We start from the raw sequence: 115,343 nt of genomic DNA, 5'->3' as shown, positions 1-115,343 counted from the left end.
CGGCCACGAGCTCGGAGTGGCGCTACATGCGCCGGTGGAGACGATGTACTTCCGGAATGTGTGGCGACGACGGCGGGCCGCATGACCGCTTGCAGCGCCGTCACGACATGCCGGTTACAGCTCCGCTCGATGAAGATCCCGTGGAACGCAGCGTTCAGCACGCCCAGCCCGGACATGTCGCCTCCCGCCGCGCCCACCGCTTCCATCCGTACGGATAGGGGGTGGGAAGACCCGCGGGCCCGCGACCCAGAGCTGGTGTGCAAGGAGGTGCGGCGCGGCCTAGTCAAGCAGGTGGGAGCGCACTCACGGGATGATGTGCGACGACGACGACCTGAATCTTGAGGCGACCGCATCACTGCGCACCTCGGTGCGCGAGGTCCGCGAGGAGCCGCTACCGCTGTTCAAGCGGGGTAATTGGATGCGGAACCTGCTGGCCAGCAGCCTCACCGAAATGGGGTTGCCGGCCCCGACACCACCGCTGGCGGTGCTGTGACTTCTGCTGACTTTGGTCCGCCTCCTGGGTCCTCGGTCGACTTCTCATTGGGTTTCGACGGGCATCCCGCGCTGGGCCGTCGGCGGCCTGTCATCGCCGTGGACCTCATGCAGGCCTACTTCAATCGGTTGAGCCCGTTGTGCCTGCCGACGAACGAGTGCCTTGCCGGAGCGGGTGCTGTCCTAGCTCATGCCCGGGCCGACGGTTACGCGGTGTGTTACACGGTGGTGCGGTTCGAGAGCGAGGAGCAGGGCGGCGCCTTCACGCGGAAGGTCCCGGCGCTGTGGCTGCTCATCAGCGCGTCACCGGGTGCAGTGCCGCCAATGGGGGAGTCAATGCCCGAGGTTGCTCCGCTCGAGGGCGATCCGGTCCTCGTGAAGCAGGGCGCCAGTGCCTTCTTCGGTACCGACCTCGCGGGCCTGCTAGGCAAAGCTGATCACCGTGATCATCGTCGGCGTCAGCACCAGCGGCTGCGTGCGTGTGACAGCGGTCGATGCGATCCAGCACAACCTCGTCTTAATCGTGACACGAGACGCCGTGGGAGAGAGAAACGACGCCGTGCAGCAGGCGAGGTACGCGGAGATCGTCACGTCAGGTGATCTTTGCTGAGGAGTGAAGCGTCATCCCTGCATGCGGCTGGCTAGTCCGCCATCCGCGTCGGTGCGACGTCCGGCCCGTATAGGCGGCCCTGCATTCTGTTACGTTGGCGGGATGTTCGAACAGTCCCTGAGAACCGAGTTGGCAGCGTTCGTCGCGGAGCGCGACTGGGCGCAATTTCATACTCCGGAGAATCTCGCAAAGAGCATCGTCATCGAGGCCGGAGAACTGCTCGAGTGCTTCCAGTGGAACGAAGAGGCAGACATTGCGCGCGTGCGAGAAGAGTTGGCCGACGTGCTGACGTACTGCGTGCTGCTGGCCGATAGATTGGGCGTCGAGCCGGATGCAATCGTGCTCGAGAAGCTCGAGAAGACCCGGGAAAAATACCCGGTTGAGAAGGCACACGGGCGGAGCGCGAAGTATGACGCCCTCTGACATTCACTGGGTAGGTTTCGATCTCAGAGAAGTAACCAATTGGGCTTCATTGCACCACCGCAACACCAATTGGCCCATCGTCTACGTGCTGGACGACGCGGGTAGTTCAACGTCCGGCGCCACAAGCAAGGGCCTCAAAGACGTTTATGTGGGTGAGTCGCGTAACGCGGCCGCGCGCATACGCCAGCACCTCGCTTCGGCGGACAAAATGCATCTGCGGAATGTGCACGTTGTCGTCGACGCAACGTTCAATAAGTCGGTGTGCTTGGATCTCGAGTCCTATTTGATAAGGATGCTCGCAGGAGACGGCGCTTGTCAGGTCCTCAACCGGAACGGCGGGATTGTCGAGGCCGACTACTACGATCGCGAGCTGTACAGGGAGAGCTTCACCGAGATTTTCGAGCGTCTTCGTGGCGAGGGAGTCTTCACCCGGAGCATCCCAGAAATCGAGAACAGCGACCTTTTCAAGCTGTCGCCCTTTAAGGAGCTGACCCAGGATCAGGCGATTGCCGTCGAGGGGATTCTCGAGGGCATGTTCGAGGACCTTCGGGCCGGCACTCGACGAACAATCGTCGTCCAGGGTGATCCAGGTACAGGTAAGACCGTCGTCGGGATCTACCTGCTCAAGTTGATCGCCGATATCAAAGTCGGAGTGCCCGCCGAGGAAATCGACAGCGATTCCATGTTCTCCGAGTTCTTCGATGAGAGCTATTCCGCCCTTGCGGCTGGCTTACGCATCGGTCTCGTCGTGCCTCAACAGTCATTGCGTGAGTCGATCAAGAGAGTCTTCAAGAAGACGCCCGGACTGAGACCAGACATGGTGATGACTGCCTTCGATGTCGGCCTTGCCGACGGCCAGTTCGATCTCCTGGTCGTAGACGAGTCACACCGCCTTAACCAGCGCGCAAACCAGGCATCAGCGGCACAAAACACGAAGTTCCAGGAGATCAACGTGAAGCTCTTCGGGCAGGACGATCTGAGGACAACGCAACTCGACTGGATTCGCGAGAAGAGCAAGAACCAGATCCTGCTGCTCGATGCGGCACAGAGCGTTCGGCCGGCGGATCTGCCTCCCGAGGCCCTCCACGACCTTGTTGCCGAGGCTAAGGGTGCGAACCGGCACTATCCACTTCTGTCCCAGATGCGTGTACGGGCTGGGTCGGACTATGTCGCATACGTCAAGAGGGTCCTCAAACCTTCGAATAGTGGTGATAGACCAGTGCGCGCAGAGACGTTCGGCGAATACGACTTCCGCCTGTTCGACGACATCGCGGACATGCACGCAGAGATTATCCACCGAGATGCGGACGTCGGTTTGTCGCGGTTGGTGGCTGGTTATGCATGGCCTTGGAAATCTAAGGCCGATAAGACCGCGTATGACATCGAGATTGACGGCAACCAATTCCGCTGGAACAGCACGCAGACAGACTGGATCGCATCTGTGAAGTCACAGGAGGAAGTGGGGTCGATCCACACCGTGCAGGGGTACGACCTGAACTACGCAGGCGTGATAATTGGACCAGATCTTACTTATGACGCAAATGCAGGCGAGATTGCTGTCAACCGTGCGTCGTACTTCGACAAGAAGGGCAAGGAGAACAATCCGCGTCTTGACAAAATCTACACGGACGAGGATATCCTGCGGTTCATCCGGAACATCTACGCCGTGCTACTAACACGAGGTATCAGAGGGACGTACGTCTATGTATGTGACCCGGCCCTACGGGCCTACCTGCGCGCCTTCATCCCGGTCAACAGCAAGTAGGCGGAGGGGTTGGGGTCAATCTAGGTGCGAACTCGCGCACTCTAAGCCTCATCGACTTCGGCAAGGGTGACGCCCGCGTCATCGATTCGTGTTGAAAATCTAACCGGCGATGTTCAGTAGCTCCGCTCCTAGCTGACAGGCCCTACCGGCGACCACGTCAGGTCTATCGGCAGCAGGCGACGCCACCGGACTGGCGAGTACGGTCGAAACGACAGGCTCCCGCTGGAGCCCGCAGTTATCCCGGTATGAATCTGTCGCCGCGATCCGCAAGCCGGTGGAACGGCAATCCGTGGAAGTGGCCCTGGCACCCTACCGCTCTCATAACTGGACAGTGAAGGAACTAGGTAAGCCCGACGAAACCCTCTGCTCACGAGCAAGTGGAGAATATTTCCGGGCGGAGGTTAAATGGACCAGAGGACCAGAGGACCAGAGGACCAGAGGACCCGGCGACCAGGTCGAACTGACCATCAACGAAGTCGACAGTGCCCTCGAGCACCCGAGTGAACTAATCCTCATGACGGCACTCCGCAGGGACGAGGAGGAGAGGTCAGAATTCTGAAGGATTGGAAACCCGAAGGACACCAGCCGATCCGCTTCACCTACGAGCTGCCCTGGGAAACTACTCAGGAGAACCTCTCCGACCAGCCCTCCAACAATGTGACACCCCAACAAGCCAGCTGTTCCCTCCTCAGCCCCCGCCAGGAAGCGGACGAACCTGATCGCTTGCATCCTCACCTCGTGAATGCCGTATATAGTCGCAACGGCGCTTATTCTCGGCGAAAGGTACTCCATGAGCTCATGGTATGAAGCTGTCATTAAAACATTGCAGGACCATGAACCGGAAGCGTTAAAGGCCAGGGATATCGCGAGCTACGCTCAAGCGCAGGGTTATGTCGACACTCGGGGTAAAAGGCCTGAAGTCTCTGTGAACCGCGTCATCCGCGACACGATGAGGAGGAATTTCGATTCTTCCCCCATCGTTCAGGCATCGCCGTATACCTATAAGATTCGGACTTTCCCAGAGGAGCAGTCCAACGTCCCATCTTCCACTGATTCTTCAACAGGCGCGTTCGACGCCGAACCCTCTCTTGACGACATGGAAGTTGAGCTCGCCCGCATAGCGGAAGTAGTCGTCGAGGAAAACCTGCAACAGTTTCTTAAGAACGCTGACCAACCTCGTCCCGACCTGGGTCAAAAACAGTACAAAATAGAAACTTTTTCCGAGCTTAGGGTGAAAGCAAGTTTTGGGATGGGTGGGCCGGCTGATGTCGCTCATATGACCTTCACGCTCGGCGATCAAACTGTTGCAAAGGGGATATATATAGCCCTGCTGTATTATCGCAAACAAAAACGGTTGGTCCTCTCGTACGCGCTGAGCGAAACCCATCCTCCAGCTTTGTCCTGGCCTGACACTATCCTCGCGAGCACTCGTACCATCCGTCAGGAACTGGGGTATATCCGCTACGGTTCCTCCTACCTTGTTCAGGAGTACGACAATGCTGCGGACGCTCTCTACGGATCCACGAGTGAAGGACGAGAATCACTCCGAGGCCAGCTCACTTCATGTCTTCTCAAATACTGGGACTTCATAAAAACTTCCACCGCAGAGGCACAGACCATAGGAGGAGTGGTGAAGGTGGACGAAGCGCACGATGCAGCCGCACTGACGAGACAAGCACTCAAGAAGTTCAAGAACGTGCTAGCTGTTGGGGTCGCCGGTGTTGGGAAGACTCATATGGTCAGTCAGCTCGCCGATCGATACGACGGGCGCATCAAGACGACCGTTTTCCATCCCTCCACCTCCTATGAGGAGTTCGTGCGTGGTTTACGCCCCGACGGGGAAACCTTCAGCCCACGGGACGGGATCTTCCTTCAGATGTGTCACCAAGCGATCAGTGACCCTGAACATGAGTACCTCCTGGTCATCGACGAGATCAACCGAGCCAACACGGCAGCCGTCCTCGGCGATCTCCTCCTCGTCCTCGAGGGCTCAAAGCGTTTCCCTGTACAGCAACTTCAGGCAGCAGAGCACCTACACCAGGCAACGTTCACAGAAGACGAAATTCGCGCGCTCAACGAGAAATTAGCTGCAAACCCGGACTACGTCCTGGACGACTATGTGTACTCAGCGCACCTCCAAACGCCCGACAGTGACAAGCGCGACTTCCTCGTTGTTCCGGATAATCTGCACGTCCTTGGGACAATGAATAGCACCGATCGATCTGTCGGCACGATCGATCTAGCTCTGCGTCGTAGATTCCACTGGTCCACCATCAGCCCAATGGAACCCGCACTGTTGATTCATGAGCTCGGTGCCGCTCGTCCCTCCCAAGAGCTTTCACCCCTACTCACTGCCACTATCACCTGGTGGGGGCGACTTAATGAGAATCTACGACGACTTGTAGGTCCAGATGCTCTTATCGGCCACTCCTACTTCTTCACTCAGGCCGAGCCTCTAGAGATATGCACCGCGATCTTAGAGCAGCTCTCTGAAGTGGCTCAAACCTTCCTGGTCACGGAAGAAGACCTGAAAGAGATCCAAAGTATCGAGTCACCACCTTTCATCAACGACAAAGGGGTCAACATTAGAGTCGTCGTTGACTACAGCGGACGCGGCATCGGACGACGCCCACATCTAGTGGAGGAACCCCGACAGGAAAAGGTAACAGTTGCTGCAGAGAGTGGAAGCGCTGACGGCGGCGAGTGATGAAAGCCATCCGGTATTTCAGGGCTAGCAGTAATGGTAACGGTATTGGCGTCGTCGTCCTCCGCACAGAAGCTGGTCAGGAAGTTGTGCTGCGAATTCACCCAAAAGCCTGGCGAAGAAACAGCAGCGAGCCGCGAACTACTCATCGGCTTCAGAGCGAGAGACGGCAACAACATGTGACCGTGTACGAAATGGATTTCATTGCGGTCCCTGACGACATTGATTGGGTCCCCGTTGGCAGTCCAGTGGCTATGCGATAGCTCGTTGGTTGTCTGCGGTCCAGCGTTTCCAGTATGTCGAGGGTGTCATTCCGTCGAGGGATCCGTGGGGCCGTTCATGATTGTAAATGTCCTTCCATTCCTGGGCGAGGTAGCTGGCTTCGGCCATGGTGTCGATGATTTCTCCGGTGAGTTGTTCCCGTCTGAATTGGGCGTTGAAGGACTCCGCGAACCCGTTCTGCCAGGGTGATCCGGGGTCGATGAACGCGGTGCCCACCCCGGCCGTGTTGCACCAGGCGGTCAGGGCGGCGGCCGTGAATTCGGGTCCGTTGTCCGAGCGCACGTAGGTCGGGGTGATCCCGGTTTCGGCGATGACGTCCTCCAACACGGCGACGACGTCCGTGGCGGTGAAGGACCGGCGCGGGATGATCGCCAAGGCGGTGCGGGTGTATTCGTCGATGACGTTGAAGAACCGGATATGCCGGCCGCAGGAGGTCACGTCGGACTGGAAGTCGAAGCTGACCACATGCATCGGGTACTGAGCTGTGAGGCGTTTGTGTTCCCCGGCGCCGGGCCCTGTCCTGCGTTTCTTCCTCGCCTTGGGCTTGCAGGTCAGCCCCTCGAGGCGCCAGAGTCGGCGGATCCGCTTGGTGTTCAACACCGCCCCGTCCCAGCGTGGCTGGGTGAGCAGGTGCCACCGGGCTTTCCGCCACCCCCACGCCGGATGCTTCACCGCGACCGACCGCAGATCGGCGCGTAACTGGGCTTCCTCGAAGCTGGTCTCCGGGCGGCCCTTGCGCAGCGCGGACCTGTTCTGGCCCAGCACCCTACAGGCGAAGCGTTCGGACGCCCCGAACTTCTCCTGCGCCATGCGCACGGCACGGCGTCGGGGTTCGGGGCTCAGAATTTTCCCTTCGCCACCTCGCTGAGGATGTCGTTGGCGAGGATCTGGTCGGCCAGCAACTTCTTCAGCCGTGCGTTCTCCTTCTCCAACTCCCTGGTCCGCTTCGAGGTCTCGGCGTTCTTCTCGGACCCGTACTGGTTCAGCCACCGGTACCAGGTCGCCTCGGTGACCTGGAGTTCCTTGATGACCTCGACCATCGGCCGGCCGTCATTGAGCATCTTCTGGCCTTGCCGGACCTTCGCGATGACCTGCTCCGGGGTGTGTCTGCGTGCCATGATTCGTGAATCTCCTCCTGCACCCATTATCGGATGCGAAACTCACACAACCACTGGACTCCTACCCGGGGACCCAACCAACATGGCCGAGGCATTGATGTCGACTCGTCAGGTCGTCCTGAGCTCCACGGAGCGAGCTGCATCAGATGACACAGAGAGCGCTGCCCCACTGCTCACAGAAGTGATGCCTCCACGTACGGATCCAGCACTCGATAATCGCCCCGTAGAGGTTACGGACTTCCCGGAGGACGATCGGGCGATGTGGACGCTGATCGAAAGCATGGATCAGCTCACGCCGAAGTCCAGTGACGACCTACCCGCGCTGTTGAGCTCGGCGGCAACAACGCAGTACCCCCAGTTACGAACCGTGTTCCTCGAAGAGTTCACCAAGCTCGCGGTAGAGGCCGTCCGCCAGCACAAGCATGAGTTCCGGCGAGCCACCAGTGCGCTCTCGGCTATCCGCGGCAAAGTCCTCGTCGATCAGCTTCTCCAGCGCAAAGCGTATAGGCAGCAGAGCATCACCTGCGAGTACACCGAACTCAGCACTAACACCCCTGTGTGGAGGACCATACGGTCCGCACTACGACAATGCCTCGCGGAACTAAACGGCGTAGGCCAGCGCAACAGGTCCGCCCGCGAGCGTGCACTACGAGTAGATGCACAGCTGACGGCAATCACGATCCTCTCGCCTGTTTCCGCGTTACGCGAGGGCCCGCTGCCCCATCAGCTGCTGCCCGCTGGTGCCCCTGGAGATGCGTACACGGCTGCTCGAGCTCTGCTATCGCACACCATTGGTCTTGGCACTGGGCTTGGACACAATGCCGTAGCGGTCAGCCTGAAGGTCGTGACCTCAGACCTATGGGAGGAGATTCTGAGGCGTCGTTTCGCTGCGGCCGGCTACACCCTCGACGCTCCCGCCCAAGAGCTACATCTGTTCCGTGAATCCTTGAGGTCCAAACGTCCTGACATAGAACTGCGGGATCCCTCCGGCGCTCTGCTCGTCATCGATGCTAAGTACAAGATCCTTTCCGTTCTCTCCGTGGGAACGATGGCGATGATGGACCAGTATCAGATGTACGCGTACGCGATGCAGCGCCGGGCTCCTACCGTCTTCATTCACGTGGGTGGGGCCGCATGTACCTGGAGTTCGACGTCTCCGGCGTCCCATGGCGGTGACAGTTATCCAGTGGGTGTGGCGTCGCTGCCGTTCCCTTCACCCCAGGATCTGCTGTCATCCGGTGGGCGCATGAATGACCACCGAGTACGCGACGATATTGAAGCACTTGGACTAGGTCAGTGGTTCGTCACTGAAGGCAGTAAGACGTGAGGTGCACACCAGCGCACTAAATCGTTCGGCACGCTCAGGTTGTCCTGCAACCGCGGTGTACGCCTTACAGATAACTGTCGTGAACAACCTGGCAACACGATCACCGTCGTGTCAGCACCCACCTAGCGGGCTGCTCGTACACTGCGATGCGGTGTCGCTCTTCAAACGTGCCGATCGTAGTAACAGCGGGTTTACCGAAGCCGAAGGCGGAAGGTAAACCTGCGAGTGCGTGGGGCGGGTCGAACTCCTGAATCGGGCACCCGTGCTGAAATCCTGAGTAGATGTCGAAAGTGTGCTGCTAACGCCCGTAGCGGCAGTCGATTCACCACCGTGGAGCTTCTCGGTATTCACCCCGACCGCGATATACCGAGCGATTCAACGACGACCCCACTTCCGTACCGCTCCGTAAATATCCCCAGCATGAGGAGCGGCCTCAAGCGAACATCGCTCCATTACCAGGCCCTGCTAACGACGGGGCGAAGGTTATCGGGTGAACCCATCCAGGCCCTCAATTCGTATATCCCTTCTGGAAGCCGTACATGTCGATCACCTTCGCCAGCGGAAGGCGAATGTGCGTAAGTTCTCCCTCGAAGGTAAGGATCGAAGGCCGGGCGGCGAGCGCTTCGATTTCCTCACGGTGTCCTTCGTAGAAGTCACCGAGGAGGGTGAGGGACGCGGGGGAGACCCAGTTGAACGCCGCTTCATGGCCCTGGTCGGCGGCTAACTGGCGGAACCCTCGGCGGAAGTATGTGTCGAAGGAGGGGACGCACCCCCATACTCCGAGCATTACCTTCCCCACGAGGGTTACGTGCGAGACATTGCGTGGGACTAGTACGGCCCGAAGCTCACGGTAAGCAGTGAGGATGGCGTCCTGTGCGTCCGACTGGAGGTAGTTGTTCGCGTCGATCGTGCTCATCATTGGGTTGAGGTCCTCGATGACGCGGATCGCTTTCGTGTAATGGTGGGCGTTGGTGTGGGCGAAGAGATAACTCGATCCCCGTAGCATGCCCCAGCTGGCCAGGTAGTAGCCGAGCTGGAGGCAGCTCATCTCCATGTCTTTCGTCGGCTCAGGCTGGCGGCGGAAGTAGGTGTAGCAGTAGTCCCAGCTACGCGCCCGACCCGTTCTATACAGTTCATCCCCATCGCCGAGCTTCAAGAAGTCATTGACCACGTCGGTGATATGTCCAGGTAGCTCTGCCTGCATCAAATCGATCCCCAATCCTCGGTGATGATGCCTCCACGCTACAAAGACGACTACCCCACGACGACCAACCCAGAACGGCGTGCCGGTGACACAAAGTCCTGCACTGAGAGCGACGCGGAACCAGTTGCACCCGGCTCCATACCTACAGCGCGCACCCAGCCACATACCTTCATCAAGCACCACAGTCCCCATCCACACCGCATCTTCATCCCCTTCCACTCAAAGCGAGCTACACGGTCCACCTCAAAAGGCGTAGACCACGAAACACCCACACTGCGACCCGAACCCTTACCCCAACCCTTCGCTGGGGACTGTCAGAAAAACGGTGTGTGAGGGTTCGGCCTGATCCGAGAGGAGATGGCCGTGAACGACTTCACGACCGAAGTATCAGAGGCGATGATCGATCCTGTGACGGGAGAAACCATCGATCAGAAGGACCTTGCTGAACGCCTGCTCGCCCAGGCGAAGGAGCAGGGCGTGAGCCTGGTTGGCCCTGGTGGCTTGTTGAGCCAGCTCACGAAGAACGTGCTGGAAACCGCTCTGGAAGCGGAGCTGACCGAGCACCTCGGGCACGAGCACGGGCAGACACCGATCGCAGAGAACATGCGCAACGGTACGAGGCCGAAGACGGTGTTGACCGAGATCGGCCCGGTCGAAATCGAAGTGCCAAGGGACCGGGACGGTTCGTTCGAGCCGGTGATCGTACCCAAACGGAAACGACGCCTGGACGGCATCGACGAGATCGTCCTCTCCCTCTCCGCCCGCGGACTGACCACGGGTGAAATAGCCGCGCATTTCGAGGAGGTCTACGGGGCCAAGGTCTCCAAAGACACGATCTCGAGGATCACGGAGAAGGTCGCCGGCGAGTTGGGCGAGTGGGCTTCCCGTCCGCTGGACCCGCTCTACCCGGTCCTCTTCGTTGATGCGATCGTGGTCAAGGTCCGGGACGGGCAGGTCCGCAACACCCCGTTCTACGTCGTCATGGGCGTCACCACGAACGGGGAACGCGACATCCTGGGCATCTGGGCCGGCGACGGAGGTGAAGGAGCGAGGTTCTGGCTGCAGGTCTTTTCCGAGCTGAAAAACCGAGGCGTCGAGGACGTGCTCATCGCCGTCTGCGACGGGCTCAAAGGCCTGCCCGAGGCGATCAACACGACCTGGGAGCGGACCGTCGTGCAGCAATGCGTCGTGCACCTGATCCGCAACAGCTTCCGCTACGCCGGCCGGCAACACCGGGACGGAATCGTGAAAGCCCTCAAACCCGTCTACACCGCGCCGTCCGAAGCGGCGGCGAAGGACCGGTTCGCGGAGTTCGCAGCCGAGTGGGGCCAGCGGTATCCGGCGATCGTAAACCTCTGGGAATCCTCCTGGGCGGAATTCGTGCCGTTCCTCGAATACGACGTGGAGATCCGACGGGTCATCTGCACGACGAATGCGATCGAGTCGATCAACGCCCGCTACCGCCGAGCGGTGCGCGCCAGGGGCCACTTCCCGAACGAGGCCGCGGCGCTGAAATGCCTGTATCTCGTGACCCGGTCCCTTGACCCCACTGGCGGCGGCAAAGCACGCTGGGTGATCAGGTGGAAGCCGGCGCTCAACGCGTTCGCGATTACCTTCGCGGGCCGGTTCGAGAAGACCACTTACTGATGAAAACCGCCGGACCCCACACACCGTTTATCGGACAGTCCCCTTCGCTGCTTACCGCGTTCGCAGGATGGGGACTGTCTTGCAGGGTCTGTGTCAGCAACGGGCCTGGTATGCGATGTACTCCTCGTGTAGTGGTGAATGTTCCCCGTGATGTGGTGCGGTGTGAGGTTTCCGGTGGGGGTGAGCTGGTGACCACTTTGTGAGGTGATGCTCATCTCGGTGCCAGGCGCCTGGTGTCACGTTCTCGTAGGGTGATTGGAATGTTCCCCGGGTGAGCTCTGGGAAAGGTGGCAGGAATGTTTGAGTCCGCTGTTCAGGTGAGTAGTTCCCTTGTCTTTTAGATGGCTTTAGCAGAGTAGTGTTCACAGATGTGAAGAATTTCTACATGCCCCATTTTCGGGGATTGTTCATCATTGTGAGGAATGCCTCAGCGGGTGGGAAACGGCCATTTTGACTTTCGTCGTTCGTGTTCTAGTGTCACCAGTATGAAAAACGATGACGAGCTCTCCGAAGGGCTGCCAAGAAATGATGAGCACCATGAGTTTCAGGGGTATGGTGAGTGTGATGGGTATGGTGATGCGCGCGAATGGCGTGACGCATCAACACTGTCAGGAAGGCGTCTTCTGAAGCCGCTCAACGGAGTGCTCGCTATTGTTGTTATTCTGCTCGCATGAAGGCACAGAAGGCTATGAGCCCATTGTCGATAGAGGCAAAGCTTGAACGAAACCTGCTTGTTGCCGGTCGAGAGCTTTCAAAGGCTTTCGAGATTTATGAGCGGGCGGAGACTACGCTCCGGACAGATCCGGACTGTCTTCTTCGCCCGGACGAGTCCATGCAGTTTGAAGGCATGTCCCGGTCTTTCAACCAGGCCCTGGGCGAATGGAGGCGGGCGATTGATTTGGTAGAGACTAACCCCCGCGTCGCCGAGCGAAGCTCCCGGGGTCGCGCATGGAGAGATCCTCTCAGCCCTGATGGTTTGCACTACTTCGTCTCCTTAGCAGGGCCAGATGACCTCGACTACCGCACGCGTCTGCAGCACGCATGGGAACGCGAGGAAGCCAGGCTAGAGGCCATGGACGCGGATTTGGCGCAGGTTTGCGCCCGTCCCACGAGGACCGGAACGGATTGCCAGAACCTCGGAGCGTACTGGCCGGGAGGCGCGCGCAAGTCCGGGTGCACCCGACACATGACCCCCGACGAGAAGGCGAAGCTGTCTGCGCTCTGGGACGAGGTCGTCGCGAAGATCGACTGCCCGGGCTGCGTTTCGCGTGCAGGTGTCACTTGTGATCCAGAAAATATGGTGCCGGTAGATGGGTTTTTCCCGACACCGAAATCGTTTAATGGCCGGGTCGTCCACACTCCTCGACTGAACGCTTTCGCCTCGTCGATATAGTGCCGAACAACGTCAAGGGCGGTCCCAACGTCTCTTGAGGCGAATTTCTGGGTAGTTTTTGTGCGGTGGATGAGGGCCGGAGGACAAATCAGTTGCGAGGGAGGGTTGTCCAGCTTGGTCGCTTCCACCGGTGGAGGACCACGACGAGGATCAGCGCACTTTGGAACGCTGCCTAAGCATCAATTTTGGGCGATTATCTTAGGACGTGCGCGATCGATTTGTTCGCGTGCGTGGAACAGATTCCTCCGCTAGGAGTCCATGTCGAGAAGACATCGGTAGCGTACTGATGTCCGTACCGTCGTTTAGGCTGTAACCTTTAGATTGATTCACGTAATCCTGCTGTATTCCTGCGCTTTTCCTTCACATTCAGGAGTCCGACTTCTCTTATAATTGAGAGATAGACGCATCGGGAATAGTTTTTGAAGAAGGACGGGTAGAATCAGATAGGCTTTTTGTGGGAGGAAGGCATGGTCCGGTGTGGTACGGCGGGCCAAAGGACATGCGTCGTTCATCAAGGCAGTACGCTCGGTTCGACGAGCTGCTTCTGTCTTGACGAAGTTCGATGATGTTGACTGGGCTGGTCTTCGGCGGCCAGTACCTGCGGGTACCGTGGGGCAACTTGCGCACAGACGCGGGACGTATCTGGAACAGACTGGTCAAAAATCCTTCGGTCATATTCACCCCTGCGTCGGCCCGCGCATCTCTTACTCACCGGACGTTTCTATCAACCGTTTCGGAGACTTCCGCTTTTGTCGGAATCATCACCTATCGTGCCCATTAAGGAGGTCAACGTGGCAGACATCGTGTTGGAACTGAACCGGGCGCAGGCTGCGTTTGAGCGCCCGGCGCTTGGACTACTCAACCAAAAGAACGCCCCGTTAGTCGTGGCGATCTTTCGGGCAACGTTCTCCCGGGACCTCACGCAGGTAGCTGCCAGCACTCTCCATTCTCATGTGCGGGCCTTGCTGGAAATTCTTATTACCCGGGGCTATGAGGATCTCCCCGATGCGACCCAGTCCCGCCAGTTGTGTCGGGAGTGGGTTCGGCGCAAATGGCTGATTCTTGACTCCCGCGAGGAGGGGGAAGAGTTTTACGCTCTCACCTCCCACGCGCAGGATGCCATGAACTTCGTGCAGAACCTCGGCGGTGAGCGTGCCCTGCTCTCCGAGTCCCGCATCCGCACGATCCTCGACGTGGCCCGGCAGAGCGCCATGGACGCGAACCCGGACCCCGAAGAACGTCTCCAGCGGTTGAACCAGCGAATTATCGAGCTAAGCGCCGAACGGGACCGAATCTCTGCAGGAGGTGTGGTTGAAGCCGCTTCCGATGATCGAATGCTCGAGACATTCCTGAACCTCGCCGACCTGCTCAACGACCTGCCCTCAGATTTCAAGCGGGTGGAAGAACTCGTGTCGAAAATGCATCGGGAAATCATCAGTGACTTCCGCACCAATGAGCGGCCCAAGGGCGAGGTCGTCGGCAACTACATGGCACGCTCACGGGATGCGTTGAACGACTCCGTCGAGGGCCGTGCATACCAAGGGGCATTGAATCTGCTCGCCCGGGAGGCGATGCTCGCCTCGCTCCGGTCCGACATCGAGACCATCCTCAGCCACCCGTTTGCCCGTTCCCTGTCCCGGACGGACCAGGAACGGGTCACCGCACTCGCTGGGCTGCTGGTGGGTGGGGTGAAGACCATCCAGGAACAGCAGCGGCACCTCACTGGAACCCTGCGCACTAATCTGGTCCAGCGGGAGGCCCTGCGCGGTCAAGAGTTGGATTCGCTGCTGAGTGACCTGAAGCAGAAGCTGGCCGACCGGATTGAGCGGTCCGGGGTGCGCACCCGCACAGCGCTGCCGCTGACGCCGGCCAAGCTGGAAGTTGCCACTCTGCGCGAACGTCCCTATGACCCGGCCGAGCATGCGCCCCCGCCCCCGCTGCAGGACGCCGGGGAGGATGGCGGTGGTTTGTCCGCCGAGGATATCCGCCGGCAGGGCGGGCCATCCTTCACAGGGCTGCGCTCGGCGCTACTGGAAGGGCTGGCGGGTGACCGGACCTTGACCGCCGCCGACATCTTCAACCGCCTGCCCGAGGCCGACCGGCGCCCCGTTGAGGTTCTCGGCGTCCTGCACGTAGCGGGTGAAGCCTTGACTCGCAGCGACGGCGAGGACGTGTTCGAAGCGGTGCGCACCGACGGTACCCGGGTCACCTACCGGGCACCGCACTTAACCTTTACCGACGGCGACCGTGATGCCCTCGCCAAAGCCGAGGAGGCCCAGTGACCTACCAGTCGATCGATGTTGATGTGCCCGAGGAACCTGGTTTCTCGGAGGAAGACCCAGAAGATCTTGATCTTGGTCTCGAGGACGAGAACGATGCCGGCGGCGGCCTGTTCGAAGGCGATCGAGGCGAACTTACCCTGCCCCAGCGCAAGGCCCTAATCGTGCTGCTCAAACGTAAGTACCTCGCCGCCGACAAGCACCCGCACGAGTGGAAGACGCTGCTCGATTCTCGCGCGGCGATCGAAATGCGCCTGAACGAACTCTTCCAAGTGCTCGTCCTCGATGAGGAATGGAAGTACGCGTACAAGCGCAGCGCCGTCTCGGAAACTGGAGAGACATTCCCGACCCTGCTGCACGACCGCCAGTACACGCTGGAGGAAACGGTACTGCTGGTCGAGCTGCGCGAACGCTACGCCCGGGAATGGTCCAGCGGTGCCTCAGCGGTGCATGTGGACCGGGAGGAGCTGCTGGGCTGGTTAGAAAGTTACCGGCGGGCCGACAGCACGAACCACGTCGAGACCCGACGCAGAGAATCCAAATCCATCGACGGGCTGGTCGATGAGGGCCTCCTGATGAAGGTCGAAGGTGACACGGAACGATTCCGGATCGCCCCGATAATCAACTCCGTCCTGACCGTCGAGAAGCTGCACGCACTGCGGCAATGGGTCATCAGCGACATAGAAGGCGGTACACAAGCATGAACGGCGTTCCCCTCTTCACTGTGGAGGACAACCCCCAGTGGTCCCTCGAACGGATGCAATTGGTCAACTGGGGCACCTTCCATGGTTACCACCGCGTGGACTTCGACCGCGCGACCCTGATCAGCGGGCCCTCCGGCACCGGCAAGTCCACCCTGCTCGACGCGTACACCGCCCTGATGATGGACTCGAACACCCCGTTCAACGGGGCGTCCAACGAGGGCAAGGGCAGGGCCCGGGGTAAGGACCAGCGCAGTGCCCTGTCCTACATTAAGGGCACCGTGGACACCGTCCGGGACGCGAAAACCGACGAGCTAGTCGATGACGTGCTGCGGGGTAGAGACACCGCCACATGGTCCGCGATAGCGGCGACCTTCCGCAACGACGACGGCCGGACCTTCACCGCTATCCGCCTTTACCACGCGAAGGTTGGGGCGTCCTCCGCTGATGGACTGACCATGCGCATGCTCACCATGGACGGCACCGTAAACCTAAAGGACATGGAGAAATTCTCCATCGACAAGTTCCTACCTCGGGCCCTGACCAGCCGGTACCCGGCCATGCAGAACCACCTCTCCTACGCCACGTTCGCACAGACCACCCACGCGAAGCTCAGCATCGGGCAAAACGGGGACGGCGCCAAGGCAATGAAACTGCTCGCCCGGATTCAAGGCGGCCAGCACGTCAAATCCGTGGATGCGCTCTATAAGCAGCTCGTGCTGGAACGACCCGAAACCTACGCCAAAGCCGACGAGGTAATTGGCCACTTCGACGATCTAGCCAAAACCCACGACGCCATGCAAACCGCCGCACAGAAAGTCGAAGTCCTCACACCGATCCCCGGGCATCACGAGGATATGATCGCCGCGCAGCACGCCCGTGACGAGATCGACACGTTCCGCATCCACGCCGAAGGGCTCACCCCGTTCCTTCTCTGGCAGCACATCACCGAGAAAGCCTTACTCGACGATGCCTCCGACACCAACCGGACCGCGCACAAGGCCGCCGCCGAGGACAACCGCACAGCGTCCAATGAGGAACGGGACCTGAAGCGCCGGGTGGATGAGAACAGGGAAGACCAGCGTGCCAATGGTGGGGAGAAGTTGGAGCGGATCGAGGGACGCCTGACCGATCTGGAGGTCGAACGCGACAGGGCTGCCGAAGCCCTGCTCACTTTCACCGTCCGCACCAAAGCGCTGGGTAGGTCCGCGCCGGAGGACCAAGAGGAATTCGACGCCCTGACGGTGACGGCCCAGGGGTTCGTTGGCTCCTTCGAAGAACGAAATAGCGAGCTGACCGGGCAGCTCGATGGGGTCAAGCGCGAGGTCTGGAAGTTACAGGACGAACGGAAAGAACTAGATCGTGAGTATCAGTCCCTCAAAGGCCGCACTACCAAGCTGCCGGTGCGGTACCTCGACGCTCGCGCGAAGATAGCCGAATGCGCTGTCATGGACCCTGCGGACCTACCGTTCGTGGCCGAACTGGTTGACATTCTGCCCGAGCATGAGCAGTGGCGGCAGGCCGGAGAACTCGTCATGCGTGGTTTCGCCACCGTGATGCTCGTGGACCGGAATACCGCCGATAACCTACGCCGCAGTATTAACTCCCTACCGTTGCGCGACCGGATCAACTTCCGCGTCGCCGACATCGGTCGATCTGGGACAGTCATGCTCGAGGGCACGTTGGCCGCCACACTCGAATTCGCTGCCTCACCCTACCGGGGGTGGGTCGAACGGCAGATCGCCAAGCAGTTCAGCCACCAGCTCGTGGCAACCGCCGCAGACTTCATCCCCGGCGATACGCCGCAGGTGACCCTGACCGGACAGATTAAGGACGGCGACAAGGGCGCGCACGGTGGAAAACACGGCGAGTTTGTCATCGGGTTCTCCAACGAAGCCCACCGTCGGCATATCGAACAACGCCTCAACAGCCTGGACGGCACGCTCGGAGAGCTGCTTAAAAGCAGTAGAAACCTTGACGAGCAGGGTAGAAATCTCCAAAGCTGGCGCGAAGCGAGCCAATACGTCCTCGACACCGTTTGGCAGAACATCGACATCGCCGCCGTAGACAGTCGAATCGCTGAATCCAGCGCCGAACGGGACCGGGTCCGCAACTCCAACGACAAGCTCGCCACTCTCGAAGCCAAAGGCAAGGCTCTTACCACGAAACTTGAGGACGCCATCGTCCGCCGCGCCAACTCCGGCACGGACATCAAGACCCTCGACGAGGAATACCGCACCCTCGTAGATCGGCAGGACACCCTCTCTCGGGCAATCGACGATGCAGAGGAAACCATTGCCCTGACCGGCGAACAGCACGCCAGCCTCGACGCCATGCTCGCCGAGTACGGGGTCCCCGGCGATTTGGACCGGCTTCTGGACTCATTCAAGAAAGTCCTCCGCCACCTCGCGGAACGCGCCGCAGACGCCAGCGTAGGGGAGCTGAAGGCCGAAAGGAGTTCAAGCGCGAGATGGCCTTGTGGTCCGGGCGGGACCTCGTTCCCCTCTCCTTCACCATGCGGAACGCAGTCGACCGAATCGGAGAGCGCCTTGATGCTGTTAACGACATCCTCACCAACATCCCCTTCGGCCGGGACATGGATCGCCTACAGATCAGGCTCCGCCCGCTGAACATGCCGGAAGTCACTGCCTTCAAACGGCGCCTGCGAAAAATTGCGGAAACTGCGACCGACGCGGGTATCTCCACGGATGAAGAAACTGATGCCCGGTTTAAGGAGATTGACTCCTTTATCATGTTGATCCGCACTCCCGATACGTTGCCCAAGGGGGCGACCAACACCCGGGAGACGTACCTGGACGTGCACCGGCACATCGTGATTACTGCCGAGCGGATCGATACGGATGGGAATCAGCTCAGCGTCTACGACAGCCTCGGCGGAAAAAGCGGCGGCGAAACGCAGGAACTCATCGCGTTTATCGTTGGTGCCGCACTGCGTTATCAACTCGGGGACGAGGAAAGTAGCACCCGGCCCCGGTTTGCCCCGGTCCTGCTTGACGAGGGGTTCATTAAAGCCGATGCCGAGTTCGCTGGACGCGCGGTTGGGGCATGGAAGAAGCTGGGCTTTCAGCTCATCATCGGCGCTCCCCTGGATAAGGTCAGCGGTATTGAACGACACGTGGACTTAATCATCGGCATCAACAAGCCCGACCTTTACTCGCAGATCAGCCCGGTGCGGAAAGTCACCGACACCACGGACTCGGAAAAGGTGGCTGACACCTCTGTACTGGAGACGGTATGAAAACCCCCGAACAAGTCTTTGCGGTACTCAACAGGTGGATGGAAGGAAATTGGCAACAGGCGGTCCTTAACCCGGTTGCCGACTGGCCCCGGCGGATCAACCTTGGTGCACTGACCGGTAAGGCACTGGAAGCGGACTTCCCGTCCGCCCTGCGCTGGGGCCAGCACTGGCGTGACGTAGCCAGTGATTACCGGATAGAGCTCGATGAAAGCCCCCGCCGGGTCCACGGCACCGCCCAGAAACTACCCACCCATGTGACGCTTCCGGACCCCGACACCGCAGCCCGGCTGCTCGGCGGCAAATGGCCCATCTTGCTCCGCTCCGCCCGGGACCGTGCCGCTATCACCGCAACCCGCTTCCCTGACGCAGATCCCGCCTCGATCCTGCGCGAGCTCACCACCTTGTCCCCCGTCGACTTCGACCTGCTACTCACTGTCGCGTCCTGGTTCCAGACCCATGACGCGACAGGCCTCACCCCACGGCAGGTCCCCATTGAAGGGTTAGACGGCAAATGGCTTAACACCAGTCAGCACCTCGTCCGCCATCTCAGTGGCCGGGACAACCTCGGCCTCGTGGACCGCCCTCGCACTGTGCACTACACCTACCTCGACCCGATGCATCTGGACAATGGCGGCCGCAGGCACGACAGCTTCACGATCGGTGATAACGCCACCCCCGCCTACCGGCCGAACACCATCATCATCACCGAAAATAAGGACACCGTCCTTTTCTTCCCGCACTTCGATCACGCGATCGCCATTCAAGGCGGCGGAGACGCGGGACCGAAACACATTCCGCTCCTGCCGTGGGTCACTACGTGCACCACCGTCATCTACTGGGGCGACCTCGACGCCGATGGGTTTGAGATCGTCAACGACTACCGCAGCCGAGGACTCAATGTCCGGACCGTACTAATGGACACAGCCGCCCTGGATAACTACCGCAAGTTTGGCATCCGCGAAGACCGCAGAGGCAAGAACCTGCTTCGGACTCGTAGAAACCTACCCCTACTCACCCTCGCCGAACGGACCGCTTACGAGACCGTTACTGATCCGGAATGGGAGGGCCCCTACCGTGTGGAGCAGGAACGTATTCCCCTCGACGTCGCGCGTGAGCTGATTTCGCAATCCCGGGGCTGTCAGACTGATCAGGTGCTGTAAATTCTGACGCGTCGTGGTCCGGAGTTCGACCTGATGCCGTGGTCTGCTTCGGCGAACATGCCCCTAATGGCTTATTCCCCCGTGGAGCAGGGACGGTTACTCGGCACCCCGGAGCTCACCCGGATCGCGCGTGATCTTAGAGCGACGCCCGCGCAGGTCGCCCTGGCGTGGACGATGCGCACCGGCAACGTCCTCGCGATCCCAAAGGCCTCCGCCGTCGAGCATGTGCAGGAGAACGCCGCCTCCCGCGACCTTCACCTCAGCAACACCGACCTCGAGCGCCTCGATCGCGTGTTCCCGGCGCCGACACGTCCACAACCCCTCGAAATGCTCTAATACGCGCCAGCTCCAGGATCACCGCCAACGCAGCCACCGAGAAGGCGCTGGTGTCCAGGAGCCGCAAGCGCCCAATGGCTTCAGGGCCGCTGGCTCCTAGAATTTTCAATCCGTTTCTGCTCACCAGATCACAGCTGAGGATGATTTCCTCTCGCGTCTAGTTAACGGGTATGACAGGAGTCCACGGGTCGTACGGGCATTGCTGAACCACGATTTTCCGAGGTTGTGGTGACCGGTGGTACACGGAACTGGAATCGGGAATCCGGTGTAGGGCCACTGATGGGGGTTCTGTTCACCCGTCCGGTGGTTATTGGGCGGGGCCGAAGTGGGTGAGGGTGCCTTTGACCTCGTTGCGGGTGGCGAAGTGACCTCCGGGTGTGGCGGTGCTGGGGACCTGGATGGCGAAGAGTCCGGTTGAGGTGACACCTGACTGGCCGATGATTTCGGGTTGGCTGATCCAGGCCTCGGTGAGCACGACAGCTGAGTTGTCGTCGTTCCAGATGTCGTAAATTTTCCCGTCGCTGCCAATGAACACTGGCATGACAGAGCTTGGGGGTATGGGCTGCCCGGCATCAGAGCTTTTGAGGTTCGTGTTTACCTCCGAGTTCATCCGGCCCAGAACGTATTGCCAGCCCTCTTTCACCGGGTTGTGCGGGTTTTCTGCCAGGACGTACCCGGTCGCGTCGGTGTTCGTTTCGGTGATCGTGACATCCCACACACTGTTGAGGGAGGAGGTGGCGAACACACCGAAATCGTAGGGGTGCGCCCGTGTGCCATCAGGGGCAGGAGCCGCTGGGAGATCAGTTGCGGGAGCTGTGGTGGTTGATGTGGCGGCTTCTGCCGCCGTGGGCGTGCCTGATGCTGGCGAGATGGGACCCGCCGACGCAGAGGACTGCGGTGTAGACGGGGGTGATGCGGAAGGGCTTCCGGCGGCGCACCCGGTCAAGACGGTTGCTGTCAGGACAGCACCTAAAACGATTACCGTGTATCTCATCGATCCCCCATATATGCCCGCTCTGACCGACTCAAGTGTAGTGAGAGGACCAGTTACCGGACGCATAACGGGACACTAGGAGTGTTGCCGTGCACCAGGTGCAGTGAATAAGCGCTCCCAGTGAGCGGACTCCAGCTGCATGACTTGCTGGAGTCGATTAATTACAGCAGTGACCAGCAGTAAGAACACGCTCCGAGTACTGACTTAGTTTGCGCAGTCCTCGTCACAGTCGCGCCGACGTTTCGTATTTCGTCCACAGCTTATTCCCAGCTTTCGCCACATTGGCACTTGGTACCAGCAGCACCTGGAGCACCCAGGGCACCCAGGGCGCCCACAACGCTCCTGGTAATCACTTGAACCACGCACACCCCCGCCACTTAGTTGGGTCCTCGCTAGTTGCACTAGCACGCCCTTGCGCAGACGCTCGCGTGATGGCAAACTTTCCCTGTTCGACGTCGGATCGCATAGGGCACCGGCGGGGGGCAGATTAACTCGGTTGCCGTGAGTACAAACGCAATAAACGCAATGAAATCAACTAAAGAAAAATAACCAACTAGGTGTAGAACTACCAACACCTATCCATAAGGTGCATCCATTGTAGTTCTACAAAAAACAAGGAATAAGGAGAATCGAATGGATCAATCGAAAAATCACGCTAAACAGCGAGGCAGACAGTAATTTAGTTTAGGAAACTAGAACTGAAATACTGCATATTGCAATAACAATCTAGACACGGCACTGTCCTCCATCATCTCGCGGGTGGAGGACTTCCATTTGCTTAGGGGGTTCAAGGGTTGCGAATTTTGGTCGCCCTCCCCTTTGCAGATCTTCGCCCATTTTCAGAACGCGGTTTATCAGAGCGCCTGATCAAACCAATGTGGCCACATCCAGTAACTGGGTTCGATTTCGTTCGGAGGCTTGGCCGAGTCGTAGACAACCCGTCAAAGAATATCCCGCCCTGGGTGGGGGAGCAGTACTACTGCGACGCCTCTCGCCTACTGGTTTTTGATCGACCGTTGGCGCACATGGTTAAGGGGCTGAAATTGCAGCCTGTCGGTCGTCGCCTGTTCACGGATGGCAGAGTAGGCCGTACTGAGGTTGAGTTCCGCGCCCATTATAACGGCGATAACGAGTGGATTATTGAGCAGATTGCCGACATCAAAGTACGAGTAGGAAAAGCGAGGGCAGGACGGTTGCTCGATGCGGGCGGACAGATGACGGCGGAATATGCGGCCGCGACATTGCCTGTATCGCTACGCGAGACCCTCCCCTCCCCCTTGCCGAAACTGGTCCTGCCCGGGAAGCCCATGGTCGTAATATCACGGTACGCAGGCTCGAGGGCTTTGCATCCTGGGTTCGATCACGCAAATATTGATTGGGTGATGGATCAACAGTGGATGAGAACGGGCGATTCACGAACAGCGATTTGGACTATCGTTCACCGGGATACCGCCAGTCGAAATGATGTCGGGCGCGCTCGGCGCCATGCTGTGCGACTCCACTGCGAGTTGGAGACTTTCGCGACCGTGCTCGGGGCATGCAGGCAGGGCTTGCTTGATCCGTCGAAGTCAGAAACACTAAATGAGTACCTATACCGGTCGGCAAAGCGCCTACTTAAGAACAAGTATGACGACTGGCCGCAGGCTGAGATCTATAGGACTATTGCCTCGAGTCGGCATCAGAACCGAGAAGCTGAGCTTGCGTCGCTGAAAGAAACATTCAAGGGCGTAAAAGCCGGCATGCTGTACATGATGCGCGATGCCTCCGAGCTTGTCGAAGGAAGAATTCAGCCAGGGAATAAGCCAACCATCAATATAATTAAAGGTAAAGGGAAGAAGGTAAAAATCGTGGAAAACGATAACAGTATCAAGTTTGGCGCGAACTCAAAAGTGAAAAATTTTGTGGGCAACGATAGCACGGTAACCAATTCAAACTTTGGCGATTCATCGGAGCAAGATATCCAAGGTCTCGTCAAGCTGATGTTGGAGCAGCTCCGGGTACTGGAACCACTGCTTGGTGAAGATCAGATTGACCTTGGGGAGTTGGTCGAGCACCAGATCCAGACTCAGCCGTTGCCAGTTGAGAAGATACAGGGTCGTCTAGATAAAATCCTCGCGAGTGCGCAGAAAATCGGTGAGGCGGGAGCGCCTGTAGCGAAAACAATCGGAGAGATCTTGAAGATGCTGCCCGTTTAAAAGTCATAGTGGTAGGGCCTGTTATGCCCTACCCTCAGAACGTCACTTTATTGCGCTGCTCTCCACGCAACTCCTCTACATCTCAGATGTTGCGACGATCGTTAGAATTCACTCCGTCCTACCGGGGCCATTCAAAGGTGTCATAGCCAGGGGTGAGCCAGCGCTTGATCTTTGAGAGTGTTTCTTCTGGTTTCGGGGCGGTGGAGTACACCTGTAGTTCAAGGTAGTTCGGGGAATTGATGCTAAGTGAGGGCAGGTCGTCTTCTCTGAGGCGAACGACGTGGTACCCGGCGGCTAATAGGTCCAGGCTCTTGCAGCGGTCGACCTCAATCTTGGATATAGGCCGGTGCCAGTGGGCGCCGTCGTACTCAACGGCGATTTTCTTGCCACCGTGTTCGATGAGGATGTCGATTGACCACTGCTTTCGGGTGATGAACGCTTCGTCGCGGACGATGGGACCGGACTTCACCACGTCAAAGATGTCCTTCGCGGCGTCCTTGTGCCGCAGCTCGACGCGGGACTTGCCGGCCTGCTTGCACTCAGGGCACTCGGACCCGGAGGAGCGGGAGGTGAGACTGGCTTTCCATCGGTGTGCGGGGTTGACGGAGCAGATCCACCGGGGCAGGAAGGCGGTCGTAGCGTGTGGACGCACTTGCCAGGGTGATGAGGGGTTAGCGGGATCCCATTCAGCTGCCAGGCCCGGGTCGACCCAGCCGAGCGAGCCGAGAATAGTCTGGCATTGGGGGCAGCGCAGACGCTGGTACTTGTCACGATTCTTCACCAGGTCCTTCCACTGGTACCCGCAGCACTGCGCCAACCAGTGCACCATGCGCTTGGACCCCGGGACGACTGTCTGCGGTGTCAGCGTGCCGTTGAGCGTCGGATGCCACTGGCCCGCGATCTCGGGCAGGGCATCGGCGAGGGTGGCCTTCGGTGCCTGCTCCTTTTGAGCTGAACGGCAAAACTGGCAGCCAGCATGGAGGAACCGGACGGGAGTAGGTCTCGGCTGGTGCCCGTTCTCGCACCGGAATCTGCGGGCAATATTGTCAGCAACCATGACGGTCCGCGGGTCGTCCGTATCGTTCCACGCGGCCAGCAATTCCGGGACATCGGCAACAGGAGTGACCTTCAAGCGTTGCCACTCGACGTCCCACTCCGCCTGACGCTTCGTCTCACATTCGGGGCACTGAGCCCCTCCTGTCATCCAGGAAACTGTTTCAGTGAACAGGTGCCCGCATGTAGGGCATCTCCAGTGATGCGCCTTGTTCGATCGAACGGCGACGGTGGCCAGCGCAGAGGCCGCGTTCCGGTCATGGTCCCACCACTGAAGCGCCGAGCTCTGGGAGTCGACGAAAAGGGTCTTCGCTCCACGAACCTTCCCCAACGGTGACGAAGCACTGCTGGACTTGATGTTTCGAGAGCACACACACCCGAATCCGAGGTCTCCCAGGCGTTGTACCTGCTGGATACCGCATCGTGTGCAGCGGGTGATGACCGGCCAGTCAGCCCGGGGTAGGTCCGCGAGCTCCTCGACCGGCTCAAAGTCCTTCGCCTCGAGGCGCTCACCCACCAGTGACTTCGGTACGACAGTGGGGGTGCTGTAGGACAGGGCCCACTCAATCCAATGGCACCGCCTACACACTGGCCCGTCCTGCGCGCTCAGCCCAAGAAGGTAATCCAGTTTGTAGTCACACTCCGCTGCACAGATCCTGCAGCGAGTCCTCCAGCGGATGTCCCTACCAGGGAAGGGAACCACCGCGTCCATGCCAAGGTCACCCAGAATGCCGGTCAGACACACCGTGCACCATGTCGGGTTGGTGAGCGTCGAGAACGCCGCCTCATTCCTACACCCCTCAGTGGTGCACTGCTGTACCGCTGCCAATGAAATCCTCTGCTCCACCAGACCCAACCAGAGGGCTGTTTTGAGACCGTCGCGGTGGTGCCAGAGGCCGCCCGCTGGTGCTGTTCACTACACAGGCTAGTGCTGACGAAGTGACCGAAGCTGATATCGGTCATCGCCACGCCGGCGAAGACCCCGACCCGGTTGAGTCCAGGAGCATTGTGACCTGCATGACGACCGTACATGTGTGACGTGTGCGCTCGCTGTATGTCAGCTTCGGAACTGCTTTAGGGCAATATCCGATCGATGCTTGAGGTACGTCCTAGTTCTGGCCGATGACGCGTTGTTTCAGGTGGTCGAACTCTTCCTTGCTCAAAGCACCGCTGGTGTACAGGTCAGCCAGTTTCGATAGTTCGTCCACGATGCTGTCAGCAGGTGGCACTGTGGCTGTAGCTCTTGGGGCCTCGGATTCGGCGCGATCGCTTCGTCTGATCATGGCTGACAGGAGAGACGCCCAGGTCCTTCCGCGCCTATCAGCCAACCTGTGGGTGCTTCCCCCTTTTGTTATTGGACCCCTGACTAGTTTGAAGTCGATGATCGGGTTGGCGGAATCATCCAGCTCCAGTCTCAGGCTCATACTCTTGATGACGTCATGTGTTGTTGACTTGGCGCCCAGGCCGCCGATGACCGCCCCGGCATCTCCGGCCAGCCATCCGCCCACCAGGGCCGCACCGATCTGCCGGCCGCGGTTGGCGCGTGCAACGGACCGGCCATCTTCAAAGACCTCGACTGACATCAGGTCCTGGGCCTGGTAGACCTGGCTGGTCCTGGTTTTGGTCTGGATCAGACAAAGCGTGCTGCCATCGTCACTAATGGCCAGGATATTGTCGGGGTCACTGATGTGCTGTGAGTCTGTGAAGCCAGGGACGAGGCCGAGGGCCGCACGAGTAAATTCCTCGGCTGTGCGGTCGGGGACCATCGCCGGGTCGAACCGTCCTCGAATGGAGTTCAGCAGTCCGACTTCCACCATAGGTATGTTCGGGTAGACGCGCCGCACTGTTTCGAACATCTCATCCTGCACCCGGGTGGTGAATCTCGATGACAGGGGATCAGAGGCGACGTCCAGATAATCCGAGGAACCCCTCTTGTGGAGGCGAATGAACAGCACGTTCCGACTACGTACCCACTGGAACTCATCGATCTCGCTTACCGGAAATACATACTCACCTTTGGGTGTGGACGCCGACCAGAGTTTGACGACGACGATGACGCGGTCTTCGTACAAGCGCAAATGCGTGTAATGCGGCTCCCCTACGAATCCCTCCGGATCCGGAGCCGTCCCCAGGCTTCGTGCCCAACCCGCTGCCGCTGATTCGGCCATGATGCGCGCCGTTTCGACCTGCCGCAGAACTTTTCGCTCCGCTGCAGCAAGTCTCCGCTCTCCTTTGAGGTTTGATGGGACGCGCTCATTGGGAATTTGGTCTTCACCGACCGGATCAGAAGCGTCGGACACCACCTCAGTGGCGCCGTCGGTTCTGACGTGGTGCACGTTTTTCACCTTCATGCGAAGCACGTCAGGAACTATCGAGTCCAACTTCTGCAAGAATTCCCAGCGTTCCGGCAGGTCCTTCGATGATGTCAGGGCGAAGGTCAGAGAGTGGTTCTTCTCCTCAACATCGTCCACTCGGACGATGCGTGCAGAACCCGCCTTCCAGCCGGGCTCCTTGTACTCGATCGCCTTCACATCGGATAAGTCGACGGACAGTGACCACGGGGGATCCGAAGACTCCACAACTATCGACTCCTGCGAAAGCCGCCACTTCACACTCGGGCTACACGGGTAGGTAGCGAGAAACTCTGCATCGTTCGGATCGTTGTCCATAAAGGCCTTGGTCAGTGGTGGGAGGTCTCCTCAGTCTTGCGTGATGATCCTAGCTCTGTGGACCGGCAAGGAATTTGCAGCGCGCCCACCGGCTCCTTCACGTGGTGGTATCGGACGATCTGAGCTTTCACGTTCATGGTGAGCACACCACCCACAGGAAGCTACTCGTCGAGTCTTCTCATAAGGTGGGTGGCCACCATCTTGAATACCGTCGTCGGCAGCGAAGCTGGTTCCCACCGCATTAGGCCGCCGTCATGCGATGACGTGGGCTAAGTATTGGTGCCATGCCCCCGGCTTCCACCGCATCCCTGCGGTGGCTAAAGAAATTTCGAGTGTGCGGCGAAGCGGATGTGGAGACAACATGATGGCTTCGTTGCGTTGTCCGAGTCGGGCAACCTCGAGCGTGGTTGGGGGCCGGTTGCTCTTACGGCCATTGCACTCGGCGTGTGCTGGAGTGAGGTTCCAGAGGGCGTCGAGGTCCACTCCAGGCTCGGCTAGGAGTCTGCCATGTCGCATCAGGGAAAACGGAAATACATGATCAATGGCTGTTCTGTCGGTGTCTGCGATCGGGGTATCGCAGATGAGGCAGCGGCCGTGCTGGAAGCCCAGGACGGCCGGACCCAGCCCAACGACTGACCGACGTCGACGTTTCTCCACGAGGGTTCCACCGATGACATCAACCCCGAACCCTTCCGCGATGAGGCTCTGTCCCACCCCGGTCTGAAAGGACGTCTCGACAATGCGCCACCGCGCATCTAGCTCAGCAGTCAAACTGTGGTCCTTAGTGTGGGCGATGCTCATCAACGCGGGCGTGAACTCTACGACCCCATCAGCACCTAACGACCTGAGGTTGTAGAACCGATGTGGAGCTTCAATCCCTCCACGTAAGTTATGGAACTTCTGCATCACCATTCCGGGCATGGATCGCACAGCCGCTTCGACCAGTGCCTCAGTAGGTGAGCCGTGCCGCACACTCTCAGCAGCATCCCGACGGACCAAAGCCAGGAAATCCGTGCTTCCTAAAGACAGTGATGACGGTGCCTGCGGAGCCACTTCAGCGTGTTCCACGATGACCCGCGCGTAGCTTTCCGCCAGGTCACGTAACACCACGCCCGAGAGCCCTTGTCCAGCATGCTTCAACAGCGATGACGCGAGAGCGAACTTATACGTTCGGCTATTCGCCCCCATGAGAACGGCAAGACGCCATGCAGTCGTCGCCGTAGGGTTCATCGAGTAGAAGCTCATGATGCGACACCATATTGGGCGGCCCGGGCTAAGAGAAAACACTTCGCCCGTCTTCCAGCTGCTAGATCCTGTTGCTGCCTTTAGGTGAGACACTATGAGCGCCGTGGCCGGAGCGCTGGTAGGCGCTTGCTCGCGGTTGCTGCGCTAGGCCCTACCTATCCAGTTGCTACTACCAGGAGCAGGCGTAGCCGAAGTTGCCCTATGAGGTCCAAAGCCCAAGGTCTGATTTCGATACTGAGCCGGAACGCCAACCACGACGAGCGTACTAGCCCCTGAGCCAGTCGATTGTGGCGTATCACGACTTCGGGTGCTGTGGCTTGTTCGGCAGGCGGTGTTCTCCCTGGGTTCATAAACCTCTACTTGGGCAACTTCCAAAAAATGCCCCAAGGACCGTGTGACTTTCCATGAAAGTGCACTGGATGTGGGACTAAATTCTAGAGAAGTTATAACGCGCATCGTTCGAACTCAGTTGGTCCTGAAGCATGCTATAGATCCAACCAACTTCAAATATCACCAACCTAAGACTGCAAGGGTTCCCTCAGCTCAGTCACACGATAATGTCAGTTATCGTGTGAGTGTGGAGCTCGAGTCACTGAGCAGTGCACACGCTAACGCAGGACGTCATGAGCTGATCCTCGCCGCATGAAAGGTGTCGCTAACAGGGTCGGCGCACACGCTCTGCGCCTGCCGTCGTAGCGTCGGTCAGTTCTGCACGTGGCGGGACGGGTACGGGCTGGATTTGCTCCGCGTCCAGCGCATGGAGGTTGACGGATGGAGGCACACTCTGACCGGCGCTCCGGCGACCGGTGCACAGAAGATCGCAGCGGTATCGAGCTTCTATCGGTACGCAACGTCAGTAGGTACGACGACCACCAACCCGGTCGCGCTGGTGGCTCGTCCCAAGATTTGGCTGACCAATCCAGCACGCAAGCTCTGAGCATCCCTGAGTGTCGGGCCTTGCTGAAAGCGGCGCGAGCTAACGGGCCTCGGTCGGAAGCCCTGGTGAGCCTGCTTCTGTTCACTGGTCTGCGCCTCAGTGAGGCTCTGAATACCAGTACAACCGACTACGGCTACGACGCCGGGCACTTGACGCTGACAGTCCAGCGCAAGGGTGGATTGCAGTAAAAGGCAGTTTTCCCCTCCCGCTGCGGGCCCTTTGAATGCCTACCTACAAACCTCAGGTAGGAAATTGGTAATAGCGGCAGGCGAGGACCTGCCGATCTTCACAACGGCCACGGGAAAGCAGTGGGACGCGTGCAAGGCATTCCGTACGGTGCGGCGGTTGACTCAGGTGGCAGGTATCCCCGCAGTATCAGTCCGTACAGTCGCGGCAGGCTTTCGCCATCGTTGCGCTGAACGCTGGGGCCACGCAGCACGACCTCCAAGACAGTATGGAACACCCTAACCCGCGCACCGCGCGCCGGTATGACCGGGCGCGGAACAACCTAACGGAATCGGCCGGATACAACGTTGCCCGCGTACTGTCCTGAGCTACGAGATCCTCGACTAACGGGATAGAGAATATCGAGCTTCCGCTCCTACGGCAACATACTCCTGATCACCACTCAGTAGTACTAAGGCCACATATTTCAGGGTGTTCCCACTAGTCCTTCAGTGATTGATATTCTGCATCAGTCCACATCAGAAGTCGAACTGCTACAGGAGCAGCACAGTGGGCGAAGTATGTCCTCAATCGTGGTGTCCATGAGTATTACTAATAAAGTAGCGACCCCCCGACTATCAACGTAATATTTGGCGGTGCAGCGTAGGCGCAAGTTTGTCGATCAAGTCCGAGCTGTTATATCATTTTGCAATGAGGGACACGGGTTAGTTTGGCTCAAAACCGGAAAAAACGTAATGATGATTCTTTTTGGCACGCTCGTCTTGACTGTATCGAGTTTCTGCAGCTCGCTTGAAAAAGTGCGGGTTATATCCGAAAACTGGGTGTCGTCGATTTCGTTGAGTACATACCAAATCGGTAACGTATTTGTGGAGGTGTAGCGTGAGATCGACACTTCCTCTAGTGCGGACTAGCTCTTTGCTTTATCATTCTGAGTCCTTAGCGTTCTTGCTAAAGTCCTGGAATTGAACACATGCCCAATCAGTTGGCTGATCCCGAGCACATGGGATCACAGAAACTATCGTATGCCCCCGTACAAGTTGCGAAGAAGGTTCTAGAAACAGATGAGCGAAACCACGAGCGACACAAATCGAAACCTCTTCCGAAATTCTACTCCGGTAGATAATACAGAACTATTAAATGTTGTTCCTGATGAATACCGGGGGACCGCTCGCCGGTGTCTTGCACAAGAGCTACCGCGAGAAGAACTCTTGCAATTTTTTGTACTGCTTCAAAATCATCAAAAGCGTCTTGAAAAGAGACTTCAGTACTGGCTTGGTCAGTTAGATCCAAATGTACTCTTCTTTCCGAATAAAATCCTATCAGGAGCGGGCTCCACCTCTGCGGGTCAGTATTTATCCGAAGCTGCTGGTATCAATCGTTTTGCATGGATTTTAGGTGTTGCCGCAGAGGGTGTGAGGAAAGATCAGGAAGCCGTATCTAACTACTTTACTGTTTGTGGGGAATGGCTAGCGATAGTCAATGTCATGTCTTTTGCTAATCTAAAGGATGATGACTTACCGGCTGGACTTCGTTTCAATGAACGGCGTGAGCAAGTGCGGCGGATAATGCCGACAGATATTCGAACTGCGTGGGCCTGTGAGTTGGTATGTAAGTCCTTTGCGGTCGTAGTTTCCTCTTCGCCTCACTTCAGTGAATTGGATTACATAACGACCACAGCGGTAGATGATCTTTTCGAGTGGCTGCGGGAGACCAGGGCGGTTATGGACTATAAAAAGGCATACAATCAACTATCCGGAGAAGTTGTTACACGCGATTTAGACTCGGATTTATTACGGAGCGTTTCAACAAAGAGTGGAAGTCTTGCCCGTCATTCTTTTTCGGATTTAGTATTCAGTCCAATGATAGAGAATGGTCCTATAATTGAATTTGATGGCAGGTACCTCCCTATAGCTGCGAGGACTGCATTCACTTCTCTTGATCTTGCCCTATTTAATCTAGCTCGGGATACTATCACAGGCGATGAACGAGATCAGCTCCGATCTACTCTATTCGAATTAACCGTTCGTGAATCAATTCGGCAAGTTGTGGGTAGTCGATTTACTATTCCTTACGGCAAAGTACGGTGTACAGATCCGGGAGACGCTTTAAACGAAGGAGAAACAGACTTCTTCTTTTACGACGGCAGTGGATACGCCTTCGTTGGTGAGTGTAAGGCTATGGTTGCGCCAACTAATTCGAAAACTGTTTTAAATGCGTTCAGGGATCAAATCCGCAAAGCAGTAAAACAAGTCATGTTGAGACAATCTAGAGTTGAGCGAGGTCGCGATGTGACGGTATCGAAGGTTCCTCTAACCGGACTACGAGAATCTGTTGTTTCAGGGATTGCTACGCCGCTTCATTCGTATGCCACCGCAATTCTCGACTATGATTGCTTGACTGAGATATTTCCCAAAGGAAGCAGCTTTGGCCAAGTCGCGGTGATACCGCTACATCAGCTAGTTCTTCTACTTGCTGGAATAGAAAATGGTCCAGGACTTAGGCGCTATCTCAAGTACAGAGGTGATCTACTAGATCGACGGGTACGGATAGTGGATGAAATGGACACATTTATTTCCTTTAAATACGCCGAAAAACGAGCGGATTTTATCATCAAGAAAATACCTCTAAATTCTGAAGTACTTTTGACTTCGTATGTCATGGATGTAGAAACTGTTTTTACTGGGGAAAAGCCAAAATCACCGGTTGAGTGGCTTCAGACGCTGAAAATGCATTGTACGGGAATCCGTTGATGATTGCCTGCGGTGAACGTAAATTTAGCGGGCGATTCGCTTCAGTATCGTTTTATTCTACAACGCCTGACTACCGTGTGATCGAGTAATGACTGATTTTTATCACCGAGCATGCCGGTCTCGACCTCGTGCGCGTCATCCTGGTCGTTGCCCTGGTCTGTGCGCTCGGCTTCGGTATCGCTCGATTCAAGCCCCACCCCTTGAACGCCACCCGATGACCTGACACCGGCACCAAAACGCGCTCCCCGCGCGCACCGCGCAACCAGGGCAGGAAGAGACGAGACAAAATGTGCAGGGCAGTGAATCCCGGGCCCGGGCAGCCGCGTGTCGGGATTCACCAGGACCCTCAGTGTAAGTGCCACGAGAACCCGCATGCGCAGGCGGTGGCGAACGGGACAACCTCCGTGCGCAGGTTCGAGCAAAGACTGGACAAGCTTGAACACCAGGGTGCATCCGACGCGAAGATGGACTGTACGCTGCGGAACTACTTCGTGGCGTGCGAGCGACTGGGGGAGCGCGAGCAGCAGGCCCTCCCGGACATCGGGCGGGCCGGAGCCAAGTCGCCGGACACTGCCGTGGACAGTGCCAGCGAAAAGGATCCGGGCGAGTACCAAGCCCTGCCGGCACCGCCTTCGAGCGCAGCGGACAGCCTCACCGCCGAGTCCATCCGGGAGCTGTCTTGGGATGAGGTTTCCGATCTGTACGCGAAGCACGCGGACGACCCCGAGGCGATGGAAAAACTCGAGGAGCTAGTGGACGCCCGCGAGGCCGAAGAGGGCGGGCAGGACAACGATTCTTCCGCGTGGCAGGAGTCCGAACCGCCCCATGGGGAGGGCGACGACGTCACCAATCCCACGCTGCGACCTACCCGGAAACTGACCCCGCACGAGGTAGCCCGCGAGGAGTACGGCAACTACGTCTACAGCCAGTACGACAAGTGCGCCTCCGAGCTGTCCTTCCACCTCAATGAGAAGGGCAAAGCTGCTGGCATCGATTCCATAAGCCTGTTTTCCGGCCCGGTGTCGCGGGTGAAGAAGTACGGATCCGAGGAGCTAAGTGCGTGGTTCGCCGTCAACGGGCGGCACACCCTGGGATCCTTCCGTTACGCGATGTTCGGCGGGAACTCCGACTTCAATGCGTCCTACCGCAACCGCACGCAAGGATGGGAACATGCTAACCGAATCTACTGAGCCCCTGATCGGCCGCAACGAGACGATGGAGATCCAGCGCGCCGGATACTGGGCCTACCTCGCCGGTCAATCCCCCAAAGAAAACCCCTGCAAGCGTGAGAGCCCTGAAAGCCTTGAACGGCAGACCGCGTGGTTCCGTGGCTACGCGGCGTCTAAGACAGACCGAGCACGCGCCAACCATAGGTTGACAGAGGGTGTAGGTAAGGCGTAGAAAGCATGAGAATGAGAGTATTTCCGACAATCTTTCCTATACTTTGAACGTGGAGCGTGGAGCGACCCGAAAAAATATTGCCGTATTTGTCGCAATTTTCGGATTTCTAATTGCGATGGTGGGTGGATACTTTGACGTTAAGAACTCAGGTTCCCTTTGGTTATTTTGGGCGATACCGCTAGTAGCTATAGTTGTTTCTGTTGTATATCTGAAACTTCCCAGCTTAAAAAGCCGGTATTCTTCCATCGTACTTTGGGTGAAAAATGCCAGACAGTACGACACCGACATTGCGAAAGCCGCCGAAGAGAAAGATACGGCTTTGAGGGCCGCGGCTGGGTGGCAAACTAAAGCGGAGGATTATAAAAGTAAGCTAGAAGAAGCCATGTTTAACCACCCGGTTCAGCACAAGAACGGAGTGGAGCTAGGCCGAAAGTTGGTTGTAGGGGAACTTTTGGCCGATCAAACTGGAAGCGCCATAAAGATTGTTAGTGTCAAAAATGAGAACGGGAAGCTGTTTATAGCGGCAGAAGTTGATGAGGGCTCGGTAACGCCCCGGATTGGCTCTACCTGGTTCCTCGGTACTCGGGGTCAAGGTTTATTACATGCGGTCTTAGAGGTTACTGATTTCAACGGGGAGTACGTACAACTTTCCGTCGCGCAGGTCCTGAACGCGGACTACATGCCTCATATTCTTACCAAGGCCGAAAATTACGAGTTCCCGTCCACTCTTGAAATTACCTACCGAAGATTTAGTGAGCTTGAAGAACTGAGAAAGGATTACTCGGAATGAGTGAGCAAAATTTTATGGAAGTGGAAGCTAGGGTCGCTACCATTCTTGACGCTAATAGGGTTGCACTAACCAAAGGCAGTGATGATCTCGTCGAAGTTGGAAACAAGGTCACTGTTTGGTCCTTTGTTGAGGTCAACGATCCAGAGACCAATAAGCCCCTAGGGGTCGTTCAGATTGACGTTTTGAAGATGGTAGTTACGTCGGTGCAGGAAGCGATCTGCGTAGCAACCGTGGATGAAAGTCCGAACTGGATAGGTTCGGTCATGTTTCGATCCTCAAAAAAAATTCGTACTAGTTCCGGCGGGTCCGATGAAAACTCAGTAAAGATTGCAAGAGGTGATCTAGTTACCATATATGTAGAGTCGATTCTTTAAGATAAGCGGTGGTCTCAACCGGTCAACGCACCACCCGTGATTCTGAGCGTATCCCGGGTTGATCCAGGGTGGTGAGGTGGGCTTGGTAGAGGTCGTTGGAGCTAGTCCACTTCAACACCTGTCGTGGCCGGTCATTGAGACGGTTCGCAATGTCATCTAAGTCGCTGGCTGTGAACCGTCGAAGGTCGGCGCCCTTCGTGAGGTACTGGCGAAGCGTCCTGTTCGTGTTCTCGTTCGATCCGCGTTGCCACGGGCTTCTTGGGGCGCAGAAGTAGACGTTCACGTTCAGGTCCGTGGCCAGTTGTTGATGCTCTGCCATTTCCCGACCGCGATCCCAGGTCAAGGACCGGCGCAACGGCTCGGGGATGTCCTTGAACGCATTGGTCAAAGCGATGCGCACTGCGTCTGCCTTGTACTGTCTTCCGGTCACACCGGGCTGCGTACTTGAGTCGACTCGCTCGATTACAGCTAATCGCGTCAGGGAACACCCCTGTTTGTTCCCTGTCCGCTTCCTGGTGCTCAGTCCGGGCCGGGGGAGGGGGAGGGGGTCTGGTAGCCGTACCAGGGGTCTGAGCCCAGGGGCTCGGTGTTCTTCACGAGCCTCGGCTGCGCCCTTCAGTGTTGGACATCCCTTTAGTGTGGTTTTGGTGTGTGGTTACCCGTCGTGCTCGTAGCCGTGCGGGTGACTCTGCGCTCGTGTCTGTGAGCTTGAGCTCGGGCTGGTTCGCGGGTGGTGCGGAAGCGGTGCCTTTGGTTGGCCGTGTAGCGTCGCGGGTGGGGGATGGAGGTGTGCGTGGCTTCTGCCGGTTGGCCCCTCGTTGCCCCTCGCTTTCTTTTGTCAGGATGCCTACTTTGACCAGGATGCTCTCTCTTGTCACTCTCGCCGCGGCAGTTACGCTCCTTACGGGGTGTTCGTTGCTGCCTGCCGGGGAACCAGAAGCTCAACCCGGCCCGGTCGTCAAGTCCGCCACCCCGAGTCCTAGCCCGAGTCTTAGCCCGAGTCCAACCCTGATTCCTAGTCCGAGGCCAACGGCGACGCGTGTCACCGTCGGGCCTTCCGCCGCCCCGTCGCCGGTCCAGGAGCTAGAGCCGAGTGCTGCTTCGGAGACGACCTTGAGCGAGTCGACGTTGGATCCCGGGCCTGCGGTGACGACGCCTGTTGAGTCAGGTGTGAGCGGGCCCGTAGCGAACATCATCACTCCCGATGTGGAGTGGGGTATCGCGAGCACGATAACGAGGCCGGGTTCATCTTTCACGGTCACGGGCAGCGGCTATGAACCCGGACAGCGGATCAATATCGCCCTTGGGGTAGCCCAGTCCGATGTGTTCGTGATCGAGGACGAATCGGCCTAGACCGATACGGTCGGTAATTACTCGCACACGATCACCCTCGCCGGTGACCTTGAGGCCGGCACCTACGCGGTGGTGACGAGCACCCCGGATGAGTTGGAGCCGGGCAGCACTGAGTACTACGACTCGCGTCGCTGGGCGACTGTTGAGGTCGTCGCACCCTAAGTTCGGACCTTCAAACGCATCGTCACAAGCGGGTAGGCGCTTGCGCCGCAAACAGATCCCTTGAGAGCGGACGGGACAACCGGCAGAAGGGAACACCATGTCAGACGGATACGACAGCCAAGTCGATGGACGCGTAGTTCTGGCCGACCATGCCCTCGAGATGATGATCGAGCACACTATCGGTCATACCGGTCATACCGTGTTGGCCGATGCCCTCGCGCGCCCGGACCGTACCTACCTTTAGGGCACCCGGCGGGTCTACCAGTTCAAGGACTTCGCCGCGGTCCTCGAGACCCGGACGGGTGATGTGCTGACCGTCCTGTTCCGCGTCCAGGGCCAATGGACCAGCGATTAGGGCATGCCATCCGGGCGGGTGCTGTCGAGGAACACCAAGCGCCGCATGAAGGTAAAACTCCGATCCAGGCTCGCAGCCCGACAGCCGGTGCGTACTTCCCAGGCGGCCTGATCCCTTAGAGCCGGATTGTCGGCTCCGCGTGCTGCGCTCGCTCAGGGCTCGGGCCCAGCAGTTTCCCAACTTCACTCCCATAAAATGATTGTGTTGCCGATCACTTCTTTGGGGGTTTCCACGTCGTCGTCTTACGAGCGTTTTCCCGGTCAAGATCCGCCCCCACGTTGGCGTGCGAAGGCGGGAGTTTCGACCTGGATAGTAGGTGCGGTGCTTCTCCTGTTTCTGATCCTCGGCGCGGTGAGCGGCGGTGTCGGTGGGCTGCTGGTGATGCTTGCGCTGTTCCTGTTGTTCACCGGTTTGTACGCGCTTATTTCGGGTCGGCCGTCATGGCTGCGGCTACTGGGGAGGAAGTGGGGTGGAGCTACTGCCGGGGCGGGCTTTGTCCTGGTCATCATCGGCGGCTTACTACTTCCGCCGTCTGCGGAGGTCGATGAAGCACCGGTAGCGCAAAGCACCCCTACGGCTTCCGCGGAACCTACTGAGACTGCAACCCCGTCCCCATCCCCGACGCCCACCCCGTCTCCGACGCCTACCCCCTCAGCTACACCAACCCCCTCTCCTAGCCCCACACCAACTCCTACTCAGGAACGAGTGGAGCTTCCGACAAGCCCCCTCGACAGTTGCGAGGAATCCGCCGCTCTTGGTATCTACAACATGCCCGCAGGGTCGCCCCTCTATTCGGCTGATTTCGATATTGATCGCGACGGTATAGCTTGCGAAAACGCGGACATTCCCTATGACTCCTCATTAGTTGGAGGGTCGTCTGAATCTGCGCCTACCACCCCGCCATCGCCGGAACCTGCCCCGGTTGCACCGGCGCCAGTTGCGCCCGCCCCGGTTGCACCGGCGCCAGTTGCGCCCGCCCCGGTCGCTCCTGCCCCAATGGCCCCTTATGCCAACTGTGATGCTGTCCGCGCCGCAGGCGCAGCACCCATTACGGAGAATGACCCTGGTTGGCAACCAAGGCTGGATGGAAATGATGACGACGGCATTGGCTGTGAGCCCTGATGGGGTAGGTGATTTACGAGCTGAACGGCGGCGGTAGCCGGTTGGAGAGCCTGAGAGGGTTTCCGGGCTGCACGTCCGTCCTAGGGGCGCGGAGGCGCTGAGGGGCTTTCTGTATCCATCACTTATTCACTGCGCGAGCGAGCCACGCGAAAACGGCCTCCATGCCAGCAGCCCCAGCACGTAAGGGGCGATGCTGCCGAGCTGCTACGGGTACAGCGCCGCGCAGATCACCAGGATCACCACGGCGAGGACAGCATAAAGAACAGCGACCAAGGCGAAGAACGTCGCCACGGTCGTAATGCGGAAAGCGAGTTACGCATGGAACTCCTTAGCTGCGGGGGCTCTCGGGCTGTGGGGTGTTTAGCGGGGCGTCCTGACTGGGTGAGGGAGATCGGTGACGAGGATCAGTCATTCCTTAGTGGAGGAGGTCTTGGAATTTGGTACCAGGTGCCCGCGAACTCTCCTCAAGCGACGTTCTCTGCTGATGTGAGGATGGCCGGCACGCTCAAAGACACCTACAGCACCGCGAAGAACGCGCCCGGCACACCGCCATCGAGCGGCCTAAAGCTACTCTTGCTGAGAGTCGTGGCGTCCGAACGTTCGGGTGGCGTAGCACTGAAGGCAACCGAACAAATCCGGTCCTTATACTCACCCATTTGTGTCCACTGCCGAATCAACGCGTGCAGACCACCCAGGCCTTAAGGAAGATCGTCGGATCTCTACTGGTTTCCTGTTGGCGGCCCGCTATCCTGAAGGCCCGTGCGCAGCGTTGCGCCCGGTTGCAGGAGTCAGGTGCCGTACATGCAGCAGCTTCCCACGCCCAGCATCACGCAGAACCAACAGAACCCTCCGCCCTCTCAGCTTGACCGCATCACCGAACTCGCCCGCGACCTCGCCGGCCAGTTCGAGCTGGTCCCGCTCCTCGAACGCGTCCTCGGACACGCCGCTGCCCTTCTCGGGTGCGAGAGCGGCTCCATCTCCATCGTCCACGAAGCCGAGGGCTACTACCGCAAGGAGGTGGATCAAGGCGTTGGCTGCCACCAGGGCCAGACCTTCCCCCTGACCGAAGGCCTCACCGGGCAAATCGTGAAGACCCGCGGCACCGTCATTCTCGACCGTTACGCGACTGTGCCCTCAGGCCACATCGACCCGGCGGACCCTCGGTGGGGGAGCGCCGTTATCGGCGTCCCCATCACCTGGGCCACTGCGATCATCGGCACGTTCGCCATCTTCAGTGACGGTCCCGGCCGCATCTTCAGCCCCGGCGACGCCTCCCTCGTAGAGCTCTTCGCAAACCACGCCGCCATTGCCATCATGAACTCGCGGCTCCACCAGGCCGCAGCAGCGAAGGAACGCGAGGCGGCCGTGGCTGGCGAACGCGAGCGGGCCGTGCAGGACGTCCATGAGACCATTGGCCGATCCCTCGGATCGCTCCTGCTGCATCTCGACCGAGCGGACAGGGTGACGCCGGGTGGATCACCCTCCATCCAGCACATCGACTCCGCCCGCGTGCTCGCCCACGAAGCGCTTTTCGAGACCCGCCGCACCGTGCTCGGCCTCGCGCCGTCGAGTCTCGCCGGCAGCACTCTCGAGGAGGCAGTACGCCAGGAACTCGATCGAGTAGGCAGCAGCTACCCCATCAACCTGACGCTCCTCGTGACCGGCGAACCGCACGAACTGGCGCCCGTCGTCGCGCACCAGCTCTTCATGGTGATCCAGGAAGCCGTCGCGAACGTCGTGGCCCACGCCCGTGCCACCACGTGCCGGGTAGGCATCTTCTACGACACCACCGGCATCACGGCCGTCGTCGAGGACAACGGCCGTGGGTTCGAGGGCCAGGAGAGTGCGGACCTGAAGGGCAGCCGTCTCGGCCTGCACGGCATGGCGGCCCGCGCCCACTACCTCCGCGGCGAACTCCACGTGGAGTCGACGCTGGGCTGGGGGACCAGCATCCGCGCGCAGGTGCCCTACTCCTCCAACGGCGATGCCTCCCGGGACCGCTGGAAGGTCCTCGTCGCCTGTGCCCAGCCGCTTGTCCGGGCCGGGCTCGTGCGGCTGCTGGAAACCTCCGAGCCGTCCGTCCAGGTACTCGGCGAACTCGCCATCGTCGAGGACCTGACCGAGGCAGTGTCCCTGCTGCAGCCGGACATGATCGTCCTCGACGAGCACCTGCTCGGCCAGTACGCCGAGGCCCGAGTAACCAGCGGGGACACCGTTGAGCGGCCCGTGGTCGCCGTCGTCGACCATCCGACCGACGAGCAGCTGGCGGCCGCGGCGGCGTCGGGCGTGCGGGGTTTCCTCTCGTTGTCCTCGACGCCCGCGGAGGTGGCGCGCGTCGTCGTCGCCGCCGCCCGCGGCGACGCCCTGCTGGACGGGGCGATGTTCACGCGCCTCACCGAGAACCGTGCGGCAGACACAGGCGAGGCGATATCACTGACGGCCCGCGAACTCGAGGTACGGGACCTCCTGGCCGAGGGTCTGGCGGACAAGCAAATCGCCACGCGGCTCGCCATCTCGGTGAAGACAGTCGAGAAGCACGTGAGCGCCATGCTGCGGAAGACCGGGGCGCGTAACCGCACCATGCTGGTGGGCCTGCAGCACCAGGGTCAGGCCATCGCGAACTCCAGGTAGGCGGCGACGCCGGCAGAGGCCTACGTACCGAGGCGCCACCAGCACGTTTGCCAGGTGTGCGGCTCAGAGGATAGTCACGACGACTTAGCAGCGGTGGCGTCGAGGATGAACCGGGCTGTCTCCTGCGGCTGGTCCCAGTGCGGGAAGTGCCCGCAGTCCTCGAAGACGTGCAGGGTAGCGTCCGGATAGAGAGACATGGCGACGGCGGCCTCACTGAGCGGGGTGACCCTGTCCGACCGGCCCCAGCCGAACGCCAGCGTGCCCTTGATCGTCCCCTGGGGCGCGCCTGCCTGGCGCGGTCCGTGCGCGAGCGACCTACGCGCTTCGTCGAGACTGGGCGAGGTGGCGAACCCGCGGAGCTCCGTCAGCACGAGGTCCGGGTCGAGCTTCCAGGGGGCCACGGAGAACTGGGCGAGCAGCGCCGTCCGGCCCGCAGCCTGCTGGGCGAGTGAAGGCAGGACGGGCTGGAGGCGCCGTACCAGCGCAATGGACGCGGTGATGCTGCCGTTGAAAATGCGTACCTGAGTGTCGTTCCAGAATCCTCCGGGATCGAGGGCGACGACGTTGCCGGCGTGGCCCCGCCGCGCCAGCTCGACCACGATCCGCGCACCCATCGAGCTTCCGACGATATCCGCGTCGCGCAGGTTGTCCTGCTCGAGGAACTGCTCGACGGCGTCCGTGAGGGTTGCGATGGTTACCTCACCCGCGAGCGGCTGGCTGCCGCCGAACCCGGGGAGGTCGATGGCGATGACCTCGCGTTGTTCCTGCAGCAGGGGGAGGACGGGGTCCCAGGTGCGGACGCTCGAGCCGAGCCCATGCACGAGGACGAGTGGCTTTCCGGTGCCGGTTCGTTCGGCGTTCAACATGTGGGGCCTTCCGTAGCCGGCGCGAGCACTCAGTCTATGCGGGCACGAATCGCTGCAGCCGATCCCCGCAGGACGAGGAGAATCTTCTGTGAGAATGGGCGCATGAGCCAGACAGAGATCCGCCACCACCAGGAGTCCGTCACGATCCAGGCGTCGGCGGACAGTATCTACGACCTGGTCTCCGACATCACCCGCACCGGCGAGTGGAGTCCGGTGTGTACGCGGTGCTGGTGGGAGGACGACGTCAGCGCAGGCCAGGTCGGCGCCTGGTTCACAGGGCGCAATGAGCTTCCGCACCGCACCTGGGAAACCCGGTCGCAGGTCGTGGCCGCAGAACGCGGCCGCGAGTTCGCCTGGGTGGTCGGCGGCGACAGGGTTCGCTGGGGCTACACGCTGACGCCGGCCGGCACCGGGACCACTCTGACCGAATCGTGGGATTTCCTGCCAGGCGGCATAGCCATGTTTGAGGAGAAGTTCGGGGATGATGCACCCGCGCAGATCATCGACCGGACTCGGCAGGCGCTCGACGGCATCCCGAAGACGCTCGCCGCCATCAAACGGATCGCCGAGTCCGGCACGTAGCCGCTGCGAGCCATCTCAGTAGGGCGCCTCGCGACCTCAACCTTCACGGTCGAGAGGGCGGTAACTGCTGTTCCAAGAGCATGCGTTGAGCCAGACGTGCCAGTTCGCGGGTGGCAGGGGACAACACGGCACCACGCCGCTGCACCAAAGCGATGGTGTCATACAGCGGTTCGGCGAATGGGACTGTATGAATCGACTGCGGAAAAGCGGGTCCCGATCTGACCGCTCCTGCAACGATCGTGTCACCGAGCCCACGCGCGACGATGTGGAGTGCGGAGTCGACGTGCTCCACTTCAACGCGTGCGGTCAGGGACACGCCTTCGAGCTTGGCTCGTTCCGCGAGTTGCCGCCGGGTGGGATCACGCCATCCGTAGTGCGCGTCGTACAGAATCAGTTCGGCGCGTGAGAGATCCTGCATGGTCACGGGGTGCGCGGTTCGGAGCGGGTCGGCCGACGCGTAGAAAACCTCATCCCTCATCAAGGGGGTGACCTCAAGTGCGTCCGAGTCGACGGGCAGCACCACAAGGCCGGCTTCCAGGTCACCCGACGTCACAGCCTCTGCGACCTCCACCGAGTTGAGGCCGATCACCCGCAATCGCACATCCGGGAAGCGCATGGTGAACCGCTCTAGGAGACGGGACAGGAAGTAGAAGTTCGCGTTGCGCAGCAGCCCGAAGGTGGCAACACCGCCGGAAAGTGAGGTCAGTGATTTCAACGCCGCATCGGCATTGTCCGCTGACTGCACCGCAGCCCTGGCGTAAGGCAGAAGCTCCTCACCGGCGTTGGTCAGCACCAGGCGCCGAGGGCCGCGCGTGAACAGGAGCACCCCGTAGGCCTGCTCGATCCGCTTGATCATCTCGGACACCGAGGGTTGCGCCATCTGCATCTCCAGCGCCGCCGCCGAGAAACTTCCCTTCAGCGCCACCATGAGAAAAGCTCTCAGCTGATTAAGTGTCATAGCTTCAGCCTATGGGAAGCCCTTGAAAGTTTGCAGTTGTCCTTGGGTAACTAATTCGGAATAGTCGAAGGTATGAGACTCAGCCCACAGTTCAGAGCCGCCCATGGTGACCGTTTCGAGGAGCTCAAGGCGCCGGGCATCGACGCTCCTCCCGCCCAGCGCGACCCTGCCGTGGCCGCCCGCGTCAGCGAGATGCTTCTCGATATCGAACGCGACGGCCTGCAGGCCATCCGCAAGTACGCCCGCGATCTCGACCGCTCCGAGCCGGAGGACTTCGAGTTGGACGCGGCCACCATCGCGTCCAGCGGTGACCGGCTCTCGCCCGAATTGCGCGCCGCCATCGAACTCGGGTCCGAACGGACCCAGAAGTTCGCCACCTTGCAGCGTGAGCACCTCGCTGATTTCGAGTCGGAGATGCTTCCCGGCCTGATCGTGGGCCAGCGGTACGTTCCCATCAACAGTGTGGGTGCCTATCTTCCTGCCGGCCGGTTCCCCCTCACCGCCAGCGCCTTCATGAGTATCGGCGTGGCCAAGGTGGCCGGTGTGCCCTCCGTGCTCGGCTGCACGCCACCCCAGCCCAACGGAAAGGCGAACGACGCCGTCAGCTATGCGGCCCACCTTTCCGGAGCTGATCACCTTTACCTCCTCGGTGGCGTGCAGGCACTCGCGGGCATGGCGTTCGGTCTGCTGGGCCAGCCGCCCGTCGACATGCTCGTAGGAGCCGGTAACGCCTTCGTCGCCGAAGCGAAGCGTCAGCTGTTCGGCACGGTGGCCATCGATCTGCTCGCCGGCCCGTCCGAGGTTGCAGTCATCGCCGACGAGACCGCCGACGCCGAAACGGTCGCCGCCGACCTACTGGGACAGGCGGAACACGGACCGAACTCTCCGGCAGCCCTCGTCACTACCTCCCGCTCACTCGGTGAGGCAGTCATCGCAGCCGTTGAGCGTCAGCTCCCCGGGCTGTCCACCCGCGAGATCTGCGGGCCCGCGTGGATCGATTTCGGTTCGGTGATCGTGGTCAACTCACCCGAGGACGCCGTTCTCGTGATGGACGAACTTGCTCCCGAACACCTCGAAGTGCAGACCGCAGACGACGCCTGGTACCACGACCACCTCTCCAACTACGGCTCGCTCTTCCTCGGCCACTGGAGCACCGTGGCGTACTCCGACAAGGGGATGGCCGGCACCAATCACACGCTTCCCACGGCGGGCGGCGCGAAGCACAGCGCAGGCCTCTCCGTGTCGAGGTTCCTCAAGCCGCTCACCTACCAGCGCATCACCCGCGAAGCGACTCCGGCCCTCGCCGAAGCCGTCACGGTGATCTCGAACAGCGAGGGGATGTCAGCGCACGCGGCGACGGCGACGATGCGCCTCGCCACCTACGACAACGCCGAAGTACCTACAGGAGCACAGGCATGAGCAACACATCTTCGACAGGGCGCCGCACGCGCTTCATGACCATTCCGCTTGCCGCCTCAGTAGCAGCAGGCCTCACACTCGCTGGATGTTCTGCTCCCGGGAGTGGTAACGCCCCGACGGCCAATGAGGACTTCGAGGGTATCTCCGAGACCGTGACGCCGGCGCAGGTCGCTGACCTCGGCGATGTGACGCTCTCCATCTGGGCCGACCAGGCCGAGGAACCCCTCATGCAGGAGCTGATCCCGGCGTACGAGGAGGAATACCCCAACGTCACGGTCGACATCTCCTACCGAAGCTTCGACGACCTGATTTCCACCGTGGTCAACGCTGCGGCCAGCAGCTCACCGCCGGACCTGTTCCAAGGGAACATCGGCTATGCGGTGGACGGGGCCCTGGTCCGGGGTGACCTGGTGCGCCCGCTCGACGACGTCGCCGACGTGTACGGGTGGACCGAGGGCACCGGGGCCAGCACACTCGACCCGGCACGCTGGAACGACGACGGGTCCGCCTTCGGGAGCGGGACGCTCTACGGCATGTCTCCCATCAGCGAAGTGCAGGGCATCTACTACAACCAGGCGAAGCTCGATGAGCTGGGGCTGGAGGCCCCGAGCTCGATCGAGGACGTGGAAGCAGGCGCCGCTGTAGCCCAGGAGGCCGGCGAGCAGGCGATCATGCTGGGCAACGCTGACCAATACGCGGGTACCCACATCTTTTCCGACATCGCCGCAACCACCCAGGACACGGACGACATCGCAGCCTGGATCGGCGGCGAGGAGGGCGCCACCTTCGAGACCGAGGGCAACGTAGAGGCCGCGCAGACCATGGCCGACTGGGCCGCGGAGGGCTACTTCGGCTCCGGTTATGACGGACTCAGCAACCAGGACGCTGTCACGCGCTTCGCCGACGGCGAAGGTGTCTTCTTCGTGGGCGGCTCCTGGAACGGCGCCTTCCTGAACCCCGACGAGTTCGGCTTCGGTTCCCTGACCTCGGGTGGTGTGGGTGCAACGGCATCACCGTGGCACGTCAGCAGCAGCACGGACAACGAACTCGCGGCGATCGCCTTTTTGGACACTCTCCACACCCCCGAGACGGGGCAGTGGATCTTGGACACCGGCAGGCTGCCGGTGGTGACCGACGGTGTCACTGCCGAGGACCCGCTCCAGGAACAGACCCTTACGGCGCTCGAGGAGACCATCGCAGCTGGGACCCAGGTGGGCTACTACGACTGGGCGACCACCGACATGCTCTCGCAGCTCGGTGGAGGGCTGCAGGAAGTCATGGCAGGGCGCGCCAGTCCTGAGGAGTTCACCGAGCGGGTACAGGCTGCCTGGGCCGAGGCAAACGGGTGACCTCGACCATCACCCGGACGGCAGGGGCGCACACCGCCCCTGTCCGGCGTCCGCCGCGCGGGTCCCGCTACACGTGGTCCTCCCTGCTGTACGTCGCCCCCGCGCTCGCCTTCTTCACCGCCTTCGTGCTCGTGCCCATCGGGCAGTCGGTACGTATCTCGTTCTACAGCTGGGACGGCATCAGCGTGGCAACACCGGTGCGGTTCGCCAACTACACTGCGGTGTTCACCGATCCGGCCCTCCGCGAGGCGCTCGGGCACTCCCTGATCCTGCTGATCTTCTACGCCGCCCTCCCCGTGATCATCGGCCTCATGCTCGCAGGGCTCATGTCACGGATCCGGATCTACGGGCTGACGCTGTTCAGGGCACTCCTGTTCCTTCCCCAGATTCTCTCGAGCGTGGTGGTAGCCGTCGCATGGCGGGACATCCTCGCCGATGACGGAGTTCTCAACCAGGCGCTGCGAGCCATCGGCCTCGGGTCCATCACCCGCAGCTGGCTCGGTGACTTCAACACCGCACTCCCGGCCATCGGCGGCATCGGCACCTGGGTGGAGTACGGCCTGTGCATGGTGCTGTTCCTCGCCGGAATCGCCACGATCGACCGCGGGGTCTACGAGGCGTCGCGGCTCGACGGCGCCGGTCCCATCCGGGAGTTCATCAGCATCACGCTGCCGGCCCTCCGGCCGCAGATCTCCATCGCGCTGATCCTCACCATCACGTTCGCACTGCGGAACTTCGACCTGATCTGGAACACCACGCGGGGCGGCCCCGGTACCTCGACCGCCGTACCGAGTGTGTACATCTACCAGGACGCCTTCCAGAACCGCCTCCTCGGACAGGCCTCGGCGTTGGCCGTGGTGCTGACCCTGCTGACGCTGCTGATCGTGGCACTGGTTCAGCTGGCGCTCCGTGAGCGCCCTGACCGACCGTCGGGAGCACGGAAGACGCAGGTCTCCGCACCCGCCGACGAAAGGAGCAGCCGATGAAGAACACACGCAGTGAAGTGCTCACCACCCACGCACTCCTGATCGTCGCCGCGCTGATCGCGGTGTTCCCCTTCGTCTCGATCATGCTGTCCTCCCTGCAGGGGTCCGGCTCCGGCGGTGCACCGACCCTGGCCAACTTCACCGAAGCCTGGACACGCGGCGGGTTCGGCTCGGCACTGCTGTCCAGCGCGTTCGTGACCATCACGGTGGTCACGGTCACCGTCGCGGTGTCCTGCCTCGCCGGCTTTGCCATGGCGCAGATGCGGGTACCCGGGGGCAGGATCATGCTAGGCGGCATGCTCCTCGGACTGGTCCTTCCCTACGAGGTCACTGTCCTGCCGCTGTACCAGATGCTCGAGGGCTGGGGCCTGATCGATACGTACGCGGCGCTGATCCTGCCGCAGATCGGGCTCTCGGTGCCGCTCGGCGTGTTCTGGATGCGTGCCTTCTTCGCCTCGGTGCCGGGAGAGCTGATCGAGGCGGCACGGATCGACGGCGCCTCCAACTTCACCGCTTTCCGGAAGGTACTGCTGCCGATCGCCGCTCCCGCCATTGCAACCCTGATGACCATCCTGTTCCTCTTCACCTGGAACGAGTTCCTCCTGGCACTGATCCTGGTTCCCCAGAACGAGGCCGTGCAGACGGCGCCGCTGGCACTGTCCTTCTTCTCCGGGGCTTCCCGTTCCGCGGACCCGAACGTCACCGCGGCAGCAGCAGTGCTCGTTGCCCTCCCGATCGTCGTCGCCTACGTCCTCTTGCAGCGCCGCCTCATCAGCGGCCTGACCGAAGGGGCCGTGAAGTGATCACGGCAGCAGGGACGCCGAAGAGACTGACCGACGTCGCATGCCACCAGCTGGCACCCGTGATCGGAGACCTGACAGCGAATCGCACTCTCATCTCGACGGCGATCGCTGACGCCCTCATCGCCAAAACGGATGTGCTGGTGCTGCCCGAACTGGCGACCTCGGGCTACGTGTTCACGGACGCCGCGGAGGCGCGCAGTGTGGCGATCACCAGGGACCACGAACTGTTCTCCGACATCGCCGAGTCCCTGCGGGGAAGCTCGCTGATCGTCGCCCTCGGTTTCTGCGAGGATGGCGGCGACGTGCTCTACAACAGCGCTGCCCTGGTGGACGCCTCCGGCGTTGTGGACGTGTACCGGAAGACGCATCTCTGGGATCGCGAGACCCTCGTGTTCCAGCCGGGCGATGATCTTCCACGCGTCATCAACACAGCGCACGGCCGCATCGCGCTGCTGATCTGCTACGACCTCGAGTTCCCGGAAATGCCGCGGCTGGCGGCACTAGGGGGCGCGGACCTGATCGTGGTTCCCACGAACTGGCCATCCGGCGAGCACCCGCAGGCGGAACGCGTTGCCGAGGTCATCGCGGCGCAGGCCGCTGCACGCACCAACGGGGTGTTCATCGCCTGCTGCGACCGCTCCGGCGTTGAACGGGGCCAGACCTGGAACGAAGCCACGGCGATCGTCAGCCAGTACGGCTGGGTCGTCGCGGAAGTCACCCCCGGGTCAGGTGCCGGGCCAGTGGCCCGTGCCGCACTCTCCCTGCACCTAGCCCGCGACAAGGCAATCTCGCCGCACAACGGACTACTCGCAGACCGCAGACCGGACCTCTACGGAAAAGGAGCTTTTCCACGATGATCGATCCCCATGACTCCGAATGGTGGCGGACAGCAGTCATCTACCAGGTGTATCCCCGATCCTTTGCCGACAGCAACGGGGACGGTACGGGGGACCTCGCAGGTATCACCCGCCGTCTTAGCCATATAGCGGATCTCGGGGTGGACGCCGTGTGGCTGTCGCCCTTTTACCCGTCCCCGCAACGCGATGGGGGCTACGACGTCGCGGACTACCGCGGCGTTGATCCGATGTATGGTTCCCTGGCAGATTTTGATGAGCTGATGGAGCGGGCACACGCGCTGGGTCTGCGCATCATCGTCGATATGGTCCCCAATCATTGCTCGTGGGACCATGCGCTCTTCAAAGCGGCACTTGCCGCAGCGCCTGGAACCGACGAGCGCGCGTTCTTCCATTTCGCGGAGGGTGGCGGCCCTGACGGTTCGCTGCCCCCCAATGACTGGCAGAGCATGTTCGGAGGACCGGCCTGGACAAGGATCACGGAAGACGACGGTGAGCTCGGTCAGTGGTACCTCCACCTCTTCGACGCGAGCCAACCGGACTGGAACTGGGACAACCCTCGAGTGCAGGCCGAGTTCGATCAGACGTTGAGATTCTGGCTGGACCGGGGAGTGGACGGATTCCGCGTGGACGTCTGCGACGCAATGGTGAAAGCGCCTGGCCTTCCCAGTTGGCCCTACCCCGTGCACGGAGTGGTCGAGCCGATTGACGGGAAGCGCCCGCCCATGTGGGACCAGGAGGGTATCCACGACATCTTCCGGCACTGGCGGGAAATCCTCGATTCCTCCGAGGGCACCCGGATCCTCTGCGCGGAGGCGTGGCTTCCGCCCGAGCGGACAGCACGTATTGTCCGCGCTGATGAGATGCATCAGGCTTTCAACTTCGCGTACCTGTCACTGCCATGGAACTCCACGCAGATCCGAGACACCATCACCACGTCTATCACGGCCAACCAGGCAGTCGGTGCCCCGACCACGTGGGTGCTGTCCAACCATGACGTGATGCGCCATGCCAGCCGCTTCGGCTACGACGGGCCGGTGGACCTCGAGGCCGGTGTCGGTGCGGACGACCCGCAACCGGACAGGGAGCTCGGCTTGCGAAGGGCTCGTGCCGCGACCGCTCTGATGCTCGCCTTGCCAGGATCCGCCTACCTGTACCAAGGCGAGGAGCTGGGTCTGCCGGAAGGCACATCCCTGCCCGACGATGTTCGTCAAGATCCTGTCTGGGAGCGCTCGGGGCGTACCATCCGCGGACGCGACGGCTGCCGCGTGCCGCTACCCTGGGTCGCCGATGAGGTTGCCTTCGGCTTCTCGTCATCGGCAGAAACCTGGCTGCCGCAACCCGCTGATTACCGCGACTACGCCGTCGACGTGCAGCAGGGCGACCCTACCTCCACGCTTTCGTTCTATCAGCATGCGCTGAAGCTCCGCCGGCAACACATTGCTCCGGCCACAGAGCTCTCCTGGCAAGAGGTAGGGGCGGAGCACGTCCTCGCGTTCAGCGTCGGCGATACGACCATCGTCGCGAACCTCTCTGCGGCGTCCGTAGAGCTCCCGGAGGGTGAGGTCGTTCTAAGGTCGCAGCCAGACGCTGTGATCGACGGCCTCCTCACCCCTGACGCCGCCGTCTGGATCGTCTGACTCGTTCAGGACAATTGTGGTGGGGTACGGGCCGGTCATTTTTGGTGGCCGGCCCGACGCCGTCGTGCTCGCCTCCTGCGCAGGAGAGGATGCTCCTATGGAACCTCTCCAACTGCCGCCGTCGATGATCGCCCGTCTCCTCGAGGAGATCTCCTGGGAAAAGGCGACAAAGTACCGTCGCGGTGGGCGCGGGATGGAAAACGTGCTCACGGCCGAGGTGCTGATCGCTCTGGATCTCCTGCCGCGAAGCCACTTCTTCGCCGCCCTCATCGATTCCTGTGTCGGGGCAGTCACAGTTCGGAAGCACCTCATCGAGCAGGCCGAGCAGGCGGAGATCTCGCTCCTGTCCGGAGACATGTCCGTCAACCCGTCAGGAGCGACGGCCTCCACGTTCATCGTCCAACCTGACGCCTTCATCACGTCGTCGAGTGTCTTCACATTCGTCGAGGCGAAGCGAATCAAGACCAGCGCTTTCCAGCCGGAACAGCTTGCGCGGGAATACGTCGCGGTCATGAGCAATGCAGGTGACCGGATGCCCCTGCTGTTCCTTTTGGGCGTCGAGCCTCCCGTAGCGGTCAAAGGGCTCGGCAAGATGCCACTGCATGACGCGATACAACTGCACCTCCCGGCAGTCCTCGAGCGTGCTGGGGACATCGGTATGAGCGAGAAGGAACTGATGACCAAGGTCGACGACGTCGTCTGCTGGATCTCCTGGTCAACGCTGGCGGCGACGATCGAAGCACAGCTGGCCTCGTTCTCGTGCGGCGACGTCAGCACCGACGCCTCGGTACAGCGCATCGGCAGGCAACTGCTGAGCGCTATCGCCTGGCACTCCTAGCGCACACGGATTGAATCAGGCCGGCGTCAGCTTTTTCGTGCCAGCATCGACGGCGGTGTCCATCGGCTGACTATCCCATCACGATGTTGTGGTTCTGCCCGACCGACGAGGAGATATAGCCTTACGGCGATGTGTCGAAGCTCGGACTTCCGGCACACACTGAATTCATATCTCTGGGGGTACTCCTTTGGATCCATTGAGCAGCATGAGCCCCGACGCACTCGGCACCATCCCGTGGGTTGCAGCCGCCGTCGTTACGCTGGTGTTCGGCGTATGGCGTCCGCGCAGTCTCCACTGGACTGTGCTTGGAGCGGTTCTGCTTCTCGCCGCGCTCAACGCGGCCGCCGGGATCTACGTCCTGAGCAACTTCAGCGATTCGCGGTGGTCCCTAGACCGAGATGAGCCGCTGAGCGCTCCATCGTTCTCCGAAACGCCCCTTGTGGGGGAATTCCTGGAGCCCCTCGACTCCACGCTGGAGGGAGTCGTAGGAGGGGTGAATGACTTCCGCTCGTTCCAGCAGGCCCTTCCCATCACGCTGGAGTTCCTCGCTACTTCCGGGTGGGCCTTGCTGGTGTCATTCCCCCTCGTGATTCTTGCCGCGTGCCTCAGCTTCCTTGCTGCACAGCGCCGGAAGGCGGACTTCAGGAAGTACCGAGCGACTGTGGATTCGCTAAAGGATGAGTTGGAGCAGATCAAGAGGCAGATTTCGTCGGGAAGTGGCGGTGCTACGGCGCTCCCCAGAGGGGATAGCGGTACGGATACGCGGTCCGGCCGGACAGACCGAGAATGATGCAAGAGACGGTCTAGCCCCGCGTCCTGGCGAATCCAGGTTCGAGGTACGCCGTTTCGTTCCTCACCCGCTAGGTGCAGCAAAAGGTCTCCGCACAGTATTAGGGTGAAGCAACCATTCAACGCAGGGGGATTTGTGGAATTTGCAGAACGATTGACAGCGCTCGCCGCGAAGGTGCGGCAGCAGAGGTCTCAGATTGAAACTGAAGAAGCAACGAAGAACGCCTTCATCATGCCGTTCATCTCGACCATCCTGGGGTACGACGTCTTCAATCCGCTAGAGGTGGTGCCGGAGTTCACCGCCGATGTTGGTGTGAAGAAGGGCGAGAAGATTGACTACGCGATCATGCACGGCGGCACTGTGCAGATCCTCATCGAGTGCAAGAAGTCGAAGGAACCGCTGAAGATCGAGCACGCGTCCCAGCTGTATCGATACTTCGCCGTGACCAACGCGCGGATTGCCATTCTGACGAACGGTGAAGTGTACGAGTTCTTTACGGACCTCGATGCACCGAATCGCATGGACGCCAAGCCCTTCCTCGTGCTGGACCTCAACGAGATCGACGAGACACTCATACCCGAGTTGATGAAGCTCACGAAGGACGTTTTCGACCTCGACTCGATCATCAACGCAGCGGGAGAGTTAAAATACATTGGACAGATCAAGCGAACGTTGGCATCGCAGTTCAAGGAGCCGGACGCCGAGTGGATCAAAGCTCTCACTATGCGGGTGTATGACAGCGGCGCATACACGCAGAAGGTGCGCGAGCAATTCACTCCGTTGGTGACGAAAGCGACAAAGCAGTTCCTCAACGAGCAAGTGAACGAACGGCTGAAGGCAGCTCTTGGCGCTCCCAATTTCCCGATGGCAAGTGACTCGGTGATCGCCGCGACCGTCACGAGCGAGCAGGCTGTGGAAGATGATCTTGCTGAAACAGGGGTGGAGACGACGCTGGAGGAGATGGAAGGCTTCCAGATAGTCCGGGCCATCGTCTGTAACGAGGTCAAGCCCCCACGCGTTGTCCACCGCGACGCCAAGTCCTACTTCGCAGTGCTGCTCGATGACAACAACCGGAAGCCGATTGCCCGATTGCACTTCAACAGGGTGCAGAAGTACCTAGGCGTCTTCGACGAGCAGAAGGTTGAGCAGCGCATCCCCATCAGCTCGCTCGATGAAATTTACGAGCATGCAGATGTGCTCCGATCCAGTGTCAGGGCCTACTTGGCAGCGGGATGATTGCCCGCTCATGTTCCGAGGGGTCGAATTCTTTGGGGCTGTCATCCTTGGTCCACCTAGGCAACTTTGGACGAAAGGATTTAATCTCCCGCAGCTTCTGTATCTGACGTCTTGCCTTTCCGACGGCTCCAGGTACTGAGCTTGCTGCGGTACCAACTACGTGACGTGGGCGCGCTGTAAGGGTCGGGCGTCGGGATACTGTTTGGGAACACTGCAAACAACAACTGGGGGAACAATGCACCTGCTGCCACTCGACGTCGAGCTTGTCAGAATGACGGACGCTGTTGCGATGCTTTCGCCGCAACCTCGCCCGGCGCGTTGGGCTCATCTCTCGCTTTGCGTCCTCGATGCAACCTATTCGATAGGGCTGCGGTATAACGCCGTAGTTGTCCCTGTCGTGCGAAGGTACGCGACGAAGGAGGGCTTGGCGCCGGTCTTGATCGAGGGTGACCAGCTGCAGGGCCAGATCAGCCCAAGGGAGGGCGAGCAGTCATTGACTCAGTTCCTCACTTCAGTCGAAGAATCAACAGATGAAGAGTTTGCGGAGACGCTGGGTAGCCGGAACAGGACATCCTCGCGTGGCGGCACTCTCAAGAGTGCCGCCAGCCGTAGGATCGCTGAGATCTTGGTTGCTAATCGCGTTAATGTTCTCGCCGACGTCGCGGAACTTCTTGCGGATCCCGAGCGCACCGCCTACGTCGAGGAACAATTGCGGCAGGTGCCCGGCGCCGGTAACCAGGGAATTCGGACGAGCTACCTCTGGATGCTCGCGGGGGACGACCAGCAAGTGAAGCCAGACCGCCATGTCCTGAAGTGGATGGGGAACGTCCTGGGTCGCCGCGTATCTGTACCGGAGGCAAGGATCTTGCTCAGTGAGGTCGCAGGCGAACTGAAGCTCATACCGTGGTCCATCGATCACGCAATCTGGCTGAAGATGTCGCGGCGCGGCAAGTAGACGACCAGCGGCAATGGTGCAGTCAGACATCGGGTGGCGGTTTGATGCAGGCAGTCTGACAGGCAGAGGCTTCGAGGGGTTTGAGCAGTTCGGCAATCTCTCAATCGACGGTATCCCTCGTGGCGCAGGCGTCTACGTAGTGCTGCGAGGGCTCGGCGTCCACCATCGAGCTGTCTCAAGGAGTGTGGGAGGTTGGTTCAAAGGCAAAGACCCAACTGTCGACAGCGCGATCATTGCTCAGCGCCTGCTGTGTCCGAGCGAGACCCTCTACATCGGCAAAGCTGACTCTGGCGCTAATGGGCGCCGCGGCTTGCAAAAGCGGATTGCAGAGCTGGCACGCTTTGGTGAAGGCCGCCCGGTCGGGCATTGGGGTGGGCGTTACCTGTGGCAGCTCTCAAACTCGAACAAGCTGAGGGTCGCCTGGCTCGAAGTGGGAGAAAGCTCAGCGGGTGAGTTGGAGAACGAGTTGCTGACAGAGTTCGCCGCAACCTTTGGGCAACTACCTTTCGCGAACCTGCGACACTGAATCCGTATCGAATGAGTCACCGGTACTCACCTACCCGTCGCCACCCCGCAGCACGTCGACGTGCACGTGGTCGACGTGCCGCAGGATCTCGTTGGACGGAGCGGGCGCGTCGTAGGGATGCCACTGTCCTCGACCGATATGAGCACTCCAAAAACGGTCATCGAAGATGACGTACTGAATGTCCAGGTCCTCGGCATGGGCCACCAGCCAGTGGGACAGCATCCACCCCGCGCGCCGGTTCTCCTCGGATACAGGACGGAAGAATACGTCGAGGGCTCGCCCGTCGTAGTGCGTCGATTCCTCTCCGTGTCCCTGCCCCACACCGCCCGGCGCGAAGCCGCCGAGGCTCTGCTCGCCGAACACCTCCGTCATCGCCGTTCGCACCTGCTCGGCGCGGGGCGTCAGGCCGGGGGCAGTCATCTCCTCCACCTGTAGGTCCTCGTCGACCGAGCCCCTGCAACTCAGCACCGGCCCCACGTCACCGGACGGTCCTTCGGCCAGGGCCGTCAGGGCGGCCCCGTCGATGGACGAGGTGTCGAGAGCCTCGACACCACGCGCTCGCAGTGCCACCGCGGTCGTCGTAATCTTGGCCTCTCCACGGTCGAGTCCGATCTCCCCGTTCGGTGTCTGCACGACGCACTCCGGAACGGCGAGGAGCGTGTCGCCACCGGAACGCAGGCCGTCCAGGAGACCGGGTCCCAGGACCGCCAACGCCGCAGCGAGCGTGCCGAGCAGGAGGACGGCGAGGAGTGCGCGGGTGGGGCGGCCCTGCGGTCTGAAGGTTGTGCTGCGGGTCATGGGCACCGGCCTTGACCAGAGAACCGGGGGGCGAGAGGTGTAGGATCATCCGTCGGCTCGAGCCTGCAAGCGACTATCGCCACGGACTTGCTCACGTTAACCGATCCTCCCGTTGGGGCACGTACTCCTCCTGGCGAGGTTGCAGCATGCCATTCAGATAGTTAATCGACGGCCATCGTCAGTAGTTCCCTCGGTAACGTTGCGCTCGACCGGGCATCGGTTTAGCAATTTCGGGCGCGTACAGCTGGCGTAGCGATCGATGGCCTTGGTCAAGAAGCTCGTACTGCCGTCATCAGAGCGCCGGACCGCTTTGAGGGTCAGATCTACAGGTCCTCAGCGCGTGAATCAGTGTCTCGCCTCCGACCGAGGCTGAGGCTTGGAACTGGCAGGAAGTTGAATCCGTGCACGCCGTAGGAGCGTCGCGGAAAGTTGCCGTCGTCCTTGTCGGGAAGCTGCGCATGAGTGCGTTGTAAAACCAGCTTGTGCATCGTGCGGGCAGTCAAGAGTGTCCCCATGCAATTAGTCGAGGAAGTACGCCACAATCTTGTCCTCGGAGTCCAAGATTTCGTCTGCAGGGACGCCGAACCGTCGTGCGAGCTCGGCTGATCCAAGGAGCGCGATCTGCATGTCAGGCGAGAAGGCCCGTTCGAGCAATCCGAGATAGTCTGACATGCTCTCGTCCAGCTTTTGTATGAGCTCCTGGTGCTCGGCGGCGAGTTGCTCGTCGAGGACGTGTTGCTCGTCCAGGTAACGCTCGATCAGCTCGGCCTCCCGCTTGGAGAGGGACGACGCCACCGTCCTGTACATGATGGTGCCCACTGTGTTGCCGATGACGGCGCCAAGTACGGGAACAGGGATGACCGCCTGGCCTACAAAGGAGGACAGTGCGCTCACTGCGGCCTCCAAAGACAGGAGCTCCGCGTTTTCGATGAACTCGAGCTCGTCGATCTCGCCGCGGCGGAGCTTGTTCGCCTGCTCTGCGATGCCGAAGGACGCGGTGACGATTGAGCTGGCGACCGCGGCGGAAGTGGCAGTGAAGTTCGTCAACGCATAGATGCTGGAGCCTCGGATCCCACCCTTGCCGAAGCTCAGACCGGTTTCGCCTGCGATGTCGAGCCAGTCCTGCTGACTGAACTCCCGAAGCTGCTTTCCTTCCCGCTTCTTGGCGACTACGGCCAGCACGAAGGCAGTCCCGCCCTCGACGGCGGCGGCTGTAACGGTCGCCGACGCTCCTTCTCGCAGAGTCGGCAGGCTCTCCTGATATGCGTTGTCGCGCAGGGACTGATCGGTGGAACGGAGCGAGTTTTCCTCGGCCGCCATGGTGGACTCGTAGACGCCCCTTTGAGCTTGACGGTACTCAAGCGTCGAGGGCTCGAGCGATTCAAGGTCGATCGACCCCTGCCGGAAAAACGCCTCGATCCGTCGCCAGTCCGTAAAGGTTGGCCCGTCGCCGCTGCGCGACAGCTTTCCTGCTTCTTCCTGTGACATGGAGCGCAGCCGTTCGACCATTTCGAAGTGATCCCGGGGAATCTGGTACTTCCCGCCGTTCTTCACATAGTCGGGGTACTTCTCAAGGTGCTCTGCGATTGCTCCCAGTGAGAAGCGACCGCCGGATGCGACGAATTTCTGCTGGATATCCACGCCGCTGCGCACTAGATCAACGGCCCCGTTGTCGTTGACCCACTGGTAGACAAAATCTTGGCCCAGGATCTGCCTGCGAGCATTGCCGATACCTACCTCCGCAAGCTCCGCGATGAAGCCGTGCATGCCGTGCTGACCTCCGCGATTGGAGGTGACCACCTCAAGGTTGATCCTCTTGATCGCTTCATCGACGCTGCCCAGTGCGTTTAGGAGGTTCTCGTCCTGCTGTCTGAACGCACTGAGTAGCTCGTCAATGCGTACCTGGTTGAGATAGTTCACCCAGGAGGCAACTGCCTGCTCCTGGTTGCTCTTGATGAACTTCGTGAAGTCATTCATCAACGACGACCCACTCGACACGCTTGGACAGCAGGGCTGCACACGACTTCGTGTTGTTCACGAGGACTGCCAGGCTGTCCTGCTGGGCAGCCGAGAGCGAACGGAAGTCAGCGCCAAAGCACGCCAACGCTCCGACATAAGAGCCCATCAGCTCGATACGCAGCGCCGTTGTCTTTTGAAGGAGATCATCAATCTGAGCGTCGCCGCCCTTGACCGACGCGATGTTTCGTTTGAGCGCCGCCAGCGCTTCCTGCTTTGCCTCCCGAGTCTCCAACTTCTTTTTTGAAAGCAGTGCGATGGATGCGAGGAGGGAAGCCCCTGCGACGGTCCATCCAACAGGGCCGGCCAGCGCCAGCAAAGCGCCACCTGCGGCAGTGCCTCCACCTCCGGCAGCCAGGGCGCCACCGCCCAGCCAGGCGAGAGCGGCGTTGCTCGCGGCGGCCCCGGAGAGAGTGGAAATCGCGGTGCCAGTGGACGCAGCACCGAAAGTAGTGGCAACCCACATGGCAGCCGTCGGTGCGACGCTCACGACTGCAGCGCCCGTTGCAAAGCCGGCTCCAGCGCCGGCAGCGGAACGCTTCGCAGCTTCGAGATCCTTAAGGGCGAACTCCTCCGCATCCAGGAACTGGGCTCTTTGGGCGTCGATCTCACCTAGCGAAGCCTCGAACGACTTTGGCGTGTTCGCGATGCTGTTCACCAGCAATTCGACGAGCTCAATCAGGTCCGCCGACCGTTCGCGCTGGCGCAGGAGTGTATCTCCCTTGTCACTCATCGCGGTGAAGGCGGCGTTGTACTCCGCTATGACCTCCTCGTAGGGGTCTGCTGCCTTCACGGCCAGTTTCTCGACTTTGTCTTTGGCGGCTTCTCGAGCGTCTTTGGCAGTCTGCTTGACGCTTCCGACCTGATCGGCAATTTGCGTCGAAGCGCCACGCAGGGCTTTGCCGAGGTTGTCCCTGGCGCGGCTCACGCGATGCCGTCCTTGATGTAGCTCACGTGACATTGTTCAGCCATTCTTTTCCAACTCCATCTCCATTTACTCCTCAGAGAAGAGTATCGACTGAGGGTGACAAGGCTCACGTGCCCGGTCGCCGAGTCGCCGGAAGCTCACGCCCGCGATATGTGCTGACTCTTCCTCGGCCGCCTTGCACACGGGTTGAGGATTTTGCAATCAGGTTAGGGAGCGTGGCAGTTGTAAGCGCGTTTCGGGACCGCAGATCTTGGGGGGTGTCGATTACGGCGGTGTGCGTCAGCGTTCCGTCGCTGATCGGCGTCTTGGTAACGCAAGCGTTCTAGGTTCCCCTGCGCTGAGTGGATTGCAGGGGCTCGATCAAGGCGGTGACCACGACGGCGTTGAAGCTGCTGCCGGGGCAATTGGGCTAGTTGTCCACATCATCGCAGTGAGGCTTTACATACGACAGGGCGCGTTTTCGGCGAAGGCCTTATGCTTCGAAAAGCCGTCTGGTCACTCGACGGCTTCTCACCGTTTTCATACGACCTATGAGGTTTCATGCTGCCGTCCACACCTCCGCCTGACCGTTTCCCGTCCGGTACCGCCAGATCGAAGGTGCGTACCTCGACGGCCGTCGTTGGCGGTGTGGCCCTGTTCCTCGTCGTCATCGGTCTCATCACCAGCGGACTCAGCGGCGGACTCATCATGGCCGCACTCTTCGCACTCTTCACGGGCCTCTACACACTCCTGACCAATCGGCCGTCCTGGGTAGGGCTGGCCGGACGCGCGGCGGGAGCGATGACCGCAGGAGCCGCCGTCGTCGTCCTCCTCGTGGGTACCGCCATCGCGCCGACGTCGGACTCGGTTCCCACTGCTATCGCGGAGGCAACCGAACAGGCCGAGCCGACCAGTGAGCAAAGCTCGGGCATGCCGTCCGCGACAGCCACCCCGACTGCGTCCATGAAGCCGACGCCATCCGCCACACCGTCACCGAAACCCAGCGCAACCACGTCGGACGTCGCGCCGCTGGATTCGGACGCCGTCGCCGATGTCACCGGCACGCCTCGTGCGCCGTCGGACCAGCCGGCCTTCAACACCACGGCGTTCGCCGTGCTGGAAACCCTGCCCATCAAGGGTCGTGCCCCGAAGACGGGGTACGACCGCGAGGAGTTCGGGCAGGCCTGGGCCGACGTCGACCGCAACGGGTGCGATACGCGCAACGACATGCTGAACCGGGACCTCACGGGAATCGCCTACGTGAACTCCGTGCCCTGCAAGGTGAAGTCCGGCGTGCTCGACGACCCGTACACCGGCATTCAGATCCCGTTCCTGCGGGGCCAGGCGACGAGCAGCGATGTGCAGATCGACCACGTCGTCGCCCTGTCCGACGCCTGGCAGAAGGGCGCGCAGCAACTCACCCCCGAACAGCGCGTCGCGTTCGCCAACGACCCGTTGAACCTGCAGTCCACGGACGGCCCCACCAACCAGCAGAAGAGCGACGGCGACGCCGCCACCTGGCTGCCGCCGAACAAGGGTTACCGCTGCGAGTACGTGGCACGGCAGGTCTCCGTCAAGGCGACCTACACGCTGTGGGTCACGCAGGCCGAGCACGACGCCATGGCGCAGATCCTCGCAGACTGCAACGGGATCCTCGCGCCGACCAACCAGATGGCGCCGTCGGTGGCACAGCCGACGGAGCCGGTGCCGGCCGAGGCGCCCGCTCCCGTCGTGCCGGAGCCTGTCGCCCCGCCGGCTCCGCTCGCTCCTCCCGTCGTCGAGCCTGCGCCGGTGGCCCCCGCCCCGGTGGCTCCTGCGCCCGTCGCTCCGGCACCGGTAGCGCCCGCGCCGGCACCGGCCGCTCCCTACTACGCGAACTGCGATGCCGTCCGCGCGGCAGGTGCGGCCCCGATCGCCGCAGGCTCACCCGGCTTCCAGCCGAAGTTCGACCGCGACGGCGACGGGTGGGGCTGCGACAGCTAGCAGCCCGCACCACGACGAACGACGGCGGGGCAGTCACCTCAGGTGACTGCCCCGCCGTCGTCGGTCACCAGGCAACTTCAGCTCAGGTCGGAACCTCGATGCTGATGATGCGGTCATCACCCGGCTTCGGTTCGCTGCGCCCGTTGGTGTTGTTGGTGAGCACCCACAGCCGCCCATCCGGCGCCTCGATGACCGCCCGGAGCCTGCCGTACTCACCCACCAGGTAGTCGGTGCCGGCGGTGGGATCGCCCACGGGAACGGCGCGCAGCCTCTCCCCGCGCAGGTTGGCGATGAAGACCGTGCCCTCGACCACCGCGATGCCGCTCGGGCTCGCCTCGGACGGACTCCACTGCTGGACCGGATCGACGAAGCCCTCCTCGCCGGCGATGCCCTCGACGACCGGCCAGCCATAGTTCTTCCCGGCCTCGATGACGTTCAACTCATCCCACGTGTTCTGCCCGAACTCACTGGCGAACATGGTGCCGTCCGCAGCCCAGGCAAGGCCCTGGACGTTGCGGTGGCCGTGGCTGAAGACGAGGGACCCGGGGTGGGGGTTGTCCGCGGGGACCTCGCCGTCCGGCGTCATGCGGAGGATCTTCCCTCCCCGGGAGTCGAGGTCCTGTGCGCTGTCCGGGTCGCCGGCGTCGCCCACACCGGCGTACAGCATGCCGTCGGGTCCGAAGGCGATGCGTCCACCGTTGTGGATGCTGTTCGACGGCAGCTCATCGACGAGGGTTTCCGCGTCGCCCAGGGCGAAGGAACCGGGAGCGCCGTCGAGCGCCAGGCGCTGGACCCGGTTTCCGTCGGCGCCGGTCGAGTAGGCGTACAGGCGGTCCTGGTCGTCGACAGCGAGACCGAGCAGGCCGCCCTCCCCGCCGGGCCGCACGCCCTCGACCGTGCCGACCTCCCGCCGGTTGCCGGCGTCGTCGAGTTCGAAGATCCGTGCGGTGTCCCGCTCGCTGATGAGGAGGGTGCCGTCGAGGAACGCCATGGACCAGGGCAGGGCCAGGCCCGTCGTGATGTCCTGCGCGCCGGCCGCTGCGTTCACTCCGACGTCGGATCCCGACGTCGCGTCGGTGTTCCCGCCCGGACCGGCACCGCTACCCGCTGTGCAGCCGGTGACCAGGGCGGCGATGACGAGGCCGCCGAAGCCGGCGAGGGGGATTCGTGTCGGCATGACTCGGCTCACTTCCGATGGCTTGACCAGATGTCACAGGGACGACGGCGCGGCAGCCATCGTGGCTGCCCCGTCGTCGTCCGCTGTGGTTCCGCTACATGCTCCAGGCCTCCGCGTGGATATCTGTCTCGTCAGACCAACGCCGCTGCAGTGCGAAAAGTTCGGACACGATGTCCTGCGGCAGCGGCAGCGGCTCGAGCGCCTGGCTGCAGGCGAGCAGTTCCCGCAGGTTCTCCTCACGACTGGCAGACCCGACGGTGCTGACCACCTGCGGGGTGCTGTGCGCGAAGCGCATGCAGAATTCGGCCCAGCTCGCGACGCCGGAGCGCTCGAAGATGGGTGCGACCTCGACGGCGCGTTCCTGGAGATAGGGCTTCCAGGCAGCACCCGGGACGTCGCGCAGGGTGTGGACGGGGGCACCGGCCACCGTGCGCATCGAGATGATGGCCTTGTCCTGCGCCAGCAGTTCGTCCCAGAGCTCGTTGGACGCGAACCGCTGCAATGGGTTGAGGTAGAAGATGTAGCCGTCGATCAGCCCGTCCAGGTGCCCGGCCCGCAGCGCCTTGAGCGGTGCATCCGACGTCCAGGGGAAGACCTCGAGGACGAACCGCCCCACGAGGCCGCCCTCCTTGATGCGCTGCAGGTCGGCGAGGATCGGCCCGCCCGTGACCATGTCCTCCGCGAAAGCGCCGACGCCGCTGAGCTGGCCGATGTCGATGGAGGTGATGCCGAGCGGCTCGATGTTCTCGGCGATCGTGGCGCGGACGTCGTCGGCCGTTCCGCCGCCGAGCTTCACGATGACGGGCGGGATCTTGCTGGGCTCGTCGGCCAACGCGGCTCCGAGGACCTCGAGGGCGTGGTCGTACTGGCGTGAGGTGTGGAGCCAGAGGCCGGCGTCGATCGCCGTACGCGCCATGGAGGCCTGCTGCTCGCGGGGGACGTCATCGTGCCCGAGCCGCGTGGTGCCGTAGATGTACGGGGGAAGATCTGCCAGGGGTTTCATTGCCTCAGGCTAGCGGAGGGGAGTGCGCCGTCGAAGGCCGGCTGTATTCGTGGCAGAGTGACGAGCATGCGCCACACGCCACACTTCGTCCTGTCCGACGTCGGCGAGGTCAAGCGGCTCGTCCGGGAGAATCCCTGGGCGACTCTCGTGTCCTCACCCGCCGGCGGGCTCGTGGCGTCCCATTACCCGGTGGTCCTTGAAGAGACTATCGATGACACCATCAGCATCGTCAGCCATGTCGGCCGTCCGGACGAGCAGCTGCATGAACTCGGGGACCACGAGGTGCTGGTGATCATCCAGGGCCCGCACGGCTACGTCTCGCCCGGCTGGTACCCCGAGGACCAGATCATCCCGACGTGGAACCACGTCACCGCACACCTGTATGCGACGCCGGAGATCCTGTCCGACGAGGAGAATTTCCGGGTGCTGGGGAAGCTGATCGACCACTTCGAACACCTCATGCCGGAGCCCGGCTCCCTGGCCCTGGACCCCGAGGGGTCACGCCGTGTCGCCCGGGGAACGGTGGGGATCCGCCTGCGCGTGGCCCGCTTCGACGCGCGGCTCAAGCTCAGCCAGGACAAGGCTCCCGCCGTGGTGGAACGGATCGTGGACGAGCTCGAGCACGGCGAGCACTACCCGAATCCCGCCCTCGCCCGCGAGATGCGGCGCGTCCACGGACGAGGAACGGGATGAGTGACGTCCTGCTCCGCTCCGCCCGGCTGGTCGGGACGGCGGGGGACCCGCTCGACATCCTCGTCGAGGACGGCGTCATCACGGCCATCGGCGAGACCACCGGCTCCCGCGCGGCCCGGGTGGTGGACGTCGATGGACGGTGGGTGTCACCGGGGCTGTGGGACTCGCACGTGCACATGGGCCAGTGGGCCCTGATGCGGCAGCGCCTCGACCTGTCCTCGGCGACATCTGCAGCCGGCGCGGTGACGCTGGTGGCTGAACGTCTGCATGCCGCGCCACCTCCGGCCGGCCAGCCGCTGATCGGCTACGGCTTCCAGGACGGGCTGTGGCCGGATGCGCCGTCGGCGCAGCTGCTCGACGCCGTCAGCGCTGACGTGCCCGTCGTCCTGGTCAGCAAGGACCTCCATGCGGCGTGGCTCAATTCTCCGGCCCTCGCCCACCACGGTGCCGCCGACCATCCCACGGGACTGCTGCGCGAACAGGCCGCCTTCGACGTCAACGCGCGCATCAGCGCGGTCCCCGACGAGCACCTCGACGCCTGGGTGGCCGATGCGGTGCAGGCCGCGGCCGCCCGTGGCGTCGTCGGCATCGTCGACCTCGAGATGACCCTGTCGATCGACCGGTGGGTGCACCGTGTCGCCGGCGGCACGCGCGGACTGAGGGTGCGGGCCGGCGTGTACCCGCAGGATCTCGACGCCGTCATCGCGAGGGGCCTGCGCACAGGGGACGTCATCGACGGCACCGAGGGCCTGGTCACGATGGGACCCTTCAAGATCATCACGGACGGGTCGCTGAACACCCGCACCGCCTTCTGCCACGAGCCGTATCCCGGACTCGAGGAAGCAGACGAGGGGCGCGGGATCTCCACGGTGGACGGGAACCGCCTCGTCGACCATCTGCGCCGCGCGTCGTCGGCCGGTCTCGTGCCCGCGGTCCATGCGATCGGCGATGCCGCGAATACCCTCGCGCTCGACGCGTTCGAGGAGGCCGGCTGCGGCGGCAGCATCGAGCACGCCCAGCTCGTCCACGAGAAGGACTTCAGACGTTTCGCGCGGCTCGGCATCACGGCCAGCGTCCAGCCGGAGCACGCGATGGATGATCGCGACGTCGCGGACCGCTACTGGCCCGGAAGGACGCACCGGGCCTTCGCCTTCGCGAGCCTTGCGGCAGCAGGAGCGACGATCACCCTCGGCTCGGATGCGCCCGTCGCGCAGCTGGACCCGTGGGTCTCGATGGCCGCCGCCGTGTCCCGTGCGCGGGACGGGCGGGAAGCCTGGCACCCGGAGCAACGCGTCCTGGCCTCGGTGGCCCTCGCAGCGTCCACCGACGGCCGTGCGACACTCCGGACGGGGTCGGTCGCGGACCTCGTGATCACCGAGCTCGACCCGCTCGTTGCCGGCGACGCTCAGCTGCGCGACTTCCGGGTCTCGGCGACGATGCTCGGCGGTCGGTGGACGCATTCCACCCTCGACGACGCCCGACCCGTCCCGGGATAGCTGCCGGAGTCCGGCCGGCGTCCCGGGTACGGCAAAATGGAAGGCATGGACCGGGCCGCAGAGATCTCCGCTTTCCTGCGCTCGCGACGCGCACGGCTATCCCCGACCGAGCTCGGTGCACCGTTCGACGGCAGGGTGCGCCGCGTGCCAGGGCTCCGCCGGGAGGAGGTGGCGCGTCTGGCCGGGATGAGCCCGGACTACTACATGCGGATCGAGCAGGGCCGCGGTGGAGCGGTGTCGCTGGAGATCATCGATTCCATCGCCCTGGCCCTCCGCCTGGACACGGTGGAACGGAACCACCTGCTGAACCTCTGCGGCACGCCCACCCCGCACCACACCCCCAGCCTGGAGCCCCAGCGCGTGCGGTCCGGGCTGTACGACCTGCTCGCCGTCATGGAGTCGGTGCCCGCGATCATCCTCGGGCGCCGCACCGACGTCCTGGCCAGCAATCGCCTTGCGAGGGCATTGATGACCGATTTCGAGGCGCTTCCCGCATCGCACCGCAACTATGCCCGCTTCATCCTGCTCGACCCGAAGGCCCGCGAGCTCTACCAGGACTGGGAACAGGTCAGCGAGCAGACCACCGCGATGCTCCACCTCGACGTCGGTCGCTTCCCGGAGGACCGCCAGCTCGCAGAGCTCATCGCCGATCTCCGGGACGGCTGCCCGGAGTTCACCCGGTTCTGGGACGACCAGAACGTGCACGAGAAGGACCAGGGCGAGATCCGGTTCAACCATCCGGTCGGCGGGGAGTTCGTGCTGCACTACCAGACCCTCCTGGTCCCGGGTGAAGCGGATCAGAGCGTCTGCACCTACTACGGGGCGCCGGGATCCAGCAGTGAAGCGGCGCTCGCGCGGCTGGCCGGGGTAACGACGTCGTCCCCTGCTCCTGCCTGACCGGCTCGCCGCTGTGGCACAGACCACGGTCCAGGCTAGCCCTGCGCAAACTAGGTCCAGCGGGGTAGGTCTTGGGCGGTTGGAGGCTCCGGGGGAGTGATGGACTGGAGTCCGGACCAACCCCCACAGGCAGGAGCACCACCCGTGACGAAAGCATCGGATACACCGTCGGTTGCAGCCAGTCTGAGACTGATCCAGGACGAGCTCGCCGGAGCAGCCGGCAGGCTGCAGGAGGACCAGCTCGCAGCGCTCGTGGCCGAGATCCAGCAGGCCCGGAGCGTCTTCGTCACCGGTGGAGGCCGTAGCGGCCTCGCCCTGCGGATGCACGCCATGCGCCTCATGCATCTCGGACTCACGGTGCACGTGGTGGGCGAGACGACGACGCCGGCCATCGGCTCCGGCGACCTCCTGATCGTCGCCTCCGGCTCCGGGACCACCGCCGGCGCAGTCGCTGCTGCAGAGACCGCGGTCTCCGTGGATGCCCGGGTGGCGGCCCTGACCACCGACGGAGAGTCGAAGCTCGCCGGACTGGCCCACCGCGTGGTGGTCATCCCCGCCGCGCAGAAGACGGACCACGGCGGCACGGCGTCCCGTCAGTACTCGGGCAGCCTCTTCGAGCAGGCACTGCTCCTGGTGCTCGACGCCACGTTCCACACCCTCTGGAAGGCCGACGGCACCCCCGCCGAAGACCTCTGGCCTCGGCACGCCAACCTCGAATAGCGCGCCACCCTGATCCTCCACCCCCAGCCAGCAAAGGAAACATCATGAAACTGCAACTCGCCATGGACGTACTGACCGTCGAAGACGCCCTCGAGCTCTCCGGGAAGGTCGCCGAGTACGTCGACATCATCGAACTGGGCACCCCCCTGGTCAAGAACGCCGGACTCTCCGCCGTCACGGCCGTCAAGGAAGCCCACCCGGACAAGATCGTCTTCGCGGATCTGAAGACCATGGACGCCGGCGAGCTCGAGGCCGACATCGCCTTCAAGGCCGGAGCGGACCTCGTGACCGTGCTCGGCGTCGCCGATGACTCGACCATCGCCGGAGCCATCAAGGCCGGCAAGGCCCACGGCAAGGGCGTCGTCGTGGACCTCATCGGCGTCGACGACAAGGCAGCACGCGCCAAGGAGGTCACCGACCTCGGCGCCGAGTTCGTCGAGTTCCACGCCGGGCTCGACGAGCAGGCCCAGGACGGTTACGACCTCAACACCCTGCTGACTGCCGGCAAGGAAGCCGGCGTCGCCTTCTCCGTCGCCGGAGGCGTGAAGCTCGCCACCCTCAAGGACGTCCAGGCGTCGGGTGCGAACGTCGCCGTCGTGGGCGGCGGCATCTACAGCGCCGACGACCCGGCCCAGGCCGCGAAGGAACTGCGGGCAGCGATCAGCTGATTCCGCTGTCATGCAGAAGAGCCGGCCCCGGCCATCCGGGGCCGGCCGCTTCCGCTCCCGCCGCCGTCTCAGCTGGTGCTGGACGTTTCGCTTTTGCCCACCCGTGTAGGTAACGTGCCGTGGACGCGTGTGATCCAAGGGGGCAGTGAGCATGAGGCAAGGACTGACAGTGTCGCGGTCGGCGCCGGCTGGAACGTCACGGACGACCGCCGAGGAGGAGCCCTTCACGGCGGCAATGCGTGACGGCGTCCTGTGGGTGAGCTGGAACCGGAGCACCACCGTCACCGACGAGGACGCACGGGCGCTGGTGCAGCGCGCCGATGCGGTCTGCCCGGGCCTCTGCCCGCCCATGCTGGTCGAACTCAACGACATGGTCTCCCTGAGCCGCTGCGCGCTTCAGACCTTCGCGACCGAGCTGAACATCGCGGCGATGGCGATCGTCGGGCCGTCCGCCGTCGACGAGACCCTCGCCGAGTTCTTCATCCAGGTGCACAAGCCGCCCTATCCGACGTTCCACTTCACCTCGACCGATAGGGCGCGGACCTGGCTCACCGAGCATCCGCACGCCGCCTGACGAGAGCCGAGCGGGCCACCTGACCGGTCCTGGGTAGCACCGCACTGACGCGGTAGGAGCTGGTCACCGGTGGGGCGTGTTCGGCTCGAAGGGACTGCTGGCTCAGGCCGCGCGACGACGGACGACGAAGGTCGTGCCGGCCACGGCTGCGAGCACGAGGCAGGCACCGAGAGCGACGCGGTGTCGTCCGCAGGCTCCTGGGCTACACCGGTGTCCGCTCCGCCGACGAGCAGCTGGCCCACCTGCGGCTCCGCTCCCCGGATCTCCGTGGTGCCGCCCGGGACGAACTCGGGACGGCTGCCGCTCCCAGGGTGATCGTCGCGGTGCTCTTCTTCATGATTGCCCCTTTGCACGTGAGGAATCGCTCCTGACATCGCCGGAGCGAATGACAGGAAAGATACAGCACAGAGGAGCTGCCCGCCCCACCGGTGGTGCCCTTCCCCTCGCAGGTGGCGTGTGGTTTGATGTCCTTAGGTTCTCTAGCTATCAGGTGACCTACGACCCTCGGCGTCGTGGGCATCCTGTTGCACGACGGCGCCAGAAGGTCTCTCATGCTCACTGCCCCGCTTCCCGTCCTTCCCCCTCCTCCCGCTGCCTCATCCGCGCCCGGTATGCCGGTCAGTGCCCTTCCCGGAACTCACGGGCGCGATCTCGGGACGATCCTGTGCCGGGTGGCCGACGGTGACCGGGAGGCGTTCGACGAGCTGTACCGCCTCACCTCGCACCGGGTGTTCGGACTCGTGCGGAAGGTTCTGGTCGACGCCGAGATGAGCGCCGAGACCGTGCAGGACGTGTACCTCGCTCTCTGGCTCGGTGCGGCAGAGCGTTTCGACGTGGCACAGGGATCGGCCATGTCGTGGATCATGACGCTTGCGCACCGGCGCGCGGTGGACAAGGTGCGGTCGGAGCAGGCGCATCGGATCAGGGACCTGCGGTGGGGCATCACGAACCAGGGCGTGGACCACGACGAGGTCGTGGACCAGGTGATCCGCCAGGTCGAGACCGAGATGGTCAGGAAGGGCCTGGAGGAGCTGACCCCGGCACAGCGGGAGGCGATAGACCTCGCCTACTACGGCGGCATGACCTACGTGCAGGTCGCCGGGCACCTCGGCATCCCGGTACCGACCGCGAAGACCCGCATCCGCGACGGAATCCTCCGGCTCAGGGCATCCCTGCAGGCCTCAGCCTGACGGGAGGGGATCGCTCTCGCCGGCTATCGGCGTACGAGTTCGAAGGGCGACGACGGCGCCCCGGTCCACCGGTAGAGATCGAGTACGGCGGTCTGCCGGGTGGTGCCGTCCTCGACGATCCGCCCCTGCGTGGCGATGTAGAAGTAGCCGTTGCCGAGGGACTCCATGCCGACGTCGGCGGTGAAGTTCCAGCCGCGGATGCCGGTGGGTCCGTGCTGCAGTCCCTGCTGCAGGAGGGGCAGGAGCAGGCCTTCCTCGTACGCGGGCTGGCCTTCGAGAACACCGACAGTGGGGCGGGACGAACCGTCGATGGCATACAGGGAGTAGTTGGGGAACTGTTCCTTCACGCCCCTGTAGACGCCGAGCAGCCAGGTGTGGGTGAAGGCGTCGTAATCGAGGTTCTGCACGCCGTAGGTGGTGTTGCCGGTGTAGACGAAGTACTTGCCGTCCGTGGTTGCGGGCCCGCTGGTGTGGGGCGCGGCCTGGGTAAGGGGCTGCTCGTACTTCTTCCAGCGCGCGACGTCGTACTGCAGGAGCACCTGATGGTCATTGTCGGTGCGCTCGGTGTTCGAGTAGACGCCGTAGGCGACCGTCAGCAGCTGCTTGCCGTTCTTGCGCCCGAATGCTGGGCCGAAGGAGACGCCGTCGATCCCGCTGCTGCCGTACCGGTGGTCCGGGGTATCGGCGATGTTGCCGTCGAAGACGCCGTTGCCGTCCATGTCCGCCGTGAAGTCCTGCACCACTTCGTCGAGGTAGACGGCGGTGACGATCCCGTCCGTCTCGGCGTCCATGTCCAGCCCGGTGATCCTGTCCACGTCGAAGATGGCGATGTAGAAGGACTCCGCCTCCTTGTACTCCAGTGATCCGTAGACGCGGCCGTCCTTCTCGTTGAAGTCGAGGTCGCCGAGGTGCCCGGTGAAGCCGGTGACGGTGCCGAGGACGGTGCCGTCGAGGTCGGTCTTCACGAGCATCGAGGTGAAGGAGTAGTAGACGAACTCGTTCGCGGTGTCGACGGCGATGCCCTGCACATGCCCGGCGGGCCAGGCACCGCCGTCGATCGTGGCGGGGAAGTCCTCGACGGCCGGCTTGGCGGCCCCGGTGACCAGGACGGCGGACAGCAGAAGGGTAAAGGCGCGGACGATTGCTTTCACGGGATGGCTCCTCGTCGGGCAGCGGTGGTGTCGGTTCCACGCTGTCGAGAAGGAGCCACGGGCCGGTGGCCTCTACCGGGACTGCAGGTGAACAGCCCGCGAAGGGTCGAGACCGGAAACTACGGCGGACGGATCAGGGGGTGAGGTCGGCGACGATGTCGGCGGCCGGGCCAGTCCGGGCGGTGCGGTAGCCGGTGCCGGCCCAGAGGTGGAGTGCCTGCAGGTCGTTGTTGGCTGCCGCAGCTGCTCGCAGTGGTGCCGTGATGTAGTGGATCTGCGGGTAGGCGTGACCGGTGCGGTCGTGGCGGTCCATGAACCTGTTGCGCAAACCGCGGGCCGGCCTGCCGGTGAAGGCCCGGGTGACTCTGGTCTCGGTGAACGACGGATCCCGCAGGGCGGCGCGATGGGCCGGGTTGGTGCCTGCTTCCTCCGCCAGGAGTAGTGCGGTTCCGACCTGGACAGCGGCGGCACCGGTGTCGAGAATGGCGCGGGCCTGCTCGCGGGTGCCGATACCGCCTCCTGCGATGAGTGGGAGATCGACGGTGTTTCTGATGGCCGCGATGAGTTCGGGGAGCGGTTCGGTGCCCGGTTCGGCGGCGGGGTCGAAGGTGGCCCGGTGGCCGCCGGCGTCGGGTCCCTGCACGACGAGGATCCGTGCGCCGCGATCGGCCGCGGTGCGTGCTTCGTCCCTGGAGGTGACGGTGACGGCGGTGTGGACGCCGAGCGCGTCCAGCTCGTGCAGCACATCGGCCGGCGGACAGTCGAAGGTGAAGGACACGACGTCGGGTCTCAATTCCCGGACGACGTCGAGTTTGCCGTGCCAGGCGTCATCGTCCCAGGTGGCTCGGCCTACCTCGATACCGTAGCGGTCGGCGTCGTCCTCCAGTTCCTGTCGGTACGCCTCGAGCTCGTCCTCGTCCACGTCGTTGGGGGACACGACGAAGAGGTTCACCCCGATCGGGCCCCGGGTGAGTGCCCTGGTGGTGGAGATCTGATCCGCGAGCTGCTGCGGCGTCTTGTACCCGCCGGCGAGGAACCCCAGGCCGCCGGCATCGGCGACGGCGGCTACGAGTTCGGGGGTGGAAGGCCCTCCGGCCATGGGCGCACCGACCACCGGCCGCTGCAGAACGAAGGGCAAGGAATCTGGATCGGGCAGGGTCGTCAAGCGCATGCTCCTCTCATCAACGACCACAACCTACCCCTGATCCGCATTGGTACGTGTTGTTCGAAAGCCAGCAGGCGGGGCACGAGTCGCGCTACCGTCATTCCAGTGCTCCGTCAGCCACCCTCCGAAAGGACACCATGACCATCGATACCGCTGTCTTCGATCTCTCCGACGCCGATACCACCGCCATGCACGAGCTCTACCGGCACCTGCACGCCCACCCGGAACTCTCGATGCAGGAGACCCACACCGCGGCGTTCATCCTCGAGAAGCTGACCCACCTCGGGCTGGAGACGTTTCTGTGCGGCGGAACCGGCGTCGTCGGGATCCTACGCAATGGTGACGGCCCGGTGGTCGGCTACCGCGCCGACACGGACGGCCTGCCCATCGCCGAGGACACCGGGCTGGAGTACGCGAGCACGACGTCGGGCACCCTCGCCGACGGGACCGGCGTCCCCGTGATGCACGGCTGCGGCCACGACACCCACATGACGGTGGGCCTCACCGCATCCCAGTTGCTGGTGGAGAGCCGGGAGGCGTGGTCCGGCACCGTCGTGTTCATCTTCCAGCCCGGCGAGGAGACCGGCGAGGGCGCGGAGGCGATGGTGGAGGACGGTCTGTGGGACAAGGCTCCGAAGCCGTCGATCATCTACGGGCAGCACGTCTGGCCGGGACTCGCCGGCACCGTGAACATCAGCAAGGGCACCGCCATGGCGATGGCCGACTCCTGGAAGGTCACGGTGCACGGCAAGCAGGCGCACGGCTCGCAGCCGGAGCAGTCGATCGATCCGATCGTGCTCGGCGCGCACATGGTGGTCCGGATCCAGACGGTCGTCTCGCGCGAAGTGCACCCCATGAAGTCCGCGGTCGTCACGATCGGTACCTTCCACGGCGGACTGAAGGAGAACATCATCCCGGCGTCCGCGGAGTTCACCCTCAACGTGCGGACGTTCGACGTCGATGTGCGCGAGCGAGTGCTCGATGCGCTGCGCCGCATCATCAGTGCGGAGGCCGCGGCGTCGGGTGCGCCGGAGCCGACCATCGAGGAGATCACGAGCTTCCCGCAGTGCTACAACGACCCGGCGTCCACGGAGGACCTCATGGCCGTCCTCGGCGAGGTGCTGGGCGAGGACGCCGTCGTCGAGGCCCCGCCGGTGATGGGCAGCGAGGACTTCGGCCTCCTGGCCGAGACCATCGGGGTGCCGAGCGTCTACTGGTTCTTCGGCGGACACCCGCAGGAACTGCTCGACGGCGACGGCCCGGTTCCGGGCAACCACTCGCCGTACTTCGCGCCGGCGATCGAGCCGACGCTCACCACCGGCGTCCGCGCGGCCATGGCAGCACTGCTCGCGAAGGTGGGGAACGCCGCGTGAGCAGTGCGCTCCACGAACTGTCAGCCGTCGAACTGACCGGAGCCATCCGCCGTCGTGAAGTGTCAGCGCGTGAAGCGCTCGAAGCACACTTCGATCGCATCGACGCCGTCAATGGCACGATCAACGCCGTCATCACGGAGGACCGTCAGGGCGCAGCCGCGCTCGCGGACGCGGCCGACGAGCTGACCATGACCGGTGCCGACCTTCCGCCGCTGCACGGCCTGCCGATGACGCACAAGGACACGCACAACACCAGGGGGCTGCGCACCACGCAGGGCTCGCCGGTGCTCAAGGGCTTCGTGCCGACGTTCGACGACCTGATCATCGGCCGACTCAAGAAGGCCGGCGTGGTCACGACGGGCAAGACGAACGTGCCGGAGTTCGCCGCCGGCGCGCACACCTTCAACGAGCTGTTCGGCACGACGGTCAATCCCTACGACACCTCGCTGAGTGCCGGTGGCAGCAGCGGGGGAGTGGCGGCGTCGATCGCGGCCCGGATCCAGCCGCTGGGCGACGGCAGCGACATGGGAGGATCGCTCCGCAACCCGGCGTCGTTCTGCAACATCGTCGGGTACCGGCCATCGATCGGCGTCGTGCCGTCCCTGCCCACCCGCAACGCTTGGGCGTGGCTGAACCGCAATGGCCTGATGGCGCGCGCCGTCGAGGACATCGCCCTGGGGATGACGGCGATCGCCGGGCCCGACCCCGCGGTTCCCTACCCCTACCCCGTCTCGGGGTCATTCGGGTCCTCGCCGCAGCGCGACCTGACCGGGCTGCGGATCGGCTGGTCATCCGACTTCGGCCTGGGCGTGCCGGTCGACCGTGAGGTGCTGCGGGTCCTCGAGAGCCAGTTGCAGGTGTTCACCGACCTCGGAGCCATCGTGGAGGAAGCAGCGCCCGACCTGCGGGGCGCGGACCAGGTGTTCGGCACGACGCGCGCGTTCGACTTCATGCTCGGCCTCGGGGAGCTCGTCAGGAAGCACGGCGACGTGGTCAAGCCGGAGATCCGCTGGAACGTGGAGCAGGGACTCCAACTGACGGCACAGGACATGATCGATGCCGCCCTCGCCCGGACCCGGCTCGACACCAGCGTGCGGCGCTACTTCGGGAAGTACGACGTCTTCGCGAGCCCGACAGCGCAGGTGCTGCCGTTCGACGCGTCCGAGCGGTATCCGACGTCGGTCAACGGCGTCGAGTTCGAGACGTACCTCGACTGGATGCGCTCGGCCACCCTGATCTCGGCGACCGGCCTGCCGGCGGTGTCGGTGCCGGCAGGCTTCAGCGACGACGGCCTGCCGGTGGGGCTGCAGCTGGCGATGCCGCACGGGAGCGACGTCGAACTGCTGCAGGTGGCGTACGCGTTCGAGCAGGCGACCGGGTGGGCGAAGCGGGCGCCGGAGCTTTAGGGGCACCACCGAGGCTATGTGCCGGCCGGTGCCTTCACCCTCACAACAGAAGGATCAGCAGCATCCTTTACAGCTGCTATCCCTGCTGCGGTCGCCTGTGCCAGGCACCATTTCCCGAGACTGCCCAGCGCAAGGCTTGCAAGGTTCCTGTCCTTCTCGAGACGCTGCCCCACGAGGGCACCGAACTGTCCGACATGGACACCACTTCTGCGCAACTGTCCGTCCTGCAGTGCAGCGAGGAAGGCCGCCCGCACATGCTCGGGTCCTGCAGACGACGAAGGGACGTGCTTCACGACGTGCCGCTGCAGATGTCCACTGGCCGGTGAGGCCTTCTTCGCTGGTGCGGCGACAGGTGATGCTGCTTTCTGCGTGACGGGTGCAGCCGCTGGTGCTGTTACCGGCCGCTTGGCTGTAGCTACCGGTGCAGCAATCGGAAGCGAGGGAGGAATCACCGGCACGGCAGCTGGAGGCCCGACGACAAGCTCGGGCACCTGTACGACAGGTATCCCTGCCAATGCCGGCCCCTGGTCGACGAGAGCGGCGAGTTCGAGATGGAGGGCAGCAAGCTCGCGGTGGATGGCAGCGATCCTGACCTGCGGATTCTGCGGATTCTGCGGACTTTGCGGACCGTGTGCGACGGGAGCTGGCGGCGCGATCTTCCTGCGTACCGTCTGGCTGATCGAGCACCGGAAGAGCTCGGCCAGCGCCTCGGCGAGAGCGACCTGCTCAGTGCCGCCGGCAGCGGTCAGGGGCACCGTGACGGCCCTGCGCTCGACCATGAGGGCGACCTCCTCCAGGGATTTGTGCACCTTGCCGTACCGCAACCGCTCCCGGCGCGTGGCCTCGCTGATCTGTGGGGAATAGACACTCGGATACAGGTTGATCGAGTGCGGGTCGGCGGACGGGAAATGATCGCTGCAGATGCTCTGTCGAAGCACGCAGCGGACGGCGTCGAGCTGCCTGCCCACCTGCTCGACCGGATTAGGGACAACGGAACCGTTCGCCAGCGTCCACGCTTCCCCGGCGTCCCTCACCCACGCGACAGTCGCTGGAAATCCCTTCCATTCGCTGAGCATGAAGGTGCCTTTGATCGCGTTGTAGAAGAGCCAATCCACCTCGGCGACCGGCAGCCCCGGCGCGTCAACCCGACAATTGCTGAAAGCCCAGACGTGATCGCCCAGCAGTTGGTGCAGGCGGTTCACCTCACGGGGGTCCGCCGTATGCGCGGCGCTGTTCTTCGAAGGAAAGTGAAGCACGGGTGATCTTCCTGTGCGGAAAGGAGCTGGCTCCTGCTGGTCAGAAGGGCGGGAGAACACTCGCGGCCGACGCGAGGAACGTCGCGGGCACCGCGAGGAGCCAACCGATGCGCCGTCGTCGTGCCTGCTCCACCAGTCGGTGCAGCGCCTCGAAGGGACCGACGACGTCGAACGGGTCGCGCAGTACGGGCGGAGTGCGCCGCCACGTCGACGGTTGCGCAGCGGCCGCCGACAGGAGGGCGACCTGCTGCTCGGTGTACACGACCGGCCGTCGAGTGATCCAGCGCAGGAGCCGCCCCTCGGTGACCACCGCGACGGACCGGTGCTTCTCCTTGACGGTCACCTGCCGGGCGCCGACGACGACGATTGCCGCCGAGACGGTGACCGAACTCAGGACAGCGGCCGAAAGGAGCTTCCCTGCCCGCGCAGCCTCATGCTCCGAGTTCCGCACATAGGGGTAGCGCGTACCGGCGACCAGAAAGGTGCCCTTCGCGGTCCAGATGTTCTGGCCCGGATGGCGCTTGGTGTTGATCGAGAAGATGCCGGTCGGGCCGATGACCATGTGGTCGATGTCGGAGGACTTCTCGCCGACCGGAACGGCGTGGAGGACCGTCCACCCCGGACCGAGGGATGCGAGGGTGCGGCCGACGGTGCGTTCGCCGAGGGCACCCCAGTACCAGGGCAGGCTGTCAGGACTCAGCGGGCGTACCCCGAACACCCGTGCCAGCCGCCCGCGAGCGTCGCCCGAACCGTGGACGTCGAGCAGTTCCTCCATCACGGACTGGCCGGGTACACGCCGCTTCAGCAGGCCGAGCGTCTCGGGCTCCACGTACGCCGCGTCGTCGTCGAGCGGGGCGGCCGCGCTCACGTTCTGATTCCCGAATCCATGCGAGCCCCCCTGGGCATGAGGCCCGGGCGAGCTGAGCCTCGCCCGGGGTAGGACGAATCTATCGCCCGACCTGCAGCGACCGGGCCGGTCACCGCGCCGATTGGCAGCAGGATTGCCTCAGCATTTCCGCACCACGAGGAAGACCGCGGGACGGCCAGGAAGCGGGCAACGCGACGGACAGCGGCGGGCGGGGTGAAGGGGCAGGTAGGCTGTCCAGGGCCGCGGATAGGCGGCGACAGCTTCAGGGGGAACAGTGCAGGGTCTCGACTTCACCGCGATCGACTTCGAGACGGCGAACAGCAAGCGTGGCTCGGTCTGTGCAGTAGGCCTGGCGAAGGTGAGGAACGGGGTCGTCGTCGAGAGCGCATCGTGGCTGATCAAGCCCCCTCCGTCCGTCAGCGAGTTCGCTCCGATGAACATCGCGGTCCACGGCATCCGACCGGGTGATGTCCGCACCGCTCCGGGATGGGTCGAGAGCCTGCAGCGCATCCTGGTATGTGCCGGGGGCGATCGGTTCGTCGCCCACAACGCGTCCTTCGACCGCTCGGTGCTGCGCGGTGCGTGCGCGGAGTCAGGCCTGGCAGTGCCCGAGAACTCCTTCTCCTGCTCCGTCGACCTCGCCCGTCGCCTGCTCCACCTCGAGCAGAACAGGCTGCCGGATGTCGCAAAAGCCCTGGGGCTCGGCGCGTTCAGACACCACGATGCCGGCAGTGATGCCGAGATCTGCGCGGCCGCCGTCGTTGCGATCGCTCACAAGCATGCACTTCACTCGCTGGACCTGCTCTGGCCGGCGAGGAAGACGACGTCGTCGAGCGGTTCCCACCGCTACGCCAGGACCCCGACCGAGGTGCCACGGGAGAAGCGTCGGGCTGATAGACCATCGAGCAGGACCTGGGGTTGACGGCTCACGGCACGGCCGACACCCGCCTTCGACTAGACCCAGCCCTGTACGGACGTTTAGCGTGATTCCGGCTTTGTGAGCCCGGCGATGTAGGTGAGGCGGAACCGGTAGGGGTCAGGCGTCGATCGGTTCGCGCGCGCCCGCTCCACGGTGTTCGCGCGTCCATCCCGCGACCGCGCCGGGCAGCCACCGGCAGAACGCCCAGTAGGCGACACCTACGGGAAGGCACCCGACGACCGCCGCGACCTGGCCGAGGGGAAGCAGTACCGGGTAGACCAGCCAGTGCGTGAGGTAGATGTACAGCGACGCGGCGGCGAGCCAGCCCGTCACCCGGCGCAGGGCCGAGGGCACCGGGAGAGCCGGCACCCACGTGATCAGCAGGAGGCCGGCGATGATGGTCGCCTCGCGGAGGGGGTGGTCGAAGAACCCCGGCACGGTCAGCGCGGCGAGGGCGGACACGGCCCACCGCTGGTACGTGCCGTGGGCCCGGCCCACCGCCCACCCGAGGGCGAAGAGCCAGAACACGGGCAGGGGCTTCGGCAGCCCCGGGTCGACGATGTCGTACCGGCTGAGCAGGGCGACGGCCACGAGGCCCAGGGCGAAGACGAACGGGGCGCGGCGCTCGAGGCGGTCCACCCAGGGGACGGCCAACAGGGCGGTCACGGCGACGAGCACGTAGACGAGCATCTCCACGAACCAGAAGTGCCACTCACTGGTGACTTCCTTGGGCCCGATCATCCCGTTGAGCAGGAAGATGTTCGCCACGCTGTAGTTGTCGGTGAGGACGTAGGCGACGGCGATGAACGCGACCGATGGGACGATCACCCGCCCCAGGCTCCGCATCTGCCGCCGGAGCCGGGCGCGCCGGTCCCCGGCGAGCTGGAACCGCGCGAAGTTGAAGCCGGCGACGACGAAGAGGAGATGCGCGGTGTGGAACGTGAAGAGTTCGACGTGGGCGGCCACGATGCAGACGGTCGCCACGGCCCGCAGCACGATCGACGGCTCCAGGAAGGAGACGAGCCGCCGGCCCCGTGGCTTGCGGGGAACGGACAGTTCGCCCACGGTTCGCAGGTGCCAGTCCTCGGGCAGCCGGCCCAGAGCCGCCTCCAGCCGGACGGAGAGCGCCACGTAGGAGAGGGAATCGCCGTCGAGCGAGACGAAGGTATCCGTCGCCTGCACATCGGCGCGGTCCAGGCACTCGGCGAAGATGCGCGCGACGTCGTCCGGCCCCTCCCGCTCGGGACGCCCGGCAGGGGCCTTGGGCGCGGCCAGCCCGCGGACAGCCGGGTAATCGATCTTGCCCGTGGCCAGGCGGGGCAGGCTGTCCGCGGCATGCACCTCGATCGACGCCCGGGGAAGCCCGAGATCGGCGGCGAGGACCTTGGCCAGCAGGCCCGTGTCGTGATCGCCCTCGACGGCGATCACGAGCCCGTCGTCGGAGCCGGCCGCAGCAGCGACGGCGCCCATCCCGGCAAGGATCCGTTCGACCTGCCCGAGGTCCACCCGCAGTCCGGTGATCTTCACGAAACGACTCCGCCGGCCCATCACCTCGTACAGGCCGTTGGCGTGCCGGCGGGCGAGGTCCCCGGTCCGTAGCTCGTGCACCTCGCGGCCCAGCGCGAGGTCCTCCGGGCCCTCGGCGTAGCCCAGCATCACGTTCGGCCCGGAGTAGACCAGCTCGCCGTGCTCCAGTCCCTCGACCGGCTCGAGCCGGAAGGAGCCACCCGGCACCGGGATGCCGATGGTCGCAGGATGCTGCGCTGCCAGGTCCGGCGGGAGGTAGGCCATGCGGGCGGTGGCCTCCGTGGCCCCGTACATGACGAAGAGATCCCAGCCGCGGCGCTGGCCGACCTCCGCCCAGGAGCGGACCTTCTCGGGTGCGAGGCGCCCCCCGGCCTGCGTGACGTACCGCAGGCTCGGCAGGTCCATCTCCGCGAAGCCGACGCGCTCGAGCAGGTCGAAGGTGTAGGGCACCGCGGCGAAGGAGGTGGCACGGCGGTCGCGGAACACCTCCCAGAAACAGGGATCGACGACGGACAGGTCCGTGAGCACGAGCCCGGCCCCGCGGGCGAGGTGGCTGTTCACGACGGAGAGCCCGTAACAGTAGGAGAGCGGCAGGGTCGTGGCGGCGCGGTCGTCGACGCCGATGCCCAGGTAGTCGGCGATCGACCTCGCGTTCTCCTCGAGGTTCGTACGGGACAGCCGTACCAGTTTCGGTGAGCCGGTGGAGCCGGAGGTACTGAGCAGCAGCGCCAGGTCGGGATGCAGGTCATGGCGGGTGCCGGGCCAGCGCTCCTCGAGATCGAGCGATCCGGCGCCGGTCCGGAGCACGACGTCGGGCTCGTAGGCTTCGACGAGGGTGTCCAGCGCGGCCGGCTTGTCCGCCGGCACCACCAGGAGGGGATGGCCGGCCGTCAGGGCCGCGAGGTAGGCGACGATCGACTCGACGTCGTTCCGTGCGGCGAGCAGCACGAGCCGGCGCTCCGGGCCGAGACGGGACACGACGTCGTCGACCATGCCCGCGAGCTGCCGGTACGACAGCACGCCGTCAGCGGTGAGGACGGCGGGGCGCTCGCCGTGGCGGGAGAGGTCCGTGAAGGTGCCCTCGGACGGGCTGGACAGTCCGGACGGGCCTGACAGATCGGATTCAAGGGTCATCGCGGTACCTCGGAGGAGACGGTCTGGTGGTGCCGGCCCGTTCCCGCAGGATTCGGACCGAGCCTGATGCTGTTGCTGGGCGGGGAGGTCACGGCGTGGTTGCCCACGAGCAGAGTGGGCGAGATGCCCGCTGCCACCGACACGGCCACGGTGGTGCCGACGGGATAGCGCACGTCGTGGGGCTGCCATGACCGTACGGTCCGCCCGGAGGCGAGCCGGACATGATGCAGGACGAACGCGCCGTGGTACTCGACGGACGAGACCCTGGCCGTCGCGTCCGCCGCGGCACGGAGGGCGACCTCGTGCGGACGCAGCACGACGTCGACGTCGACGTCGCTGTCCGCCCAGCCCGGCACGGTGGACACGATGCCGATCTCGCACGTGAGCAGGGCCCGGTGCACGTGCGCGGGGAGGAAGTCCGCGTCACCCATGAACGAGGCGACGAACCGGGTGGCCGGCTGCTCGAAGACCTTCTCGGGCACGTCCGCCTGCTCGATGACGCCGTTGTTCATGACCACCACGCGGGCGCCCACCGACAGGGCTTCGGTCTGGTCATGGGTGACCAGCACGCCCGTGGTGCCGGTCTCCTGCAGCGTGGCGACGGTGTCCCGGCGCACCTGGGCCCGCAGTGACTCGTCGAGGCTGGAGAACGGTTCGTCGAGGAGGACGACGGCGGGTCGCGGCGCCAGGGCGCGGGCCAGGGCCACCCTCTGCTGCTCGCCGCCCGAGAGCTCGTGCGGATACCGGTTCGCCAGGTGACCCAGCCGGACGAGGTCCAGGAGGTCCCCGACGCGCGCCCGGCGCTCGCCCCGGGGCAGCCGGTCGAGGCCGAACTCGATGTTCCGGCCCACCGTCAGGTGCGGGAACAGGGCGTGGTCCTGGAACACGAGTCCGACCCGGCGCCGCTCCGGATTCACGAAGAGCCCCGCATCCGCGACGGCACCGCCGGCCACGGTGATCCTGCCGGCGTCCGGCCGCTCGAGGCCCGCCACGAGCCGCAGCGTCGTGGACTTCCCGCAGCCCGAGGGTCCTATGAGTGTGACCAGTTCGCCGGCGGTGACGGAGAGCGTCAGGGCCTCCACGCCACGGGTGGGGCCGTAGTGCTTGGTGACGCCCTCGAGTCCGAGCGCCGGTGGTGCCTCCGGGCCGGGTCCGGCCTCGGCGCTCGCGGTGGGTGATGTCACTGCCGTACCTTTCCTGGGACGGTGCCTCGTACCTCGTGCCGGCGCGTGGACCGGACGAGCACGAAGACCGGGATGATGGCGACCGCCACGATGACCAGCGCAGGGAGGGAGGCCTTTTCCCAGAAGTTCTCGCGCGCGAGCTCGTACACCCAGACGGACGCCGTGGTGAAGCCGAAGGGCCGCAGCAGCAGCACGATCGGCAGCTCCTTCACGGCGTCGATCACCACGAGCATGAGGGCCACGGCGACACCCGGCCGGGCGAGGGGCAGGTGCACGCGGGCGAGGATACGCCGCGGCGCGGCGCCGAGGCTGAGGGCCGAGGACGTGACGGTCGGCGAGATCTTCTCGAGGCTGGCGCTGACGGACTGGTAGGCCGGGGCGAGGAAGCGGATCACATAGGCGTAGAGGATGCCGATCACCGAGCCCGTCACGATCAGCCCCGTGCCGCCCGGTACCCCGGCCCACTCCAGGGCGGAGTCGGCTGCCGCGAAGGACAGGAGGACCCCGATCCCCACCACGGCGCCGGGGACCGCGTACCCGAAGGTCGTCAGCTGCGCCGCCGAGGAGATGATGCGGCCGCCGCCCATGCGCACCGCATGCCCGACGGTCAGGGACAGGATGACGCAGGCGGTGGCGGTGATCGCCGCGACGACCAGGCTGTTGCCCAGGTACTGGGCGAACCTCGGGTCCGCCAGGAAGGAGGCATCGGCGACGGCCTGGCCGACCGCCCAGAGGAGCAGCCGTACCACCGGGATGAGGAAGCCGGCTGCCAGGGCCGCCAGGCAGATGGCGGTGGCGGCCCACCCGCGCATCCCCTGCAGCCGCTCGGGCACCAGGCCCTGGCCACGGCTGCCGTGCTGGTGGTAGCGGGCCCGGCCCCGCAGTGCGCGTTCGGCGGCCAGCACCGCGACCGCGAAGAGCAGGACCAGCACCGCGAGCTGCGTGGCGGCACGGAAGTCGAATGTGCCCTTCCACACGAGGTACACGCCCACCGAGACGGTCTGGACGTTGAAGTACTGCACCGTGGCGAAATCCGTGAGGGTCTCCATCATCACCAGGGCCAGCCCGGCGGCCAGCGAGGGCCGGGCCAGCGGCAGCAGGACCCGTCTCAGGGCCCGGCCCCGGCTCGCCCCGAGGGTGCGCGCGGCGTCGTAGGTCGCGGGGGACTGCTCGATGAGCGCCGAGCGCGCGAGCAGGTAGACGTAGGGATACAGGGAGAGCGTCATCACCAGGATCGCCATGGGCAGGGAGCGGACCTCGGGTACCCAGACGTCCGTGCCGAAGACGGCCCGCAGGAGCGACTGCACCGGGCCTGCGACGTCGAAGACGGAGAGGAAGACGAACCCGAGGACGTAGGCGGGCATCGCGAGGGGCAGGACCAGCAGCCAGACCAGGAGGTTGCGCAGCGGGAACCGGTAGGCGGTGACGAGCCAGGCCAGTCCTCCTCCGACCACGAGCGACCCCGCGCCCACGCCCAGCATCAGGGCCAGGGTCGTGAGCACCATTCCCGGGAGCCCTCGAGGCGGCGCCGTGTCTCCCAGGCTTCCGACTCCGTCGAGGACCACTGCCAGCACGGGGGTGACGACGACGACGGCGACCGCGATGACCGCCGTCGACCATGCCGGCCGGCCGACGCCGTGCGCCCGGTAGTGACGCTCCGGGGCGGGGGCCTCGGCCAGGGCCGCCGGTCCCGTCACCGGTATCCGGCCTCGGCAAGCAGGTCGACGGCGTCGGCGTTGAGCGTCCCGTAGGCCTCGGCGTTGAGTGGCATGCGCTTGAATTCCCCGAAGCCCGCGATGACCGGCTCGGGCTGCACGGCCGGGTTGACCGGGTATTCGTGGTTGGCGTCGACGAAGGCGTTCTGCCCGTCGGTGGCCAGCCATTCGATGAGCTTCTGCGCGTCCTCCGGGTTGTCCGCCCCCTCCACGACTCCCGCGCCCGAGATGTTCACGTGGGTGCCCGCTCCCTCCTGGCTCGCCCAGAACAGGTCGACGTCCAGTTCGGGCTTCTCCACGAGGGTGCGAGCGAGGTAGTAGTGGTTGTTGATGCCGACGTCGCACGTGCCGGCGTCGATCGCCTCGAGCAGCAGGATGTCGTTGCTCATGATGGCCACGTCATTGGCCACCCACCCCTTGACGATCTCGAGCGCGCGGTCCCGGCCGTGCAGGTCGATCAGGCTCGCCACGAGGGACTGGGTGTAGGCGGAGGTTGCATCCCGCATGCAGAGCCGGCCCTTCCACTGCGGGTCGGTGAGGCCCGCGTAGGTGTCCGCCGGGTCGAAGGCGGCGGGGTCCACGGCGTCGGGGTTGTAGGTGACGGTCCGGGCGCGCATCGCCAGCCCGTACCACCGGCCCTCCGCGTCGCGGAGATCCTCGGGGACGGCGTCGTCGAGCACGGAGGAGTCGATCGAGGCGAGCTCGCCCTGGCGTGCTCCGTTCCACAGGTTGCCGGCATCGACGGTCAGGAAGACGTCGGCCGGAGTGTCCTCACCCTCCGCCTTGAGCCGTTCGAGCAGCTCCGCGTCATCTCCGCTGATGAACTCGACGGTGATGCCGGTCTCCTCCGTGAACTGCCCGAAGGCGCCCTCGAGGTCGTAGTGGCGCGCCGAGTAGATCTGGAGGTCGGCGGACTCCGCGCCGATGGCACTGCACCCGGTGAGGGTCGATGCGAGGGCGGTCAGGCCGGCGAAGGTGGTCAGTAGCGGGCGCGGGTGCATCCAGATCTCTTCTCAGCAGGGGCGGATCGTCCGTCGAGCGAGCGGCAGTCGACGTGCAAAGAGCAAGGATAGCCTAACTTAACTCGCCCTCGGATGGGTCATGAGGCGTCATCCGCGCGGCCGGCGGGACCCGATGTCAGCTCAGGATGTCCTTCGTGCTGAAGCGGCCGTACGCCAGGGTTCCGAAGACGGCGACGTACCCGAGCTGCAGCAGGGCGTTGTCGGTGAACGAGTTCCAGACGATCGGCTGCCGCAGCAGGTCCGCAAAGCCCAACCAGTAATGCGTGAACAGCCACGGGTGCAGCCATTCGAGCTGGGGGAGTGCGCCGAGGATCTGCGCGACGGCGGCCAGTGCAGCCGTCGCGGCCATGGCGCCGACGGGGATGGTGGTGAGCGTCGAGATGAACAGGCCGATGGCGCTGAGGCCCAGGAGCGAGACGGTGACGTAGAGGGCGAGCAGCAGCAATCGCACGAAGTAGCCGGGGATGCCCACGGTGTCGCCGGAGAGCAGCGTGACGGGGCCGACCGGGAACAGCAGTGCGCCGATGATCGCGCCGGTGACGACGACGGTCAGGGTCGCGACGAAGCAGAACAGCGCCGCCCCCGCGTACTTCACGAGCAGCAGGCGGATCCGGCCGGCCGGCGCCACGAGCAGGTAGCGCAGCGTGCCGAGGTTCGCCTCGCCGGCGATCGTGTCACCCGCCACGACGCCGATGGTCAGCGGCAGGAACAGGGGAATGGCCACCGTCAGCGCCGTCAGCGAGACGAACAGACCGTTCTGCGTGATGCTGTTGAGGAAGGCAGGGCCGCGACCACTGTCCGAGCCGTCGGACGAGACCCGCACGACGACGGCGATGAGGATGGGGATCAGCGCCAGCGCACCGATCATCGCCCAGGTGCGGAGCCGCCGGAAGAGGACGGTGATCTCGGAGAGGACGAGTGTGAGGCCGAGGCCTGCTCCCGTCCGGGGCGGGCGGGCTACCGCGGATTCAGCCGGCAACGTCGAACCCCTCTCCGGTCAGTGCGACGAAACGGTCCTCGAGGGAAGCGCCGCCGGCCACGAACCCGCGCACGCGCACATCGGCGCGGACCAGTGCGGCGTTGACGGTCTCCGGCCGCAGTCCGGGTACCGAGAGCTCGGCGGTGACGACGTCGTCGCGCCCGTGCAGCTCCGGCGTGAGGCCGAGACCCGTGAGCACGCTGTGGGCCTCGGCGGAATCGGGGGTGGTGACGCGGACACGTGAGGTTCCTTCGGAGCGGAGCTCGTCGAGGGTGCCCTGCGCCACGAGGCGGCCGGCGCTCATGACCGCGATCATCGTGCACATCTGCTCCACCTCGGCGAGCAGGTGGCTGGAGACGAAGACCGTGGTGCCGTCGTCGGACAGGGACTTGATGAGGTGTCGGACCTCGCGTGTTCCCTGCGGGTCGAGACCGTTGGTGGGCTCGTCGAGGATCAGCAGGTCGCGTGGGGCGAGCAGGGCGTTGGCGATGCCGAGGCGCTGTTTCATGCCGAGCGAGTAGGCGTGTGCGCGCTTCTTCGCGGCGTGGCCGAGACCCACGCGCTCGAGGGCGGCATCGACCCGGGCATTCCGCGTGGCGGGGTCCGTGTGCCGGTCGGCGGCGTCGAACCGCTGGAGGTTCGCCCGTCCGGAGAGGAACGGGTAGATGGCCGGCCCTTCCACGAGGGCGCCCACCCGCGGCAGCACCGTGCGTGCGTCCCTCGGCATCCCGCCGTCGAGCAGTCGGATCTGGCCGCTGGAGGCCGAGGCGAGGCCGAGGAGCATGCGGATGGTGGTGGTCTTCCCCGACCCGTTGGGACCGAGGAATCCGAACACGGTTCCGCGGGGGACGGCGAGGTCCACGCCGTCGACGGCCTCCTGCCGGCCGAAGACCTTGGTCAGCCCGCGCGTCTCGATCGCGAACCCGTCGCCGGCCGGACGAGGACCCGCACGCTCGGTGCGGGTCCTCGGGGGTACTTCGTTGATCACCGCTGCGATGCGGCGACGAGCTGGTCGATGCCGACGGCACCGGCGAGGATGCGGCCGTCATCGGTGATCAGGACCGAGACGAGGGACGTCTGCAGTGCGCGGCCGCCGTCGACCTCGGTGAGTGCCTGCTCGAGGAGTGCCTCCGCACCCGCGACCTGCTCGGGGTCCATCCCGGGCTTGATGTCCATGATCTCCCCCATGCCGGCCTCGGCCGGGCCGGCGCCCGGTCCGAGCTGCGCGGCGCTGCCTGCGGGCAGCTCGACGATGCTGCTCCAGCCCTCGCCGATCACGGTGGGCTGCTGCTCGGGGGCGACGGGTCGGTCCTCGGCGTCGACGTGGGCCTTCACCTCGGCGGAGGGGACCTCCGTGACCGTGGCCCCTGCAGGCGGGGTGAACTCGAAGATGCCGGCGTCGGGGGTGCTGAAGTCCACGGAGCTGAAGCCGGCCGCGAAGGCCGCTTCCTCCTGGCCCTTGGCCTCGACCGTCACGCTCAGGGGGACCCCCGTCTCGGAATCGACGCTCACCGCGATGGAACCGACCAGGGTGTCGACGTCCTCAGGCGTGAGCACGAGCTGGTAGGCGCTGCGGCCGGCGACCCGGCTGGTGCCGTCGACGGTCACTTCGGTGCTGGGGTCGATCGCTGCGAGGAACACCTCGGCGAGCTCCGCGGGCGTGCGGGGCACGTCCTGCAGCTCGGGGTACCCGGCGGTCTTCTCCAGCAGCTTCGCCTCGAGCTCCGCCTTCGCCGCCTCCCTGTCAGGCAGGGTTGCGTGTGTGGCCTCATTGGACTGGGAGTCGTAGTACCAGGCGTCGCTGCCGTTCACGACGACGTCGCGCTGGGCCAGCTGGTCGAGCACCTGGACACGCGCCTTGTCCGTCCCGTCGACGAAGACCTGGGCGGTGTGATCGGCCGTCAGGAGTTCGAGGGCGGTGGAGGTGGGATCGGAGCTGGACGCGCCGCCCGGGGGAGTGGCGATGCCTGCCATGTCGGGGAGGCCGAGATCGGAGGACTGCTCCACGGTGCCGGAGTAGGCGTCGTCGGAGCTCGTGGCGACGAATTCGAGGAGTTCCTGCGCGGTCTTCGAGGGGAGCTGCGGTTGGGCCCCGGCGACGGCGGAACCGCTCACGGCGGCAGTGACGATGACGACCGGGACGATGCCGGCGGGAAGCCAGCGCCAGTTCTTGTTCATGATTGAGCCTTCCGAACGAATCTGTGCCCCATCTGGCGCCAACGCTACACCTGCAAGCTGGGAGTCGTGGGGCACGCGTACCGGGTGAACGAGTGGGAGGGCCGAGGCGTGCCATGGCACGGATGGTGGGATGAACAACGTCGTGGTGCACCGGTCGCCGAGGCACACGGAAGGGGCGGCCGAAAAACCGCCCCTTCCGTGGTGCTGGTGGGCCTAGCGTGTGACGCGACGGCGACCGGCGACCGACTCGGCCACCCCGATCAGCAGCACCGCGGCGATGACGGACACGATGAAGCCGAAGATGTTCAGTTCCCACATGTTGCCGGTGCCGACAACGCTGGCGATGGCGCCGCCGATGACCGATCCCACGAGGCCGAGCAGCAGCGTGGCGAGGAGCCCGAGGTTCTGCTTGCCGGGCTTGATGAGGCGGGCGAGCGCTCCGATGATGAGCCCTGCGACGATGAAACCGATCATGGTGGATCTCCTTCTGATTGACCCGCTGTGCGCGGGGAGCTTGTGGCCGCGGTGGTCCTGACGCCGTCGGAGCTGCGCCTGTCGCCTTAATGCAAGGGCGCTGCCGGCACGTCATCGGGTGTTGCCACCACCGCCGATCAGTTCAACGATAGTGGAATGGGAAGCCTGCTGAGGAATTTCTGATGCTGAGAACCGATGGACGCCGGCGCCCCCGCGGTGCACGCTTCGCCGGACGGACCCGGCCGCGCGGTGCGAGCCGCATCATCGGGCTGGTGGTCGGATGGTTGCTCGTGCTCATCGGCCTGGCGGCCCTGGTGTTGCCCGGGCCCGGGCTGCTGGCCCTCGTGGCGGGCCTCGCCGTCCTGGCCCAGCAGTACGAGTGGGCGCGGCGGTGGCTCCAGCCGGTGAAGCGGAAGGCCTTCGCGGCGGCAGCCCGGGGTGTGAAGAGCAAGCGCAACATCGTCCTGAGTTTCGCGGGAGCCCTGGTCCTGGTGCTGCTGGGCGTGGCGTGGAGTGTCCAGCCCGCCGCTCCCGCCTGGTGGCCGCTCGCCGCCCGCTGGTGGCTGCCCGGTGGCTGGAGCGTGGGCTCCGGGCTGATCGTCTCCGGGCTCCTTGCCGCGGCCTTCATCGTCTACAGCATCCGACGGTTCCGCCCCACCCCGGAGCCGGTGAACCCCTGATCTCCACGTCCCGACCAGTAGCACCAGAAGGAGCACACCATGTCCACCACCCGTTCCATGCTCGACACCTACCCTCAGGATCGCGATGGGTTCGACAGCAACCCGCTGGCCGAATGCATCGACGCGTGCTTCACGTGCGCCCAGACCTGCACCGCATGCGCTGACGCATGCCTGGCGGAGGATATGGTCGCCGAGCTCAGGAAATGCATCCGGACGAACCTCGACTGCGCGGATATCTGCGACACGACGGGGCGGGTGCTGTCACGCCAGACAGGGTACGACGCCAACCTGTCGCGGACGGTCCTCGAGGCCTCCCGGACCGCGTGCAGGGCGTGCGGGGACGAGTGCTCGGAGCATGCGTCCATGCACGAGCACTGCCGGGTCTGCGCCGATGCCTGCCGTCGGTGCGAGCAGGCGTGCGACGCCCTCCTCGCCGCGCTCAGCGAGTAGGACGCGCCCGACACCTCGACGACGCCGGACGCACGACGACGCCGTGGCCCTGTTCCGGGTCACGGCGTCGCCGACGCCGCCCTAGTGCCGGGTGTAGTCCAGGCGCGATCGCACCAGGGTGCCACTGGACTCCAGGGCTCCCGTGGTGGCGTAGAGGTACTTGCCGTCGATCTCGACATCGGCCGGGGTCGGCGCGTCCATGAAGGGAACCGCCTCCGTGGTACCGGCAGGGATGATGGAGATCCTGCCGGCGAAGAGCTCAGCGACGAAGATGTTGCCACGACGGTCCAGCGCCAGCCCGGTGGGCGACGTCAGGCCGGTGACGACTTCCTCCACCGTGCCGGTCGCCGGGTCGAGGCGGCGGATGGAGCCGCTGCCCGGCGCCTCCGGTGTGCCCGGCAGCGATGTCAGATACAGCATGCCGTCCGGTCCGAACTCGATGTCCGTGGGAACAGGCTCAGCGTTGAACGTGGCACCGATAACACAGTCGGGGACATCGATCCCCTGGGCCACGAGGGACTCGTAGAGCTCTTGGTCCACCTTTGTGGCTACGGGCTCGAGCACTGTCGCGCTGACCGTATTGCGGCGGGTGTCCAGGGTGAAGACCGCGTTGGCCCCGGCGTCCGCGACGTACACGTACCGGCCGGAGTTCGAGACCGCCGTGGCGTACGGGTGGGAGTACGTCTCCCCGCCGTGCGGAAGGGCGATGGCTGCCAGCTCCGCTCCGATCTGGCGTGCGCAGGATTGGTCCAGGTTCTGGAAGCCGTAGGAGCTGTTCTTGTCGTAGTTGATGGAGGTCTCGAGCGCGGCGAGGTCGGCGAGCAATCGGACCGTACCACCTTCGAGGACGCTGACCTTGGCGACCAGCGGGCCTTCGCCTTGCGGGCCTCCCGCACTCTCGGTGAAGTACACCGCACCCTTGTTGGTGGAGACGCCTCCGACTTCGATGCCGTCAGCGCCTTCGAGGAGCGTGGCGGCTGCGCCGTTGCGGTCCACGCTGGTGAGTAGTCCGCCGAAGTTCTGGGAGACGTAGGCGGTGTTTCCACGGCCGATGCCGACGCGGAGCGGAACCAGGAGGCCGGCTGCGAGTTCGGTGTTCTCCTCGGCGGTGACGGTCCAGCTGCGTTGCGTGGACGTGGATGACGGCGCCGCGAGCGCGGCACTGGCGGTGGAAGCGAGGGCGACCGCGAGCGCGGCCGCGACGATGGGCGTGCTTGTACCCTTCATGATTCATGTCCTTGGGGTGCGAGAAATCGTAGAGACGCTGTTACCGGCCCCAGCACCGAGCAGCGGCACAGCCGCTGTACTACGAGCACGGCCCTGTTGTCAGCAGGGGTCTTCGTGCTGCTGCCATGCTAGGACCGGCCCTCGGCTGGTGTCCACGGCGGGTGGGGAATGAGGCAGCGACCGGTGTGCGACGTGCCGATGGTGTCGCTCAGGCGGGCAGGGCGCGTACCTGGTCCATCAGTTCACGAGCTTTTTCATCCGCGCCGGCTTCCGAGCAGAGCCGTGCTGCCTCGGTCAGGTGGTGCGCGGCCTGCTCATAGGAATCCCTCGCCGCGTAGTACTGGCCGAGGCAGCCCTCCAGTTCGGTGATGCCTTCGAAATCGAGGAGGGTGCGCTGACCGCTGACGAGGTCGAGGAACTCCTTCGCCCTCCGGAGGTCTCCCGTCAGGAGGGCGCATCGAGCCTGCACGAGGGTGAGTTCGATGCGCTGGTTCAATGTGCCGACGAGTTCGAGCCCCAGCTCGGCGTTCCTGATCGATCCCCGGACGGAGTCGTCGACGATGCCGGCCTGCAGCTTGAAGCCGGCGCTTGCCTTATGGAATTCGGCCCATCCTTCGAGATCCGCCTGGGGTAGCAGCAGCCGCGCGGCGAGGGCGTGCTGCTCACGACCGATCTCCACCTCGCCGCGACGGAAGGCGACGTTGCCGATGGCCCATGCCCCTCGAGCGATCAGCAGGGAGGGCACGGACGGTGAATCCTCGGTGATGTCGAGGGACGTGGCTACATCCCAGGCTTCGTCGAGATCGCCCTTCACTGACAGTGCAGCGATGAGGATGAAGGCCGCCTGCAGGCGGGCAGGTGCCTGGTCGGACAGCCCTGCTGCGGAGTCCACGGCCTGCCGGGCGAGGTCGAGGGCCTCGAGCAGGCGACCCGCATTGCGGGCGATGGTGGAGAGCCGGCCCTGCACCACGGACTGCAGTTCGGGCGCCACGACCATGAGGGGGGACTTTGCCATCCGCTGCAGGACGGCCCCGGCCTCCTCCGTCCGGCGCAGTGCGATCAGTGACTGCGCGTGCAGCATCGACATGTCCCACCACGCGGGGGCGTTCCGCTGCTCAAAGGCGATGCTCGCCGCGTATTCGGCCTCCGATGCAGCCAGGGCGTCGTCCTGCATGTCGCGGGCGTAGTTGGCCACGAACATCGCGATGGTCAGGGCCGGCTGGTCGTCGGCCGACGGCGGCTCGACCCACCAGTTCAGGGTCTGCGCATCCATGCCCAATCGGTTCGCGAAGTGCTGCACCATCTCGGGCGTCGGTTGGCGCTGGCCCCGCTCGAGGAGGGAGATGTAGTGGGCGGGATGCGAGCCCGCGCCGAGTTCGGCCTGGGTCAAGCCCTTGGCGATGCGCGCCTGTCGCAGCATCTCGCCGAATCGCATGTTGTCCCCATCCGCATGTATCGTCACGCCGACCCGCTCCCCCCGGACAGGGTTCGATTCGTGACTGCTCATGTCTAGCAGATCCCCGGGACAATATAGAAAACGGTTGTGAGGAACGTGCCGCTCAGCGGTGACGGACCCGTCTCGGCAGCACCGGTGACGCCAGCAGCGTGAGGATTCCTGCCAGGGATACCACGATCAGGCCCACGTGCAGCGACGAAGCATCGGCACCCGTTCCCACGATCGGGGGAGACAGCAGGAAACCGAGGCGCAGCAGCCGGCTGACCGCTGTGATCCCGGTCCCGGCCAGTTCGTCTGTCGGCTGCATGGCCGCCGGGACGAGCATTGCGACACCGAGGCCAACCAGGCCGAAGCCGAGGGTGGTCAGTCCGGCAGTGATCGCACCCAAGGGGGACGCTGCCACTCCAGTGGCGGTAGCCGCCTCAGGCCTCGGGAGGCAGTGCCTCGTGGTGCTTCTTGCCCTTGGTCCGGCGGTCTTCCTTCATCTCCGCTTCGAAGAGGTGCCGCTTGCCCTCGACGAGGGCGTCACGGGCTTCCTTCTCGAACGACTTGAACTCGGAGTAGTAGTGGTCGTCGTAGTCCTCCACGATCTGGAAGGTCCACCGTCCCTCGATGACATTGCGCCCGATGATGTCGCTCGCGAGCCTGTCGGCGAGCCCTGTGTGGCCGGCCTTGCGGAACAGCTCTTCGGCCTCCGAGAGGTTGAGGTCCGCAGTGCCGGTGAGGCGGTGGAAGTTGTACAGGAAGCCGCGCGCGTTCTCCACCACCTCGAGGGCTTCGGAGAGTTTTCCGAGCGCTTCGACCGTGAGGTCGGAGACGCCCTCGGGGCGCTGGTGGGTTGCGTCGGGACCGGGAGTATCGAGGGTAGCCATACTGGACAACATACCCAGCTGCTCCGACCCTCACACATGGTGACGACGACTAGCCAAACCCCGCCCTGCCTGTTTCGGCTTCGCCTACCTGCGTCTGCCTCTCCTACTCCGCGCCTACCCGAGTTCCGGCTTCGCGATCACGGCGATGTCGTCGTCGCCCGAGCCTGCACGCTGCGCGTCGGTGAGGGACTGCAGGACGGCCGTCACGGCGGGCAGGGGATCGGGGGTGGAGCGCAGCATGAGCCGAGCGTCCTTGGCGAGCAGGTCGGCGGAGAACTGGGTGTCCCCGAACGTGCCCGCGGTGATCACCGGGCCCTTCATCCCGGCGATCACGCCGAGCCCGGTGCCCTCCAGGAGGTCGAGCACCGCTGCGGCGTCCAGTCCGTTCGCCGTGCCCAGGCGCAGGGCCTCGACAAGGCCCTGCAGGGAGACCCCGAGGGCGAGGTTCGCGAGGAGCTTCCCCGTCGCCGCGTCCGACGGCGTCGCGACGCGGCGGAGGCGGTCGCTGTCGCCCCACAGGGCGGCAAGGGGTTCGACGACGTCGATATCCTCGGGTGCGCCTCCGAGCAGGACGCCGAGCCGGCCCGCCCGTGCCGGGGCGAGGCTCCCGATCACGGGGCCGTGGACGTACCGGACGCCGGCGGCGGATGCGTAGTCCGCGAACTCGCGGGCATCCTCCGGTGACACCGTGGTGACGTCGAACCATACGGCCTCGGCGGGGATCTCCAGCCCGGAGAGCACCACCTCACGCACGGTGTCCGGCCCGAAGAGCACGGTCATCACGACGTCGGCGTCCCGGACGGCGTCCTCCGGGGAACCGGCCCGCGTGGCCCCGGCGTCCGCCAGGCGTTCCACAGCGCTCGCCGTGCGGTTCCACGCGGTGAGGTCGTGGCCGGCGGCGAGCAGATGCACGCCGAGTTCGTGCCCCATGCGTCCGACGCCGAGCAGTGCGATCTTCATGAATCCTCCATAGGTGATGGGTGTCCCCAGGCCATTGTCCGTGGCTGATCAGGCCCGTGCCTCCGAACGGGTCAGCCCTTGCTGCCGATGGCGGCGCTGACGCCGTGACCGACGCGGAGGGTCAGTCCGCGCTGATCTGGCGGCGGAACGTACTCCGTGTGGTGTGCAGGTCCCAGAGCACGTCGGCGAGGACAGCGGGGTCCTTCTCCGGATCGCCCTCGATGATGCGGCCACCGATGATGAGCTGCGACACGTGGATGCCTTCCTCGCCCAGCACCTCGTTCAGCAGCTGGGCATACGCGGCCTGGCCCGCAAAAGCCACCGATGTTCCCGTGACGCCCCGCCCGGGCTTGACGGCGGACCCGCCGTTGACGAACAGGATGGTTCCGCGGTTCTCGCCGAGGAAGCGCATGCCGGGCAGGACCTGGTGGACGGCGGCCACGGGCCCGTAGATGGAGAACTCGACCGGGCCCCTGAGGTCCGCAGGCGTCGTCTCGAGGACCGGCCGCATGAAGTCCTTCTGCGGCAGCGGGCTGTACTGCAGCACCTCGATGGGGCCGAGTGCCTCGGTCGCGGCCTCGAGCGCAGCCGCGATGGATGCGGGGTCGCGGACGTCCGCGGCGAACCCCCGGGCGTGGACCCCGGCCGCACCGAGTTCCTCGGCGAGGGCGTCCAGTTTGCCCTGGCTGCGGGAGATGAGGGCCACGGAGAATCCCTCGGCCCCGAAACGACGTGCTACGGCGGCCCCGAGGCCGCGTCCTGCTCCGATGATTGCGAGAGTTGTCATACTCCGTGCAATTCATCAGGCGGCTTCATAATTCCTGCGGCGGCGATTTTCCTACTGCAGGGTCCCGAGGATGGTGCGCTGGATGACCACGGCGGCAGCGCCGCGGGCCCACTGGGCGAAGTCCGACGGCTGGCGGCTCAGCCGGATGGGCGCCGCCTCGGGATCGCGGTGGTACTCGATCGACCCCCGCAGGGCCTCGGACGCGACGTCCGCGAGGTCCATGCCCTCACCGGACAGTACGACGAGCTCCACCATCGTCAGGTTCGCGACCGCCGACACCAGGAGGCCGAGCGCCTCGCCTGCCGCCTGGACCACGGCGCCGGCCACGGGGTGCCCCTCCACGGCGAGCCCCAGGATCTCGTCGTACGTGCGCTGCTCGCCCGTGGAGGCGGCGAACTGGGAGCGGATGGCAGGGATGGTGAGCACGGCCGAGGAGCACCCGCGGTGGCCCTCCTTGCACCGCGGCCCGGAGGGATCCAGAGGATAGTGCCCCACGAGGCCGAGGCCGGCATCGGGAGGTGCGATGACCGCGTCGTTGATGACCAGTCCGTAGCCGACGCCCGCGCCCACCGTGAGGACGGCGAAGTCCTTCTCTCCGCGCCCCGCACCGAACCACTGCTCCGCGATGGTCAGGGCGACGACGTCGTTCTCGACGGCGGCCGGCAGCCCGGTCCGTTCCTGCACGAGTGCTGCGAGGGGAACGTCGCGCCACCCGAGGAACGGGGCCCGCAGCACCGTGGCATCGGAGTCCACCTTGCCGCCGATACTGATGCCGATGCCGCTGAATCCATCGAGCGGCCCGAGGTCGGACACCGCTCCGACGACGGCGTCGAGAACATCCTCCACGTCGTGGCTCGGCAGCGCGCGCTCGCTCGAGCCGACGACGTCGGCCTTGAGGTTGGTGGCTACCGCCGAGGCTGTCTCCCCGGTGAGTTTGACGCCCACGAACCGGTGGGCGTCGGGGCTGACCTCGAGGGGGCGCACGGGCCGTCCGATCGCGGCCGATATCACCTCGTCCGATTCGCGGAGGACCCCGGCATCGAGGAGGGGTTTGCTCAGCCGGGTGAGGCTGGCCACGGAGAGGCCGAGGCGGGTCGCGAGGTCGGCGCGGGAGATGGGGCCGCGGATCAGGACCTCGCGCGCGAGCGCCCGGGCAGGGCTGGAGGGTGCGAGCGAGGTGACCGCGTCCATGATGTTCCGTTCGCAGGGGGACTTATTTTCAGACTAGCGCTAATGGCGGGCCGTATGTGCACTCCTACTGGTGTTCGGGTCAAAACAGCCAACGGATGTGATGGTTGACACGGCTCTTATTTCTACCGTAAAAATAACAAGTGCCTGGATCGACGCCGAAGTGATCCTGGCACGCCATCACACCGCACGAAGGAGAGCCCACTGTGAAGCTTCCCCCCGGCCCCGCGAGGCGAGCCGTCCGATGCGTCGCCGGAGGATCGGTCCTGGCGCTCGCCCTCTCGGGATGCGCAGCCCAGGACGATGTCGTGACGCTCGATTTCTTCCAGTTCAAACCCGAAGCGGTGGCGAACTTCAGTTCCATCATCGGCGAGTTCGAAGCCGCCAACCCCGGTATCCGCGTGGTGCAGAACCACGTGCCGGACGCCGACACCGCCATCCGGACGCTGCTCGTCAAGGACAAGACACCTGACGTCCTGACGCTCAACGGCAACGGCCGCTACGGTGACCTCGCCAAGGCCTGCGTCTTCGCCGACCTCTCGGACCTTCCCGTCGTCGAGCAGGTCCGACCGGCCGTCAACGACATCATCGCCGATCTCGGCTCGTGCGAGACCGGCGAGGTCAACGCCGTGCCGTTCTCGAACAACGCGAGCGGCATCCTCTACAACAGGGACCTCTTCGCGCAGTACGGCGTCGAGGTGCCGACCACGTGGGACGGGCTGCTGGAGGTGGCAGAGACCTTCGAGGCGGCCGGGGTCACGCCCTTCTACACCACCATCAAGGATGCCTGGACCATGGGCCCGGCGTTCGTGAACCTCGGGGGTGCGCTCCAGCCCGACGGCTTCTACGACCGTCTGCGCGCCGCGGGACCGGACATCGCATCGGGGGATGTGTCCTTCTCGAAGGACTACCCCGAGGCGGTGGAGAAACTCACCACCCTGTACGGCTTCGGGCAGGACGACGCCGCCAGCCGCGACTACAACGCCGGTAACGCAGCCTTCGGGGCGGGTGAGGCGGCCATGTACATGCAGGGCAGCTACGCCATCCCCGCCATCCGGGCTGCCAATCCCGATGCCAACATCGGATCCTTCCCCTACCCGGCCACCAACTCCCCCGAGGAGACCGTGGTGGTGTCCGGCGTCGATGTCGCAGTGTCGGTCGGGCGCGACACGGAGCATCCGGAGGAGGCGAGGCGGTTCGTCGAGTTCATGATGTCGCCCGACGTCGTCGAACGCTATGCGCAGGAGCAGAGTGCGTTCTCTCCGCTCACCACGGGTGCCGAGACCACGGACCCGGCCCTCGCCGGCCTCGCCCCCTACTTCGAGGACAACCGCATCATCGGCTTCATCGACCACCAGCTGCCCGCGAGCCTTCCCCTGCCCCAGTACCTGCAGGAGCTGGTGCTCGGCGGCCGGCCCGAGGACTTCCTGTCCACCATGGACCGCGAGTGGAGCAAGATCGCCGCACGCACCATCCCGAACGAGAAGGACTGACATGAGCACTCCAGTGAGCAGCCCGGCACGGCCGGGCACACCGCCCCCGCGGGCGTTGCGGCAGGACCGGCGCGTGCCACGGGTCTTCTACCTGATGGTGCTCCCAGCCCTCGCCCTCTTCGCGGTGTTCCACACCGTGCCCCTCCTCACCGGCATGTTCTTCAGCCTGACGAACTACGCAGGGTACGGCGAATGGTCCTTCGTGGGACTGAGGAACTACGCCAACCTCTTCGGCGACGACCGCATCTACGGTGCGTACGGATTCACCTTCCTGTTCGCGATCGTCTCCACCGTGGCGGTCAACATCGTCGCGCTCGCCGTCGCCATCGCGCTCAACGGACGCATCCGCTTCAAGACCGGGTTCCGGGGCGTCTTCTTCATCCCCAACATCCTGTCGATCCTGATCGTCGGCTACGTGTTCAACTACCTGTTCTCGAACTCCGTCCCGGCGATCGCCGAGGCCCTGGGCATCACGTCGCTGACCACGAGCATCCTCGCCAGCCCCGACACGGCATGGGTCGGTGTGGTCATCCTGTCGGTCTGGCAGGCTGCCGCCTTCAACATCATCATCTACCTCGCCGGCCTCCAGACCATTCCGGCCGAACTCTACGAGGCTGCCTCCCTCGACGGAGCCTCGCCGTGGAAGCAGTTCGCGTCGATCACGTTCCCCCTGATCGGGGCGTTCTTCACCATCAACATGGTGTTGAGCCTCAAGAACTTCCTGCAGGTGTTCGACCAGATCGTGTCCCTGACGGCCGGTGGGCCCGGGACGTCCACCGAGTCGATCTCCCTGCTCATCTACCGGGGAGGGTTCCAGGGCGGGGAGTACGGCTACCAGACAGCCAACGCCGTGATCTACCTCTTCGTGATCATCGCCATCTCATTCATCCAGCTGCGGGTGCTGCAGCGCAGGGAGGCTTCGTTCTGATGACCGCCACATCCTCCTCCGCAGCGCGTCGCGTGCTGGCAGACGAACCCTCGCACCACGGCGTCGCGACCCGCGCCTTCCGCCCGGACCGGCGACGCGTCAACTGGTGGCTGACGGCCCTCGTGGCCGTGTGCGCACTGACGGTGCTGGTCCCGCTCTACCTGACCGTGGTGACGGCACTGAAGACCCCGGACCAGCTCGGGGGTACGGGCTTCGGGTTGCCGACGTCGGCCCGCTGGGAGAACTTCGCCGAGGCGTGGACCCTCACGAGCTTCCCCCGGGCACTGCTCAACACCGGCCTGGTCACGGTGGGCACCGTGCTGCTGACCCTCGTCACCAACTCCATGGTCGCCTACGCCATCGCGCGGAACCTGCACCGCAGGTTCTTCAAGGGGCTGTACTTCTACTTCATCGCCGCCCTGTTCGTCCCGTTCCCGATCATCATGCTGCCCGTAGTGAAGCAGACCGCGATCTCCGGGCTCGACAACCATCTCGGACTGATCCTGCTCTACACGGTGTACGGGCTCTCGTTCAACATCTTCGTGTACGTCGCATACATCCGGTCCATACCGCTCGAACTCGAGGAAGCAGCCCTCACCGACGGCGCCACCACCTGGACCGTGTTCTGGCGGATCATCTTCCCGCTGCTCGGCCCCATGAACGCCACCGTCGGTATCCTCACCTGCCTCTGGGCCTGGAACGACTTCATGCTGCCGCTGGTCATCCTCTCCGATCCGTCGGCGCAGACCCTGCCGCTGGCACAGTTCGTCTTCCAGGGGCAATTCAATACGAACTACCCGGTCGCATTCGCGTCCTACCTCATGGCGATGGCACCGTTGCTGATCGTGTACCTCTTCGCCCAGCGCTGGGTCATCTCCGGCGTGATGCGCGGATCCTCCAAATAACGCCAGTCCTCCAACCATCGAAAGGGACCACTTCGTGACTTCCACCGTCAACCCCGACGTCGAATCCGCAGTCGACGCCTCGACCGAGCTGTCCGCCGAAGCGTTCGCCGCCCGCATGCAGGATCCGAACTGGTGGCGCCAGGCGGCCGTCTACCAGATCTACCCGCGCAGCTTCGCCGATTCCAACGGTGACGGCATCGGCGACCTGAAGGGCATCACCTCCCGCATCCCGTACCTGACCTCCCTCGGCGTGGACGCCGTGTGGCTCAGCCCGTTCTACCCGTCGGCTCTCGCGGACGGCGGGTACGACGTCGACGACTACCGCGACGTCGACCCCAAACTCGGCACGCTCGAGGACTTCGACGAGATGATCGCGGCCCTGCACGCGGCCGGCATCAAGCTGGTGGCGGACATCGTGCCCAACCACACCTCGAACCGGCACGAATGGTTCCAGGAGGCGCTGGCCTCGCCGAAGGGTTCTCCCGCACGTGAGCGTTACATCTTCCGCGACGGCAAGGGCCCCGACGGCGCCGAACCGCCCTCGGACTGGGAGTCCGTCTTCGGCGGTCCGGCCTGGGAGCGCACGGAGGACGGCCAGTGGTACATGCACATCTTCGCGAAGGAACAGCCCGACCTGAACTGGGACAACCGCGAGGTCCGCGACGATTTCCTCACGACCCTGCGCTTCTGGTCCGACCGGGGCGTGGACGGCTTCCGCGTGGACGTGGCGCACGCGCTGACCAAGGACATGACCGAGCCGCTGCCCTCGAAGGCCGAGCTCGGACCCGAGGGTGGCAACAACAACGGCCGGCACCCGTTCTGGGACCGCGACGAGGTCCACGAGGTCTTCGCCGAATGGCGCAGGGTGTTCGACGAGTACACGCCGCCGCGCACAGCCGTCGCCGAGGCGTGGGTGCACGCCGACCGTCGTGCCCGCTACGCGAGCCCGGAGGGACTGGGCCAGGCGTTCAACTTCGATCTCCTCAAGGCGGACTGGAATCCGCACCAGTTCCGCGACATCATCACGAAGAACCTCGTCGAGGCGACGTCCTCCGGTGCGTCGTCGACCTGGGTCTTCTCCAACCACGACGTCGTGCGGCATGCCACGCGCTACGGCCTGCCGCCGGCAGGACCGGACGGCACGAGCAAGCCGGGCCAGGGCGGAGAGGGCGGCCAGGACGGTTCGGCCTGGCTGATGACCGGAGGCACGGAACCGGCGCTGAACCGTGAGCTGGGGGAGCGCAGGGCACGCGCCGTCTCGCAGCTCATGCTCGCCCTGCCCGGCTCCGCGTACCTGTACCAGGGCGAGGAGCTCGGCCTGCACGAGGTCGCCGACATCGCCGACGAGGACCGCCAGGATCCCACCTTCTTCCGCAACAGGGGCGTGGACGTGGGCCGCGACGGCTGCCGCGTGCCGCTGCCCTGGACGAAGGACGGCCGGTCCTTCGGCTTCGGTTTCGGCGGCGCGCACCTGCCGCAGCCCGAGTGGTTCGGCGAGTACGCGGTGGAGGTGCAGGAGGGCGATCCCGCCTCCCACCTCAGCTTCTACCGCCGGGCGCTGGCACTGCGCCGCGAGCTGCAGGGCGAGGAGGACTTCGAGTGGATCGACGAGTCCTCCGCCGACGTCCTGCACTTCACGCGTCCCGGTGGCTGGCACTGCGTCACCAACTTCGGTCCGACGCCGGTGGACCTGCCCGCGGGAACCGTGCTGCTGAGCAGCTCGCCCCTGGCGGGCGGCAAGCTGCCCGGCGACACGACGGCCTGGCTCGCCTAGCGCGCGCCTGACGGCGTAGGGCGGCGGGCCATCCCCAGGGAGGTGACCCGCCGTCGTCGTCGATCCGCTCCCGGCCAGGGGGCCGGGCATACTGCTGCTGCTTCGTGCACGCCCTTCCGACGGAATGGTGCGTGTCGTGCCAGGACGCGCCGTCGGAACGGGGTTGGCCCCGTCGCAGCGCGTGCACGAGCCACAATCCTCCGACGGCCAGCCCGTTCGTCGGCAGGAGAATCGGTTGCACGCCCCTCCGCGGCCTCGGAATACTGGACGGACCGGCATGAGCGAGGCGGAGGGCAGCGGCATCAGCAGATCCCACGAGCACGAGGAGAGGCTGCGCAAGGCGGCCCAGTACCGTGCTGCCCGGGATGGTGGGGGAGCGGCCGACGCCATGGCCGAACGGGACCGCCAGGACGACGGCGATGCGGCGGCGGACGGGGAGCTGGCCCCGCTGCGGGAGGGCGAGGACGAGGCCAGGCGTGCGCGGCTGATCGTGGACCGGGCGGTGGCGCGCGGGGACTTCGACAACCTGGCGCTCGCCGGTAAGCCGATCCCCGGGCTGGGGGAGGCCCATGATCCGGACTGGTGGGTCAAGGGACTGATCCAGCGCGAGAACATCACCGGGCTCGGTCCGCGGGCCATTTTGCTGCGCACGGAGGACGCCGAACTCGACGACCGCCTCGACCGCCAGTACACCGAGCAGCAGGTCCGCGAGGTCCTCGAGGACTTCAACCACCGCGTGATCGACGCGCGGCGCCAGCTCCTCGGAGGTCCGCCCGTGATCACGAAACTGCGCGACGTCGATGCCGAGGTGGAGCGCTGGCGGGAACGCCGGGAGGCAGCCCGCCGCACGGCGGAGGCCGCGGCCCCGCCGGAGCCGCCCAGAACCTCCTTCTGGCGCCGGATCTGGCGCGGCACCGACTGAGCCGCGGCTAGTTCGGGATGACCCGGTACAGCACCTTCTTCTTCACCATCGCCCAGATGGCGAGCACCACGACGGAGTGGATCACGAGTCCCTGCCAGGCGCTCGCGCGGTCGAGCCCGGGGATGTTCGCGACGGCGAGCACGAAGTACACGTGGACGATGAACACGTACAGGCTCGCGCGGCCCAGCGGGATGTACAGCCAGCCCGTCAGTGCGTTGATGGGTTTCCAGAACGAGGTCAGGATCACGTGCGCCGCAAGGATGAAGAAGGCGATGTTGAGCAGCCGCCCCGGTTGCAGGAACACGCGCACGTACCCGGACTCGTACAGGGTCTGGTAGAAGCCCGCCGGGATGAAGGCGAGATCGAGTCCCAGGGCGTGGTTCAGCCAGAGGGTTCCCAGCGCCAGTGCATAGGCGCCGGTCGCCGCGCCCACGAAGATCTTCCCGCGGTGGGTGCTGAGCGCGTCGATGACGGCGCGACGGTGGTACCCGAGGACGACGCCGTGCACGAAGATCACCTGCCAGGTGAGCAGCGGGAACACGTCCTGGAACTGCGAGGGGAGGACGCGCAGGTGGAAGATGCTGTCCACGATGTAGAGCGTCCAGCTGATGGCGAGCAGCAGCCACCACAGTTTCTTGCGGAGCATCAGGACGAGCAGCGGGACCGTCAGTGTCAGCACCACGTAGAGGCCCATGATGTTGAAGGCCCACGGCCCCATGGTCAGGAGCACGAGGTCGCGGACCGCGTACCCGGCCGGCGGGTAGTCGAACAGGCGCGTGATGTTCGGGTAGAGGTCGTACACGCGGCCCGCGGCCTCGATGCCCGCCCCGCCCGTGCCGCGGTCCGTGAAGGTGGTCAGCTCGGTCGCGTCGATGAAGGGCACGAGGGACAGCAGGTAGACCGTGAGGACCACGGCCAGGGACGTGAGGTAGAGCTTGCCGGCCCTCCGGGTGGTCCCCTTCGCGGCCTCCACGGCTCCGCGGCGCTCGACCGCGATGGGGTGCACCATCCCGAGCACGACGCCGGACAGCAGGACGAACAGTTCCGCGCCGGTGATGGTCCCGATGAGGTTGCGGGAGATGAAGGACCAGGGGCCGGCGATCTCGATGTGGGTGACGACCACCGAGGTGATGATCCAGCCGCGCAGCAGGTCGATCCGGGCGTCCCGCGACGCCTGCTCGTCCGGGTAGCGCCACTGCGGCACCACGCGCCTGGCCACCCCGGCCAGGAGTACCAGGCCGAAGAGCCCGACGACGCAGAGGACGAGCCAGCCCATCACTGCACTGACCGGTGCGCCGGCCTGCCACACCTGCCTGGTGGATTCGTTCGCGTCCTCCTGCGGAACCACCTCGGTGATCGGCCCGAGCCGGACACCGGGCGCCGCGTCGAGGGTACTGCGGAGGGCCGCAGCCGTCGCATCGTCCCCACCGAGGCCCCAGTCGACCGTATGGCCCTGGGCCTCGGGCTCCGTGCGTGATGCCTCGAGCCAGGCGACCATGCCGATCTCGGGATACTCCTCGGCGAGGGCGGGGTCGAACACCTGATTCAGCCATGCCCGCTTGATCTCCGCCTCGGGAGCGCTGTCGGGGTCTTCGGGATCGTGGAGGGCGGCCGTCTGGACGAGGAACCGTTTGCCCTTCCCCGCGGCATACTCCTTCGCGAAGTCGATGCGGGGAGCGCCAGGAGCCGCACCGTAGGTGCCTGCGAGCTGGTCGGCGAACTTTCCCGGTTCGGGCAGCACGGACGTGGTGATCGCGCCGGAGTACTGGCGCGTACCATCGGCGTTCCTGGTCGCGCCCTGCTCGTAGCTGCCGAAGTGGTACAGGGACAGGCCCACCCAGTCCACGGCGTCGTCGCCGGGGTAGTAGGGCCGGTAGGGATCGTCGCCACCGTCGATCAGGCCGTTGCCGTTGGTGTCGAGGGCGGTGGCGGTGCCGGAGCCGAGGCCCTCCACGGCACCGTAGGCCTCGGTGAACGGGTAGCCGGCAGCGTACGACGGCGCCCAGACCATCGCGGCGGACGGCACCCGGGCGTGGACCTCGTCGGCCACGGTGCGAAAGGCTTCGACGTAGGTGTCGGGTTGCTGGCCCCAGCCGAACCAGGTGCCGTTCATCTCCGGGGCGAAGCGGAGGAAGAAACCGGTGCGGAATTCGTCGCTGATGCGCCCGAGGATGTCGGCGAGGTGCTCGGCGTCCCCCTCCGTCAGTTCGGCGAGGGGCTTCGATGGTTCGAGGGACACGACGGCGACGGCGCCGAGCGGCGCCTCCTGCCGGGCCAGATCGACCAGGTCGCGCTCCGCGTCGGCATCGAGCGGATAGGCGACGGGCCGGCTGAAGAACGACGGCGTGATCCCGGTGCGGTCGGCATAGGCGCGGGCGTTGTCGACGGACCAGTCGAGCTCGGGACCGAAGTATCGGCCCTCCGCGAGCCCGGTCGGATCCTCGACGGGCGCCTGGTCGCTTCCCTCCGTGGTGGAGGGCAGGCCGCCGGCCGTCGCCTGTGCGGGCGCGGCTCCGGCCAGGAGTGCGAGGAGCAGGGCGGCCGTCAGGGCCCAACCCTCCGTCCACCGTCGCCTGCCCCGTAGAAGGACGGGAGTCATCCCTTCGCTTCCTGGCGGGCTTTCGCCTTCGCGATGTCCGCCTGGTAGTGCTCGTAGCCCCGGTAGCGGACGGCTTCGACGATGACGCTGAAGATGACGAGGTCGAAGATGACCCAGACGATGTTGACGGACGTCCCGAGGATGTCCGCCTGCCCCGTGAGCATGCGGATGATGCCGACGATCACGGCGGCGACCAGCAGGCCCATGGCCCACAGCTGGGGCTTCACCAGGTCCCACCGGAGCGTGTTGTCCTGCTGGAGGGTCTTGGGGGTGACGGCGAAGTCGAGGCTCCGGCCGAGGTACACGTTGCCGAACGCCGAGGTGATCGAGCGGATCCAGACGGGGAACAGGGCGAGCGAGTACTGCTGCCCGCGCCACGTCTTCACGCCCTTGCCGACCACGGCGAACAGCAGCTGGTTGACCAGCAGGAACGGGATCAGCCGCACGAAGAACTCGGTGCTGATCGAGTTGACCGGCAGGATCCCGAACAGCAGGTAGATGATCGGCGCAGCGATGTAGACGACAGCGGCGAAACCGGACAGGTAGCTCCACATGGTGGCCCCGTACATGAGCTTCTGGGCGAACGTCAGGCCCTTCTGCGCGAACGGGTTCTCGCGGAACATCACCTGGATGGTCCCCTGGGCCCAGCGCAGGCGCTGGGTCAGCATCGAGTTGAGATCCTCGGGCGCCAGCCCGTCGGCCAGCTTCTCGTGGTGGTACGCCGATTCCCAGCCGAGCGAGTGCAGGCGCATGCACGTGGCCATGTCCTCGGTGACGGAGATGGTGGCCATCGGCATCACCGCCTGCGCCTCGCCGCTGCGGTCGGCGTTGACGGATTCGATCAGGACGCGGACGGCGTCGATCGCGGCGAGCGGGGACCACGAGCGCTGCGCCAGCTGGTCGAGCGCGGCGTCGTCGACGACGGCGAGGCCGGGAGTGCTTGCGGAGGCGCCCTGCAGCCCGGTCCCCAGGCCCTCGATGCCGAGGTCCTCGAGCGAGGCCAGGTCCTCGTGGAAGGCCGCGATGTCCGCCGCCACGAGGCCTCGGGTGACTGCCGCGACCCGCTGCTGGAACTCGTAGGTGACCTCGGAGATCCCGTCACCCTTCCGTAGGCGGCGACGGACCCTGCGCAGGTCCTTCGCCACGAGGTCCAGGGCCTCGCTCACGCGCTCGTTGTCCGCGCCCAGGTTCTTCTTGGCCCTCGCGATGACCTTGTCCGAGGTCTTGAGCGCCTTGTACAGGGCGAGTTCGATCTCCGTCACGTAGCGCGTGACGCCGAGCTGCATGAGCGCCTCCCGGCGGATGATGGCGTTCGAGCCGCAGAAGAAGGCCGCGTTCCACCCGTCCTTGCCCTGCTGGATGGGGCCGTAGAACAGTGGCGCCTGGCTGCCCAGCGGGTCCGAGTCCGGCACGTTGATGAACACCTGCGGCGTCTGCACCAGTGCCATCTTCTCGTTGGTGAAGTAGCCCAGGGTCTTGTCGAGGAGGAGCGGATCGGGGATCTGGTCGGCGTCGAGGATGACGAGGAACTCGCCGTCCGTGGACATCAGCGCATTGTTGAGGTTGCCGGCCTTGGCGTGCCGCGGCATGTCCTTCCAGTCAGCGGACCGCGTGATCCATCCGATGCCCTCGGCTTCCGCCGCTTCACGGACTTCGGCACGGTTCCCGTCGTCGAGGATCCAGGTGTTGTGCGGGTAGCGGATCTTCTTCGCTGCGCGTGCCGTGGTGAGCACGAGGTCCAGCGGCTCGTTGTAGGTGGTGATGAAGACGTCCACGGTCAGGCCGGGCGGGGCCTCGGGGGCCTGCCGCTTCCTCAACCTCCACACCGTGAAGCCGAAGAGCAGGGAGTCGATCAGGGAGTAGGTCTCCGCCAGCACCAGCGGGATGGCGATCCACCAGGCCTCCCAGTTGATCGAGTAGAGCCAGCGCCACACGATGTAGTTCAGTCCCAGGACCGCGGTCACGAGGACGATCGACCGGATCAGGAGCGTCCTGCCCCCGAAGGAGTCATCCCGTTTGCCTCCACGTCCGTCATCGACGGACGGATCACCTGGTGACGTGATCTCCATGCTTCAGCACGCTCCACTTCCTGCTTCCGTGCACGCGGGCACTGCTGCGGTGACTTGTGTGTGCCGGGCTGGCGCACTGAGACGCTCACCGGGTCCGCGGGGACCATGAAGCATGAAACCAAGTTACCCGAGTGGAGGCACGGCGCCCTACGTGAGGCGGGAGTGCGCCAATATTGAGCAATACCTGCGCTTACGGAAGGTCCTGCCGGACGGGGCCCGCGGGAGGATTGAGGTGTCGAGGGACCCGTCACCAGGGCCGGCGGCACCGCTGCATGCAGCCGCTCAGCGATAAGGGCAAAACCGGTGCGAGCCGGTGACGCAAAGCCACGGGACCCACGGGGTCAGCCGGGCCATCGAACAGCAAAGGTCTCAGCCATGCCTCCTTCGACCCTCCTGTCCCGCGCCCACCGAGGAATGCCCGGCGGCCGGAGATCCATCCTGGGCGCCGCCCTCGCCGTTCTGCTGATGGCTTCGGTTCCCGGGCCCGTCGCGGCCGGCGACACACCCCCGGCCGCGGATCCCGGACCGGTGGGCGACTTCTCCTGGAAGGGCTTCAACTGGGAGAAGCGCTGGTCGGCCGGGGCCCCGACCTACAACGGGCGGTTCGCTGCGGCCAACGTGAGCACCCCGGACGCCAATGGCCATGTGACCATGACCCTGTCCAATCCGACAGGGGAGTCGGCCATCGGTGCGGAGTTCAACACCACGCGGCACGGTTTCGGCTACGGCACGTACAGCACCACGATCGAGAAGGACCTCACCACGCTGCAGAAGGAAGTGGTGTGGGGCTGCCTGTTCACCTACGACCCCGCCGTGGCACCCGGTTTCAACGAGATCGACCTGTGCGAGGCCAGTTCGTGGGGTGGTGGCAGCAGCTACAACCAGGTCTGGCCGATCACCCAGGGCCACGGCTACTGGTTCGACGCCGGCAAGCCGCCGGGACTCGGCAACGACACCGCGGTCTTCGGCGTCACCAGCAATCCCGTCCTCACGCACCGCTTGATCTGGGAGCCGGACAAGCTCACCTTCGAGACCTTCGCGGGGGAGGGCTCCTCCGGGACGCTGCTCAAGCGCACCGTCAAGCAGGGCGAGAACGTGCCCGAGCCGGCCCGCGAGACCGTCCACTTCAACCTCTGGGTCACCGGCGGCGGGGGCGGCGACCCGGCGCATGTGAAGCCCGAGAAGGTCGTCATCCGGGACTTCTCCTTCGTCCCGGCCGGGCCCGTGGTGACGCCCCCGGTCGTCGCGCCGACGCCGACCCCGACGCCGACCCCGACCCCGAGCCCGACCCCGAGCCCGACCCCGAGCCCGACGCCCTCGCCGGCTCCGAGCCCTACCGCGACTCCAACTCCGCCGGCTCCCGCGATCGCCTTGACCGCGACGAGCACGAAGGTCCGCAGCGCCACCTCGACCACGCTCAGCTGGACGGGCGCCACGGGTTCGACCGTGACGCTCGTGACCAACGGAGTGCGGACCAGCATCGCCAATTCGGGCCGCTACACGACGACTGCTAAAGGCACCTCCGCGAGGTACCAGGTGTGTGACGCGACGCGCTGCTCGCCGGTCGTGATCGCCACCCGGTAGCCCGGCTGGTCGACCCGCCCCGGGCTGCGCCTCCCGAGGAGGTCCGGCTCAGCCCATCTCGGCGTAGCGCCTGGCCTGGCGAAGTGCCTCGCGCATGCCGTCCGCGTCATGCACGGTGCCGTAGCCGGGGGTGTCGCGCTGGAAGCGCCAGCCCTCCGCGAGGGGCCCGGCGTCCACGGCGTCGAAGCCGAACTCGTCGAGGAGTTCCATCACGGCCTGCTTCGCGTCGGAGTCGTCACCCGCGATCGGCAGGGCCCGCCGGTCGGGAGTGCCGGCAGGCGTACCGTCGGTGGTGAGCTGCTCGAAGTGGATGTTGTTGAACACCTTCACCACCGAGGAACCCGGGAGGTGTCGCTGCAGCAGCTCGCTCGTCGTCGTGCTCTCGTCGTCGAGCTCGGCGATCCGGCCGTCCCGCTGGGGATAGTAGTTGCAGGTGTCGATCACGAGCTTCCCGGCGAGCGGCTCCACGGGAACGGAACCGATGTCCTTCAGCGGGATGGTGACGACGACGACGTCGCCCTCCGCAGCCGCCTCCTCGACGCTCCCGGCGCGGGCGCGCTCACCGAGCTCTCCGACGAGGTCCCGGAGCGTCTCGGGCCCGCGGGAATTGCTCATGACGACCCGGTAGCCGCGAGCGACGGCGAGGCGCGCGAGCTGCGAGCCGATGTTGCCGCTGCCGATGAAACCGATGGTGCTGCGCCCGGCGCCTGTCTGGTCCGTCGTGTTCTCAGTCATTCCCACCACAACATCCCCGGGCCGTGGTTATTCCTCAGGTGCTCCGCGCGTCGTCCGTCCAGACGTAGAACTTCTCGGGACGTCCCGCCGAACCGTACTGGGGGACGATCCGCGCCTGTCCCCGTGACACGAGGAACTCGAGGTAGCGCCTCGCACTCACCCGGGCCATGCCGAGCCGTTCGGCGACATCGGACGCCGACGTCCCGCGCCCATGGCCGCGGAGGTCCAGCATGACGGCGTCGAGCGTGGGTGCGGAGAGTCCTTTCGGCGTCGTGACCGTCGTGGCCACGGCAAGGCCCGACGGCGCGTTGCCGCGACCCGGGCCGGTCCCCGCCGCGGTGCGGAGGAGCCGGTCGATCCTGCTCTGGTCCAGCGACGCGGTGCCGTCCGTGGCGTGGGCGTCGAGATCGCGCCGGTATGCCACGTAGGAGTCCAGCCGCTCGTTCAGCACGGCGGCGTTGAAGGGCTTCACGAGATAGCCCAGGACCCCGCCCGCTACGGCTGCCCGCACCGTCTCGAGCTCGCGGGCAGCGGTGATGGCGATGACGTCGAGGGGTTCACCCGGCCGGTTCCGCAGGGCCCGCAGCACCTCGATCCCCGTCATGTCCGGGAGGTGGATGTCCAGCAGCACGAGCCGGGGCCGCAGCTCGTCCACGAGTTCGAGCGCTCGGGCGCCGGTGTGGGCGGCGCCGACGACCTCGAAGCCGCCATGGGCGAGCAGGAACCCGGTGTGGATGCCGGCGACCTGGTGGTCGTCGTCGACCACCAGGGTGGGGATCGGCGCGGGAGCGGAGGAAGGCGTGGCGTCGGTCATGGCACCTGCAGGGTGGAACGGGGGACGTCGAGGAGCGACGGCGCGAGCCAGACGGTGAACTCGGCGCCGCCGAGGTCGGAATCGTCGACGACGACGTGCCCGGAGCGGCGCCGCGCTATCCGGTCCACCAGGGCGAGGCCGAAACCCCGCGTCCCGGTGGAGCCGCCGTCCTTCGTCGAGTAGCCGGAGGAGAAGATGCCGTCGATGTCCTCGGGTGCGACGCCGGGGCCGCTGTCGGACACCGTGACGCGCACGGCGTCGTCGGCGGTATCCAGCTGGACGAGGACCTGGCCGTCGGCGCGCCCGCTCCCGGCCACGGCTTCCATCGCATTGTCGATGAGGATGCCGAGGATGGTGACGACGTCGGTCGTGCCGTCCGGATCGAGCGTCGACGTGTCGTCGATCCTGAGCGAGATGCCCTTCTCGGAGGCGATGGTGCTCTTGGTCATGAGCAGGCTCGCGGCGTCGGGGTCCTTGATGCCCGGCGCTATCGATCCCGAGACCAGCGAGCCGCCGTGCCCCGACCGCGAGATGAAGTCGACGGCCTGCTCCGTGCGGCCCAGCTCGAGCAGCCCCGAGATGGTGTGCATGCGGTTCGCGAACTCGTGCGCCTGCGCCCGCAGCGCCTGTGTGACGTCGCGCTCGCCGTCGAGGTCCGTGAGCAGCTGGTAGAGCTCGGTGCGGTCGCGGAGGATCATGACGCGCCCCACGCGCGCGCCGTCCACCAGGGCGTCGGACGTGCGGGCGAGGAGCACGCGTTCACCGGACAGGACCGTCTCATCGGTGTCGGCGGGGTCGGTCAGAAGGCGCGCGAGGGCCGGCTCCATGACGTCGGTTGCCGGCCGGCCCGTCGCGCCGTCGTCGAGGCCCAGGAGCCGCTTCGCCTCGTCGTTGAGGAGTGCTATCCGGTGGTGCTCGTCCACGGCGACCATGCCCTCGCTGATGCCGTGGATCATGGCGTCCCGGGTCTCGAGGAGGGAGGCGATCTGCTCGGGCTCGAGCCGGTAGATGCGGCGCCACACGAGCCGGGAGATCCAGATGGCCCCGGCGGAACCGACGAGCGCGGCGACGATCAGCCAGGCCAGCAGGCGGGGGAGGTCCTCGTAGAGATCGGCGTCGAGCTCGGACTCCAGCGTGCCGACGGATGCGGTACCGATGATCCCGCCGTCGTCCCCGTAGATGGGTACCTTCACGCGCCAGGACTCGCCGAGCGTGCCTGTCTGGGTGCCCACGAAGATGTCCCCGGAGAGGGGGATCGACGGATCGGTGGAGACGAGCTCCCCGATGAGGTCCGGGTTCGGGTGGGAGTAGCGGATGCCGTCCTCGTCCGTGACGACGACGTACGTCACGCCCGTGGACTGGCGGATGAGGTCGGCGATGGGCTGGATCGCCGCGCTCGGATCCGCCTGGTCGAAGGCCTCGACGACGGAGGGCAGCTGCGCCACCGACTGGGCGACGCCGACCATGCGGTCCTCGTACTGCTCGCGGATCTGCAGCCGCTGCATGGCGACGGCCGTGGAACCCGCCACGGCGACGATGACGAGCACGATGGCCAACTGCAGGAAGAACAGCTGCGATCGAAGCGACATCGTCCTGATCATCCTCATAGTGTGACACGCGTGGGTCCGTCACATCGGGCTCGTGCCGGTCCCGCTGCCCGGTTCGAGCACCATCAGGAATCGCTCGGGTGACACTGCGTACCGCCTCGTATCTGCTGCTCGGCTGCCTCGCGAACCCGCCCGGCCTGCGATGACCGACCGAGTCGGCCATACTGGGCTGATGAGATCCCTGTTGATTGCCCTGGCCCTTGTCGCGCTCGTCCTCCTGATCGTCGGGGTCGCCGTCGAGACACTCAAGTTCCTGCTCTATATCGGGCTGATCGTGCTGGTTGCGTCGGCCGTCCTGCTTCTGCTTCAGCGCGCTCGGTCCCGAGCGCAGCGGTAGGAGATGGCGCCGTCGTATCCCCGGACGTAGGTCCCCTCGGGGTATGGTCGGCGTGACCCGATAGCAGCCTCCGCTGGACGCCGGCCGGGACGCAGGGGACGGGCAACCGAGTCCGTCTCCCGGGTCACGGTCGGCCATCGATCCTGTCACGGAACAGCAACCGTCGCCCCGATCGGGCGCTTCGGTCGAACACGGTCGTTAGTGTGGAAACGGTGAGATTCTCCTCCCGCACCGCCACGCAGCCCGCCCCGCCCGCCACGGGAACGAGTCTCGGCAACACGTTCTACGGCGCCCTGATCGGCCTGGTGGAGCTTGTCCCGGGGGTTTCCGGCGGTACCGTCGCACTCGTCCTGGGTGTGTTCGACCGCGTGGTCGCGTCGGCAAGCCACCTCATCGGCGGTCTGGTGCAGCTCGCCGTGCAGCGTGACCGCCACGGCGCAGGACGTCGTCTGGCCCGTGTCGAGTGGGCCCTGGTCCTGCCGCTGGCCGTCGGCATGTTCCTCGCCCTGTTGATCCTCTCCAAGCCCCTGCACACCTTCGTCGACACGCAGCCGATGATCTCCAGTTCCCTGTTCCTCGGGATGGTGTCGGCGAGCCTGCTGGTGCCCGTCACCATGGCCCGGGAAGCGGGTCCCTCGACCGCGATCTCCAGACTCGGCGGACTCGTCGTCGTGCTGGCCGTTGCAGCTGCGGTGTTCCTCCTCCTGGCTCTGCCGTCCCTGGAGGTGGAGAACCCGTCCGGGTGGGTGGTGGCACTCAGCGGGTCGGTCGCGGTCTGCGCCCTGGCCCTCCCCGGACTCTCGGGCTCCTTCATCCTGTTGACCTTCGGCATGTACGAGCCGACGCTCGAGGCGGTCAGCACGCGCGACGGCGGATACCTGGCGCTCTTCAGCGCCGGTGCGGCTTTCGGACTCGTCTCCGTGGTCCAGGTCCTCGCGTACCTCCTGCGGGCGCATCGGCGCGTAACCCTCCTCGCCGCCGCGGGGCTGATCCTCGGCTCACTTCGAGCACTGTGGCCCTGGCAGGACGGCAGTGCACTCCTTCCACCCGGGGACGCATGGGCGGGGCCGCTGCTGGCATGCCTGGGCGGTGCAGCCCTTGTGTTCCTGCTCTGGTGGCGCGAGCGCCGGTCCGTACGGACCGCAGCCTCGGTGACGCCGTCGCGCGCAGCCGCCGGCCCTCACCACAGCTGGTCGGCCGGACATGAGGCTGAGGGCGCGCCGGTAGGATCGATCACCGTGTCTACCGTGAAAGGCCGTGATGACGGCCGTTAGGACGATCGAAAATCCGGCTCGGAATCGGGAGATCGACGGCACGGCCAGGGGATTCCGGCCGGAGGTCCAGGGCCTGCGCGCATTGGCTGTGCTGATGGTGGTGTCCTATCACATCTGGTTCGGCAGGGTCTCGGGCGGGGTCGATGTCTTCCTGCTGATCTCGGCCTTCCTGCTGGCCTTGTCGTTCCTTCGGAAGGCGGAATCGGGGCGCCCGCTGGACCTGGCCCGCCACTGGCTGCACCAGTTCAAGCGGCTGCTGCCCGCTGTCGTGGTCGTCATCCTCGGGACCCTTGCCGCGTCCGGGGTGCTGGTGCCGCCGTCCCGCTGGTGGGACATCATGGAGCAGTCGTGGGCGTCGCTGTTCTACGTGCAGAACTGGATGCTGGCCGCCCACACGGTCGACTACTACGCCGCTGATCACAGTCGCGCCAGTCCGCTGCAGCACTTCTGGTCGCTGTCCGTGCAGGGCCAGGTGTTCATCCTCTGGCCTCTGCTGTTCCTCTCCAGCCTGCTGGTGGCACGCCGTTTCAAGCTCAGGTTCCGTGGCGTGGTGCTGGTCGTGTTCGGTGCGCTCTTCGCTGCTTCGCTGGCGTTCTCCGTCTGGCAGACCTCCACGAACCAGGCATACGCGTACTTCGACACGCGCGCCCGGCTCTGGGAATTCGCCTTCGGCACGCTGCTCGCGCTGGCCCTGCCGTACGTCCGTCTGCCCCGCCTGGTGCGTGTCGTCGCCGGCTGGGTCGGCGTCCTTGCGATGCTCAGCGGCGGTTTCCTGCTCGACGTGCAGGGGCAGTTCCCCGGCTATGTAGCACTGTGGCCACTGATGGCGGCCGCCCTCGTGATCGTGGCCGGGCAGACCCACAGCGCCGTCGGAGCAGACCGGTTCCTGTCATCGAGGCAGCTGGTGCGGGTCGGGGATCTGTCCTACGCCCTGTATCTGTGGCACTGGCCGGTGTTGGTGCTCGCACTGACCTGGCAGGACCGTCCCTCGCCGGGGGTGCTGGGCGGCCTCATCATCATCGCCGTATCCCTTGTGCTGGCCTACGTCACGATGCGTTTCGTCGAGCGGCCTCTGCGGGCGCTGGCCTGGGCCGACCGCAGTCGTCGGCGCTCGGTGCTCGTGCTGGCGGTGTGCCTGGGGCTTGTCGCGGTTCCCCTGACGGTCTGGCAGCAGAGCCTGCGGATCGAATCGGAACGCATCGGGGCCGAAGCCGAGAGGAACAATCCGGGAGCTCTGGTGCTGGATCCTCGGTTCGGACTCACCGCGCCCGGCGGCGTCCCGCTGGTACCGGCAGCAAAGCTCGTCGCTCGCGACTGGGTCGGTCTTCCCGATCCCTGCACCGGGCGGTACTCCACGGATGCCCCGCTTCTCCAGGGAACGAGCTGCTCGGTCGTCGTCGACCAGGAGGAGCCCGACCGCACGATCGTGGCGGTCGGGAACAGCCACGTCCAGCAGTGGCTCGCCGCCATGAAGCCCATGGCGGAGGCGAACAACTGGGCTGTGGTCGCGATCGTGAAGGGCGGGTGCCAGTACGTCGCCTACTCGGAGGAGATGACCCCCGACTGCAATGAGCGGAACGCCCAGGCAGCGGATTACATCCTGCAGCTCCGTCCCGACGCCGTGTTCACCACGGGAACGTATTCGATCACCGACGCCCCGTACGAGTTGCTGCCCGGCGGATTCAGCCGGGGCGCTTCGGACCTCATGGCTCAGGGCATCCCCGTGGTCGCGATCCGCGACAACCCGCGCTTCACCCAGAACATGGTGGAGTGCGTGGAGAGATGGGGGGCATCGTCCGAGCTGTGCAACCCCGCGGACGCCGACGCACGCGACACGGGGGAGGTCTCGCCCACCGCACAGATGGCCGAGGCCACCCCGGGGCTCGCGACCATGGACCTCGACGACTACTTCTGCGTCTCGGGCACCTGTCCCGCCGTCATCGGGAACGTCCGCGTCTACCTGGACGACAACCACCTCACGGCCACCTACGCCGAGACGCTGGGCCCGTTCTTCGAAGAGCAGTTCAGGGACGCCACCGGATGGTGATGCACGCCGCCCGCAGCCCGTGACCACAAAGACCAATACGAGCACTACGACCGCATGCTTTACCGACCGTCAGCGGCCTTCCTAGCCTGAGATCAGCAGTGGTGACCGGCATCACATCCCGCATCTCATCTCAAGGAAGAGAAAATCATGACGATCGATCGCACAACGGCGCGCCGTTCGACCCTCACAACCCTCGCCCTCGTCTCCGCCCTCGCCCTGTCGGCCTGCGGCTCCATGACGCAGAGCACCACCGCCTCGGATGAGGACGGCACCATCGAGAAGCTCAACATCGTGGTTCCCGCCGATCCCGGTGGAGGCTGGGACCAGACCGGCCGGGCCATGGAGACGGACCTCAAGGAGAACGACCTCGTGGGCAACGCCTCGGTGGTCAACGTGGGCGGTGCCGGCGGCACCAACGGCCTGGCGCAGCTCGCCACCGAGACGGACCCCGACACCCTGATGGTCATGGGCTACGTCATGGTCGGCGCGGTCGAGACCAACAACGCGGCCAACCGCATCGAGGACACCACGCCGATCGCCCGCCTCACCGAGGAGCCCCTCGTGGTCGTGGTCCCCGCCGACTCCCCGTACCAGACCATCGACGACCTGCTGTCGGACATCGAGGCCAAGGGCCAGGGCGTCTCCATCACGGGCGGCTCCGCGGGAGGTGCGGACCACATCCTCGCCGGCTCCATCCTCAAGGAAGCCGGCATCTCGCCGGACAACCTGAACTACATCCCCTACTCGGGCGGCGGCGAGTCCCTGGCGGCCCTGCTGGGCAACAAGGTCAATGCCGGCATCTCCGGTGTCGGCGAGTACGCCGAGCAGGTCAACTCGGGCAAGCTGCGCGCCCTCGCGGTCTCCGGCGAGGAAGCCGCACCGCAGCTCCCCGACACCCCGACCCTCACCGAGGAGGGCGTGGACCTCGTGCTCACCAACTGGCGAGGCGTCGTCGCCCCCGGAAGCATCGACGAGGCCCAGGCCGAGAAGCTCACCCAGCTCGTCACCGACCTGCACGGGACGGACACCTGGAAGGCCACCCTCGAGGAGAACAACTGGTCGGACGCCTTCCTGGCCGGCGAGGAGTTCCGGACCTTCCTCGACGAGGACATCGCCAGCGTCAAGACGACCCTCACCGACATCGGACTGCTGTAGCCCATGAGTACCTCCGTAGAGAACGCACCCGGGAGCGGCACGGCCGCCGCTCCCGGCAGGCCGATCGGTGAGCTGATCTTCGCGCTCATCATCGTCAGCGTGGGTGTGGTCGGTTTCGTTGCCGGGGCGGGTATCCAGACCCCGCCGTCGGCCAGCGACATCGGGCCGCGAGCCTTCCCGTTCGCCGTGTCGGCCCTGCTCGTCGCCGTCGGCGTGGGCCTGGTGATCCAGGTCCTCCGCGGCCACCGCGGCGCCGCCGACGAGGGCGAGGACGTCGACCTCGAGGCG

The 115,343-nt window shown here is 64.5% G+C and carries 98 protein-coding genes, 2 pseudogenes and 1 riboswitch (1 of these 101 only partly in view); of the genes and pseudogenes, 61 read left to right on the top strand and 39 right to left on the bottom strand.

The genetic code is table 11. The annotated features are described in order from the left end of the window. The first annotated feature begins 310 nt into the window (after nucleotides 1–310). The 6 genes and pseudogenes from AC1MFI_RS01905 (at nucleotide 311) to AC1MFI_RS01880 (ending at nucleotide 5,997) form a co-directional block, all read left to right on the top strand. Nucleotides 311–493, top strand: a complete 183-nt coding sequence (locus AC1MFI_RS01905; RefSeq protein WP_479819221.1) for a hypothetical protein — start codon at nucleotides 311–313, stop codon at nucleotides 491–493. A gap of 107 nt (nucleotides 494–600) precedes the next feature. Next, nucleotides 601–861, top strand: a pseudogene (locus tag AC1MFI_RS01900) (cysteine hydrolase family protein); the annotation flags it as partial. A 73-nt stretch (nucleotides 862–934) separates the two neighbouring features. Continuing rightward, nucleotides 935–1,102: an isochorismatase family protein gene (locus AC1MFI_RS01895; RefSeq protein ID WP_479819220.1), complete on the top strand. Its 168-nt coding sequence runs from the start codon at nucleotides 935–937 to the stop codon at nucleotides 1,100–1,102. A 102-nt stretch (nucleotides 1,103–1,204) separates the two neighbouring features. Then, nucleotides 1,205–1,525, top strand: coding sequence for a nucleotide pyrophosphohydrolase (locus tag AC1MFI_RS01890; protein ID WP_479819218.1), 321 nt, complete (start codon nucleotides 1,205–1,207; stop codon nucleotides 1,523–1,525). A gap of 85 nt (nucleotides 1,526–1,610) precedes the next feature. After that, nucleotides 1,611–3,290 carry a DNA/RNA helicase domain-containing protein gene (locus tag AC1MFI_RS01885; RefSeq protein ID WP_479819216.1) on the top strand — a complete coding sequence of 560 codons (1,680 nt, stop codon included), beginning with the start codon at nucleotides 1,611–1,613 and terminating at the stop codon, nucleotides 3,288–3,290. A gap of 790 nt (nucleotides 3,291–4,080) precedes the next feature. Next, nucleotides 4,081–5,997: an AAA family ATPase gene (locus tag AC1MFI_RS01880; RefSeq protein ID WP_479819214.1), complete on the top strand. Its 1,917-nt coding sequence runs from the start codon at nucleotides 4,081–4,083 to the stop codon at nucleotides 5,995–5,997. A 249-nt stretch (nucleotides 5,998–6,246) separates the two neighbouring features. Here the strand turns inward: AC1MFI_RS01880 and AC1MFI_RS01875 are convergent. Continuing rightward, nucleotides 6,247–7,394 (bottom strand): IS3 family transposase gene (locus AC1MFI_RS01875; protein WP_479817562.1). Its coding sequence is split into 2 segments (ribosomal slippage): nucleotides 6,247–7,121 and nucleotides 7,121–7,394, totalling 1,149 coding nucleotides; the frame shifts between segments, so codons are not numbered across the junction. Between the two features lie 82 nt (nucleotides 7,395–7,476). On the opposite strand from AC1MFI_RS01875, the gene AC1MFI_RS01870 reads away from it, so the two are divergent. Next, nucleotides 7,477–8,721 (top strand): 5-methylcytosine restriction system specificity protein McrC, encoded by a 1,245-nt coding sequence (locus AC1MFI_RS01870; protein WP_479819212.1) that lies wholly within the window; start codon nucleotides 7,477–7,479, stop codon nucleotides 8,719–8,721. A 508-nt stretch (nucleotides 8,722–9,229) separates the two neighbouring features. Here the strand turns inward: AC1MFI_RS01870 and AC1MFI_RS01865 are convergent. Further along, nucleotides 9,230–9,928, bottom strand: a complete 699-nt coding sequence (locus AC1MFI_RS01865) for a hypothetical protein (RefSeq protein WP_479819211.1) — start codon at nucleotides 9,926–9,928, stop codon at nucleotides 9,230–9,232. Between the two features lie 393 nt (nucleotides 9,929–10,321). On the opposite strand from AC1MFI_RS01865, the gene AC1MFI_RS01860 reads away from it, so the two are divergent. The 9 genes from AC1MFI_RS01860 (at nucleotide 10,322) to AC1MFI_RS01820 (ending at nucleotide 20,700) form a co-directional block, all read left to right on the top strand. Next, nucleotides 10,322–11,572 (top strand): IS256 family transposase, encoded by a 1,251-nt coding sequence (locus AC1MFI_RS01860; protein WP_479820873.1) that lies wholly within the window; start codon nucleotides 10,322–10,324, stop codon nucleotides 11,570–11,572. Between the two features lie 485 nt (nucleotides 11,573–12,057). Then, the gene (locus AC1MFI_RS01855; RefSeq protein ID WP_479819209.1) at nucleotides 12,058–12,246 is read left to right on the top strand and encodes a hypothetical protein; all 189 of its coding nucleotides are present in this window, start codon (nucleotides 12,058–12,060) and stop codon (nucleotides 12,244–12,246) included. Continuing rightward, a complete protein-coding gene (locus tag AC1MFI_RS01850; protein WP_479819207.1) occupies nucleotides 12,243–12,965 on the top strand; it encodes a hypothetical protein in 723 nt (240 codons plus the stop codon). Before AC1MFI_RS01855 ends, AC1MFI_RS01850 begins: the two co-directional genes overlap by 4 nt. Before the next feature lie 791 nt (nucleotides 12,966–13,756). Beyond that, nucleotides 13,757–15,247, top strand: coding sequence for a DUF3375 family protein (locus AC1MFI_RS01845; RefSeq protein ID WP_479819206.1), 1,491 nt, complete (start codon nucleotides 13,757–13,759; stop codon nucleotides 15,245–15,247). Next, nucleotides 15,244–15,948 carry a DUF4194 domain-containing protein gene (locus AC1MFI_RS01840; protein WP_479819204.1) on the top strand — a complete coding sequence of 235 codons (705 nt, stop codon included), beginning with the start codon at nucleotides 15,244–15,246 and terminating at the stop codon, nucleotides 15,946–15,948. The genes AC1MFI_RS01845 and AC1MFI_RS01840 overlap by 4 nt, the downstream gene beginning before the upstream one ends. Next, complete coding sequence (locus AC1MFI_RS01835) at nucleotides 15,945–18,575, top strand: ATP-binding protein (RefSeq protein WP_479819203.1); 2,631 nt, start codon at nucleotides 15,945–15,947, stop codon at nucleotides 18,573–18,575. Before AC1MFI_RS01840 ends, AC1MFI_RS01835 begins: the two co-directional genes overlap by 4 nt. A 2-nt stretch (nucleotides 18,576–18,577) precedes the next feature. Beyond that, on the top strand, nucleotides 18,578–19,204 hold the full coding sequence (locus AC1MFI_RS01830; protein WP_479819202.1) for an SbcC/MukB-like Walker B domain-containing protein: 627 nt from the start codon (nucleotides 18,578–18,580) through the stop codon (nucleotides 19,202–19,204). Further along, entirely contained in the window at nucleotides 19,201–20,364 is a 1,164-nt protein-coding gene (locus AC1MFI_RS01825; protein ID WP_479819200.1) for a Wadjet anti-phage system protein JetD domain-containing protein, read from the top strand. The genes AC1MFI_RS01830 and AC1MFI_RS01825 overlap by 4 nt, the downstream gene beginning before the upstream one ends. Nucleotides 20,365–20,397: 33 nt before the next feature. After that, a complete protein-coding gene (locus tag AC1MFI_RS01820; protein WP_479819198.1) occupies nucleotides 20,398–20,700 on the top strand; it encodes an aldo/keto reductase in 303 nt (100 codons plus the stop codon). Between the two features lie 307 nt (nucleotides 20,701–21,007). Here the strand turns inward: AC1MFI_RS01820 and AC1MFI_RS01815 are convergent, their stop codons facing one another. Further along, the gene (locus AC1MFI_RS01815; RefSeq protein ID WP_479819196.1) at nucleotides 21,008–21,445 is read right to left on the bottom strand and encodes a hypothetical protein; all 438 of its coding nucleotides are present in this window, start codon (nucleotides 21,443–21,445) and stop codon (nucleotides 21,008–21,010) included. Nucleotides 21,446–22,656: 1,211 nt separating this feature from the next. Here AC1MFI_RS01815 and AC1MFI_RS01810 point away from each other — a divergent pair. After that, nucleotides 22,657–23,889 (top strand): hypothetical protein, encoded by a 1,233-nt coding sequence (locus AC1MFI_RS01810; RefSeq protein WP_479819194.1) that lies wholly within the window; start codon nucleotides 22,657–22,659, stop codon nucleotides 23,887–23,889. A 118-nt stretch (nucleotides 23,890–24,007) separates the two neighbouring features. Here the strand turns inward: AC1MFI_RS01810 and AC1MFI_RS01805 are convergent, their stop codons facing one another. The 3 genes from AC1MFI_RS01805 to AC1MFI_RS01795 form a co-directional block, all read right to left on the bottom strand. After that, nucleotides 24,008–25,654 (bottom strand): zinc-ribbon domain-containing protein, encoded by a 1,647-nt coding sequence (locus AC1MFI_RS01805; protein ID WP_479820971.1) that lies wholly within the window; start codon nucleotides 25,652–25,654, stop codon nucleotides 24,008–24,010. 397 nt (nucleotides 25,655–26,051) lie between these two features. Beyond that, nucleotides 26,052–27,611: an SHOCT domain-containing protein gene (locus AC1MFI_RS01800; protein WP_479819192.1), complete on the bottom strand. Its 1,560-nt coding sequence runs from the start codon at nucleotides 27,609–27,611 to the stop codon at nucleotides 26,052–26,054. Between the two features lie 252 nt (nucleotides 27,612–27,863). Next, nucleotides 27,864–28,856: an HNH endonuclease family protein gene (locus AC1MFI_RS01795; protein ID WP_479819191.1), complete on the bottom strand. Its 993-nt coding sequence runs from the start codon at nucleotides 28,854–28,856 to the stop codon at nucleotides 27,864–27,866. A gap of 649 nt (nucleotides 28,857–29,505) precedes the next feature. On the opposite strand from AC1MFI_RS01795, the gene AC1MFI_RS01790 reads away from it, so the two are divergent. The 5 genes from AC1MFI_RS01790 to AC1MFI_RS01770 all read left to right on the top strand — a co-directional run bounded on the left by AC1MFI_RS01790 (nucleotide 29,506) and on the right by AC1MFI_RS01770 (nucleotide 35,294). Next, on the top strand, nucleotides 29,506–29,793 hold the full coding sequence (locus AC1MFI_RS01790; protein ID WP_479819189.1) for a site-specific integrase: 288 nt from the start codon (nucleotides 29,506–29,508) through the stop codon (nucleotides 29,791–29,793). Nucleotides 29,794–31,040: 1,247 nt separating this feature from the next. Then, entirely contained in the window at nucleotides 31,041–32,729 is a 1,689-nt protein-coding gene (locus tag AC1MFI_RS01785; protein WP_479819187.1) for a hypothetical protein, read from the top strand. Between the two features lie 404 nt (nucleotides 32,730–33,133). Continuing rightward, the gene (locus AC1MFI_RS01780) at nucleotides 33,134–33,919 is read left to right on the top strand and encodes a hypothetical protein (RefSeq protein WP_479819185.1); all 786 of its coding nucleotides are present in this window, start codon (nucleotides 33,134–33,136) and stop codon (nucleotides 33,917–33,919) included. Between the two features lie 260 nt (nucleotides 33,920–34,179). Next, on the top strand, nucleotides 34,180–34,920 hold the full coding sequence (locus AC1MFI_RS01775) for a hypothetical protein (protein WP_479819183.1): 741 nt from the start codon (nucleotides 34,180–34,182) through the stop codon (nucleotides 34,918–34,920). Further along, the gene (locus AC1MFI_RS01770) at nucleotides 34,917–35,294 is read left to right on the top strand and encodes a hypothetical protein (RefSeq protein WP_479819181.1); all 378 of its coding nucleotides are present in this window, start codon (nucleotides 34,917–34,919) and stop codon (nucleotides 35,292–35,294) included. The genes AC1MFI_RS01775 and AC1MFI_RS01770 overlap by 4 nt, the downstream gene beginning before the upstream one ends. Before the next feature lie 22 nt (nucleotides 35,295–35,316). Here AC1MFI_RS01770 and AC1MFI_RS01765 read toward each other — a convergent pair. Continuing rightward, nucleotides 35,317–35,709, bottom strand: a pseudogene (locus tag AC1MFI_RS01765) (IS30 family transposase); the annotation flags it as partial. Nucleotides 35,710–36,407: 698 nt separating this feature from the next. On the opposite strand from AC1MFI_RS01765, the gene AC1MFI_RS01760 reads away from it, so the two are divergent. Beyond that, the gene (locus AC1MFI_RS01760) at nucleotides 36,408–36,647 is read left to right on the top strand and encodes a hypothetical protein (RefSeq protein WP_479819179.1); all 240 of its coding nucleotides are present in this window, start codon (nucleotides 36,408–36,410) and stop codon (nucleotides 36,645–36,647) included. Between the two features lie 262 nt (nucleotides 36,648–36,909). Here the strand turns inward: AC1MFI_RS01760 and AC1MFI_RS01755 are convergent, their stop codons facing one another. Beyond that, complete coding sequence (locus AC1MFI_RS01755; protein WP_479819177.1) at nucleotides 36,910–37,149, bottom strand: hypothetical protein; 240 nt, start codon at nucleotides 37,147–37,149, stop codon at nucleotides 36,910–36,912. Between the two features lie 210 nt (nucleotides 37,150–37,359). Here AC1MFI_RS01755 and AC1MFI_RS01750 point away from each other — a divergent pair, with 210 nt between their 5' ends. Both AC1MFI_RS01750 and AC1MFI_RS01745 read left to right on the top strand, forming a co-directional pair. Continuing rightward, a complete protein-coding gene (locus tag AC1MFI_RS01750; RefSeq protein WP_479819176.1) occupies nucleotides 37,360–38,286 on the top strand; it encodes an excalibur calcium-binding domain-containing protein in 927 nt (308 codons plus the stop codon). Between the two features lie 801 nt (nucleotides 38,287–39,087). Beyond that, nucleotides 39,088–40,917, top strand: coding sequence for a hybrid sensor histidine kinase/response regulator (locus tag AC1MFI_RS01745; protein ID WP_479819174.1), 1,830 nt, complete (start codon nucleotides 39,088–39,090; stop codon nucleotides 40,915–40,917). A gap of 74 nt (nucleotides 40,918–40,991) precedes the next feature. Here AC1MFI_RS01745 and AC1MFI_RS01740 read toward each other — a convergent pair whose 3' ends face one another. Continuing rightward, on the bottom strand, nucleotides 40,992–41,783 hold the full coding sequence (locus AC1MFI_RS01740; RefSeq protein WP_479819172.1) for an alpha/beta fold hydrolase: 792 nt from the start codon (nucleotides 41,781–41,783) through the stop codon (nucleotides 40,992–40,994). A 102-nt stretch (nucleotides 41,784–41,885) separates the two neighbouring features. Between AC1MFI_RS01740 and AC1MFI_RS01735 the strand changes: the two genes are divergently transcribed. After that, nucleotides 41,886–42,365 (top strand): SRPBCC family protein, encoded by a 480-nt coding sequence (locus AC1MFI_RS01735; protein ID WP_479819171.1) that lies wholly within the window; start codon nucleotides 41,886–41,888, stop codon nucleotides 42,363–42,365. Nucleotides 42,366–42,408: 43 nt separating this feature from the next. Here AC1MFI_RS01735 and AC1MFI_RS01730 read toward each other — a convergent pair whose 3' ends face one another. Further along, nucleotides 42,409–43,323, bottom strand: coding sequence for a LysR family transcriptional regulator (locus tag AC1MFI_RS01730; protein ID WP_479819169.1), 915 nt, complete (start codon nucleotides 43,321–43,323; stop codon nucleotides 42,409–42,411). 72 nt (nucleotides 43,324–43,395) lie between these two features. On the opposite strand from AC1MFI_RS01730, the gene hisD reads away from it, so the two are divergent. From hisD to AC1MFI_RS01675, 11 genes are all read left to right on the top strand, one after another. Further along, nucleotides 43,396–44,742: a histidinol dehydrogenase gene (gene hisD, locus AC1MFI_RS01725; protein ID WP_479819167.1), complete on the top strand. Its 1,347-nt coding sequence runs from the start codon at nucleotides 43,396–43,398 to the stop codon at nucleotides 44,740–44,742. Continuing rightward, entirely contained in the window at nucleotides 44,739–46,091 is a 1,353-nt protein-coding gene (locus AC1MFI_RS01720) for an ABC transporter substrate-binding protein (protein ID WP_479819165.1), read from the top strand. Before hisD ends, AC1MFI_RS01720 begins: the two co-directional genes overlap by 4 nt. Next, on the top strand, nucleotides 46,088–47,077 hold the full coding sequence (locus AC1MFI_RS01715; RefSeq protein ID WP_479819163.1) for a carbohydrate ABC transporter permease: 990 nt from the start codon (nucleotides 46,088–46,090) through the stop codon (nucleotides 47,075–47,077). The genes AC1MFI_RS01720 and AC1MFI_RS01715 overlap by 4 nt, the downstream gene beginning before the upstream one ends. After that, nucleotides 47,074–47,880 (top strand): carbohydrate ABC transporter permease, encoded by an 807-nt coding sequence (locus AC1MFI_RS01710; protein WP_479819161.1) that lies wholly within the window; start codon nucleotides 47,074–47,076, stop codon nucleotides 47,878–47,880. Before AC1MFI_RS01715 ends, AC1MFI_RS01710 begins: the two co-directional genes overlap by 4 nt. Further along, the gene (locus AC1MFI_RS01705; RefSeq protein WP_479819159.1) at nucleotides 47,877–48,737 is read left to right on the top strand and encodes a nitrilase-related carbon-nitrogen hydrolase; all 861 of its coding nucleotides are present in this window, start codon (nucleotides 47,877–47,879) and stop codon (nucleotides 48,735–48,737) included. The genes AC1MFI_RS01710 and AC1MFI_RS01705 overlap by 4 nt, the downstream gene beginning before the upstream one ends. Further along, on the top strand, nucleotides 48,734–50,374 hold the full coding sequence (locus AC1MFI_RS01700) for a glycoside hydrolase family 13 protein (RefSeq protein ID WP_479819157.1): 1,641 nt from the start codon (nucleotides 48,734–48,736) through the stop codon (nucleotides 50,372–50,374). Before AC1MFI_RS01705 ends, AC1MFI_RS01700 begins: the two co-directional genes overlap by 4 nt. 97 nt (nucleotides 50,375–50,471) lie before the next feature. After that, nucleotides 50,472–51,212 (top strand): hypothetical protein, encoded by a 741-nt coding sequence (locus AC1MFI_RS01695; RefSeq protein WP_479819155.1) that lies wholly within the window; start codon nucleotides 50,472–50,474, stop codon nucleotides 51,210–51,212. A gap of 205 nt (nucleotides 51,213–51,417) precedes the next feature. Further along, complete coding sequence (locus AC1MFI_RS01690; protein WP_479819153.1) at nucleotides 51,418–52,002, top strand: hypothetical protein; 585 nt, start codon at nucleotides 51,418–51,420, stop codon at nucleotides 52,000–52,002. A gap of 135 nt (nucleotides 52,003–52,137) precedes the next feature. Further along, nucleotides 52,138–53,238: a type I restriction endonuclease gene (locus AC1MFI_RS01685; protein WP_479820969.1), complete on the top strand. Its 1,101-nt coding sequence runs from the start codon at nucleotides 52,138–52,140 to the stop codon at nucleotides 53,236–53,238. Nucleotides 53,239–53,662: 424 nt separating this feature from the next. Beyond that, on the top strand, nucleotides 53,663–54,193 hold the full coding sequence (locus AC1MFI_RS01680; RefSeq protein WP_479819151.1) for a hypothetical protein: 531 nt from the start codon (nucleotides 53,663–53,665) through the stop codon (nucleotides 54,191–54,193). A 13-nt stretch (nucleotides 54,194–54,206) separates the two neighbouring features. Continuing rightward, nucleotides 54,207–54,719 (top strand): hypothetical protein, encoded by a 513-nt coding sequence (locus tag AC1MFI_RS01675; RefSeq protein ID WP_479819149.1) that lies wholly within the window; start codon nucleotides 54,207–54,209, stop codon nucleotides 54,717–54,719. A gap of 30 nt (nucleotides 54,720–54,749) precedes the next feature. Here the strand turns inward: AC1MFI_RS01675 and AC1MFI_RS01670 are convergent, their stop codons facing one another. The 3 genes from AC1MFI_RS01670 to AC1MFI_RS01660 form a co-directional block, all read right to left on the bottom strand. Next, nucleotides 54,750–55,517, bottom strand: a complete 768-nt coding sequence (locus AC1MFI_RS01670) for a VldE C-terminal domain-containing protein (protein ID WP_479819147.1) — start codon at nucleotides 55,515–55,517, stop codon at nucleotides 54,750–54,752. A gap of 519 nt (nucleotides 55,518–56,036) precedes the next feature. Further along, complete coding sequence (locus AC1MFI_RS01665; RefSeq protein WP_479819145.1) at nucleotides 56,037–57,494, bottom strand: hypothetical protein; 1,458 nt, start codon at nucleotides 57,492–57,494, stop codon at nucleotides 56,037–56,039. Continuing rightward, nucleotides 57,487–58,461: a hypothetical protein gene (locus AC1MFI_RS01660; RefSeq protein WP_479819143.1), complete on the bottom strand. Its 975-nt coding sequence runs from the start codon at nucleotides 58,459–58,461 to the stop codon at nucleotides 57,487–57,489. Before AC1MFI_RS01660 ends, AC1MFI_RS01665 begins: the two co-directional genes overlap by 8 nt. Before the next feature lie 597 nt (nucleotides 58,462–59,058). Between AC1MFI_RS01660 and AC1MFI_RS01655 the strand changes: the two genes are divergently transcribed. Next, nucleotides 59,059–60,423, top strand: coding sequence for a GmrSD restriction endonuclease domain-containing protein (locus tag AC1MFI_RS01655; RefSeq protein ID WP_479819142.1), 1,365 nt, complete (start codon nucleotides 59,059–59,061; stop codon nucleotides 60,421–60,423). A gap of 82 nt (nucleotides 60,424–60,505) precedes the next feature. Here the strand turns inward: AC1MFI_RS01655 and AC1MFI_RS01650 are convergent, their stop codons facing one another. Together AC1MFI_RS01650 and AC1MFI_RS01645 are read right to left on the bottom strand one after the other, a co-directional pair. Continuing rightward, nucleotides 60,506–61,600 (bottom strand): PQQ-dependent sugar dehydrogenase, encoded by a 1,095-nt coding sequence (locus tag AC1MFI_RS01650; protein WP_479819140.1) that lies wholly within the window; start codon nucleotides 61,598–61,600, stop codon nucleotides 60,506–60,508. Between the two features lie 94 nt (nucleotides 61,601–61,694). Then, nucleotides 61,695–62,603, bottom strand: a complete 909-nt coding sequence (locus AC1MFI_RS01645; RefSeq protein WP_479819139.1) for an aldo/keto reductase — start codon at nucleotides 62,601–62,603, stop codon at nucleotides 61,695–61,697. 66 nt (nucleotides 62,604–62,669) lie between these two features. Here AC1MFI_RS01645 and AC1MFI_RS01640 point away from each other — a divergent pair, with 66 nt between their 5' ends. The 7 genes from AC1MFI_RS01640 (at nucleotide 62,670) to sigK (ending at nucleotide 68,841) form a co-directional block, all read left to right on the top strand. Further along, entirely contained in the window at nucleotides 62,670–63,296 is a 627-nt protein-coding gene (locus AC1MFI_RS01640; protein WP_479819137.1) for an FMN-binding negative transcriptional regulator, read from the top strand. Then, a complete protein-coding gene (locus tag AC1MFI_RS01635; protein WP_479819135.1) occupies nucleotides 63,293–64,792 on the top strand; it encodes an amidohydrolase in 1,500 nt (499 codons plus the stop codon). Before AC1MFI_RS01640 ends, AC1MFI_RS01635 begins: the two co-directional genes overlap by 4 nt. 45 nt (nucleotides 64,793–64,837) lie before the next feature. Then, nucleotides 64,838–65,689 (top strand): helix-turn-helix transcriptional regulator, encoded by an 852-nt coding sequence (locus AC1MFI_RS01630; RefSeq protein WP_479819133.1) that lies wholly within the window; start codon nucleotides 64,838–64,840, stop codon nucleotides 65,687–65,689. Nucleotides 65,690–65,788: 99 nt separating this feature from the next. After that, nucleotides 65,789–66,409, top strand: a complete 621-nt coding sequence (gene hxlB / locus AC1MFI_RS01625; RefSeq protein WP_479819131.1) for a 6-phospho-3-hexuloisomerase — start codon at nucleotides 65,789–65,791, stop codon at nucleotides 66,407–66,409. Between the two features lie 44 nt (nucleotides 66,410–66,453). After that, nucleotides 66,454–67,077, top strand: a complete 624-nt coding sequence (gene hxlA, locus AC1MFI_RS01620; RefSeq protein ID WP_479819129.1) for a 3-hexulose-6-phosphate synthase — start codon at nucleotides 66,454–66,456, stop codon at nucleotides 67,075–67,077. A 151-nt stretch (nucleotides 67,078–67,228) separates the two neighbouring features. After that, the gene (locus AC1MFI_RS01615) at nucleotides 67,229–67,651 is read left to right on the top strand and encodes a DUF7793 family protein (protein WP_479819128.1); all 423 of its coding nucleotides are present in this window, start codon (nucleotides 67,229–67,231) and stop codon (nucleotides 67,649–67,651) included. Between the two features lie 551 nt (nucleotides 67,652–68,202). Continuing rightward, nucleotides 68,203–68,841: an ECF RNA polymerase sigma factor SigK gene (gene sigK, locus AC1MFI_RS01610; RefSeq protein WP_479819126.1), complete on the top strand. Its 639-nt coding sequence runs from the start codon at nucleotides 68,203–68,205 to the stop codon at nucleotides 68,839–68,841. A gap of 23 nt (nucleotides 68,842–68,864) precedes the next feature. On the opposite strand, the gene AC1MFI_RS01605 is transcribed toward sigK, so the two are convergent. Next, nucleotides 68,865–69,992, bottom strand: a complete 1,128-nt coding sequence (locus AC1MFI_RS01605) for a hypothetical protein (protein ID WP_479819124.1) — start codon at nucleotides 69,990–69,992, stop codon at nucleotides 68,865–68,867. Nucleotides 69,993–70,125: 133 nt separating this feature from the next. Next, entirely contained in the window at nucleotides 70,126–71,157 is a 1,032-nt protein-coding gene (locus AC1MFI_RS01600; protein ID WP_479819123.1) for a nitronate monooxygenase, read from the bottom strand. 137 nt (nucleotides 71,158–71,294) lie between these two features. Here AC1MFI_RS01600 and AC1MFI_RS01595 point away from each other — a divergent pair, with 137 nt between their 5' ends. After that, nucleotides 71,295–72,530, top strand: coding sequence for an amidohydrolase (locus AC1MFI_RS01595; RefSeq protein WP_479819121.1), 1,236 nt, complete (start codon nucleotides 71,295–71,297; stop codon nucleotides 72,528–72,530). Continuing rightward, a complete protein-coding gene (locus AC1MFI_RS01590) occupies nucleotides 72,527–73,936 on the top strand; it encodes an amidase (protein ID WP_479819119.1) in 1,410 nt (469 codons plus the stop codon). The genes AC1MFI_RS01595 and AC1MFI_RS01590 overlap by 4 nt, the downstream gene beginning before the upstream one ends. 14 nt (nucleotides 73,937–73,950) lie before the next feature. Here the strand turns inward: AC1MFI_RS01590 and AC1MFI_RS01585 are convergent, their stop codons facing one another. Together AC1MFI_RS01585 and AC1MFI_RS01580 are read right to left on the bottom strand one after the other, a co-directional pair. Then, complete coding sequence (locus AC1MFI_RS01585; protein WP_479819117.1) at nucleotides 73,951–75,192, bottom strand: hypothetical protein; 1,242 nt, start codon at nucleotides 75,190–75,192, stop codon at nucleotides 73,951–73,953. A gap of 40 nt (nucleotides 75,193–75,232) precedes the next feature. Then, nucleotides 75,233–76,060 carry a nuclease-related domain-containing protein gene (locus AC1MFI_RS01580; RefSeq protein WP_479819115.1) on the bottom strand — a complete coding sequence of 276 codons (828 nt, stop codon included), beginning with the start codon at nucleotides 76,058–76,060 and terminating at the stop codon, nucleotides 75,233–75,235. A gap of 274 nt (nucleotides 76,061–76,334) precedes the next feature. On the opposite strand from AC1MFI_RS01580, the gene AC1MFI_RS01575 reads away from it, so the two are divergent. After that, a complete protein-coding gene (locus AC1MFI_RS01575; RefSeq protein ID WP_479819113.1) occupies nucleotides 76,335–76,982 on the top strand; it encodes a 3'-5' exonuclease in 648 nt (215 codons plus the stop codon). Between the two features lie 114 nt (nucleotides 76,983–77,096). Here the strand turns inward: AC1MFI_RS01575 and AC1MFI_RS01570 are convergent, their stop codons facing one another. The 8 genes from AC1MFI_RS01570 to AC1MFI_RS01535 all read right to left on the bottom strand — a co-directional run bounded on the left by AC1MFI_RS01570 (nucleotide 77,097) and on the right by AC1MFI_RS01535 (nucleotide 87,192). Beyond that, the gene (locus AC1MFI_RS01570; protein ID WP_479819111.1) at nucleotides 77,097–79,640 is read right to left on the bottom strand and encodes an AMP-binding protein; all 2,544 of its coding nucleotides are present in this window, start codon (nucleotides 79,638–79,640) and stop codon (nucleotides 77,097–77,099) included. Further along, nucleotides 79,637–80,824, bottom strand: a complete 1,188-nt coding sequence (locus AC1MFI_RS01565) for an ABC transporter ATP-binding protein (RefSeq protein ID WP_479819109.1) — start codon at nucleotides 80,822–80,824, stop codon at nucleotides 79,637–79,639. Before AC1MFI_RS01565 ends, AC1MFI_RS01570 begins: the two co-directional genes overlap by 4 nt. Beyond that, nucleotides 80,821–82,521 carry an ABC transporter permease gene (locus AC1MFI_RS01560; RefSeq protein WP_479819107.1) on the bottom strand — a complete coding sequence of 567 codons (1,701 nt, stop codon included), beginning with the start codon at nucleotides 82,519–82,521 and terminating at the stop codon, nucleotides 80,821–80,823. Before AC1MFI_RS01560 ends, AC1MFI_RS01565 begins: the two co-directional genes overlap by 4 nt. Continuing rightward, nucleotides 82,518–83,540, bottom strand: coding sequence for an extracellular solute-binding protein (locus AC1MFI_RS01555; RefSeq protein WP_479819106.1), 1,023 nt, complete (start codon nucleotides 83,538–83,540; stop codon nucleotides 82,518–82,520). The genes AC1MFI_RS01560 and AC1MFI_RS01555 overlap by 4 nt, the downstream gene beginning before the upstream one ends. Before the next feature lie 136 nt (nucleotides 83,541–83,676). Next, nucleotides 83,677–84,540, bottom strand: a complete 864-nt coding sequence (locus AC1MFI_RS01550; RefSeq protein ID WP_479819104.1) for an ABC transporter permease — start codon at nucleotides 84,538–84,540, stop codon at nucleotides 83,677–83,679. Further along, entirely contained in the window at nucleotides 84,530–85,525 is a 996-nt protein-coding gene (locus AC1MFI_RS01545) for an ABC transporter ATP-binding protein (protein WP_479820968.1), read from the bottom strand. Before AC1MFI_RS01545 ends, AC1MFI_RS01550 begins: the two co-directional genes overlap by 11 nt. Continuing rightward, nucleotides 85,525–86,718, bottom strand: a complete 1,194-nt coding sequence (locus tag AC1MFI_RS01540) for a LolA family protein (RefSeq protein ID WP_479819102.1) — start codon at nucleotides 86,716–86,718, stop codon at nucleotides 85,525–85,527. Before AC1MFI_RS01540 ends, AC1MFI_RS01545 begins: the two co-directional genes overlap by 1 nt. Before the next feature lie 213 nt (nucleotides 86,719–86,931). After that, on the bottom strand, nucleotides 86,932–87,192 hold the full coding sequence (locus tag AC1MFI_RS01535; RefSeq protein WP_400483024.1) for a GlsB/YeaQ/YmgE family stress response membrane protein: 261 nt from the start codon (nucleotides 87,190–87,192) through the stop codon (nucleotides 86,932–86,934). A 182-nt stretch (nucleotides 87,193–87,374) separates the two neighbouring features. On the opposite strand from AC1MFI_RS01535, the gene AC1MFI_RS01530 reads away from it, so the two are divergent. Together AC1MFI_RS01530 and AC1MFI_RS01525 are read left to right on the top strand one after the other, a co-directional pair. Continuing rightward, nucleotides 87,375–87,872 (top strand): PGPGW domain-containing protein, encoded by a 498-nt coding sequence (locus AC1MFI_RS01530; RefSeq protein ID WP_479819100.1) that lies wholly within the window; start codon nucleotides 87,375–87,377, stop codon nucleotides 87,870–87,872. Nucleotides 87,873–87,911: 39 nt separating this feature from the next. Then, nucleotides 87,912–88,322, top strand: coding sequence for a four-helix bundle copper-binding protein (locus AC1MFI_RS01525; RefSeq protein ID WP_479819098.1), 411 nt, complete (start codon nucleotides 87,912–87,914; stop codon nucleotides 88,320–88,322). A gap of 81 nt (nucleotides 88,323–88,403) precedes the next feature. On the opposite strand, the gene AC1MFI_RS01520 is transcribed toward AC1MFI_RS01525, so the two are convergent. From AC1MFI_RS01520 to AC1MFI_RS01490, 7 genes are all read right to left on the bottom strand, one after another. Next, nucleotides 88,404–89,549 (bottom strand): ScyD/ScyE family protein, encoded by a 1,146-nt coding sequence (locus tag AC1MFI_RS01520; RefSeq protein WP_479819096.1) that lies wholly within the window; start codon nucleotides 89,547–89,549, stop codon nucleotides 88,404–88,406. Nucleotides 89,550–89,757: 208 nt separating this feature from the next. Next, nucleotides 89,758–91,011, bottom strand: coding sequence for a helix-turn-helix domain-containing protein (locus AC1MFI_RS01515; RefSeq protein WP_479819094.1), 1,254 nt, complete (start codon nucleotides 91,009–91,011; stop codon nucleotides 89,758–89,760). A 97-nt stretch (nucleotides 91,012–91,108) separates the two neighbouring features. Continuing rightward, entirely contained in the window at nucleotides 91,109–91,393 is a 285-nt protein-coding gene (locus tag AC1MFI_RS01510) for a hypothetical protein (RefSeq protein ID WP_479819092.1), read from the bottom strand. A 34-nt stretch (nucleotides 91,394–91,427) separates the two neighbouring features. Then, nucleotides 91,428–91,877, bottom strand: a complete 450-nt coding sequence (locus AC1MFI_RS01505; protein ID WP_479819090.1) for a hypothetical protein — start codon at nucleotides 91,875–91,877, stop codon at nucleotides 91,428–91,430. 114 nt (nucleotides 91,878–91,991) lie between these two features. After that, entirely contained in the window at nucleotides 91,992–92,837 is an 846-nt protein-coding gene (locus AC1MFI_RS01500; RefSeq protein WP_479819088.1) for an NAD(P)-dependent oxidoreductase, read from the bottom strand. 121 nt (nucleotides 92,838–92,958) lie between these two features. Further along, the gene (locus AC1MFI_RS01495) at nucleotides 92,959–93,624 is read right to left on the bottom strand and encodes an SDR family NAD(P)-dependent oxidoreductase (protein ID WP_479819086.1); all 666 of its coding nucleotides are present in this window, start codon (nucleotides 93,622–93,624) and stop codon (nucleotides 92,959–92,961) included. 51 nt (nucleotides 93,625–93,675) lie between these two features. Further along, complete coding sequence (locus AC1MFI_RS01490) at nucleotides 93,676–94,815, bottom strand: ROK family protein (protein ID WP_479819085.1); 1,140 nt, start codon at nucleotides 94,813–94,815, stop codon at nucleotides 93,676–93,678. A 203-nt stretch (nucleotides 94,816–95,018) separates the two neighbouring features. Here AC1MFI_RS01490 and AC1MFI_RS01485 point away from each other — a divergent pair, with 203 nt between their 5' ends. The 5 genes from AC1MFI_RS01485 to AC1MFI_RS01465 all read left to right on the top strand — a co-directional run bounded on the left by AC1MFI_RS01485 (nucleotide 95,019) and on the right by AC1MFI_RS01465 (nucleotide 100,834). Continuing rightward, nucleotides 95,019–96,305, top strand: coding sequence for an ABC transporter substrate-binding protein (locus AC1MFI_RS01485; protein ID WP_479819084.1), 1,287 nt, complete (start codon nucleotides 95,019–95,021; stop codon nucleotides 96,303–96,305). A gap of 1 nt (nucleotide 96,306) precedes the next feature. Next, entirely contained in the window at nucleotides 96,307–97,233 is a 927-nt protein-coding gene (locus AC1MFI_RS01480) for a carbohydrate ABC transporter permease (RefSeq protein WP_479819082.1), read from the top strand. Next, the gene (locus tag AC1MFI_RS01475) at nucleotides 97,233–98,138 is read left to right on the top strand and encodes a carbohydrate ABC transporter permease (protein WP_479819080.1); all 906 of its coding nucleotides are present in this window, start codon (nucleotides 97,233–97,235) and stop codon (nucleotides 98,136–98,138) included. The genes AC1MFI_RS01480 and AC1MFI_RS01475 overlap by 1 nt, the downstream gene beginning before the upstream one ends. Nucleotides 98,139–98,253: 115 nt before the next feature. After that, nucleotides 98,254–99,912, top strand: a complete 1,659-nt coding sequence (locus AC1MFI_RS01470; protein ID WP_479820967.1) for a glycoside hydrolase family 13 protein — start codon at nucleotides 98,254–98,256, stop codon at nucleotides 99,910–99,912. A 277-nt stretch (nucleotides 99,913–100,189) separates the two neighbouring features. After that, the gene (locus AC1MFI_RS01465; protein ID WP_479819078.1) at nucleotides 100,190–100,834 is read left to right on the top strand and encodes a DnaJ family domain-containing protein; all 645 of its coding nucleotides are present in this window, start codon (nucleotides 100,190–100,192) and stop codon (nucleotides 100,832–100,834) included. 7 nt (nucleotides 100,835–100,841) lie between these two features. Here AC1MFI_RS01465 and opgC read toward each other — a convergent pair whose 3' ends face one another. Then, the gene (opgC, locus tag AC1MFI_RS01460; RefSeq protein ID WP_479819076.1) at nucleotides 100,842–103,433 is read right to left on the bottom strand and encodes an OpgC domain-containing protein; all 2,592 of its coding nucleotides are present in this window, start codon (nucleotides 103,431–103,433) and stop codon (nucleotides 100,842–100,844) included. Further along, nucleotides 103,430–105,502, bottom strand: coding sequence for a glycosyltransferase (locus AC1MFI_RS01455; RefSeq protein ID WP_479819074.1), 2,073 nt, complete (start codon nucleotides 105,500–105,502; stop codon nucleotides 103,430–103,432). Before AC1MFI_RS01455 ends, opgC begins: the two co-directional genes overlap by 4 nt. Before the next feature lie 283 nt (nucleotides 105,503–105,785). Continuing rightward, nucleotides 105,786–105,860: riboswitch (cyclic di-GMP riboswitch) on the top strand. A 17-nt stretch (nucleotides 105,861–105,877) separates the two neighbouring features. On the opposite strand from AC1MFI_RS01455, the gene AC1MFI_RS01450 reads away from it, so the two are divergent. Then, nucleotides 105,878–107,086: a LamG domain-containing protein gene (locus AC1MFI_RS01450; protein ID WP_479819072.1), complete on the top strand. Its 1,209-nt coding sequence runs from the start codon at nucleotides 105,878–105,880 to the stop codon at nucleotides 107,084–107,086. Nucleotides 107,087–107,134: 48 nt separating this feature from the next. Here the strand turns inward: AC1MFI_RS01450 and AC1MFI_RS01445 are convergent, their stop codons facing one another. From AC1MFI_RS01445 to AC1MFI_RS01435, 3 genes are read right to left on the bottom strand one after another with little or no spacing between them, the layout of a single operon-like run. Next, the gene (locus AC1MFI_RS01445) at nucleotides 107,135–107,821 is read right to left on the bottom strand and encodes an NADPH-dependent F420 reductase (protein ID WP_479819070.1); all 687 of its coding nucleotides are present in this window, start codon (nucleotides 107,819–107,821) and stop codon (nucleotides 107,135–107,137) included. 34 nt (nucleotides 107,822–107,855) lie between these two features. After that, nucleotides 107,856–108,635, bottom strand: coding sequence for a response regulator (locus AC1MFI_RS01440; protein ID WP_479819068.1), 780 nt, complete (start codon nucleotides 108,633–108,635; stop codon nucleotides 107,856–107,858). Further along, nucleotides 108,632–110,224 carry an ATP-binding protein gene (locus AC1MFI_RS01435; protein ID WP_479819066.1) on the bottom strand — a complete coding sequence of 531 codons (1,593 nt, stop codon included), beginning with the start codon at nucleotides 110,222–110,224 and terminating at the stop codon, nucleotides 108,632–108,634. Before AC1MFI_RS01435 ends, AC1MFI_RS01440 begins: the two co-directional genes overlap by 4 nt. A 190-nt stretch (nucleotides 110,225–110,414) precedes the next feature. Between AC1MFI_RS01435 and AC1MFI_RS01430 the strand changes: the two genes are divergently transcribed. The 5 genes from AC1MFI_RS01430 to AC1MFI_RS01410 form a co-directional block, all read left to right on the top strand. Continuing rightward, nucleotides 110,415–110,579: a hypothetical protein gene (locus tag AC1MFI_RS01430; protein WP_479819064.1), complete on the top strand. Its 165-nt coding sequence runs from the start codon at nucleotides 110,415–110,417 to the stop codon at nucleotides 110,577–110,579. 212 nt (nucleotides 110,580–110,791) lie between these two features. Continuing rightward, on the top strand, nucleotides 110,792–111,853 hold the full coding sequence (locus AC1MFI_RS01425) for a DUF368 domain-containing protein (RefSeq protein ID WP_479819062.1): 1,062 nt from the start codon (nucleotides 110,792–110,794) through the stop codon (nucleotides 111,851–111,853). Continuing rightward, a complete protein-coding gene (locus tag AC1MFI_RS01420) occupies nucleotides 111,840–113,900 on the top strand; it encodes an acyltransferase family protein (protein WP_479820966.1) in 2,061 nt (686 codons plus the stop codon). The genes AC1MFI_RS01425 and AC1MFI_RS01420 overlap by 14 nt, the downstream gene beginning before the upstream one ends. 147 nt (nucleotides 113,901–114,047) lie before the next feature. After that, nucleotides 114,048–115,055 (top strand): Bug family tripartite tricarboxylate transporter substrate binding protein, encoded by a 1,008-nt coding sequence (locus AC1MFI_RS01415; protein ID WP_479819060.1) that lies wholly within the window; start codon nucleotides 114,048–114,050, stop codon nucleotides 115,053–115,055. Nucleotides 115,056–115,058: 3 nt separating this feature from the next. After that, nucleotides 115,059–115,343, top strand: the 5' portion of a protein-coding gene (locus AC1MFI_RS01410; protein ID WP_479819058.1) for a tripartite tricarboxylate transporter TctB family protein. The gene runs 258 nt beyond the window's last position; 285 of the gene's 543 nt are visible here — the first part of the coding sequence; its start codon is at nucleotides 115,059–115,061; its stop codon lies beyond the right edge, outside the window.

The sequence above is a fragment of the Arthrobacter sp. BC5 genome (genome assembly GCF_056680255.1).
Note: the sequence above shows the minus strand (reverse complement) of the source record. Positions and strands in the feature narration are given on the sequence as shown.

What these genes read in the sequence shown, in the direction of transcription:
- AC1MFI_RS01530 (WP_479819100.1), top strand. Translation starts at nt 87,375, where the DNA reads ATGCTGAGAACCGATGGACGCCGGCGCCCCCGCGGTGCACGCTTCGCC.
- AC1MFI_RS01710 (WP_479819161.1), top strand. Translation starts at nt 47,074, where the DNA reads ATGAAGAACACACGCAGTGAAGTGCTCACCACCCACGCACTCCTGATC.
- AC1MFI_RS01700 (WP_479819157.1), top strand. Translation starts at nt 48,734, where the DNA reads ATGATCGATCCCCATGACTCCGAATGGTGGCGGACAGCAGTCATCTAC.
- AC1MFI_RS01650 (WP_479819140.1), bottom strand. Translation starts at nt 61,600, where the DNA reads ATGCCGACACGAATCCCCCTCGCCGGCTTCGGCGGCCTCGTCATCGCC.
- AC1MFI_RS01500 (WP_479819088.1), bottom strand. Translation starts at nt 92,837, where the DNA reads ATGAAGATCGCACTGCTCGGCGTCGGACGCATGGGGCACGAACTCGGC.
- AC1MFI_RS01740 (WP_479819172.1), bottom strand. Translation starts at nt 41,783, where the DNA reads ATGTTGAACGCCGAACGAACCGGCACCGGAAAGCCACTCGTCCTCGTG.
- AC1MFI_RS01495 (WP_479819086.1), bottom strand. Translation starts at nt 93,624, where the DNA reads ATGACAACTCTCGCAATCATCGGAGCAGGACGCGGCCTCGGGGCCGCC.
- AC1MFI_RS01880 (WP_479819214.1), top strand. Translation starts at nt 4,081, where the DNA reads ATGAGCTCATGGTATGAAGCTGTCATTAAAACATTGCAGGACCATGAA.
- AC1MFI_RS01665 (WP_479819145.1), bottom strand. Translation starts at nt 57,494, where the DNA reads ATGAATGACTTCACGAAGTTCATCAAGAGCAACCAGGAGCAGGCAGTT.
- AC1MFI_RS01820 (WP_479819198.1), top strand. Translation starts at nt 20,398, where the DNA reads ATGCCGTGGTCTGCTTCGGCGAACATGCCCCTAATGGCTTATTCCCCC.
- AC1MFI_RS01430 (WP_479819064.1), top strand. Translation starts at nt 110,415, where the DNA reads ATGAGATCCCTGTTGATTGCCCTGGCCCTTGTCGCGCTCGTCCTCCTG.
- AC1MFI_RS01730 (WP_479819169.1), bottom strand. Translation starts at nt 43,323, where the DNA reads ATGACACTTAATCAGCTGAGAGCTTTTCTCATGGTGGCGCTGAAGGGA.
- AC1MFI_RS01470 (WP_479820967.1), top strand. Translation starts at nt 98,254, where the DNA reads ATGCAGGATCCGAACTGGTGGCGCCAGGCGGCCGTCTACCAGATCTAC.
- AC1MFI_RS01435 (WP_479819066.1), bottom strand. Translation starts at nt 110,224, where the DNA reads ATGTCGCTTCGATCGCAGCTGTTCTTCCTGCAGTTGGCCATCGTGCTC.
- hxlA (WP_479819129.1), top strand. Translation starts at nt 66,454, where the DNA reads ATGAAACTGCAACTCGCCATGGACGTACTGACCGTCGAAGACGCCCTC.
- AC1MFI_RS01465 (WP_479819078.1), top strand. Translation starts at nt 100,190, where the DNA reads ATGAGCGAGGCGGAGGGCAGCGGCATCAGCAGATCCCACGAGCACGAG.
- AC1MFI_RS01785 (WP_479819187.1), top strand. Translation starts at nt 31,041, where the DNA reads ATGAGCGAAACCACGAGCGACACAAATCGAAACCTCTTCCGAAATTCT.
- AC1MFI_RS01860 (WP_479820873.1), top strand. Translation starts at nt 10,322, where the DNA reads ATGATCGATCCTGTGACGGGAGAAACCATCGATCAGAAGGACCTTGCT.
- AC1MFI_RS01905 (WP_479819221.1), top strand. Translation starts at nt 311, where the DNA reads ATGATGTGCGACGACGACGACCTGAATCTTGAGGCGACCGCATCACTG.
- AC1MFI_RS01555 (WP_479819106.1), bottom strand. Translation starts at nt 83,540, where the DNA reads ATGCACCCGCGCCCGCTACTGACCACCTTCGCCGGCCTGACCGCCCTC.
- AC1MFI_RS01615 (WP_479819128.1), top strand. Translation starts at nt 67,229, where the DNA reads ATGAGGCAAGGACTGACAGTGTCGCGGTCGGCGCCGGCTGGAACGTCA.
- AC1MFI_RS01870 (WP_479819212.1), top strand. Translation starts at nt 7,477, where the DNA reads ATGGCCGAGGCATTGATGTCGACTCGTCAGGTCGTCCTGAGCTCCACG.
- AC1MFI_RS01415 (WP_479819060.1), top strand. Translation starts at nt 114,048, where the DNA reads ATGACGATCGATCGCACAACGGCGCGCCGTTCGACCCTCACAACCCTC.
- AC1MFI_RS01525 (WP_479819098.1), top strand. Translation starts at nt 87,912, where the DNA reads ATGTCCACCACCCGTTCCATGCTCGACACCTACCCTCAGGATCGCGAT.
- AC1MFI_RS01520 (WP_479819096.1), bottom strand. Translation starts at nt 89,549, where the DNA reads ATGAAGGGTACAAGCACGCCCATCGTCGCGGCCGCGCTCGCGGTCGCC.
- AC1MFI_RS01735 (WP_479819171.1), top strand. Translation starts at nt 41,886, where the DNA reads ATGAGCCAGACAGAGATCCGCCACCACCAGGAGTCCGTCACGATCCAG.
- AC1MFI_RS01475 (WP_479819080.1), top strand. Translation starts at nt 97,233, where the DNA reads ATGACCGCCACATCCTCCTCCGCAGCGCGTCGCGTGCTGGCAGACGAA.
- AC1MFI_RS01440 (WP_479819068.1), bottom strand. Translation starts at nt 108,635, where the DNA reads ATGACCGACGCCACGCCTTCCTCCGCTCCCGCGCCGATCCCCACCCTG.
- AC1MFI_RS01570 (WP_479819111.1), bottom strand. Translation starts at nt 79,640, where the DNA reads ATGACCCTTGAATCCGATCTGTCAGGCCCGTCCGGACTGTCCAGCCCG.
- AC1MFI_RS01745 (WP_479819174.1), top strand. Translation starts at nt 39,088, where the DNA reads ATGCAGCAGCTTCCCACGCCCAGCATCACGCAGAACCAACAGAACCCT.
- AC1MFI_RS01420 (WP_479820966.1), top strand. Translation starts at nt 111,840, where the DNA reads ATGACGGCCGTTAGGACGATCGAAAATCCGGCTCGGAATCGGGAGATC.
- AC1MFI_RS01635 (WP_479819135.1), top strand. Translation starts at nt 63,293, where the DNA reads ATGAGTGACGTCCTGCTCCGCTCCGCCCGGCTGGTCGGGACGGCGGGG.
- AC1MFI_RS01720 (WP_479819165.1), top strand. Translation starts at nt 44,739, where the DNA reads ATGAGCAACACATCTTCGACAGGGCGCCGCACGCGCTTCATGACCATT.
- AC1MFI_RS01800 (WP_479819192.1), bottom strand. Translation starts at nt 27,611, where the DNA reads ATGGACAACGATCCGAACGATGCAGAGTTTCTCGCTACCTACCCGTGT.
- AC1MFI_RS01830 (WP_479819202.1), top strand. Translation starts at nt 18,578, where the DNA reads ATGCCGGAAGTCACTGCCTTCAAACGGCGCCTGCGAAAAATTGCGGAA.
- sigK (WP_479819126.1), top strand. Translation starts at nt 68,203, where the DNA reads ATGCTCACTGCCCCGCTTCCCGTCCTTCCCCCTCCTCCCGCTGCCTCA.
- AC1MFI_RS01450 (WP_479819072.1), top strand. Translation starts at nt 105,878, where the DNA reads ATGCCTCCTTCGACCCTCCTGTCCCGCGCCCACCGAGGAATGCCCGGC.
- AC1MFI_RS01890 (WP_479819218.1), top strand. Translation starts at nt 1,205, where the DNA reads ATGTTCGAACAGTCCCTGAGAACCGAGTTGGCAGCGTTCGTCGCGGAG.
- AC1MFI_RS01535 (WP_400483024.1), bottom strand. Translation starts at nt 87,192, where the DNA reads ATGATCGGTTTCATCGTCGCAGGGCTCATCATCGGAGCGCTCGCCCGC.
- AC1MFI_RS01645 (WP_479819139.1), bottom strand. Translation starts at nt 62,603, where the DNA reads ATGAAACCCCTGGCAGATCTTCCCCCGTACATCTACGGCACCACGCGG.
- AC1MFI_RS01855 (WP_479819209.1), top strand. Translation starts at nt 12,058, where the DNA reads ATGAAAAACGATGACGAGCTCTCCGAAGGGCTGCCAAGAAATGATGAG.
- AC1MFI_RS01770 (WP_479819181.1), top strand. Translation starts at nt 34,917, where the DNA reads ATGAGTGAGCAAAATTTTATGGAAGTGGAAGCTAGGGTCGCTACCATT.
- hxlB (WP_479819131.1), top strand. Translation starts at nt 65,789, where the DNA reads ATGGACTGGAGTCCGGACCAACCCCCACAGGCAGGAGCACCACCCGTG.
- AC1MFI_RS01795 (WP_479819191.1), bottom strand. Translation starts at nt 28,856, where the DNA reads ATGAGCTTCTACTCGATGAACCCTACGGCGACGACTGCATGGCGTCTT.
- AC1MFI_RS01480 (WP_479819082.1), top strand. Translation starts at nt 96,307, where the DNA reads ATGAGCACTCCAGTGAGCAGCCCGGCACGGCCGGGCACACCGCCCCCG.
- AC1MFI_RS01490 (WP_479819085.1), bottom strand. Translation starts at nt 94,815, where the DNA reads ATGGACGCGGTCACCTCGCTCGCACCCTCCAGCCCTGCCCGGGCGCTC.
- AC1MFI_RS01670 (WP_479819147.1), bottom strand. Translation starts at nt 55,517, where the DNA reads ATGACCCGCAGCACAACCTTCAGACCGCAGGGCCGCCCCACCCGCGCA.
- AC1MFI_RS01640 (WP_479819137.1), top strand. Translation starts at nt 62,670, where the DNA reads ATGCGCCACACGCCACACTTCGTCCTGTCCGACGTCGGCGAGGTCAAG.
- AC1MFI_RS01540 (WP_479819102.1), bottom strand. Translation starts at nt 86,718, where the DNA reads ATGAACAAGAACTGGCGCTGGCTTCCCGCCGGCATCGTCCCGGTCGTC.
- AC1MFI_RS01630 (WP_479819133.1), top strand. Translation starts at nt 64,838, where the DNA reads ATGGACCGGGCCGCAGAGATCTCCGCTTTCCTGCGCTCGCGACGCGCA.
- AC1MFI_RS01805 (WP_479820971.1), bottom strand. Translation starts at nt 25,654, where the DNA reads ATGGACGCGGTGGTTCCCTTCCCTGGTAGGGACATCCGCTGGAGGACT.
- AC1MFI_RS01445 (WP_479819070.1), bottom strand. Translation starts at nt 107,821, where the DNA reads ATGACTGAGAACACGACGGACCAGACAGGCGCCGGGCGCAGCACCATC.
- AC1MFI_RS01695 (WP_479819155.1), top strand. Translation starts at nt 50,472, where the DNA reads ATGGAACCTCTCCAACTGCCGCCGTCGATGATCGCCCGTCTCCTCGAG.
- AC1MFI_RS01675 (WP_479819149.1), top strand. Translation starts at nt 54,207, where the DNA reads ATGGTGCAGTCAGACATCGGGTGGCGGTTTGATGCAGGCAGTCTGACA.
- AC1MFI_RS01825 (WP_479819200.1), top strand. Translation starts at nt 19,201, where the DNA reads ATGAAAACCCCCGAACAAGTCTTTGCGGTACTCAACAGGTGGATGGAA.
- AC1MFI_RS01505 (WP_479819090.1), bottom strand. Translation starts at nt 91,877, where the DNA reads ATGGCTACCCTCGATACTCCCGGTCCCGACGCAACCCACCAGCGCCCC.
- AC1MFI_RS01595 (WP_479819121.1), top strand. Translation starts at nt 71,295, where the DNA reads ATGACCATCGATACCGCTGTCTTCGATCTCTCCGACGCCGATACCACC.
- AC1MFI_RS01690 (WP_479819153.1), top strand. Translation starts at nt 51,418, where the DNA reads ATGAGCCCCGACGCACTCGGCACCATCCCGTGGGTTGCAGCCGCCGTC.
- AC1MFI_RS01455 (WP_479819074.1), bottom strand. Translation starts at nt 105,502, where the DNA reads ATGGAGATCACGTCACCAGGTGATCCGTCCGTCGATGACGGACGTGGA.
- AC1MFI_RS01750 (WP_479819176.1), top strand. Translation starts at nt 37,360, where the DNA reads ATGATTGTGTTGCCGATCACTTCTTTGGGGGTTTCCACGTCGTCGTCT.
- opgC (WP_479819076.1), bottom strand. Translation starts at nt 103,433, where the DNA reads ATGACTCCCGTCCTTCTACGGGGCAGGCGACGGTGGACGGAGGGTTGG.
- hisD (WP_479819167.1), top strand. Translation starts at nt 43,396, where the DNA reads ATGAGACTCAGCCCACAGTTCAGAGCCGCCCATGGTGACCGTTTCGAG.
- AC1MFI_RS01850 (WP_479819207.1), top strand. Translation starts at nt 12,243, where the DNA reads ATGAAGGCACAGAAGGCTATGAGCCCATTGTCGATAGAGGCAAAGCTT.
- AC1MFI_RS01835 (WP_479819203.1), top strand. Translation starts at nt 15,945, where the DNA reads ATGAACGGCGTTCCCCTCTTCACTGTGGAGGACAACCCCCAGTGGTCC.